Consider the following 115,343-nt stretch of genomic DNA (forward strand, 5'->3'; position numbering starts at 1 on the left):
CCCCACCCGGGATGCCCGGGCGAGGGTATCACTTTTTCCTATTATAACTCTGTTTGTTCTTTCCTGCAACTATATGCGCACAGATTTAGGAGAGATATTCATCCACATATTTCTGGATATTGGAAGCATTCACAATCTTCTGCGCCTGGCCGTCCTCCACAACGAGAAGAGTCGGTGCCTGCATGATGCCGTACTGTGCGGCAAGATCCGGGTGACGCTCTGCGTCGATCACCTCATACTGCTCCTCGGCGAGCATTTCTTTTGCCATTTTGCAGTTCGGGCAGGTGCTTGTCGTGAACAGGTACATGCCGTCTTCCTCGATTTTATCTGCTGCTGCAGCGGCTTTCGGCTCTTCTTTTCCAGCGGCCTGCTCTGCCAGTTTCTCTGCTGCGCCGTACGATTTCATTTTCTGCTCCGGCGATTTGGAGTGGATGATATCATATACAGTTCTGTTCTTGTACTCCTGGCGTTTTCCGTCGTTCCAGTTCTTGACCGGACGGTAATATCCCGTGATACGGCTGTAAACCTCTGCCTCTTTTCCACAGATCGGACATGTAAAGTGCTCGCCGGCGAGATAGCCGTCGTTCGCACAGACAGAATACGTCGGGGACAGCGTGTAGTACGGCAGTTTGTAGTTCTCTGCAATCTTCCGCACAAGGGAAGCTGCTGCTTTCCAGTCCGGCAGTTTTTCGCCAAGGAACGCATGGAATACAGTTCCCGAGGTGTACAGCGTCTGCAGATCATCCTGAATATCAAGCGCAGAGAAAATATCCTCGGTATAGTCCACCGGCAGATGGGAGCTGTTGGTGTAGTACGGGGTATCTCCCTCATGGCCTGCGGTCTTGATATCCGGCCATTTTGCACGGTCGTGTTTTGCCAGACGGTATGCGGTCGACTCCGCCGGAGTTGCCTCAAGGTTGTACAGATCGCCGTACTCCTCCTGGTAATCAGAAAGACGCTCTCTCATATGGTTCAGAACTTCTTTCGTAAACTGCTGTGTCTTCGGATCCTCCAGACCCTTTCCGAGCCATGCGGCATTTAAGCCGGCCTCGTTCATACCGATCAGACCGATGGTTGAGAAGTGGTTCTCAAACGTTCCAAGGTACCGTTTCGTATATGGATACAGTCCCTCGTCCAGGAGGCGGGTAATGACCTCACGTTTCGTCTTTAACGAACGTGCGGCAATATCCATCATATGATCGAGACGGCGGTAGAACTCTTTCTCATCTTTGGACTGATATGCGATACGCGGCATATTGATGGTGACAACGCCGACCGATCCGGTGCTCTCGCCGGAACCGAAGAATCCGCCGGTTTTCTTTCGAAGCTCACGCAGATCCAGGCGGAGACGGCAGCACATGGAGCGCACGTCGCTTGGTTTCATATCGCTGTTGATGTAGTTGGAGAAGTACGGGGTACCGTATTTTGCAGTCATTTCGAACAGCAGACGGTTATTCTCCGTATCGGACCAGTCAAAATCGGATGTGATGGAGTAGGTCGGGATCGGGTACTGGAAGCCTCTTCCGTTGGCATCTCCCTCGATCATCGTCTCGATGAACGCTTTGTTGACCATATCCATCTCTTTTTTACAGTCTTTGTACTTGAAGTCCATCTCCTTACCGCCGACGATCGCCGGAAGCTCCGCGAGGTCATCCGGTACGGTCCAGTCGAGTGTGATGTTGGAGAACGGTGCCTGGCTTCCCCAGCGGCTCGGTGTGTTGACGCCGTAGATAAACGCCTCGATGCACTTCTTCACTTCGCCGTAGCTTAAGTTGTCCACTTTGACGAACGGCGCCAGATACGTATCAAATGAAGAAAATGCCTGCGCACCTGCCCACTCGTTCTGCATAATGCCGAGGAAGTTGACCATCTGGTTGCACAGAACCGAAAGATGTCTTGCCGGAGAAGAAGTAATCTTTCCGTTGATGCCGCCAAGTCCTTCTTTGATGAGCTGTTTTAACGACCATCCTGCACAGTAGCCGGTCAGCATCGACAGGTCGTGGATGTGAATATCCGCGTTGCGGTGTGCCTCGGCGATCTCGTCATCATAAATCTCTGATAACCAGTAGTTGGCTGTGATCGCGCCGGAATTGCTTAAGATCAGACCGCCGACAGAATACGTTACGGTCGAGTTCTCTTTGACACGCCAGTCCTCTACTTTTACGTAGCTGTCTACGATCTCTTTGTAGTCTACGATCGTCGATTTCATGTTGCGGATTTTTTCCCTCTGCTTGCGGTACAGAATGTAAGCTTTTGCCACTTCTGCGTAGCCGCACTGGATCAGCACGTTCTCCACGCTGTCCTGAATTGTCTCCACTGAAATTTTTCCGTCTTTGATCTTGGACTGAAAGTCCGCTGTTACGCGCAGTGCCAGCATCTGAAGCATGTCATCGCTGAACTGCATATCTTTTGCGCCGAATGCTTTTCCAATCGCATCGGTAATCTTTTTCATCTGGAACTCTGCAATCGTTCCGTCTCTCTTTTCTACCTGAAACATGGAATCCCTCCTGTTAATTCAACCGTTTCTGCAAGGCCTTTTTAAGGTTCCACTCTTTGCAGTGTCTGAACCATATGATAGCAGAGCATGTTTCTCCCGTCAATAGTAAAAAGTACCATATCTAGTGTGAAATTTTCTAACATCACTAGATATGGTACTTTTACTTATGTTCTGTCCCTTCCATTTTTCGGCGCTGTACGGCGCTTAAAGGGATGTACTGCCGTTTTTAAGCCCGCTTGCCATACCTCTATACCCTCGGATAGATATCCTTCGGTACATAGGCTTTTACGCGGATGCCCTCCGACAGATATTCCTCTTCAAGCAGAATTCCGTACCCGCGGATCAGCGAAATCGTTCCCGCTTTGTCATACGGATAGAGCCGCTCAATATAAATTTTGCCTTCCATCATCCAGGAGGAAAGTAAATTTTTCAGGTCTTCGAGTCCCTGTCCCGTCTTCGCAGAAACGGCAAGGCTCGCATCTGCCCGAAAATCCTTTACAACAACCGGATCGAAAAGCTTGTCCTGCTTATTCAGCAGGGTGACGATCTTTTTGTCCTCAACTTTCAGTTCCCGCAGCGTATCGTACACGACCTGCATCTGCAGCTCCATCTGCGGATTTGACGTATCCACAACGTGGAGAATATAGTCGGCATACCGTGCTTCCTCCAGCGTACTGCGGAATGCATCGATCAGATGATGTGGCAGCTTATTGATAAATCCAACCGTATCGGTCAGCAGGATTTCCTGTCCATCCGGAAGGGTCAGTGACCGCGTCGTCGTATCCAGCGTGGAAAACAGCATTGCATCTGCCAGAATTTCCGATCCTGTCAGTGCATTTAAAAGACTGCTCTTTCCCGCTGACGTATAGCCTACGAGCGCCGCTACCGGGATTTTGGAACGTTTTCTGCCTTCACGAAGGAGCTCTCTGTGCTGGCGTACTTCCTCAAGCTCACGTTTTAACTGCGTAATACGCGTGCGGATCAGGCGCCGGTCGGTTTCCAGCTTTTTCTCTCCCGGTCCTCTCGTACCGATTCCGCCGCCGAGACGGGAAAGCGATGTGCCAAGGCCGGAAAGTCGGGACGCACGGTACTTTAACTGGGCCAGCTCAACCTGGATTTTACCCTCGCTGCTCACGGCGCGCGCCGCAAAGATATCCAGGATCAAAAGCGTACGGTCCATGATCTTGCATTCCAGTGCTTCCTCCAGCCCTTTTAACTGGATCGAGGAGAGCTCATCGTCGCAGATGATGCCCGTCGCATCGCAGGCGCGCACCAGAATTTTCAATTCCTCTAATTTTCCTTTTCCGATGTACGTTCCCGGATGAATGGCCTCCCGCACCTGCACCAGGCGGCCCTCCACCTTCGCACCGGCGGTGCTGGCCAGTTCCGCCAGCTCGTCGAGCGATTCTTCTGCTTTTGCGCCGCCGTTTTCCTGTACGCCGACCAGAATCACGCGCTCCTGTTCTTCTCTTAAATCAAACAATCCAACTTCCTCCGTCTGTTATCGGTTCTGGAGAAACGTATTTTCCCGCTGCGCCGCGGTGTTTTCCGGGTATGCTGCCAGAAAATCCGCCATCAGCGACTTCGCGGTATCAAAATCCGCCCGTTTTTCATAGGATACAATCTGGTTGAACAGCAGATTTTCCCGGTCGGAATCCTCTGCCGTTTTGAGTCCTTCCTCGATATACGAGAGTGCACTGTCCGTGTCGTTTTCCGCAAGTGCGCAGAGCGCCAGCCCGTTGTTTGCTGCCGCCGCAAAGCCATCTGTCGAAAGATACGAAGAAAACAGTGCTTTCGCCTCATCGTTCTGACCATTGGAAAGGTAAACCTCGCCGAGCATTTCCATCGCCGCGCTGCTGCCGTCTTTCATTGCCTTCGAGAACGCTTTGACCGCCTCGTCCTGCTCCTCCAGATAGTAGTATGCGCAGCCGATGTTATAATAATCCTCGGTCGTTTTCGGCTCAATCTTCACTGCCGCTTCGAGGTAACGGTCTCCGTCCGCCTTCATGCTGCTCTCCTGATACAGCTCGTAAATGTCAAGGCAGAGCTGATAGCTCTCCTTCGTCTCCACTGCCGCATCAAAATCCACCTTCGCCTGCTCGTAATTCTTCTGCAGGAAGTACGCGCGTCCCCTAAGGAACAGCGCATCGGCATCTGCCTTTTCTTCCTGAATATTGGTGCAGATCTCAATGGCTCCGTCCAGATCTCCGGCCTGTACGCAGGTTTCCGCCTCGTAATACATGACATCGCGCGAAAACTCCGCGTCTTTGTGCTTCATGCTCGAAAGACTGCTCTTGAAAGCCTCTTTTGCCTTGTCATACTCCTGGCTTTTCAGATAAGCGATGCCGAGCGACCGGTAGCTCTCCGCCAGTCGGTCGCCTGCCTTTACGGCTCCCTCCAGCATCGCAATCGACGTTACGTAGTCCTTCTGTTCGAGCGCCTCGATGCCCTTTTTATAAAGCTTTGAATTTTTATTTTCACAGCCGCCAAGCATCATTGCCGCCGCCAGAAAAAAGATTACCAGTCTTTTTTTCATTCTGTCACAAGTCCTTCTTTATGCATCACAGAAACAACCTGGTCTACGTATTTTGCACACGTTGCGTCGTCCGGTGCTTCCACCATGACACGGATCACCGGCTCGGTGCCGCTCTCTCTTACGAGGATGCGTCCGTCATCGCCCAGGGCCTCTGCTACGTCTTCTACTGCTTTCTGTACTGCCGGGTTGGCCTTTGCAGCTGCTTTGTTTGCCACGCGGACATTCTTTAAGAGCTGCGGGTAAATCACTACCTCGGCTGTCAGGGTGCTGAGCGGGAGTTTCTTATCTATCAGCACTTCCATCACCATCAGGGAGGTCAGGATTCCGTCACCGGTCGTCGCGTGCTTGCTGAAAATGATGTGGCCGGACTGCTCTCCGCCGAGAGAATAGCCGTTTGCCATCATGTTCTCGCACACGTATTTGTCGCCGACTGCCGTCTTCTCATACCGGATACCGGCGCGGTCACACGCTTTGTAAAGACCGAGGTTTGACATGATCGTGGTCACAATCGTATCTCCGTTTAACTGGCCTTTTTCTTTTAAGTATTTACCGCAGACATACATGATCAGGTCTCCGTCTACCACATTTCCCAGCTCATCGACAGCGATGCAGCGGTCTGCGTCTCCGTCGTAGGCAAATCCGACATCGAGGTGTTTCTCTCTTACATATTTCTGAAGCTCTTCGATGTGGGTGGAACCACAGCCGCAGTTGATGTTTGTTCCGTCCGGCTCGTTGTGGATCACATATGTCTTGGCGCCGATGGCATCAAACACGCTCTTGGCTACGGAAGAGGCACTTCCGTTGGAGCAGTCGAGTCCGACTCTCATGTTTTTAAAGGATTTTGTCGGAATCGAGATCAGGTGTCCAATGTAGCGGTTCCTTCCGGCTGCAAAATCCACGGTACGTCCGATGTCTTCTCTCGTTGCGAACGGGATCTTCGGTGTTCCGTCGTCGATGTAGGCTTCGATCTGCGCTTCGATGTCGGCTTCCAGTTTCTGTCCCAGGCCGTTGATGACTTTGATTCCGTTGTCATAGAACGGGTTGTGGCTGGCGGAGATCATAATTCCGCAGTCAAAGTTTTCGGTACGGACAACATAGGAAACGCTCGGGGTGGTCGTTACGTGCAGCAGATAAGCGTCTGCTCCCGATGCGGTCAGTCCTGCTACCAGCGAATATTCGAACATGTAGCTGGAGCGTCTGGTGTCTTTTCCAATGACGATCTGTGCTTTGTGGTCTTTTCCGAAATACCATCCGAGGAATCTTCCCACTTTATATGCATGCTCAACCGTCAGATCAATGTTTGCTTCCCCGCGAAATCCATCTGTTCCAAAATATTTACCCATGGTATGCTCCTTTCCCCTTTCGGGCAGAAAGCGTGTCTGAAATTTTTTGCAATCATTCAAACACGCTTTTTCTGGTTATTCACTCAAATAACAAAATATCGTAATTAGTCGTACAGCTTCTCGCTGTATACGCCGTCCGCAATCAGTTTGCGGAATGCTTCTGTTACGGAAGCTTTGTCTTCCTGATACGTTACGCCGAACCACTCTGCGTCGGTCGGAAGAACTTTTACTTCTGCTTTTCCTGCGTGCAGCAGCTCGTCGATGTAGATCGGAAGGAGGTACTCGCCTTTTACATCTCCCTCTTTCTGTGCTGAAAGGAATTCAATAAAGCCTTTCTCCAGAAGATCAATGAACTCCGGCTGCAGTCCCCACATGTTCATGGAAACAAGGGAGTTTTTGCCGATCGGATCAACCGTTCCGTCTTCTTTTTCAACGCCTGCGCCCTCTGCGGTCTTTACGATGTTTTTCGTCTCGTTGACACCGGTCAGGTTTCCGTTTTCATCAACGACGCAGACACCTCTTGTAACACCGCCGTTGTCACTTAAGGTGTTTCCAAGCACGAATCCTGCCATGGAGATCGGCATAACTTCATCCACATCATGCTCCTGTACGAGGTAGTCGTGCAGTTTTACGAACGGATCTTTTCCGTAATAGTCATCAGCATTGATAACAGCAAACGGCTCTTTTACAAGACCTTTGCAGGCAAGAACGGCCTGGCCGGTTCCCCACGGTTTGGTACGGCCTTCCGGTTTTGCAAAGCCTGCCGGCAGATCATCGAGCTCCTGGAATGCATATTCCACCTCTGTGATTTTGCTGATGCGGTTGCCGATGACTTCCTTGAAATCTTTCTCCAGATCCTTGCGGATGATGAAGACTACTTTGTTGAAGCCGGCTTCCAGTGCATCGTGGATGGAATAATCCATGATGATCTCCCCGTTTGGTCCTACTGGCTCAAGCTGTTTGATTCCCTTTCCAAATCTGCTGCCGATTCCGGCTGCCATGATCACAAGTGCTGTTTTCTTCATAGCGTTTTCCCTTTCTCTTTTCCCCTTTTTTCTCTTGTTTATTCTATCAACAATCGATCCTGTAGACCAATCGTGATTCGCAGCGTTTATTATTATGCTTCTTCCTGCATGCTGCTCAGCTTTGCGGCCTGATCGGCTGCAATCAGACTGTCGATGATTTCATCCAGATCGCCGTTCATGATGGCGTCCAGTTTGTATAAGGTCAGTTTGATTCTGTGATCCGTCACACGTCCCTGCGGGAAGTTGTACGTACGGATCTTCTCAGAGCGGTCTCCCGTTCCGACCTGGCTCTTTCGAAGCTCGGCCATCTCATCGTGCTGTTTCTGCTGCTCTAAGTCATACAGACGGGCACGCAGAATCTTCAGTGCCTTGTCCTTATTCTTTAACTGTGATTTCTCATCCTGGCAGGAAATGACAATGCCGCTCGGGAAGTGGGTCAGACGGACTGCTGAGTCGGTCGTATTGACACACTGGCCGCCGTTTCCGGAAGCACGGAATACATCGAATTTGTAATCTTTCGGGTCGATCTGTACTTCGACGTCGTCCACCTCCGGCATGATCGCTACGGTCATGGTTGAGGTATGGATTCTTCCGCCGGACTCGGTTTCCGGCACACGCTGTACGCGGTGTGTGCCGCTCTCGTACTTCATCCGGGAGTACGCGCCTGCTCCGTTGATCAGAAGTGTTGCGTCTTTAAAGCCGCCGATTCCGTTTTCATCGGCGCTGGTCAGCTCTGTTTTCCAGCCGCGGCTCTCTGCGTATTTGATGTACATACGGCAGATTTCTGCGGTAAAGAGTGCCGCCTCGTCTCCGCCGGCACCTGCGCGGAACTCTACGATAACGTTCTTGTCATCGTTCGGGTCTTTCGGCAGAAGCAGGACTTTGAGTTCCTGCTCCAGCTCCTCTACGCGTTTTTTCGCATCGGAGAGCTCTTCTTTCAGCATTTCGCGCATCTCTTCGTCGGATTCCTCCTCGAGAAGCATCAGGCTCTCTTCAATGGTCTGTTTCTGTGTTTTATAGTCCTTATATGCGTCTGCGATCGGCTGGAGTTCTGCCTGCTCCTTCATCAGCTTCTGGAACTTCGCCGCATCGGCAGCGACGTCCGGCTCGCTTAACTGATTCAGTACCTCCTCGAGACGCATGAGGATATCATCAAGTTTATCAAACATAAAATGACTGCTCCTTTTTGCTGTTTTCGTCTGTTTATGATGTCATTATGGTGTCAAAATTAAAATTCATTTCTGTCAGGGTTTTTTGTGCCAGATACCGGTCACCACGCGGTCCAGGCCTGCCAGATCTTTCAGAACCTGTACATCGGCAAAGCCGTGGGTTTCCATCAGCTCCCGCACTTCATCTCCCTGATCATATCCAATTTCAAAACAGAGCTTTCCGCCCTCTTTTAAATAGCTTCCTGCCTGCTCTGTAATCTTCCGGTAAAAGACAAGACCGTCCGCACTGCCGTCGAGTGCCATCCGCGGCTCATGGTCGCGCACCTCCGGCATCAGCGTTTCAATCACATCCGTGCGGATATACGGCGGATTGCTTGCGATCACATCGAAGGTTCCCTCGATGTTTTCAAATAAGTTGCTCTTTACGAACGATGCCCGTCCGCCCACCTGTGCGCCGTTCTTTTCCGCAACCTGTAAGGCTTTCTCGGAGAGATCCGCGCCGATTCCCGTGCAGTCCTCTCTCGTTACAAGAAGCGATATGAGAATGCATCCCGAACCGGTGCAGAGATCGAGAATCCGTGCATCTTTTGGAAGGCCGCGGAGCGCTTCCTCCACAAGAATCTCGGTGTCCTGCCGCGGAATCAGTACATGCTCATTCACAAAAAAAGGGATTCCGTAGAACCACGCCTCTCCGGTCAGCTGCTGCAGCGGAATGTGTTCGCCGCGCTTTCTGACCAGCGCTTCGTACTGCTCCTGCTGTTCTTTTGGCATTTCATCTTCACTGTGTACAAAGTAGGTGCTGTGGCTGATCCCGCAGACATGCTCCAGTAAAAGCCATGCGTCCTGCCGGGCTTCCTCCACCCCCTGCTTTTGTAAGTACAGAATAGCGGATTCCAGTGCAGATTTCAAGTTTTTTCTATCGTGCACACTCATCGGTCACGGCTCCTCATGTTCTTTCTTTTCGGTTTTGGCCGGGTACGTATAACCAAAGTTTTCGTTCAGGTACGCTCTCCAGTCAAACACAGCCTCCACAGCGGCGATCGCAACCTCTGCCATCTCGGCATCCGGCTCGCGCGTCGTCAGGCGCTGCAGCATCAGGCCCGGTTTACTGATCAGGTTGACCAGTTTATTGTCACTTTTTCCCGCCAGGCGGATAATTTCATACGAAACGCCCGCGATCACCGGAATGAGAAGCAGGCGGATCACAATTTTCAGCAGCGGGGAATCGACCCGGATGAACATGAAAAAGATGATGCTGATGACGATGACGTACATCAGAAAGCTCGTTCCGCAGCGCTTGTGCTCCCGGGAACTCTTTAAGACGTTTTCCACGTTCAGTTCCAGACCGTGCTCAACGCAGTTGATGCATTTATGCTCGGCGCCGTGGTACATGAACACGCGCTGAATGTCTTCCATACGGGAAATGGCTGCCAGATAGCCGAGGAACAGTGCCACACGCACAAAGGCCTCTGCCACCGCGGTCAGTGTCGTTCCGGCTCCCGCTTTGTGCAGCAGTTCGGACAGGAAGTACGGCACCATCAGAAAGAGAACGACGGCGATGACAACGGAAAATGTGACGGTTCCGTACATCATCAGCTTGTCTGTCTTTTCTTTTTTCGCTTTCTGCTGCTCCTCTTCCTCTTTCGTCGCCGGCTTTTTCTTTTCCTCCTCCTCGTCCTCATAGAACGAAGCGGAGTACATAAGGGAACTCATGCCGACGATCATCGAATCGGCAAAGCTGAAGACACCGCGCAGAATCGGAACTTTTAAAAGCCCCTTGTGCTTTGTCAGCGGCTTGTGCTGCTCTACTTTAACCTCAATCTCCCCGTCCGGCCGGCGTACTGCGACGGAATAGCGGTCCTTGTTCATCATCATGACGCCTTCCATCACGGCCTGGCCGCCAATATTGGATGATTTCATAATTTACGTTTACCTCCTCAAAGGGGATTTTCTGCATCCGTAACGCAAGAACGGGCTGAGATCTTCCAACCTCAGCCCGTTTTTCATCTTGCTTGATTCAATTCTTATTTCATGCCGTATTTCTTGTTGAACTTCTCGATACGTCCACGAGCTGCAGCAGCTTTCTGCTGGCCAGTGTAGAACGGATGGCATTTAGAACAGATCTCAACATGGATCTCTTTCTTGGTAGAACCTGTTACGAAAGTATTTCCGCAGTTGCAGGTAACAGTTGCCTGATGGTATTCTGGATGGATTCCTTCTCTCATTTTATTCACCTCTTCTTAATATTGTTATCTTCTCAGATTTACTCTGATGATTTCGTATTTCAGGCTGACAAAATCTCATCAACCTTGCACAGCTTTCTCATTGTATCACACAATTTTGAAAATTGCAAGCCTTATACTATTTTTTGTTTCTTTAAAATTTGAATCAGTTCGCCGTTGTTTCTGGTGCGGGCAAACATGTTCAGAATATTTTCCACGGCTTCCTCGGATTTCATGCCGTTTAATGCCTTCCGCATATTGTAAACGGCCTCCTGCTCATCCGGTGTCAGAAGCAGATCTTCTCTTCTTGTTCCCGATTTGGCTATGTCGATGGCCGGGAAGACGCGGCGTTCCTGCAGTTTCCGGTCGAGCACGAGTTCCATGTTTCCGGTGCCTTTGAATTCCTCGTAAACGACATCGTCCATCTTGCTTCCGGTGTCCACAAGCGCCGTTGCAAGAATCGTCAGGCTTCCGCCCTCGCGCATGTTTCTGGCCGCGCCGAAGAACCGTTTCGGCATGTAGAGTGCTGCCGGATCGAGACCGCCGGAAAGGGTACGGCCGCTCGGCGGAACGGTCAGGTTGTAAGCTCTGGCGAGACGTGTGATGCTGTCGATGAAGATCGTAACGTCTTTTTTACTCTCCACAAGACGTTTCGCGCGCTCAATGACCATCTCGGACACGCGTTTGTGGTGCTCCGGCTGCTCATCGAAGGTGGAATAGATGACTTCCACATTCGATCCCTGAATCGCTTCTTTAATGTCGGTGACCTCCTCCGGACGCTCGTCGATCAGAAGGATGATCAGATACATCTCTGGGTTGTTCCGCAGGATGGATTTTGCCGCATCCTTCAAAAGCGTCGTTTTTCCGGCTTTCGGCGGGGAGACGATCATGCCTCGCTGGCCTTTTCCGATCGGACTTACAAGATCCACGATCCGCATCGCCATGCTTCCGCCCGGGCGCTCAAGGCGCAGCCGCTCATCCGGGAAGACCGGTGTCATATCTTCGAAATTGCCGCGGCGCATGATCTGGTCGAGCGGCAGATTGTTGACGCTCTTTAAGTATAAAAGGGCGCTGAATTTTTCGGTTGCGGACTTTACTCTCGTGTTTCCGCGGATGATATCTCCCGTTTTCAGTCCGAAACGGCGGATCTGGGACGGAGAAACGTAGACATCGCTGTCGCCCGGCATATAGTTGTCGGAGCGGATAAATCCAAATCCGTCCGGCATGACCTCGAGGATGCCGCAGGCCTCCTGGCCGCTGTCGAGCGTGCTGGTTTCCTGACGCGGTTCCTGTCTCGTCTCTGGTCTTGCTTCCTGACGCAGCGGCTCCTGTCTCATTTCCTGCCCTGCTTCCTGACGCGGCTCCTGTCTTTGCTCTTCCTCACGGTTATTCTGATTATAATTCCGTGGTTCCTGAAATCTACGCTCATTGAAACGCGGCGCTCTTGGACGGTACTCCTGGCGCTCTCCGTTTTCACTGCGCTCTTCCCGGCGGACATACCGCGGTCTCTGGTACGGGCGCGCGGTGCCGTTTTCCGAGGTTTCCCGATTCTGGCGCTCCATACCGTCCTCCCGCTTTTCCTGCGGTTCCTGATTCTGATCCTGTACAGTTTCCGTCTTTTTTTCCTCTTTTAGAACCGCCGGCTCTTCCATGTTTTTCTGGTTTTCTTTCTGATCTTCTTCCAGCATCCGCTCAATCAGCGCTTCTTTCCGCAGGGTGGAAATCCCCTTCATGTTTCTGGATTTTGCCAGCGCTTTCAGCATGCTCAAAGGCAATGACTCATACTTTTCTCTTGTCATACCATTTTTCCTCTATCTATTCTCTATTTGATTTTCGGTTCTGTTTGGAGTTTTTAAGATATTTGATGCGCGAATATTTTTGCTGCAATTATTTAGAATCTGATTTTTGTCATTTTACTGCTGTGGATTTTTCTGCGGTTAGTGGGACTCGAACCCACACGCCGAAAGGCACAGGAACCTAAATCCTGCACGTCTGCCAATTCCGTCATAACCGCATATTATTTTTTCGAGAAAAAGAAAAATCCCATAGAAAACCTCCATGGGCGTTTTCTACGGGTTATTTAGTGAAGCATCGGGGATTCGAACCCCGGACAACTTGATTAAAAGTCAAGTGCTCTACCGACTGAGCTAATGCTCCGTATACTTTTGCATCCAACTGGGCTAGCTGGATTCGAACCAGCGAATGCAGCAGTCAAAGTGCTGTGCCTTACCGCTTGGCGATAGCCCAATGTTTCGCCTTGCTGGCAGGGTGGATAAAGGGATTCGAACCCTTGGCCTCCAGAGCCACAATCTGGCGCGCTAACCAACTGCGCTATACCCACCATAATTACGACTTACAGTCTTTTTTCACTATTTAATTTTAGTGAAGCGTGCTTGGAGGGATTCGAACCCCCGACCCACGGCTTAGAAGGCCGTTGCTCTATCCAACTGAGCTACAAGCACACAGCTTCTACAAAATCGTAGCAGCAAGCGGGTGATGGGAATCGAACCCACGTATCCAGCTTGGAAGGCTGGTGTTCTACCATTGAACTACACCCGCACGACATCGGGGTGACAGGATTCGAACCTGCGACCTCCTGGTCCCAAACCAGGCGCTCTAGCCAAGCTGAGCCACACCCCGTAAACAAGGTTTCCCGATTTGCGTTTAACCCTTTCGCGCTCGACGCAAGATTTATTATATTACATTGTTTTCGGTTTGTCAACACTTTTTTTCATTTTTTTCAAAATGTTTTTTGTGTTGTTTTGCTCTCACCGGACAACAAAGAGATCTTATCATATCTTTTCTCATCTGTCAACACCTAAATTGTATTTTTTTGACAAACTTTTTAAGGATTAGTCAGAACCTGCTCCGGTACTACCCTGTTTTCTTTGGAATAGTCATGTTAGTTGCGATAATTCATTCGATTTTGGGCTGTTCTCCGCCCTTTTTCGACCCGTTTTTTAATCCAGATACTTGATTTCCACCGAAAGCTCATGCTCTTCGTTGATCGTCAGCATGGCATAGCTTGGTTTTCTTCCCATCTGACGCGGATACGTGAGGCTGCCTGGATTGACAATCCAGAGATTTCCACGCTTTTCTGCGACCGGCCGGTGCGTATGGCCGAACAGTACGATATCCACACCCCTGGAAAGCGCCTCCGCATAGATTCCCTCCAGGCCGAGCGATACGCCGTAGTTATGACCGTGTGTGATAAAGGCACGGTAATCATCAATGTTCACCTGAATCTCCGCCGGGAGGTTTGAAAACCAGTCGTTATTTCCCATGACCATATAGCACGGGCCGTTTACCTTGGATTTGATCAGGTCATCCATCCCTTCCACGTCACCGCAGTGGATCATGCCGTCGAACTCCTCACGTTCCATGGCCTCCTCGAGGTTATACATCCGTCCATGGGTATCGCTCACTATCAGAAATTTCATACTCATTCTCTTCCCTCTTCTTATTTCAAATATGATGCAATCTGTTCTTTCATCGCCGCCAGTGCTTTTCCTCTGTGGCTGACTGCGTTTTTCTCTTCCGGAGAAAGTTCTGCGGTCGTGCGGCTCATATCCGGCAGATAGAAAATCGGGTCATAGCCAAAACCGTTCTCCCCGCGTTCCTCGTAACCGATTTTTCCCTCGATCGTTCCTTTGGTGGTACAGACTGTTCCATCCGGGAAGGCGGCTGCAATCACACAGACGAATCGTGCCGTTCTTTTTTCCACCGGCACGCCCTCCAGGCGGTCAACGAGGCTCTGATTTTTGATGCGGTAGGACGTATCCTCTCCCATATATCTTGCCGAATAGACACCAGGCTCGCCGTTTAAGGCATCCACTTCCAGACCGGAGTCATCCGCCAGCACGATCGTGCCGCCGTCTGTGCATCCGGCAACGGTCTGTGCTTTGATTTTTGCATTCTCCTCAAAGGTTTTGCCGTTCTCATCGATCTCGACCGAAATGCCGGCTTCTTTCATCGAATAAATTTCCACCGGCAGATCCGCAAGGATTTCACGGATTTCTTTCATTTTGCCGGCATTTCCTGTTGCAAATACAATTTTTTTCATAACCGTTTTCCTTCTTTCACGCTGAAATAACTTGCGATCATTATACCGTATGTGTGACGCAAACACAAGAACCCTGTCACAAAAAAAGACCCCCGTTTTATCCGGGAGCCTTTTTTTGTAATCACACATTATTTTGCTTTTTTCTGATTTGCCAGAGTCTTGAATCCATCGAAAGCCAGGATCAGCGCCAGGATGACAAGCAGGCCTGCCAGCACGATACGTGCTACGCACCAGCCGATGCCAACGCCTGCGCCAAGGCCCTTGAAGTTTGCGATCAGGGTCTGTACAAGGGATGTGATGGTTACGATCAGCATGAATACCATCGGGAACAGGAACATTTTGTTGTTTTTGCCGACTTTTCCGAGCCAGGTGGCAACAGCAAGAAGTCCGATGGCTGCCAGCAGCTGGTTGGATGCACCGAACAGCGGCCAGATTTTGGAATAACCGGTCAGGCCAAGGCCGATGCCGAGTACTACGGTGATAACGGTTGATACAACCGGATTGGTCAGAACGGCTTTGTAGCCGTTTGCCTCTTTGTAAGTCTGTCCCGGCTCAAGCCAGAACTCCTGGAACATGTATCTTGCCAGACGGGTTGCGGTATCCAGAGAAGTCAGGCAGAATACCGATACAGTCAGAACCAGCAGAGAGTACAGTACATGGGTCGATCCGCCAAGTCCCGGAATGGTTGCTACCATCTCGGAGATACCGGTTGCAAATACAGCGGTCGGAACAACGGTGGTTCCGTCTGCGTATCTGGACCAGATGTAGCCGACTGCACACAGAGATACGATTGCAAGTGCACACTCAATCAGCATACCGCCGTATGCGATCGGGCGGGCATTTTTCTCATTGTCAAGCTGTTTCGATGTAGTTCCTGAACCAACGAGTGAGTGGAATCCGGAAATTGCACCGCAGGCAATCGTTACGAACAGTGCCGGGAACATAAATCCAAGAGAGCTTCCGGTCGGAGCCAGCGTATCTTTGAAACCGGTGAAAGCCGGGATATCAAGGGATGCATGGCCCATCAGGGCACTTCCGATGACACCGACAACGGCTACGATCATCATAAAGTACAGAAGGAAGGAGCTTAAGTAGTCACGCGGCTGAAGCAGAATCCAGACCGGTGCAACGGAAGCTACTGTGATATAGATACCAACAATCACCATCCATGCTGTCTCGGAGAGATAGATCGGATGGAAGTTTACGCCAACAACTACGCAGACAACGATTGCTGCAATGCCTGCGATGGTAGAAACGCCAAGAGATACATTTCTTCTGTATACCATGAAGCCGAACACAACGGCAAGTACGATAAACAGAATGGAAATCATAGCCGTTGTTGCATTGGCGGAGCTTGCTGCCACATCGACAGCGCCGCTCTCGGTATAGGTCGCTTTAAAGGTGTTTGCAACGATGGAACCGAATGCTGCGACAACGAGAATCAAGGTCAGGTAAGCAAATACAATAAAGAGTTTTTTCGCTTTGCTTCCCATCGTGTCTGCGATAACCTCACCGATAGACTGTCCTTTGTGGCGCAGGGACGCAAACAGTGCGCCGTAATCGTGAACGCCTCCAAAGAAAATACCGCCGATGAGTACCCATAAAAGAACCGGAACCCATCCAAAGACAGCTGCCTGAATCGGTCCGTTGATCGGGCCTGCGCCTGCGATGGACGAGAAATGATGTCCCATTAAGACCGGAGCTTTTGCCGGAACATAGTCCACACCGTCTTCCTCGGTGAACGCAGGGGTTTTCCGTTTCGGATCGACACCCCACTGCTCGGCAAGCCATTTTCCGTAGAATACGTATCCGGCGATCAGAATGCCGATTCCGATAACCAGTACAAGAATACTATTCATTTGTTTTTCCTCCCTCTTTTGGTAGAATATTTTATAGATAACTAAGACCGGAACATCTTAGCGTATCCCTTTACCAATTCCCAGGCCGCCCGGTTTCCGAATACTTTCTGTTCCGCCGTATCAAAAACAAGAAGCCGAACCTGACAGTAACCCCGCAGAGAAAACCGATAGTTTTTATAATACCTGTACTTTCGGATTTTCTTTTTTACGCTGTCTGCAACCGGTTTGTCCGCAAAAAAAATACCGGTCACCAATGTGTACATGTGGTCGGTATCCGGTACTTCCTTCCCTTCTCGAACCACCTTTGGCTCTATCCATTCTGTCAGATCCGTCAGAAATATTTCGACGTCCTGTTCGTTCAGTTCTTCCACCGCTTTAAAATACGCGTGTTCATGGCAGCTGATCCTCCACAGCTCTGCTTTCTTTGAGAGTACGTATTTCGCTCCGCTCTCGTGGTAGCTTGCACAGGCATCGTAGATATGGCCGTTTACTTCGGACGGCTTTACGATATCGTAGCTTCTCTCATAGGAATGCAGCAGTCTGTCTCTGATCTCCTGTCCGTTCATGGTTTCCTCCGCTTGATGAAAAAATTTCGCATGAGGACAGTTTAGCACAGTAACGCATTATTTTCAAGAAAATATGAGATTTTCCTAAAATTTTTATCACTAAAAAGAAGCAGCGCCGAAAATCATTCGGCACTGCTTCTTTTTGTATTATTTCTGCTCTTTTTCCCGGCGCGGCGGCTTCGGTCCGGCGTACTGGTAAAAGTAGGTTTTCAGCATTCCATTGTAAATCTTACGGTTCTTGTCCGCCTTTTTGCCGAGATACCGCTCGGCGTCCTCGTAGCTCGTAATCAGGTACATCGACCAGGAATCGAGTGCACGGTACCGCTCTCCTAAGGTCTGATACAGGGCCGGAAGATCTTTTTTATCCTCCAGTCGTTCACCATATGGCGGGTTCGTAATCAAAAAACCGTATTTTTTCGGGTGTGACAGTTCGGCAACCGGGCGCTGCTGGAAATGGATCAGATGGTCCACACCGGCCAGTTTTGCATTTTCACGCGCGCTCTTAATCACATCGCCATCGATGTCAAAGCCCTGAATATCCGTCTCTGCATCATTCCGGATCCGATAGCGGGCATCCTCTGCGGCATCCATCCAGCATTTTTTCGGTACGAGATGGTTCCACTGCTCCGCAAGGAAGGATCGGTTGAGTCCCGGCGCAATGTCAGCTGCCATCATCGCCGCCTCGATCGGGAAGGTACCGCTTCCGCAGAACGGATCGACGAGAATCCGGTCCCCTTTCCACGGTGTCAGCATGATGAGCGCAGCCGCAAGTGTCTCGGTGATCGGCGCTTTGGCTGTCAGTTTCCGGTATCCTCTCTTATGAAGGGAAACGCCGGAAGTATCCAGTCCGATCGTGACTTCATCTTTTAAGATCGAAACACGGATCGGGTACTGTGCACCATCCTCCGGGAACCACTCCATGTGGTATACCTGTTTTAAACGCTCTACAATCGCTTTTTTCATGATCGACTGGATATCGGACGGGCTGAACAACTTACTCTTGATGGAGTTTGCCTTTGTTACCCAGAATTTTCCGTTTTTCGGGATGAATTTTTCCCACGGAAGTGCTTTTGTCGCCTCAAAAAGTTCATCGTACGTCTCGGCATGGACCTGCCCTACTTTCAGCAGAATACGCTCGGTCGTACGAAGGAACAGGTTGGCGTAGGCGATTCCCTCTGCATCTGCCAGAAACGTTACTTTTCCGTCTTCGACACACTCGATTTCATAGCCGAGATCGAGAATTTCACGTTTCATCACCGCCTCCAGGCCAAAGTGGCACGGGGCAATCAGTTCATATAATTCCATACTCTCCCGTCCCCTCTTATAATGTGAGCTGTTTTACGACCGTGCCGTCAAAACCTTTGATCGTAAACACGCCGTCCTCGAGAATCGCATACGTTGGGATATTTCCTTCTTTCGGCAGCGATACGGAACCCGGGTTCAGGAAGGTATGTGCGCCTTTTTTCTCTGCGCGCAGGACATGCGTATGGCCGTACAGGAAAATATCTCCATCCATCAAAGGCGGCAGATTCTGCTCGTTGTAGATGTGTCCATGACTCATATAGAACGTGTGGCCTCCCTCGATCAGAAGCCCGTAATCTGCCAGAACCGGGAACTCCAGCACCATCTGGTCTACTTCTGCGTCACAGTTTCCTCGTACATTGGTGAGGTACTGTTTTTTCTCATTCAGCATGGCAATAACCTGTTTTGGCGCATACTCTTTCGGAAGATCGTTTCTTGGCCCGTGATAGAGAAGGTCTCCTAACAGAAACAGGCGGCTTGCGCCCTCTGCCTCGAAAGCTTCCAGCATTTTTCTGCAGTAATAGGCAGAACCGTGAATATCGGATGCAAACATGTATTTCATATCTTTATCTCACTTTCGTTTTGTGTTTTCGATTATTTTTCTTTCTGTTTCATCTTACCGTATCTTTTCCCGCTTGACAAGAAGAAATGTTGCGGTACCTCTGTCGTTCCATCACAATTCTTCGCCCATCACCAGATACTTTCCACGGTATGCATGCATTCCGCCGATGACCGTTTTTACCTCGTATCCGTTCTCCGCCAGCCGCTTTCCCTCCGCCATGCTCGCAGCGCCCCGTTCACAGCAGATAACAAGAATTTTGTCCCGTGGAAGACAGACCCGTTCGAGCAGGTGGTCGTAAGGAAGATTCACAGCTCCTTTGACATGCCCTTTTTCGTATTCCCGCCGGTTCCGCACATCGATAATCATTGCCCACGGTTTTCCCACGTACCAGTCCAGCTGATCTGCCGCCAGCAGTGTCATGCCTGCCATATCCTGGTCCCCCTCTCCGGATCCTGACTTTCTCTCCTGTTTTATATGTATGCAGAAACCGGCGGCAGAGTCCGCATCGAACCTGCCGCCGGCTTTTCTCTGCCGGAAACCCAGAAAGTCACTTAATATTTTTCGGATTTCTTCTCCTCGTCCTGCTCCCGGTTCTGCTGGCCGTAGGATGACATCTCACGGTCTTTCACACGGTTGCAGTCTCTGCTGTTCTTCTGGTTTTTGCTGTATTCGCTTTTCTCATATCCGTTTTTGCTGTACTCGTTTTTGCTGTATTCATTTTTGCTGTTTCTTGTCATAATCTGTTTCCTCCTGGATATTTGTTTTGTCCTGCGACATCCTTTAGTATCGCTTTTTCGGCTCAGATTATGCATGCGGATCCCTGTTTTTCCACGATATGTACCGCAAAGTGGGGATTGTCTTCCCAAAAGCACCGGCTTTCTCCCCATTTCGGATCACTTGTTTCCAAATTGTGGTAATTTTTTCCAACTTTTGAATTTCGATGTTGCTTTTTCCTAGTATCTGTATTATAATCATTTTTGTAAAAGAATTTACCCTTCATAAATTTTTTTACAATTAATAACCCCTTATTAATTATTTATACTCCCCTTGAAAGACCGGTAGCTCCCCTGCCGGTCTTTCTTTTTTATCAGATACAGCGCAGCAAAAAGACGGGAAAGCCGCATACACCGTGGGCTTTCCCGTCTCTTTTTTTGTTAAAATTCTACTTTTTCCCCTTTTGCTGCTTTTGCTACCGTTCCGGCAAGAACAATGAGCGCCATAAGGTTCGGGATAACCATCAGCCCGTTAAAAAGGTCTGACAGGTTCCATACGAGATCTACTTTCAGCAGGGATCCCAGGAACACAAACACAACGACGATCAGCGAAAACGGAACAACTGCTTTTTTTCCGAACAGATACTGTACATTCTGTCTTGCAAAGAAGTACCAGCCGACGATGGTGGAAAAGGCAAAGAACAGAAGGCAGACTGCTACGAACGCCGGTCCGAAGCCTTTGAGGCCGGTCCGAAACGCCGCCTGCGCAACCGGTGTTCCTACAACACCGGCATTCATCATCTCTTCCAGAACGCCGGAAGAAAGGATAACGAGTGCGGTCATGGTCAGGACAACGAATGTATCAATGAACACACCGATCATCGCAACCTCTCCCTGATCCTCCGGGTTTTCCACATCTGCAATCGCATGGGCATGCGGGGTAGAACCCATACCGGCTTCATTTGAAAACAGACCGCGGGCAACGCCGTAGCGCATCGCCCTGCGCACCGTGATACCTGCCGCTGCTCCAAATACGGCATCCGGGCGGAAGGCACCGATAAAGATGGAAGCCACAGCTGACGGCACATGCTGAATATTGATCAGAATCACAACAAGTGCTCCGAGCAGATACAGTGCCGCCATTACCGGAACAACTTTCTCCGTGAACGATGCAATACGGGAGATTCCTCCGATGAAAATGAATGCGGCAAGAACTGCTACAATGACACCCATCACCCATTTTGGTACAGAAAATGCGGTGTAGAATGCATCACTGATGGAGTTCGACTGTACCATATTTCCCATGAAACCAAGTGCCAGGATAACAGCGACGGCGAAAAAGCCTGCCAGCGCTTTTCCAAACGTTCCCTTGAACGCGTGGGTGATGTAGTAAACCGGTCCTCCGATGACCTCTCCGCTCTCATCGCGGCGTTTTGAGATCTGTGCGAGATACGCCTCACCGTAGATCGTTGCCATGCCAAAGAACGCTGCGAGCCACATCCAGAAGATGGCTCCCGGGCCGCCGGATACGAGTGCGGTCGCACATCCTGCGATATTTCCGGTTCCAACCTGTGCAGCGATCGCGGTTGCAAGTGCCTGGAAGGAAGTCATACCGTCTTTTCCGGCTTTCTTACCCTTTAGTGAAAACCCGCCAAAGACACGGTTCCACGCCGTCTTAAACTTTCTTACCTGTACAAACCGGGTCCGGATTGAGAAATAAACTCCCGTTCCCACCAGCAGAAACAGCAGTACGCTGTTCCAGAGCACATCGCTGATCTGTGCAATTACCTGATTCCATGCATCCATTTTCTTTTCTCCCTTTCCATTCGACGTATGGTCTGAACGATCCGGATCACACATCCGCACCGTTTTGAGAAAAAAAATACCATCTTCCGCGGGATATCCTGCAGAACATGGCTCTGATTGAAAAATACAGCAAAAACTGCGCTTCCGAAAACTTTTTTTCGTTCCTGCGCACCGCTTTTCTTGTTCCGCGGCTGTTTTTCTTCTGTATCTTTTTTTGACTCTGTCCTTTTGCCTGAGAGATTCTGCATCGCTGCATTGCACCTTCGGCACTCTTTTCAAGAGCTTCTCCAGAGACCACTCCGTTTTTAGTCCTCGCCGTTTCCTCCCATTCTTGTTTTAAGAAGAGAACCGGCACCTGAAAGTTTTACTTCTTCGGTCGTGCACCTTTCAAAAATTAAATTTCCAAAGGCTCTCCGCACATTTTCTAAAAACTTCTACGTCTTTTTTTATTTTTGTAAAACTATAGCACCTGTGATACGATTCGTCAATACCCCCTGCCGTATTTTTTTCGAAATATTGGAAAAATATCTAAGAAAGAATCCTGCTTTGCAGGATTCTCCGCCTGCGGCGGGTCGCTTTAGCGACATAATTCCTCTCCGCCGCAGTGCGATCCTGCCCGGAGGGCTTTTTTATATAACGGGGAATTTCAACGAAATTTCCCGTTATATAAAAAAAGCAGCAGATCTACCGCACACACGCCTCAAAATCGTATGTACGGCATAGATCTGCTGTTCTCTTTCTCAAAGGATATTCCTCTGGAAAGCAGGGGACTTTCTCGATTTGGTTAAACCATATTTTATGACGCCTGGAACTGGCTGTTGTACAGATTGTAGTAGAAGCCTTTCTTCTCGAGCAGCTCCTCGTGGCGTCCCTGCTCGATGATCTTTCCGTCTTTCATGACAAGAATCAGGGAAGCATTGCGAATGGTTGACAGGCGGTGTGCAACCACAAAGCTCGTTCTGCCCTGCATCAGCTTGTCAAACGCCTCCTGAACCTGCAGTTCGGTACGGGTATCGATGCTGGAGGTTGCCTCGTCGAGAATCAGCATCGGCGGCAGGCAGAGCATCACACGGGTGATGCAGAGAAGCTGCTTCTGTCCCTGGCTGATGCTGTCTTCACTCAGAACCGTATCAAGTCCCTTCGGCAGACGTTTGATGAACTCCCAGCTGTGTGCCTCTTTTGCCGCACGAATGATCTCCTCCTCGGTCGCATCCGGCTTTCCGAAGCTGATATTGTCGCGCACAGTTCCCTGCTTGATCCACGTATCCTGCAGCACCATACCAAAGCAGCTGCGGAGTGCATGGCGGGACAGCCCGTCGATCGGCTTTCCGTCGATGCAGATCTTTCCGGCATCTACGTCATAGAAACGCATCAGCAGGTTGATAAATGTGGTCTTTCCGCATCCGGTCGGACCGACAATCGCAACACGCATGCCCGGCTGTACGTCGAGATTAAAGTTTTCAATCAGCTTTTTGTCTTTGTCATAACTGAACGCTACCTCGTCAATGGTCACATTTCCCGTCACCTGATCGATCGTTCCGGTCGGATCAGCGCTCTCCTCTTTTTCTTCCAGAAGGGCAAAGATACGGCCTGCACACGCAAGTGCGTTCTGCATTTCTGTGATAACGGAGCTGATATCATTGAACGGTTTCATATACTGGTTTGCATACGACAGCAGAACGGAAAGTCCGCCGACGGTCAGCGCGCCGCCCGGTATCATAAACGCTCCCACAAGGGCAACTCCGGCATAGATGACATTGTTGACAAAACGGGTAGACGGGTTGGTCAGCGAGCTGTAGAATACGGCCTGCTGACTGTATTTCTGCAGATCTTTGTTAATCTCTGCAAAGCGCTCGGAAGCTTTTTCCTCATAACCGAAGGCTTTGACTACTTTCTGGTTTCCAATCATCTCATCGATGAGTGCGGTCTGTTTTCCTCTCGTCTCACTCTGTTTCTGGAACATTTTGAACGAACGGCCGGAAATAAATTTTGCCACGAAGAAGCTCAGCGGCGTCAGACAGATCACAAGGAGTGTGATCCATACATTCTTTGAGAACATGAAAAACAGTGTCACAATAATGGTTACCACACCGGAGAAGAGCTGTGTAAAGCCAAGCAGCAGACCGTCCGATAAGATATCGGTATCTGTGATGACACGGCTTACAATGTCTCCGGAGCTGTGCTGATCCAGATAGGACAGTGGAAGCACCTGGATATGGCGGATCGCCTGGGAACGCAGGTCGCGCACAATGCGGTACGTCATACGGTTGTTAATCAGGTTCATCACCCACGCAGAGAGGGCGGAAACGAGGGTAAAGAATACGATTCGTTTCAGATAGAACCACATTTCCGGGAAATTGACCTGATGGGCTGCTACAACTTCATCGATCGCATCACCGAAAAGGATTGGGATATACAGCTGTAAAATAACGGTAATCGCAGCCAGCACAATACTGAAGGCCAGGAAAATCTTGTAATTTCCAATAAACGCCATCAGTTTTTTCATCACCTGCATGCCGCTCTTTCCGGACTTGTTTTCTGTCTTTTTCATGCGATCACCCCGCTTTCGTTATGATAGGATGCACGCTCTTCCGGGAACTGAGAGAAGTAAATCTCGCGGTAAACCTCACACGTTTTCATCAGTTCCTCGTGTGTGCCGTTTCCTTCAAGCGTACCATTTCCAAGTACCAGGATTTGATCTGCCTGACGGATGCCGGCGATTCTCTGGGATACGAGGAATGTGGTGGTAGTTCCTTCAAGATTGTGGATGGCCTTGCGGAGTTTTGCATCCGTTGCAAAGTCAAGCGCACTCGAGCTGTCGTCCAGAATCAGGATTTCCGGTTTCTTTACCAGCGCACGCGCGATGGAAAGACGCTGTTTCTGTCCGCCGGAGAGATTCTTTCCGTTCTGCTCCAGCATAAAATCGAGCTGATCCGGTTTTCCTTCCACCACTTCTTTTGCCTGGGCTGTGGTGAGTGCCTCCCAGATTTCTGCATCGGTGGCATCCTCCTTGCCCCATTTCATGTTGTCGCGGATGCTTCCCTTAAAGAGCACAGCTCTCTGCTGTACGACGCCAACCTTACGGCAAAGTTCTTCTTTGGTGTAATCTTTCACGTTTTCACCGTCAAGGAATACTTCACCGCCTGTCGCATCGTAAAAACGGGAAATCAGGCTGACCAGAGTCGATTTTCCGCTTCCGGTACCGCCGATGATTCCGATGGTCTGACCGCGTTTTGCAGTAAAACTGATATCCGACAGACTCTCTGCGCCGGCTCCCTCGTAGGTGAAGCTGACATTTTGAAACGTAACAGCAGCATCTCCGCTGACTTTCTTTGCAGCGCCGCTCTTTGCCGGGTAAGCCATGCTGGTCGGAACGGCCAGTATACCGGAAACACGTTCTGCACAGGCAACGGATTTGTTTAAGGTGATGATCAGGGAAGCCAGTTTAATCAGCTCCACAATGATCTGCAGCATGTAGTTGTAAAGTGCGACGACCTGTCCCTGCTGCATACTGCCGATGTTGACCTGAAGACCTGCCTGCCAGATCAGGACAACGGCTGCGATGTTGATAAGAACATAAGTCAGCGGGTTTAACAGTGCGGAAATTTTTCCGACAAATTCGTTCAGACGGGTCAGCTCGTCGTTGCTCTTCTCAAAATCGGCAACGGACTGCTCCTCACGGCAGAATGCACGAATGACGCGGACGCCGGTCAGGTTCTCTCTTGTCATTCCGGTGACGCGGTCAAGCGCTGACTGTACTTTTTTGAACAGCGGAATGCTGACCAGCATGATGCCAAAAACGGCAACGAACAGAATCGGAATGGTTACCAGGAATACAATGGCACATTTTACATTGACGGTAAATGCCATCACAACGGAACCAAATACGATAAACGGGCTTCGCAGCAGCAGACGCAGACCCATGTTAATTCCATTCTGCACCTGGTTGATATCGTTGATCAGACGGGTAATCAGCGTATCGGTTCCAATCGTATCCAGCTCGGTAAAGGACAGAGCCTGGATATGGTCAAATACTGCCTGGCGAAGTTCTGTCGCACAGCCGACGCTGGCTTTTGCCGCAAAGTACTGTGCGGTGAAACTGCAGCAAAGTCCGACTGCCGCCATCAGAACCAGGATTCCAAAACGGCTGACGATGTACGGACGGTTATTGCCGGCGATACCCACATCGATGATCTGGGCAACAACCATCGGCACCAGAAGGTCGAATACGACTTCCAGAAGCTTGAACAAAGGAGCAATGATGCTCTCTTTTTTGTAGTGCTTCAAGTAGACTCCAAGACTTTTCATCTTCTTTTTCACTCTCCATTTCTTTGTTTCTTCAATGCCATAACGGATCGCTCCGTATTTTGTACTCCGCAATCCTGGCACCTTGACATTGACAGTATAATCTCATATGATTAATACGACTAGTATTGTTTTTATCGCTTAGTGATATAATTTTTATATCATAGAATTTTTTACGAAAGGAGCTTCCCCTATGGAACTGCGTCAGCTCGAATACTTCCGTGTCATCGCGGAAACCGAAAGCATCCATGAGGCCGCCCGCCGCCTCAACATGTCCCAGCCGCCGCTCAGCTACCAGTTAAAACAGCTCGAAACGGAACTGAACGTCATCCTGTTTGAGCGCACCCGCCAGGGTGTCCGTCTGACGGAGGCCGGAAAACTGCTGTACGACCGCTCCGCCAACCTGCTCGAGTACGTGAAATCGACGGAGCTTGAGGTCGCAAAGGTCGGCAAAAAGCGGGTTCTCCGACTTGGCATCACACCGACCACAGTTGCGACAATCATGCCGTGTGTCTCGCTTTTTTCCCGCCGCAATCCCGACGTCAACTTCGAAGTGCATGACGGCATCACCTACACCCTGTACCGCTATCTGATGGACGGCATCATTGATATTTCCATTGCCCGCACGCCGCTGCGGCTCGATGATGTCGACTATAAAATTTTAAGCTCTGAACCTATGATTGCCGTTTCTTCCAAAGATATGCTTCCCGAGAAGAACGGAGCGCTAAAACTTTCGGATCTTTTAAATATTCCACTTATCATCTACCGCCGGTACGAGTCACTCATCATGGATGCATTCCACTCGCGCGGCATGGAACCCGATCTCTTCTGTGTCTGCGACGATCCCCGCGGCGCGATGCTCTGGGCAAAGGAAGGCCTTGCTACCGCCATTTTCCCGCAGTCCATGAGTTCTCTCTGTCAGGGTCTTCGCATCCAGCCGCTCTTAGAAAGTGACCTTGAAACACAGATCGCCGTAATCTGGAAAAAGGGCCGAAATCTTTCCCCTCTTCTGCAGGACTTTGTCGATGCCTGCATGGAGAGCATATTATAATAGAAGAACTCCGCACGCCGGTACCTTTTCCAGGTGCCGGCGGCGGAGTTCTTCCCGTTTTTGTTTCTTTTACTGCAAAAACAGCAGCGCAAGATTCAGCAACGTCACAATCGCCGCAATGCCAAATAAGACAAATTTCAGCCGCAGACTGTTTGCATATTTTCCCATGACTTTTTTCGACGAAGTCAGATAGAGCTGTGTAAACACCGTGATCGGAAGCTGCATTCCCAGGAACATCTGTGAATAGAGAAGCCCCTGGAACGGGGAATCAATCAGGAGAATCACCGCGGCCGCCGGGATCATGGTCAGCAGGATTCCCCCGCGTGTCTCCTGACTTTTCATCTCATACGGCTTGTTAAAAATTCCCGAAAAAATCGTTCCGCCCGCCATTCCCGCGGTAATGCTCGACGAAATTCCAGCAAGGAGAAGTGCAGCGCCAAAAATCACAGAAGCGGCATTTCCAAGGAGCGGCGTCAGCATCCTTCCCGCTGTTGCGAGATCATCCACCTGTTTTGCATTCTGCGGCTGAAAAAAGGTTGCGGCCGCCATCAGAATCATCGCACTGTTGATGGCCCAGCCGATCATCATAGAAAACAGGGTATCTTTGAACTCATATTTCAGCTGGCGCGCGATCACCGCACCATCCTCGAGATTCCACTGGCGGCTCTGAATAATTTCCGAGTGAAGAAACAGGTTGTGCGGCATCACAACCGCGCCGAGGACACTTAAGATAACCGGCATCGAATGCTTTGGAAACGACGGTTTCACCCAGCCGACGGCCGCCCTCGCCCAGTCAATATCGGCAATCCAGACCTCAAAGAGGAACGAAAAACCGATCAGCGACACAAACACAATAATCAGTTTTTCAATCCGTTTGTAGGCACTTGTAAATTCACAGATCAGAACCAGCACGAGAATCATCATGCTCCCAAGCCTGACCGGAATGCCAAACAGCATCTGAAGTGCAATCGCACCGCCTAAAATTTCCGCCATTGCAGTCGCCACTGCTGCCATCATCGCCGTCGCGAGAATCGTGTTTTTCAGCCAGGATGGCAGATAGACGCTTGCCGCCTCGGAGAGGCATTTTCCTGTGACAATGCCAAGATGTGCCGCATTGTGCTGCAGAAAAATCAGCATGATCGTGGACAGCGTAACCATCCACAGAAGCTCATAGCCGTAGCCCGATCCTGCGGCAATGTTGGATGCCCAGTTTCCTGGATCGATAAAGCCGACCGTGACAAGAAGCCCCGGTCCGAGATAGCGAAGAAAATTCATACCCGCCGTCTCATTTTGTTTTTTACTTTGTTTCATATTCTTTCCTTTCTGCTGTTCTGATACGGAACCGGCTGATGGATAACCTGAAATTACCTTTTTGCTTTTTAGTTAGTCTCAACTAACTTCATTGTACATAGGATTTTTTGAAAAGTCAAATCCTGTTTTCTCTTTCTTGTGCTTCCCCATTCACTGTGTTACAATAAAACTGCTGATTTCGAACCAAAAGGAGGAATTTTATCATGATACGACCTGCCGTCCAAAATGATTTTTCATCGATCATGGCAATCTATGCATACGCCCGCTCTTTTATGCAGGAAACCGGAAATCCGAATCAATGGGGAAATCATTTTCCGCCGGAAGCGCTGATTCGCAACCGCATCCGTGACCGTCAGCTCTTTGTCCTCGAAGAAGGCGGCGTACTGCACGGCGTCTTTGCCTTCATCATCGGTGAAGATCCGACGTATCTGCAGATCGACGACGGCTCCTGGCTTTCCGATGCGCCATACGGCACCATCCACCAGGTTGCCTCGGATGGAACGATCCATGGATTTTTCTCGCAGATCGTTGCTTACTGTCAGGCACAGATCCCGCATCTGCGTATCGATACACATGCAGACAACAAAATCATGCAGCATCTGATCCGGAAAAACGGATTTGAACAGTGCGGCATCATCTACGTCCTGAATCACTCCCCACGGATCGCGTTTGAACGGATAAAATAGTCTGAAAAGAAAAAAAGATCTGTATTTTCAGAACCTGTCATTTTTCATAACAGGTTCTGAAAATACAGATCTTTTTCTTTTTGCTTTTTATGCGTGGATTCCTCTGTTCTCGTCTCCGGTCTCGTTTACGCCGAATTCGTAATCGTTGCCCGGAAGAATCATATTCAGCAGAATTCCTGCGATCGCTGCAATTGCAAGTGCAGTCAGGGTGATGGTCGTTCCGCCAATGGTAAAGGAAATGCCGTCACTGAACCCAAGTCCGCAGACAAAGATTACACCCGCAATAATCAGGTTTCTTGATTTCGTCAGGTCTACCTTGTTCTCAACGACGTTACGCACACCGATGGCAGAAATCATACCGTACAGCATAAAGCTGACGCCTCCGATGATGGAGGACGGCATGGTGCTGATGAGTGCCGATACCTTCGGAATGAAGCTGACAATGATGGCAAAAACTGCAGCAATGCGGATGACTCTCGGGTCATGAACACGGCTCAGTTCCAGAACGCCGGTGTTCTCACCGTACGTTGTGTTTGCCGGTCCGCCAATGAGACCTGCCATTGCCGTTGCAAGACCGTCGCCAAGCAGCGTTCTGTGCAGTCCCGGATCGGAGAGGAAGTTCTCTCCTACCGTTGCAGAGATTGCGGACATATCGCCGACATGCTCCATCATGGTAGCAATCGCGATCGGCGCCATAATCATGATACTCGTCAGATCAAATTTGCAGAACTGCAGCGGCGGAAGTCCGACGATGCCTGCCTGCGCAACCGGTGCGAAGTTGATGATGACGGATCCGTCCGGGTTTTTGATCCCGAGTGCGTTTAAGATCACGGCCACGGCATAGGCAATCACAACACCCATCAGAATCGGAATAATTTTGAACATTCCTTTTCCCCAGATATTGAAAATGATGATGACAGCCAGTGCCACCAGTGCCAGGAACCAGTTGGTCGAAGCATTTCCAATGGCGGAACCTGCAAGGCTCAGGCCGATGCAGATGATGACCGGACCTGTGACAACCGGCGGCAGGTAACGCATCACGCGTTTTACGCCGACCAGGCGGATGATAAGGGCAAAGATCAGGTACAGAATACCTGCTACCACAATACCTCCGCAGGCATAGGCTGCCTTGTCGTTGACACTCATATTGGCATATTTTCCCGTGTTCAGATTTGCAACAGCGGCAAAACCGCTTAAGAATGCAAACGAGGAACCAAGGAATGCCGGAACTTTAAATTTCGCGCACAGATGGAACAGCAGAGTTCCAAAACCGGCACAGAACAGTGTGACGGATACGGTAAGGCCTCTCGACGGACCCTCGCCGCATGCATCCACAAAGTAGCTGTTTACCAGAATCGGCACCAGAATGGTTGCGCCGAACATGGCAAACATGTGCTGCAATCCGAGAATCAGCATTTTGGGAATGCCGAGTTTTCTCGCATCACGAATGACTCCATTAGATTCGTTCATACGTCTTTCCCTCTCTTTTGTTTTTCTTTTCTATTATAGGCAATGCCCGTCAAAAACACAAGGGAAAGATAAAGAAGATAAAAGCTTAAAAATTTTAAGCTTTTATCTTTTAATTTTCAAACGGTCTTACCCGCAGCGTAACGCCAAGGGAATCGCAGATTTCCCGACATTTTTGGATTTTTTCTTCCGGCATAACTTTTTCCACCACGGTCATGACAACATTTGGCACATACCGTTTCGCAAGGACAGCAAACTCCTTGAGCGCCTCATATGACTGAAGCCCAAAGCGGGAGCGTGTCAGCTCCAGGAACTCTTTTTCATCCGGTGCATTTAAAGAGATCGAAACGGTGTCGAATCTTCCCTTTAATTCCGGCGTGACATCTCTTCCATAAATCAGATTTGCAAGTCCGATCGTGTTCAGGCGTACTTTCAGGGACGGATACTGCTTTTTCAGCGCATCAATCACCTGACAGACATCAGAAAGGCGCTCCAGCGGTTCGCCGAAGCCGCAGAATACAAGCTCGTTGATTACGCTCAGATCGTACTTTGCAAACAGCGACAGCATCGTCTCAACGGACGGCTCGCCCTCTTTTAACCACAGTGTATTTCCCTCCTGCTGCTGTTTCGTCTGGCGCAGGCAGAACACACAGCTGCACGGACATTTGTTCGTCATGTTGACATAGACATTTTTTCCGGTTAAATCGCCGCTTTTTGCAAGGTCGAGGTATCCCTCCTCGCCGACGGCTCCGGTTACGGTATATAAATACATCAGTTTTCCTCCGTCAGATCTTTCATAAACATTTCAAAACTAAGTCCCCAGTAACTCGGCACTTCGTTCTCTTCACAGTAGCGGATGCATTTCGATACATAGTCTGCCGCCTTTTTCACGGATTCGTAAAGACTGTGGCCGTTCAGATACATTCCCGCAATGATCGCCGCGATCACATCTCCCGTCCCACTCCGGTCGCCGCCGATCCGGTCTACCATGACAATCTGGAAATCTTCTCCTTTATTATAGATAAAGTTTGCAATCTGTGTCTGATTGAAATGGATACCCGTCACCACAATGTGCTTCGGCCCCCGCTCTGCCAGTCTGGAGCACATTTCTTTCAGCTCCTCAATGGATGCCCCGTTTTCCGGGTACGGCATATCGAGCAGTGTGCACAGCTCTGTCAGATTCGGTGTAATGATGTCCGCATAGTGAACCAGTTCTTTCATCTTGTCGCACATCTCTTTTGTGTAGGTTCGATACAGCTTTCCATAATCTCCCATTACCGGATCAACGATGACGAAATTGTTGTCCGTCTTAAAATGGCAGATAAAATCAAGCACAATGTTTACCTGCTGCTCCGATCCCAGAAAACCGGTTGAAATCGCGTCGAAATCGAGCTTCAGATCCTTATATGTCTGAATGTAATCCTTCATCCGGTCCGTATAATCGTCAAAGTAATACGTCGGGAACTGCGTATGTGCGGAAAGAATCGCGGTCGGAACTACCACCGCCTGAATCTTCATCGCTGACACAAGCGGCGCCATCACGGCTGTGGAACACCGGCCAAAGCCGGTCAAATCGTTAATCAGCGCTATCTTTTTCTGTTTTTCCATGGTCTTCTCCTCTTTTCCAGAATGCCGCCGCACCTGTTTTACGTCTATTTTGGCACAATCGGAATGGATGCTTTTCGTTGGTCGGAAATGTTCCGGATCTGTCTTGTCGCTCGGTGCCTGACGCTTATGCGCACATTGTACCATAAATCCGTTGATTTTTCCACGTTTTACTTTCATTCCTTTGTTCTCTTTTGGAAACCAAATCGGATCGTTCAGGCCAATTCCTGCTATTTCGAGCACACCGGCAGGACCTGCCACGGGCAGCTCTCTTGGGATGCCAAGCAATCCGGAAATGCCTCTCCTTTTCTCTGGATCACACGGCGGGTTTGCGGTATAATGTGGGTAATCTTTGACTTGGAGGTTATCATATGCGTGTACTTATCACAGGAACCAGTTCCGGAATCGGGAAAGCGATTGCGGAAAAATTTCTAAAAGAAGGATTTGACGTTACCGGCTTTGACCGGAAAGCAGCTTCGATTGTGCAGGAGCATTATACCCACTTCTGTCTCGATATCCGCGATAAAAAGCAGTATCCGTCTCTTGCGCCGTTTGATATTGTTATCAACAACGCCGGCGTGCAGAATGAAGATGATATTGATATCAATCTGAAGGGAACCATTGCGATCACGGAATCCTACGGGATTCATGATGGAATCCGCGCCGTTCTTATGATCGGATCGGCCAGCGGCCACACCGGTGCAGAATTTCCGGAGTATACGGCAAGTAAAGGCGGCGTGCTCGCTTATACGAAAAATGTGGCACTCCGCATTGCACCGTACGGCGGAACGTGCAACAGCCTTGACTTTGGCGGCGTACTGACGGAGCTGAATCTGCCGGTCATGGAGGACAAAAAGCTCTGGGATCAGATTATGGATCTGACACCGCTGAAGAGGTGGATGACCGTCAAGGAGGCTGCCGACTGGGCGTATTTCATGACCGTGACGAACCGGTTCTGCACCGGGCAGAATATTCTGATTGACGGGCTCGAAGCAGGGAACGCACACTTTGTGTGGCCGGACTAAAATTGTTCTGTCGGACTACCCGCTCTGTCATGTACAAAAACGACGCAAGTCATAGTTTTCGTCTATGACTTGCGTCGTTCCTTTTACTGTGGCAGTTCATACGCTACATCCACACCAGATTCCGTCTTTTTCCAGGAAACTTTCACCATTCCCTTTTTCGTAATAACCTCACCTTTCGCCCATTCAAGATAGCCCGGATTTGGCTCTACGGCAATCTTTTCATAGCCCGGTGCTGCCGGATGAACGCCTAGGACAACCGCCGGAAGCTCAAACAGGATCAGCGATCCCCACGCATGGCAGTCGCTTCTGCCGTTTACGCCGTCTTCCACGCAGGTGGTCAGATTGTCTTTTACCATTTTTTTCCAGAGATCCCAGCACTTTTCCGTCTCTGCGTACATACCGGCTTTTTCCAGTGCTCGGTACAGATAATACGCCATTGCCACGGAACACTGTGCATAAGTTTCCGGATCTTCCATGGATTTCTTCAGGTTCTCTGCGCCTTTCTGTGGATCTACACAGCCCGCCAGTAATGCAAATACCTGACAATGCTGGCTGTACTGTTTTACGCCAGGTCCATCGATGTATACGCCATTTTCGTCCACACACCAGCGGTTCACCGCATCGCGGACTTTCGCGGCACGCTCCCGGTATTCTTCTGCCACACTGTTTCTTCCCAGATATTCGAGAACTTTTGCAGCATATTCCAAACCCAGGATATACAGAAGGCTTTCCATCGTAATCGGCCCTTCCAGTCCGGCACGCGGCATTCCGCTTGTCTCATCCCACTGTTTTGTCCAGTCGATGAAAGACCAGTATTTTGCTCTGCCGTTGATGCCTCCGACTTTTCCTACCAGACCCCGCTCATCCAGATTTCTCCGGAAGAACTCCAGAATTCCATCCACAGCTCCCATGTGCTGCCGTAAAAATTCCGGATCACCAAAGTACATCATGTGATCGTACAGCATCAAAATATAATAAATAGAAAATCCCGGAATAACATTCGGTCCCCAGGTCGGGTATGAGCAGTTAATCATCCCATCATAGCGCTGGGAGCGCCGGAAATCGTCCATACAGTTTCTGGCTAGACGGTCATCTCCCGATACCATATAGGTATAAAGAATCTGGCTTCTCGAATCCATCGCATACTGCAGCTGCTCATAGAACGGACAGTCCTCGTACGTTTCATGCATGCATCTCTTTAAAGTCCGAAGGCTGATATCCCACACGCCTTTCAGGCTTTCATCGGACGTTTCCACTTTGGTTTTCACTTCCAGTGGATATCCGGTTTCCATATAATCAAAGCCTGTAACGACAAGCGGTTCTTCCGCTGTCCTGATTTCCAGCCGGACAAAACGGAAGGTCCGGAACCAGAATGGTTCATAGATCTCTTCCTGTTCGGCATCGCCATATCCCGCTACGTGATACGTGTCGGTATAACCGTTCAGCTCTCCATTTTCCCAGTCACAGCGGTCTCCCTTTTTCGGCAGCCGCATCGGATGGTCGGATTCACCTTTCTCTTTTTCTACATAACACTCGGAAGTCAGAATTTTTACTTCTGCTCCTGCTCCCTGCTTTAGCTGTAAAGAAAGAAATCCCGTCATTTCTTCGCCTGCATTGATTTCCACGCATACGGTACAGCCTGCCGGAATCGTAATGGTTCCTTTCTTATGCAGCACATCATTCCAAGCTTCCCGGGTTGAAGCTTCTGCCTCATATTTTCCATGGACACCAGGAAATTCTGCCGGGATTTTTTTCATATACGGAATCGGACGCGGGAACAGATTTCCCGGAGAAACTGCTTTTGGCATCTCGAACTCATTATATACTTTTACCGTTTCCCATTTGCTGTCATCGTAAGTGCTGTATTTCCATCCCGCCGTTTCGCCGTCTCCGCTGCGCTCCTCCAGAATCTGGAGCGGTGCAAAAAACGGATTCTCTGAGACAATATGAAACTCTTTTTCCCTCCAGCATTTCCAGGTAGCATCTGCATTCAGTCCAAGAGAAACCTTTCCTGGTTTTTCTTTCACATACAAGCCCGGTGTCTCTGTACGGAAAACACCATAATTACCTTTCCGGCTGTTCATCGGATACCGCAGAACTTCTACGGCAATGCTGTTTTCTCCTTCTTTCAGGAACGGACCAAGATCGACGGTATCGTAATACCATTTCATCCGGTCTCCCTTGCTTGGACCAAGTTCTGCTAATACTCCGTTGACATACAGTTTATATCTGGAATCTGCCGAGATTTCAATCTCGCACGCTTCTTCCGGAACGGCGTCTAGCTTCACATTCTTTTTAAAATAAGCCAGCGCACATTCCTCCTGGTCGTCCGGCCCCCACACCGGAAGCCAGATCCAGTTCGTATATGGGATCTGAAACTCCATTTTGCTACACCTCCATGTTTTGATACCTTCTGTTTTTCATGCTTTCGGTTTCCTGTTTTCTGCTATATCAGCCTTTTACCGCTCCAATTGTAATTCCCTTTACAAAGTATTTCTGGAAGAATGGATACAGGATCATAATCGGCAGAATTCCAACAACGGAAATTGCCATACGGATGCTGACAGACGGCATGGTTGTCTGCGCTGCTGCGCCTCCGGCTGCCTGCGACAAGGTGCTGGAGCTTAAGAACTGCACATCCTGTAAAATACGATTCAACAGATTCTGCAGACTGAAAAGCGAAGTATCTGTAATGTAGTATAAACCATTTGTCCAGTCATTCCAATAACCAATTCCGACAAAGAGGCCTACGGTTGCCATAATCGGAAGAGACAGCGGAAGTACCATTTTAAAGAAAATGCAGAACTCTCCGGCTCCATCCACTTTCATTGCTTCAATCAGTTCCGGCGGAATATTCTGTGCAAAGTAGTTCTTCATCAGAATAACATTAAATCCATTCATCAGAAGACCTGGTACAATCAGTGCCCAGATTGTATTTTTCATATGAAAAATCTGCGTCCACATGATGTAAGACGGTACGATACCACCATTAAACAGCATCGTAAAAAAGACCAGAAAAGCGAAAATGTTTCTTGCTTTAAAGTCTTTTCTGGACAGCGGATACGCAAGAAGCGGTGTCATCAGAAGACTCACTGCCGTTCCGAATATCGTGATAAAAATGGTGATACCATAAGCACGCAGGATATCGGCTCCTTTATAAAACAGATATTTATAGGCGTCCAGGCTCAGTGTTTTCGGTATAAATGAATAGCCGCTTAAAATCAGTTCCTGTTCTCCGGTGATCGAACCGGCAACCAGAATCCAGATCGGTAAAACTGCACAGAGTGCCAGCAGGATCAAAAAGATATGGATAATGACCTGAAAAATCTTTTCTCCTTTTCCTAATACATTTGCCATTTTTCTTTTCCCCCTTTTTAGAACATTGCATCATCCGGACTGAGTTTGCGGACAATCATGTTTGCGGACAGTACTAAGATAAATCCAACGATTGACTGATAGAAACCGGCTGCAGAAGACATTCCTACATCGTTCTGCTGCATCAGTGCACGGTATACATACGTATCAATTGTCTGCGTGGTCGAGAAAATACTTCCGGAGTTCATCGGGATCTGATAGAACAGACCGAAATCGGAATAGAACATACGGCCAATGCTCATAATCAGCATCATGATTACGGTGGATTTCAATAACGGCAGGGTAATCTTGACGATCTGCTGCCATTTGCTGGCTCCGTCTACCATGGCCGATTCATACAAAGATCGGTCAATACCGATAATTGTGGACATATAAACAATGGAACCATAACCGATGCCTTTCCACAAATTGACAAAAGTAAGAATAAACGGCCACTTTCCGGCATCGTTATACCAGTCTATCTTCGCCATGCCAAGACTGCTCAGTACGCCATTGATCAGACCAGTTTCTTTACTCATAAAGGCATATCCGATATACGCACAGATAACCCAGGAAAGAAGATATGGAAGAAGAATTAATGTCTGGAATATTTTTGTCTCCCATTTATGCCGCAGTTCGCTGAGCATAATGCCGACTGCGATTCCGAGAACTGTACCAAGAACGATAAATACCAGATTGTAAAGAATCGTGTTTCTTGTGATCTGAAAAGCTGCTTTTGTTTTAAATAAATAGGTAAAGTTTTTCAGTCCCACCCATGGGCTCTTCCAGACACCTAATGAATAATCGATTTTCTTAAACGCGATAAACAGTCCCGCCATAGGTCCATAATTATTAATCAGAAGATACAACATTCCAGGAAGTACCATCAAATAAAACGGCCACTGTTTTCTCAGGCCTTTTTTCTTTTTATTCGTCATATTTCTTGCCACTCCATTTTTACACTTTGTATCAGTTTGTCTGTCATCAAAACAGGCTGCTGCACCCGTGCAGCAGCCTGCGTTTTTCTTTACTGACTATTTCTCTGTTTACTGATTGTTTGCTTTCCACTCATCCAGCTGTTTCTGTTTTTCTTCGATTACAACATTGATACCTGCGTCATCGAGTGCCTGTAAAAATTCCGGAATGGTCTCAGACGGATTCAGGGAACCGCACTGTAAGCCTGGCAGATACTGATTTGTTACATTGGAAATTGCTGCAATTTCTGTGGATACCGGCTCACTGTTATAAGAGAATCCCATAACCGGTGTGAACTGTGCATTTTTGTTGTTTGCTTCCAGTCTCTCATAGATGGTAGTATCTCTTCCTTTACCCCAGATTTTGCTTAAGAACTGATTTCCAAAGAACCAGTCCATGTTCAGACCATACGTTGTATTGCTGGCATCCACCCCTTCCGGAAAATCAACCGTTCCATCGTCCTGGACTTCATAATGAACGCCCTCAATTCCCCAGTCTAACAGGTTGACCAGATCTGCATTACTGTACATTTCGTTCAGGAATTTCATGGCCGCTTCTGGATGCTTACTGGTAGAAGAAATACCAAATCCAATACCATTTACAGAGGCTGTCGTAATATAAGGTTCTACTAATTTAATAGATTCTACGTCAACACCCGTCGCTGTTGTAATCTGTTCTGCCTGACCTTCTTCTCCTGTAATAAAGAATGTAGCAGCACGATTATTTTGCATATAAGTATTATTTGTTTCTTGTGTTGTTGTCGCGTCTTCCAGAACATATCCTGACTGATTCCAATCGTATGCATACTCACAAAGTTTTTCAAACTCTGATGTTGCATAAATATTTTCGAGTTTGGAATCCTCACCTGGCATCAGTACACCAAGCGAGTCGTTTAAACCATCCACAAAAGGCACTCCTGTAATCATAAATCCATTCGGATTTGTCTGACTTGGAACTACACATGCCATTTCTGGATGTGCTTCATGAATTTTGGCATACATTTCTGTGATCAAATCCAAATTCTTGCAGTAGCCGTCAAAATCTGCTGCCTGAGTCAGCTGATCTACCGGAAGATTCAGTTCTTCTACCAGATCTTTTCGAATAACCAGATTTAAAACAGCTGCTTTTCCATTGTTAACCGGAAGTCCATAAAGATCTCCGTTGCTGGTTGTGGACTTTAAGAATTCTTCTCCAAGTACCTCTTTTGCATCTGCACCGTACTGATCAATCAGGTCCGTCATCGGCATCAGCTGTTTTTTCGCAATCAGTGAGCTGTATGTACCAATCCAGCTCACAATATCAATCTGCTCACCGCCGGACATCATCAGTCCAACCTGATTGCTGTAGTTCGCCATGGAAATTCCTTCGATTTTTACATGAACATTCAGCTTGTTTTCCGTGATCTTGTTTACTTCATCCTCAATTGGGGACATATCAACGGTCTTACTTAACGGTATTGCAAATACAATATCCTCAGCTTCTCCACTGTCGGATGTTGCCTGTGCACTTCCACTTTCCGCTGTTTTTTCTGCCGAGCTGCTGCTTGATGAACCACCGCTGCTGCCACATCCGGCCAGCATGGAGAGTGCCGTTACGGCTGCCATTCCCATTGCTGCAACTTTCTTCATTTTCATAGATCACAAATCCTCCCTTGTCTGATTTTCAGATCGTTTTGAGAGCTTTTTTCTATGCTCTCTTTCCCTCTTTCTGTAATTCTATTTTACGATTTGTGAACAGTTTTTTCTAACTGCCTTCTGTGCCAGATTATCTTTTTTCCGCGCTGTTTTCTTTCCATCTATCCCCAAAAAGATATTATTTTTCATTTCCTGATTTCCCATTTATCGTTTTTGCGACATTTTACCACAATTCCGTTCTCTTGGCTTCTTCTGCTTTTTGTCTGTTCATCCGCTATTCTTCTGTTTCCCCTGTATTTCTGCTCTTTTTCCTGTATTCTCTCGGCAGACATCCCGTGTTTCTTTTAAAAATATCAGAGAAGTACGAGAAGCTGCTGTATCCCAGCCTTACGGCTATATTGCCGATGGAATCTTTATCTTCTTCAATCAGTTTCTTCGCATAGGCAATTTTTTCCTGTGTGATATATTCATTTAAGGAAATTCCGGTCTCCTTTTTGAAAATTTTGGACAGGTAGTCTTCGGAAAAATGAACTTTCTCCGCGATTTGCTCTCTTGTAATACGGTTTTCCAAATTCTCCTGCACATACTTCTTAATTTCTCCCAGAAGATCGCTTTCCTGTTCTTTTTCTGTCAGAAGCGTTCTGGTTCGTTTCAACACACACAATGCATATTCCAGATATCGATTCTGCGACCGGTAAATTCCCTCTGATTTTTCGATCAATTCATCTGTCCAGAATTCTTCGATACTAATTTGATTTTCTCGCGCGAAAAGCTGCAATTCAAATTTTACTTTTTCTCCTTCCAGAAAAAGTTCTTTTTGTCCCGCATATTTTTTCCCTTTGGCATATGTAATAAAAAGCTGTTCCAGACCATCAAAATCTTTCTTTTTAATCATCTCTCTGACTTTTTTTAAATAGGTAGCCTTTTCATCACTTGATTTTCTCCGCACCTCTTCATCGACAATTCCATGTTCCACCGATACATTCTGCTCATTCTGTTCTTCCAGTCTCTGCAATACATTCTGCAGTTCTTCTCCAAATTCATTTTCCGAAAGATAAGCCGTCATGTTCAACTGCATCACTCGTTCCAGTTCGCTCAAAAAATGCTCAATTTTTCCATAAAGATCTTCCGTTTCTTTCTCTGAAAAAAGCATCCACATAGTTTCCCCTTTCCATCCTGCTTTTTCCAGTTCCTTTTCCCCATTCAGAATATCTTTTGCAATATTCTCCACAATCGACTTCATGAGTACTGCATCTTCTTTCCACTCCTGACGCCTCTCATTCGTATTCCGAATACAAAACAAACCCATACGGTATTGTTCATTGATATCATAAGCAATGCCGCATCTCTCCGCCTTCTTCTGAATTCTGTCCGGTTCTTCTCCAAGCGCTCCCGTCACAAGATCCTGCCAGAAATCTCTCTGTACTCTTTTTCGGCTTTCTTCCCAGAATTTTCCCTCTGCGCTTTTCTGTCGCACTCTGCGTTCTTTTTCAATTTCGTGAACAGCTTTTTTCACACAGTTCACCAGTTCTTCCCGGTTCACCGGCTTTACCAGATACTCCATCACACCAAGTCCCAGCGCTTTTTTCGCATAATCAAATTCCGCATGACAGGTCATGCAGATTGCTTTATACTCTTTTCCCTGTTCTTTCATCCACTCCAAAAATTCCAGCCCGGACTCTCTTGGCATCTCAATATCGGTAAGCAGCACATCGACCTGGTTCTGAGATACGATCTCTCTTGCTTTTTCTGTATTAAATGCAATCTCTACCGTATCAATTCCCGCCGCTTTCCAGTCCACACTTTTTTGTAAGGCCCGGACCGTATAAATTTCATCGTCCAAAATCAGTAAGTTCATGCTTTTTTCTCCTCTGTTTCTTCTATTATAATTGTTGTAACGGCACCCTGTGGTTCCTGATTCGATAACAGGAATTTCGATGTATTGGGATATAGATGCTGCAACCGCATTTTTGCATTCCACAAACCAATATGGGTTCCCTCCATTGGAATTTCTTCTTCAAAACGCGAGATAATCTCCTGCGGATAGCCTTTTCCATTATCGGAAACCTGAATCACCACATAATTCTTTTCTCCCGTCTCTTCCCGGATTTCTACTTTAATTCTGGTATCACCATAAACATCAAATGCATATTTCATGGAATTTTCCACCATCGTCTGGATCAGAAGCGGCGGGATCAGGAAAGAATATAGTGATTCATCCACCTTCTCTTCATACTGAAAGCACTCTCCGAACCGGATCATCATAATATTCATATAATGACCGATGTGCTCCAGTTCCTGACCAATTGTCACTTTCTTATTTCTGGAACTGGTAATATAGCGAAAATATAACGAAAGATTTTCCGTCATTTTCTCGATCAGTTCCGTGTCCTGCATCTGCGCCATTGTATTGATCAGGTTTAATGCATTCAGATAAAAATGCGGTTCTATCTGAAGCGACATATAATCCAGCATCAGCTTCTGATATTCCATCTTTTCCTCGTAATTGCGAATCTTTAATTCTCCGATCTGCCCTACCATGTTGTTAAAAGATGTAATCAGATGTTTCATTTCTGTACTGCTTTCATCCGCTGGAATTTTTACAGATAAATCACCTTGTTCCACCTCACGGATTCCCTTTTCCAACAGGTCAATCGGATGAAAAATATATTTTTGCAATGTAACAAACAAGTGAGGGAGCATTAGAAATGCAAATACCACCATAATCGCTACATTCAGCAAACGAATCGTCCACAACGCTCCCAGCAGATCTCGCCGGTTCACAATTCTGACCATCTGCATATCGCTGCACGAAGATTCTTCCCGAATAATCAGATACTTGTCGTACTCTCCGGAAAAATAATATCCGTCTTTGTCTCTTGTAAAATCCAGATCATGCATCTCTTTCGGAAGATCCGTGTACACTTCTCCATCCTTTGATGTAATACAGTAGGAACTGCCCTTTGTTTTTTTCCAGTTTTTCGTAAGCGTCATCATGGAATCATACGTAGTCCATGCACACAAGATGACATCCTCATTCCCCCAGCTGCACATCAGAAGATTGGTATCATGAATCTTTCGGTTTTTCCAGTAGTCCCCGGTTCCGTAAAATTCTTTCGGATTTTCTTTAATCTCTTTCTTGACTGCTTCACGTAAATTGAAATCCCCGCTGTTTTCTGTAAAACGACAAATACTTTTTCCCGTTTTAGGTAAATAGCATATGTAGTTATCCACATAGCGAAAACGCAGAATAATATCCTCCATTTTTTGAAAAGAACTGACCTCACTTTTATACTCTTCCCACTGATTTCCAGAAAGAAATCCTTCCATTTCCGGTGACACTCCATTATCTTCTTTCAGATAGGAGGACACCTTCTGCAATTCTTCATCCATCATCTGCACATTCATGCTCAGCATTTCCCGGCTGTCTTCCGCAATTTTTTCCTGTATCAGAAAAATCGATACATTCACAATGAAAAACAGGGCAAGAAAAACAGGAACACACACAACACACGCGGTATAAATCAGATGGAATTTTAATGATTTCTGCACCTTTCTTTTCCGTTCACTTTTCTGTTTCCGCACTCTTTTAACCTCCCTTCGCTCCTGCTTCTGTACCTTAAAATCTCTGATTTTATTTTACATCTGCTCACATATTTTCTCAATTGAATTCCTGTATTGAAAAACAGTTTGTTCTGCTCTTATGCCCCAAAAAAGTTTTACAAATATTTTCTCGCACGTAAAAACGCCAGGTTTTCATCTCCTGGCGCTTTTACGTACACTCTAAATCATATAATGTCAATACAATTTTTTCAGCAATCACTCACAACTTGTCTGCTAAAACAATTCTTTCCGGTTTATTTCTCGTAAAGAAACTCCTCCGGCAGTGTAACGCCAAAATCTTTTGCCAGATGCCGGAAATCATCCGGTGTGATGGTCTGGCGTTTCTTTGGCCGCATGGAGAGCATTTTTACGAGAATCTCTGCCGATTTTTCTGCGGTATGCATGAGGCCGAAGGTCAGATCGAAATCAAATCCGGCTGCAAACATACCGTGATGTGCCCAGATGGCAAGATCATATTTTTTCATCAGTTCACTGGTGGCAACGGCGATTTCTCTGCCGCCTGGAACCATCCACGGAACAACGCCGATGCCGGCCGGGAATACAACCGGACACTCGGTTGCCATCTCCCACAGTTCTCTTGTAAATACTTTATCTTCGAGAGGAAGAACGAAAGTCAGGGCAATGATATTTGTTGTGTGTGCGTGATAAACAACCCGATAACGCTCATCCTGCAGCTTCTTTACTTCCAGGTTCATCAGATGGCTTGGCAGTTCGGAAGTCGGTCTTCCGCCGTTTACCAGCCCCCAGACGATACGGTAATTTTCACCTTTCTCATCCAGCTCGATCATGCAGATGCTGTCTTCCGGTTTGATGATGACATTGCGGAAATATTTGCCGCTTCCGGTTACCAGGAAATACTCTCCTGCCAGTGCCGGAACGCTTGTGCCAATCGGCTGCCATTCTTTTGCTTCAAAGTTTCCTTTTACACTTTCTACTTCTTCCGGTTTTACACGATAGGACAGGTTTCCACCATTTCTTTCATGCCATCCCTGCTCCCATCCATCGTTTGCCATGCGGATAAATCCCTGTACGAATTCTGCGTCTAAAAATTTCATTTTTTTGTTTCCTTTCTGTTCTGTATACTTTTATAGTAATTTGTAAAGGTTACAGATTACAGATTGTCTGTAAAACTGTGGCCTCGCAAATTTATTGTTATTTGATTGCATTTTACCGGCAAATCACATCTACCGGCACATCCAGAATCTTCGCCACTTTCAGAATGGTGTCAATATGACGTCCCACTGCTGCTGCCATATGGTGCGTCGGGCCTGCCTCGCTCCAGCGGTTGCAGAATTCTCTTGCTCCGATGGAGAAGCGGGTTCTCATATTGGTATCACCGAAGGTAAAGATTGGGCCGTCTTCGTTTACGCCCTCTGCAACAACAAATTTGAAGTGGCCGTCTTTATCCTGGGTAATGCCAAGATAGGTCACATCGCCAACTGGCGGATAGAACTGGGTCAGATATCCGCCGCCGGTCTTGCCGTGGAAGACATCTACGATCTTCATGGTCGGTTTCTTTGCCTGGGAAATATCGGCATCACCGGATCCGGAATGACCGATAATACAAATATCCTCGTTGAAGTCGATGGAATACATCTCGGAAAGCTGGCCGGTTCCTGCAATCGTTTTCAGGATACTCATCGCCATGGCAACTTTGATGTCGCCTTCTACGGCGCAGGCGGTTCCCTGCTTAATCAGCATGGAAAATGCCGGGATCAGCATGCTGTCCAGTTTTCCAGCAATTCCCTGGGCGAATCCGTCGTAATGGGACGCGATCATGCCGAGGTCTTCTTCTTTTACCCACTCTTCAAAAGCAACGACATATTTTGCCATATCCCATACGGTTTCCACCGTTGCACCGCCTTCGATATCAAAAGTATTCAAAATATCCTCTGCTTTCGCACGGATCGCGTCTTCATCTGTGATATGATCGGCAATGGCCCACATTTTCTCCCAGTCGAACTGTTTGGTATAGAGGCCCATACGGTTGTAGAGGTTTGTCTCATCGATATACAGATCCATCATGCCCGGATACGGACGGCCAATCTGTGCGATATTGGTATAGCGGAATCTTCTGCGGACCTGTGCTGCGCGGCACCACTCTGCAATCTCTTTTGCCACGTAATCATCACCGCCTTCTACCACACCAGTGATAACAGCATGACGTTTTCCGGCACGCTCCAGGTCTGCTACCATCTCACCGACTGCGCCACACGCATACAGCTCGCCGAGCCATTTCGGGGTATCGGTATTTGCATAGTCCGGCGCTTTCAGTTTCTGTACATTGACCAGGACAACCGGTACGTTTAAGTCACGGATGGCCGGAAGCATGTTGTAGCTGGTCGCATACGTTAAAAGCTGTAAGATGACAAGGTCTACATCTGCGGCGCGGAATTTATCTCCTGCCTGCATGGATAATTCTTTTGTGGTAACAATGCCTCCGTCGATCAGTTCCACGGTATCCGGGATAGTTTTTTTGAATGCCTCATACTGTGCTTCAAACTCTGGAACCAGGCTTGGAAACTGCGGAAGATACGCACCAAGTGCGATGGAAAATACACCCACCTTTGCTTTTGTTTCAACTAACATGTTGCTCTCCTTTCTGTAAACTGGCAGACTGCCTTGCAGCAATCCTGCCATAAACATAAATAGAATTTGATTTCTATTTTTTCTCTCATACTGTTTATTGCTTTTCGCAATGGAAGCAGGATACTTCCTTAATTTTGTTAAACAGCCGGGTACTGCTTAATCGCAAACGACTGGAAAATGCAGCTGCGCGCATCCTGCAGATCCGCAAGTTCTTCTCCTGCCATCATCTGTACGGCCAGGTTTCCGATTGCGGTTGCCTCGGTCGGACCTGCCAGTACGGTTTTTCCCGTATATTTTGCCGTCAGCTGATTCAGGTAATCAGCATTGGCGCCGCCGCCTACGACATGGATGTTGTCGTAACGGCATCCCGTCTGCTCCTCGAGTTCCTGTAATGTTGCCGCATAGCATTTTGCAAGACTGTTGTAAATTACAGCTGCCACTTCGGCGATTCCCTGCGGTACCTGCTGACCGGTTTCTTCGCATGCTTTCTGCACTTCTGCGGTCATGTTTTCCGGTGCCAGGAAACGGTCATCGTTTGCATCCACGATGGACGGAATCGTACATTTTGATGCACTCTCGCAGATTTCGCCAAAGCTCTGGTCTGCCGCAATTTCTTTCCGCACCGACTGAATCATCCACAGTCCCATGATATTTTTCAGGAAACGGTATCTTCTGTTGTAGCCGCCCTCGTTTGTGAAGTTCCGCTGCATCGCTTCTTTTCCGCAATCCGCTTCCAGAAGTTCCGTTCCCATCAGGGACCAGGTTCCGGAACTGATGTAAAGAACGTTTTTGTCATTGCTCGGTACGGCAACCACTGCAGATCCGGTATCGTGTGTTGCCGGAAGCACTACGTTACAGTCAAACCCAACTTCTTTCTGGATTTCTTCTTTTAAATGTCCGATCGCGGTACCAGGCTCCTGAATCGGTAAAAACATTTCGACCGGATAACCCAGCTTTTCGATTCTTTCTCTGTCCCAGTCTCCGGTTTTTGGATTCACCAGCTGGGTTGTTGTTGCATTCGTATATTCCTGCGCTTTTACGCCGGAAAGCAGAAAATGCAGATAATCAGGAATCATCAGGAATGTCCTGGCTTTTGTCAGAAGTTCCGGCTTTTTCTCTTTTAAGGCCATCAGCTGATAGATGCTGTTGAAGATCTGCTTCTGAATACCGGTTGTCGCATACAGTTCGTCCTCGGCTACCGTCTCATAAACTTTCGCATCCATACCTTTGGTGCGGTCATCGCGATACGCTACGGCATTTCCCAGTCTCTTATCGTTTTCATCCAGAAGTACAAAGTCTACTGCCCATGTATCAATGCCGACACTGACCGGTATTTTTCCCAGTTCTCTGCACTTTTTCATTCCATTTACAACTTCTCCAAAAACAGCCTCAATGTCCCATATTTTTTCTCCGTTTACCGGCTTCATGCCGTTCGGAAAGCGATAGATCTCTTCCAGAACCATCTTTCCATTTTCCAGATGTCCCAAAATATGTCTTCCGCTTGACGCCCCAATGTCTACTGCTAAATAATATTTACTCATATCTTTCCTCCAGATTCCCCCACATAGAAAATGAAATATCTGCTGTGCACCCGCCGAAGCAAGTATTTCATCATCACTGTACTGACATCATTATAGAAAGTTTTCAGGAATAAAAAAAGAACACCTTTTGTTTAAAAAAAGTGTCCTTATTTGCAAAAAGCCTTGTAAATATTTGCATTTCTGGCAACGAAACCATTTTTTCTGACACAAAAATGACACATTCGAAGCTCCTGTCAATTGTACTCCACTAATTCATGAACCTCTGCTAATCAATGATATACATACCTTATAATCGTTTTTATAACCTCATCAATCACAATCGGCTTTGACAAATGTGCGTTCATTCCTGCATCCAGTGATGCCTGAACATCTTCTGCAAATGAATTAGCTGTCATTGCTATAATAGGAATGTTTTTTCCATCCGGTCTGTCATTCATTGCCCTGATTGCTTTTGCTGCTTCATAACCATTCATTTCAGGCATCATGATATCCATCAGGATTACATCAAATGTGCCTTCCGGATGATTTCTGAAAATCTCAACAGCATTCTTTCCATCCACAACTCTTTCTACATTCATCCCGAACTCTTCCAACTGCACGGCAGCAATCTCTGCATTCAGTTCATTATCCTCTGCAAGAAGGACATTCACACCTGTAAGATTCACCTTTTCAGAAATACCTGTGTCTGACTTATTACATTCCTTATCTGTAATTTCCAAAGGAATATCCACAGCAAATGTGGTTCCCTCATGCTTTTTACTCTGCACGGAAATGGTTCCACCCATCATATCTACATACTTCTTTACGATAGCCATCCCCAGTCCAACTCCATGGTACTGCGTTCTCACATCGGAATCTTCCTGTGCAAATTCCTCAAAAACTTCTTTTGTAAATTCCTCACTCATGCCAATACCAGTATCCGAAATGCGGTAACGCATATTTATATATCCATCCCCGCCCTTTTCCTGACACCGGGCTTCAAAGGTAATCGTTCCTCCATCCGGAGTGTATTTTACGGCATTGCTCAGAATATTGACCAGCACATCGCGCAGGCGTGCAGGATCCGCAAGTACATTCGGAATCTTTGCATCTTCACGCTGAATCTTAAAGTTGATATCCCTGTTCGTAAGAAAGCCTTTTATAATATCCAATGCAGAATCTGTAATGTTTTTCACATCCGCCGGTACCGGATTGTATTTCACTTTTCCACTTTCGATGTGGGTCAGATCTAATACATCATTGATCAGCGACAGTAAATACTCTGAGCTTTCGTCAATCTTTTCCAGACAATTTTTCACTTCGTCTGACGGATTGTTTTTCATTGCAATACTGGTAAATCCTATGATTGCATTCATCGGTGTCCTCATATCATGGGACATATGTGACAAAAATGCTGTTTTTGCCTTGTTTGCAGCCTGTGCATGCTCTGCCAGTTCCGCCATTTCCTCAGCTTTCTCCTGGGCCGCCTTCTGAGCTTTTTTTCTTGCACTGAGATGCACCATTATCACAGCCATAGCAGTCAGCAGCCATCCAAAAATAAGTAGAACCAAAACAGTAACAACAGGATGCAGACGGATCCAGTCAACAAATGTCAGCTCTGTTGCTTTGTATGTGGTATACTGTGCTGCAAGATCTTCAACAAGATTTTGGGGCATGGCATACATTGCTTTCGTCAGAATACCAGCCAGCGCATGGTTCTCAGTTGATGAAATTACCATGCGGTAGGTGAATGTAGGCTGTTCCAGCAGAGTATATGTCATGGTGCCCGTAGTGTCACTGTTCACAAACGCCTGTGCCATGTAATAGTAGACGAAGGCAGCATCTGCTTTACCCTCACGGACAGCTTCCATCATTTCCTGTCGGGTACTGCACATCAGTTTTTCTGCACCGGGCGCCATTGCATCTTCAATGGAATTTGATGCTGTCTGGTCAACAGTAGTAACAACATTAATTTTTCCATCAAAGTCACGCCGTGTCACCCTTGCCAGCTGCATCGTAATGAAAGGTGCAGTAATCCCCCATTTTTTCGTCTCAGCATAGTTATCTGTTTCCAGGCGCGCATCGATGCTCATATCTGTGGTTTCCTTATTTTTCTGATAAGCAATATACTCATCTCTGGTGGCAGGTGTAAGAAACTCATAGGAAATCCCGGCATAGTCTGCAATTTTCCGGAAGTAATCCGGGATAATACCCTTCATCTCACCATTTTCATTATAAGAATATGGATAACGGGTCGGATCACACAGAACATGAAGCGGGTTGTCCTTGGAATACTGTGAAATAATACTTTTTTCTTTCTCCGTATATTCCAGATTCTTAGTTTCGATGCTTTCATAATTTTTATTATAAAGTGTCGTTTTCCAGTCACCCTCAACTGCATTCATCTGGTCGATTGCATAATTGATCTCATTCAGCAATTCTGTATTACCTTTTTTAACAATGACATAGAAATCGCCGCTGTCAAATTTATCCAAGATACGCTCATTATTTGTTTTTCTCATAGAAGTGGCAGCAATAGCATCAACATTTCCGCTCTGAAGAGCTTCCTCCATCTCTTCTGTCGTATCAAAATAAAATGAATCATATGTAAATCCTTTATTGCCTGCAAAATCCGCAAACTCTTTATCTCGTGTGCTTCCGTTCAAAAGTGCCACACGCATACCGTTGTAAGTACTGTAATTGCCATCCACAATCGTGCTGTTGTCACTGCGGACGGTCAGAATCCCATTATTGGTTCCGATCGGACGTGAAAAATCAAACTTTTCTTCTCTTTCCGGTGTTTTGCGGGGAGATGTTACCATATCAATCTCGCCATCTTCAAGCATCTGCTGCATATCATCCCAGCTCTTATCATATCCGACATATTCGTAATCTACATCCCAATAACGGGCCATCAGCCGAAGAAAATCATAGCCATACCCGCTGCGGTTGCCTTCTTCATCCATCACATGATAACCATCCATGGCAAAGAAACCGACTTTGACAGTTTCATGCTGCGAACTGTCCTCGGCTGCATATGCAGTCTGGGGAGAAAATATCATACACACGCATACAAAAGCCAGTAATACTGCCACATATTTCTTTGCTCTCGAAATCATATTAAATCTCCTGTCTGTCTGTCTGTCTGTCTGTCTGTCTGTCTGTCTGTCAAATATATTTCTCTATACATCTCCTTGTCAACCTCCTGGTTTAACAAAATTGCACTGCCGCATCAATATCTTCATCTGAATCTGCCGCCCTGACCGGGGCTGCCAGAAACACAACACAAAGAATTTTCTTACTGCATTTTTTGTTTTAAAACCAATAGCAAAGTGTCCTCTATTTTTTTACTGTCAATGGGTTTTGCAATATGTGCATTCATTCCGGCATCTATGCAGTTCCTGATATCATCCTGAAATGCATTCGCTGTCATCGCAATGATGGGTATCTCTTTTGTATCTTTACGGTTCAATGTTCTTATCTGTCTGGCTGCTTCTAATCCATCCATTACCGGCATCATAATATCCATAAAAATAAAATCAAATCTGCCTGGAACTGACTGAGAAACAATATCCACAGCCTCCTTGCCATTTTCTGCCGTAGTCACAACCATTTTTTCATCTTCCAGCAGCATTTTTGCAATTTCCAGATTTAGCTCATTATCCTCAACTAATAATACACTCTTCCCCGACAGATCAGGCTTTTCCACTTTTTTTTGCTGTTCCTTCTCAGCATTATGATCAATCTCAAGTGGTATCGTAACGGTAAACGTTGTACCTACATTTTCTTTACTTTCCAGTTTGATTGTTCCATTCATCCTGTCCACAATATCTTTTACAATAGAAAGTCCAAGTCCGGCACCACTATATCCATTCGTTGTTTCTTTTCCTTTCCGGGCATAGGATTCAAATGCATGTTTCTGAAATTCTTCGCTCATACCAAGTCCCGTATCGGAACATACAAATTCAAAAACTGCCGTCTTGTCATCACTTGAAATCTCATTGAAATACAGGCTTACTTTACCACCTCTTCGGTTATATTTAACGGCATTTCCGGCAAGATTCATAAGAAGACGGTTTAGATATTCCTCACTGCCAATAACATATCTGTGATGAAAAGTACTCATGGAAGCTCCGCCTTCAAAGCGGATACCATACTCCTTTGCATTTGTCTCAATAATCGAAATCTGTTTTACGAGCATTGCAACCAGATCAAATGGCTTGTTTACCAACTGTAATGTTCCAGATTCTACTTTTCCGATATCCAGAGCATTATTTAGAAGGGACTGCAGATAGTCCATGGATTCCATTACCTTTGCTTTACATTCATATAATCTTTCTTTATCGCCATAATAACGCTCTGATATATTGATCATCCCAATAATTCCATTTAAAGGTGTCCGGATATCGTGGCTCATCTGTCTCAAAAAATGTGTCTTTGCACTGTTCGCCTTTTCTGCCTGCTGCTGTGCCTCTTTTGCCTTTTTCTCTGCAATTCTGGCTTTTCGGAGGAATCCAAGTATCAGTATCAGCACGATCAAAAAAACAGATACAACAAGCAACATAAAACTCCAGAAATTGTCCCTTATAAACTCCTTTACCGTAACTTTCTTCAGATTACTGTCATACATATACACAGCATTGGAGAATTTTGAAGCAGACATTGTTTTTATCGTCTTATTCAGGACAGACAGCAGCATGCTGTTTCCACGTCTGACTGCAAACGACACCATACCGTACTTTTCCAGAAAAACACTGTACAGTTTATTATCATCGGAATATTGTTTCAGCTTGCCTGAGGCCATAATCATGCAGTCTGCTTTTCCATTATATACAGCCTTTTTTGCATCCAGGTAGCATATTCCTTCACATGCCACTGTGGATAATTATAGGAAACATAAGACTTCAAATCACTCTCTTCTCTTGGTATCGCAACCGTATTTTCAGCATTTTCATCAAAACTCTTTTTAACCGTTACAGCCGCCATATTATACTTCCAGACAGTATCTGTCAGATCATAGCCCAGGTCTTCGGCAGCATTCGTATTTTGCATCACATGAAAAATCATATCAATTTCTCCATCATGCAACGCTTTTTGCATATCCTCTTGTGAATCATACCCCTTGATATTAAATTTCAAAGTCTGCCCTTTCAGGCAGTTTTGTGCAAGCTGGATGTAATCCGTGATCAGGCCGCTCACTTTTCCGGTTTCTGTATCAAGAGTACTGACCCCGCCATCGTTTATCAAATAACCGATTTTGATTTCTCCATGCTCTGACAGCCATTTTTGTTCTTCTCCCGTCAGAAAATATACACTGGCCACTGACAGAAACTGCTTATGCAGTTCATCTGCATAATAAGGATCATCATCTGTGATCCTTCTCATAGCATTATCCAGCTCTGTCTTTAAATCAGAATGACTCTGGCCAATCGCAAAATATATTTTTGAACTTCCGAGATTCGTTAAGGCCACCATTCCGTACCCACCCAGACGGGAATCCTCTAACGATACAAAAACGTCAATTTCTCCGTCTGCAATTTTCTTCAAAGCATCTTCATTATTTGAAACATTGACATGCTGTGTATGCAGATCATATTTCTTTTCCCACTCGTTCAATACCATTTCCGACAGGTAACCCATAAGCACCCCAATCTTTTTCCCATTGAAAGATGCAGTGTCAGAGGATGAGATGTCTGTATGATCGGGTTTTACGTAGACATAATATCTTTCGTCTCCCATTGGAATAGCGGAAAAAAGCATAGTCTCTGCCCGTTCCTCCGTATAAGAGATTCCTTCTATCATATCCAGCTCATCATTTTTTAATTTGTCAAAACAATTTTCCCATGTACAATCTACATATTCATAGTTCCACCCGGTATAACCTGCGATTTTCTGCAGATATTCATAGCCGTATCCGCTTCTTTTTCCATTTTCATTTATCTTATCATATGTATCATCCGGTACACCAATCCTGACAACTCTCTCTTTCTGATTTTCTGCTGCAAAAGCATAAACCGGACAGATTGAAAAAAGGATGCAGCTGCACAATACTAAAATGATACCCCTTTGCAATACTGATTTATTTATTTTCATATTTTTCTCTCTCCCAGTAAAATTATTATAGTTACGCCTATGAAATAACACCACAAAAAAACACTGTCAGACAGACAGTGCACATCATTTCATGCAGCTGGCTGCCATTTTAAAGGCCCTGTAGCTTTGCGTCCCAGACTTTCATCTGGTTTGCCGATTTCCTTATTATAGCTTTTAAACGTATGTAAAAAAACTAGTTTTATTATACTATAGCGCTTTACTGTATACAAGAAAAACATTGTCGTATTAATGTGCAAAAACAAAAAAGAACAGCCGATACATATACTCGAACTGTTCTTCTACTTCCGAAGTCCACGAAGCATGGACATTACTGTTACCTGCTCATTCACCTTCGCCTGCACTGCCGGATTTTCATAAAACATGGGTTACATTTCCAGACTCATCCCGCTTTTTTACAATAAAAAGCATCCTGTGCCAGCTGCCATCACACATCCTGTATTCTGTATAAATACATTCTTCCGTCTTCAATCTGGCTGAAAGTGTAGAAACACCCGAAATGGACGTATCAGCGGACGATATTCCGGTGCAACCATTGTATCACAAAGCTGATACAGTTTCTCCGATACACAGCCTCTGTTTCCTGTCTGCTTTTCCCATGCACCTGGAAGGCTCCTGATTGCCTGATTTCCATTTCCCTCTTCTACCTTGTGGGTTTTATGATGTTCCAGGCGCCTAATCCAGATTCTTTTGTAACGTATCAATCAATTCTTCAATAATTATTGGCTTGGATAAGAATCCATCCATACCGCATTCCAGAACTTTCTTTCTGTCCTCATCAAAAGCATTAGCAGTCATGGCAAGAATGGTAATTCCCGACAGTGCCGGATCAGTAAGCGCACGAATCTGCCTGGTAGCCTCATATCCATTCATTACAGGCATCTGCACATCCATCAGTACCAGATCATAATCCTCCGGTGTTGAATTTTTAATTTTCTCCACTGCCTCTGCTCCATTTTCTGCTGTATCAACCAGGAATCCATATGCTTTCAGAATTTCCACTGCAATTTCACTGTTCAGTTCATTATCTTCCACAAGAAGTATACGCCTGCCTCTGAAATCTAAATCTGCTGCCGGAAGAATCTTATCCTCTGCCCGGGCCTGTTTCTGACCGATGGCAGCCATCAGAGTCTCTCTGATATCTGACATAAACAGAGGTTTCGCGCAGAATGCAGTCACTCCTGCAGTTCTGGCTTCTGTTTCGATATCTGACCAGTCGTATGCAGTCAGAATAATGATCGGCGTATTGTCATCAAGACTCCGGATCTGACGTGTAACTTCAATTCCATTCATATCCGGCAGAAGCCAATCGATGATATAAGCATGAAATGCATCCCCCAGCTCCATTGACTGTCGTGCACGGAGAACAGCCTCTTTACCCGAGACTGTCCATTCCGAACGCATTCCAACCTTTACAAGCATCTTTGTTACACTGTCACAGGTGTTAAAGTCATCGTCTACAACCAATGCCTTAAGACCCTCTAGTTCCGAAATCTTCTCTATGCAATGATGCTCAGGCTGAGTCCGAAATGGCAGACGGACTATAAACTCGGTGCCCTTGTCCTGCTCTGTCTGAACCTCAATAGTACCGCCCATCATATCCACGATGTTCTTGGTAATGGCCATTCCAAGTCCCGTACCCTGAGTCCTGCTGACTGTAGAAGTCCGCTCTCGCTCAAAAGGAGAAAAGATCTTCTGTACAAATTCCTGACTCATTCCAATTCCGTTATCCTTTACCCGAAATTCATACAGTTCGCTGCCTTTTGCTTTTCCCGGGTACTGTCTGAGACGGACAGAAACGGTTCCGCCTGCCGGAGTAAACTTAACCGCATTTGACAAAAGATTCAGCAGTATCTGGTTCAGCCGCAGTTTGTCACAATAGACATCCTCATTCGTAACATCCATGGCATCCATATAAAGCTCCAGCTGCTTCGCATGAATCTGTCCACTGATGATCGTCTTCAGATCATGAAGCACATCCGACAGACAGACTTCTGTTTCTTCCAGATGGATCTTTCCGCTCTCAATCCGGCTCATATCCAATATATCATTGATCAGTGAAAGCAAATGCTTACTGGAAGAAAGAATTTTGCCCAGATAATCCTGAACCCTATTTTTGTCATCAATATTACTTACAGCCAGTGTCGTAAATCCAATAATCGCATTCATTGGTGTCCGAATATCATGAGACATATTGGAAAGAAAAATACTCTTCGCCCTATTTGCAGTCTCTGCCGCATGGACTGCCTCAGAAAGAGCCTGGTTCATTTTCCAGTCAGAGGTACGGTCTGACATAACCAGAATATATTTCTTTTCCCCGTTTACCTCACTTCCCATTGCAATATTATGAAACCAGCGCCTTTCCCCTGTCTTCTGATGTATAGATTCAAAATCCCACTCCTGCTGTTCATGAACCGGAATTTCTTTCAGATGATTCTTCTGCGAGTCTTCGGAATCTGCAGGGTGCAGTTTTCTTAAAACACGAATATCCTTGCGGATCTGTTCTACTGTAATACCCAGCAGTTTTTCCGCATTAGGGCTGATGTAATCCGTCTGATATGTTTGGGCATCCAGCATCAGGAAAACGTCATCCACATTCATGGAAAGCTTTTGAAACAGCTCATCACGGTACCGGATCTCCGCATCCTTTCTTCTGAGATTTGTCCTGTTTTTCTGGATAATAAGACTGATAAAAAAGGCAGCAATGCAAAGTACAACAGCTCCAACAAGAAGCATCGTGGTAAACTGCAGATTATTCATACTGGCATTGACAATATCAGACTGGACAAGTCCCAGAAACATCCAGTCCTGAATATCCGATTTTTCATAGACCAGATAATAATTTCTTCCATCCAGATTCAGCAACATCGCATCAGTATGTCCCGCTTTAAACTTCTCCAAAAGGACATTGATCTCTTTTTCAGACATATCAGAATGCCTTCTCAGAAAGCCGAAGAAATTATACACGTTCCCCCATAACTCGGAAGAATGAGCAATTACAACACGACCATCCGAATGAACAATAAAACTCTGAGCATTTCCATGGAAAGCAGAAATATCCAGCACATCTACGATATCAGAATTTTCATAAGCAATGGCAATTGCATCGTATTCAAATCCCTGATAAATTCCATGAGCCTCAGGTGTGGCAAAAACAAGCTGCTGGGATTTTCCGGGAACTGCTACATTCGCGATCACATCTTTTCCCTGCCGGATCTCCTCTTCAATATTTTCCTGCAATCCAAGGTACCCAGTTTCTCCTGTTACCCTCTTATAGTCTCCGACCGCTGATAGAAAATAGAAGTCTAAAAAACCTGCATCTTCCTGTGCTTGCTCTATATAATCAAGGATTTCGCTTTCACCAGAGATATTCTGCAGATTTTCACCCTAAATATGGAGGTAAGTCAGGTTCTTATTTGTCAGTTCTCTCAGCATCTGATCAGACTGATGAAAAACTTCCGTCAGATGAGAAACACTTTCCTCATAAATAGATTTCGACATAAACTTATAATATCGGAAAACAGCCAGAACAACTCCTATAAAGAGAAGAAGAAAGGCAACTATTCTCAATCCTTTTTTCCTGACAGGTTTCTTTCTATTTCTATTAGAATTCTTAACATCCATTCTTCTCACCTCAGGGTTATGTAATCTTCAGCTTCTGCAAGAACGGCATTGCCACCTGAAACATATGCTGTCCAGGTATCTTTCACAGAGGTAGCTTCTCCATCAAATATCATATTTTCATCTACAGGATAAGTTTCCATATGCTGCGGTGTGGCAAGACAGGTCACCGTGAAAGCATCCTCATCCCGAACTGCCTTTCCATCCTTTGTAACTTTACTTAATGTATAGCCATCTTCCGTTTCATTAATTTCCACAGAAATACCACTAACCACTGGCAAAGAACCACGGTTAAACGGAATAAATCCTCCCTCATAGCCTTCTACAAAGTTTTTGATCATTTCTTTCAGCTCAGCCCCACTCATCTTGCTGCTGTAAGCCGCCAGACCATTTGGCATGATCATGTCACCTGCCATTTTTTCTGTGTAGCCGGCTTTCAGCACATTTCCCGTAAAGCTGTTTCCGGTTACGATCAGCACATCTGACCCATAGATGCCACGTAGCGTGTTTGCCATAACAGAATATGCTGCATTTCCTCCACTGCTGTGGAAACGGTTGGAATACGACTTCTGTGAATCCAGCACGATATCCTCAGAAGCAGTTTCTTCCTCAAGAAGCTGAGAATTAAATGACTGGTATGCCTGCCCTGCATCGTATTCTCCTAAGATCATCTTCGAAACCACATCCTTGGAAACAGAGAAAAAGTCATTTGACGCAATACGGATATACATATGGTTTTCTTCGATCACAGGTTTTATATCTTTCAGATATTCCGTAAGCTGCATATCCACCTCCTGACTGTAGCTTAACAGATCCTGTCCATCATAAACAATCCTGTTCTGCGCATCCTCTGAAAACATTGTATCCAGTACCTCCATTGCTTTCTTTCTGCGTGTTTCATCCTTTGTCAGATCACGGTTTAAGGCCACCTGGAAATATGGCGTAGTCATAATCCACTTTTCACCGTTCTCCTGAAAGAATGGCAGGAATGTTGTGTTAATGCCCGATCCTGGAACATTTTTACACCGGAAGAACTGCCAAAGTACATGGCAAGCTTGCTACTTTTGTACATCTCAACAATATCATCATAATCCATATTCAGATCTTCCTGACTAAGCCCTGTATCCTGAATAAACTGTTCCATACGTTCAAAAGCCTCTGGCCAGACGGTATCGTCCAGACCTTCTCTCTTTGTATTTTCCGGGTCACTGTAGACCGTCCGCCACTTGCGTCCTTCCACAGAAGACAACTCTGATATAGACAGACCCTGCAGTGTTTCCATACAGGTATAATCATAAGAATAGTCTGCCGTAAATCCACGAACACCCACTTTGTCAAATGCCTGGCAGGCGGAAACAAAACTCTCGTAATCTGTTGGCAACGGGATACCATACTTTGCAAAAAGATCTTCGTTCACTACAAAACCATGTGCATCCGCACACACAGGAAGCCAGTTTACGCTTCCATCCTCGTTCCTGAAATTGCTAAGGTAGGTATCATAGACAGCACCTGCCGCATTGGTTGTGGAAAGGTCCATCAGACTGTCTTTCAGGGGACTTGCATCATGCAGGGAAAAACGACAGCAGGTTATAATATCCGGCAATCCACCGTTTTCATCAAGAAACTTATAGAAATCCAGATCATTATTCCCTACTACAAATTCAACATTGATATCCGGGAGCTGTTCCTGGATGTATGGTGCATATTTTTCATACAGGTTTGTGTTCCATAAATACACCGTGATGGTTTCTTCGTCTTCTTTTTTTGCACTCTTCTCGCCACATCCTGACAAAAGTGATAAAGAGGTCACCATCACTAAACATACAGACAAAACCTTGCTCCATCTTTTCTTTTTCATTACAAGTCCCCCTAATAAAATTTATTATTGTCACGTCTATGAAATAACACCACAAAAAAGCACTGTCAGACAGACAGTGCACCTCATTTTATGCAACTGGCTGCCATTTTACAGGCCCTGTAGCTTTGCGTCCCAGACTTTCATCTGGTTTGCCGATTTCCATATTATAGCTTTAATACTTATGCAAAAAACTGGTTTTATTATACTATAGCACTCTACTGTACACAAGAAAAACATTACCGTTTTAACGCCAAAAAATAAAAAAAGAACAGCCGATACATATACTCGAACTGTTCTTCTACTTCCGAAGTCCACGCAGCATTGACATTACTGTTTCCTGCTCATTTGTACTCAGATCGTTCCATATCCCTAGAACTTCTTTCTGTTTTTCTGTCAGATTCTCTGAATTATCTTCCTGAAAAAACTGCGATAATGTCACGCCCAAAGCTGCACATATTTTTTCAAGTGTGATCAGCGACGGCAGGTTTTCCTGCGCCATGATTCTTCCCAGTGACGACTGGGAAATTCCTGACAGCTGCGATAATCTATATTTAGTGTCTGCTGATTAAGTTGCAAACACTTCTCTTGTTTCCTTTTTTTCTTCAGCTCAGGAAGTTTTCAATAATGACGTTTTCCGCCTCCGCTTCCGTCATGCCGAGCGTTCTGAGTTTCAACAGCTGCTCGTCATTGATCCGTCCGATCGCCGCCTCGTGGATGATTGCCGCATCCACATGCTTTGCCTGGATCTCCGGAATAGATCCGACCTGGGCGTGATCCATGATGATAGAATCGCACTGGATATGGGCGTGGCATTTGTTTTTGCCGACTGCCTTCGGATGGAAGACCTGGGAGGAATTGCCCTTTCCGACAGAACGTGAAATAATCTGTGCGGAAGAACCGCTTCCGTTCATACATACTTCAATATCCGACTCTGCCTTCTGGTCACCGTCTGTCATCAGACGTTCGAGCACGAACAGTTTGGAGTTTGCATCCATCACAACATTCGTCGTACGAATTGTTGAGTCAACGCCCTTAATCTGTACGGTATCCAGCGTAAAAACGGAATTTTCTCCGATTTCAATATTTGTCACCGGGTTCAGAATCCGCTGTCCCGTTCCGTTTCCCTCTCCGTAATGCTTTTCCTCGTAGCGCACGTTGGCATTTTTTCCTACATGGAACGTATGGATACCGTCGTGCCGGCTGTCGTTGCAGCCGCCGTTGTGGATACCGCAGCCCGCTACAATCGTAACATCGGCGCCGTCCGCAACGTAGAAATCATTGTAAACAAGATCCGTCATACCGGAAACGCTGACGACAACCGGGATAAATACTTTTTCGCCTTTTGTCTCGCCGTCAATCAAAATATCAATGCCCGGCTTATCCTCTTTTTTGCGGATTTTGATATGTTCACTGTCACCGTGGCAGAGCGGAATGCCGTTCTGGCGGAGATTGTATGCCCCTTTCTGCTCAAATCCCTCGCTGATCTGATTTAATACGCCCTGGGTTGTCTCATCTACCTGTACCATCAGCATGTGCCTCCTTCCTGGCCGCACATCCGGCCTGTTTTCTGCTGGAACAGGGTCGGCAGTACGTCTTCCTTTGTACCGTATTCTTTCACCTGGCCGTCCTCGATCACCATGATCTTGTCTGCCATCTGGATAATGCGTTCCTGATGGGAAATGAGAATCAGACATTCTTTCTTCTCTTTGTGGATTTCTTCAAACCGTTTGATCAGCATGGAAAAGCTCCACAGGTCAATGCCGGCCTCCGGCTCATCGAAAATGCTGACCTTATGCGGTTTTGCAAGAACCGTTGCGATCTCCAGACGCTTCATCTCTCCTCCCGAGAGCGTACCGTCCATCTGGCGGTTCAGGTAATCGGCAGAGCAGAGTCCGACAGCGGAGAGGAGTTTACAGCTCTCGGCTTCCGTCAGTTCTTTTCCGGCTGCCAGCGACAGCATTTTTTTCACCGTCATTCCTTTAAAACGCGGCGGCTGCTGGAATGCATAGCCGATGCCGGCGTTTGCACGGTGGTCAATATCATAACCGGTAATATTTTCCTCATCCAGGAAGATTTCTCCGCCATTGGCGTCCTCAATTCCTGCAAGCACTTTGGCCAGCGTTGATTTTCCGCCACCGTTCGGTCCGGTAATCACCAGCATTTCCCCGTCCTTTACCTCAAAACTGATGTGGTTGACGAGGCAGCGTTTTCTTCCCTCTTCGTTTACTTCAAAGGTAAGATTGTCTACTTTCAGCATATTTGCACCTCTTTTGTTTTCACTCTTTGCAGGGATAATCCCCCTTTCAAAAACTCTACTCCTTCTCCTAAAATCTGTCAATTATTTGTTGTGGTTTTGAGAGACTCTTTTGTTTTATGCAGTGATTTTTCCCGTAACATTTTCTTTTCCTGCATTCTTTTTCGTTTCTTCTGGATCGCATGCTGTGTTTGCGGTATAATGAGGGTAATATTTCATCGGGAGGTTATCGTATGCGTGTACTTATTACAGGAACCAGCTCCGGAATCGGAAAGGCGATTGCGGAGAAATTTTTAAAAGAAGGCTTTGATGTTACCGGATTTGACCGGAAGGAGGCTTCGATCAGCCAGGATTCGTATACTCATTTCTGCCTTGATATCCGCGACAGGGAACAGTATCCGGCGCTTGCGCCTTTCGATATTGTCATCAACAACGCCGGTGTGCAGAACGAGGATGATATTGATATCAATTTAAAGGGAACCATCGCAATCACGGAGGCGTACGGAATTCATGACACCATCCGCGCCATCCTCATGATCGGCTCGGCCAGCGGCCATACCGGAGCTGAATTTCCGGAATACACCGCAAGCAAGGGCGGTGTGCTCGCCTACACGAAAAACGTGGCACTCCGCATTGCACCGTATGGCGGAACGTGCAACAGCCTTGATTTCGGCGGCGTACTGACCGAGTTGAATCTGCCTGTCACAGAAGACCAAAAGCTCTGGGATCAGATCATGGAGCTGACGCCGCTGAAACGGTGGATGACCGTCGAGGAAGCAGCGGACTGGGCGTATTTTATGACCGTGACGAACCGGTTCTGCACGGGACAGAATATTCTGATTGACGGCCTTGAGGCGGGGAATGCACATTTTGTGTGGCCGGATGAATGATTTGTTAATTTCCTGCACAAACAAAAAACAGGTTCCCTGCACGGAAGCTTTTTGAGCTTTTCCGCTGCCGGGCTGCCTGTTTCTTTTCATTTCTTTTCATTTCTTTTCTTACGCTTTTTCAAACACCAGAATTTTCTCTGCGAATTTGTGGACGATCGGCATCCACATCACCAGCTTGTAGATGGGATTCAGCGTTTCCATACCGCGGGCGATGTTGTCGTCTTTTACTTTTCGGAAACCGGCGGCAATGTTGCCCAGGTCTGCAAAGCTGTTCGCACCCCAGGTAAATGTCGCGCCTGTCGCCTGGATGGATTTTTCGATGTTTTCTTTCTTTACAAAGTACGGGCACAGCGTTTCCATGCAGACGTAGGCATTGTCGAAGTGATCGCGGATGATGGCGAGCATCGTTCTGACCTCATCCGCTTTCATGTACATGGTCAGACCTTCGATGATGAAAAGTATTTTGCCCCGCACTTTTACCTGATCGGCCCATGCCGGATCGAGCACGGAACACGCAATCGTGGAAACGCGGCCGGATTCCTGATAGATCGAATCGCGTACCTCAATCGTCTCCGGCAGATCGAGATTATACCAGGTGATTTTTCCATTATCCATGCGGTAAAACCGTGTGTCCAGACCACAGGCGATATTGACGACGGTACAATCCGGGTTCTTTCGGATAAAGTCGCTGACCAGCTCATCAAACACAACACTCCGCGCTACGATTCCGCCGCTCATTGCTGTGTCCTTTTTCGCATTGCTGAAATCATAGTCGATGCGGTCAATCAGCTCTTCTGCTTTGGTGTCGCGGAACTTGTTTTTCGGATTTCTGCTGTGCATGGCGCGGGCGTAGAAGCACTGCAGCATCGTCTCGGCGGTTCCGTTCAGTTTTGGTTTTATTTTTTCATTGCTCATTCTGGGTGATCTCCCTTCTGCGTTTTATATTCTTCGATCCATTTCACCGGTTCCGGTCCGGTCTTGTTTTATTTCGGATTTTCCACCTTGTCCCCCACGAACCAGTAATCACAGACCTCACCGCCGCCTGCCAGCGTATGGTCACGGTAGAGCTTCGCGTGCATCAGGGCTGCTGTCTTGTAATCAATGTCGCACATAATCGGCAGCACTTCCAGATAGCCCTCTTTTCGGGCGAAGGTGTTCAGGGGACATTGGGTGAAGTGGTAATAAAAACCGTCCTGATGCTTCGTCTCATCAAAATGAAAATCCCACGAATACGCCTTATACTGCGGATGTGCTTCCAGCCAGGCGGCATCCTTATGCATCATCTTCGCAATCCGCGCCATGCCGCTCTTCTTATTCGCATTAATCATCAGGCCCATGGCTTTCAGAAACGGGAAGGACATCATCTCCTCTGAGATTGTACGCAGTTCATCCACAGAAATCTGTCTGTCCGACGCATCCCAGAGCGCAAGAAAAATGAGGCCTTCATAGAGATTCGACGCCATCGGGTTGTCCTTTCCGATATCATCGGCGCGGCGAAGCATGTCGCGGTAGATCTGGTTGGTCTTGCGGAGAAGCTCTGCGGTCTCCTCTTTTCCGTAGCGTTTTAGCAGACTTTTCTTTATTAAAGGAGTCAGCATGTTCCAATATTTGCTGGTGTATTCCATCATGGGCGGGTACCTCCATCTTACTTTTATTAGGATTCACTAACTGACAGGTGTAAAATTGCCGCCTACAATGTAGAAAAATAGGCGGAATTTTACTTTTCATTATGAGGTTATTATATCACAGTTTTTGAAAAATGCATGAGAAATTGAACTTTTCTATCTTTTACTCAAACTGACTCATTGTCCATATAAATTTAAAGAGAGAGCAATAACACCAGTGTATTACATACTCTCTCTTTACGGCTAATTTTAGTGTTATCTGCCAACGACCAGCAAACTGCTGGGAAACATATCGGATTTTCGTGTTGTCCGCCAACGGTCAATCACGTGATTGGCAAGCATATCAGATTTTAGTGTTAGCCCACTTGAAAAGCACGCTTTTCCTGATTACTATTATGGATAAATTCCATTTTTATGTCAATATATTTTTCTTGACTGTTTTTCAAGATTGTCCAATAAAAACAATCGTTTAACAGCAGTGGATGGATCACTCCATCCGCTTTTTCTTTTCATTCACTCAATAGATCTCTATGTACCCAATCCTTCAGCTTATATCCAAACCGTACTTCTAACTCAGATTTTCTCATCTACTGAACCGTTTATGATTTTCTGGTATGCCGCTTTCTGATTCAAATAATTTTTCTGCATCTGTTCCTCATCCATATAGAATACGTCAGCCGCATCACACCAAAAATAGGTTGCCTCATAAACAATTTTTACATTCTTAAACGTCATCTTTTCTTCAACAAGAACCGTCTTCACTTCATGTTCTTCCATGCAGCATGTGCATAAACGTTTTTCTCTTTTTATGATTTTCATATCCATGAATTCTTTTCTCCTCATAGTCATTCTTCAAATAAAGTCTGTCCAAATTTTTCTTGACTATTTTTCAAATTATCTTTTTTATAATATAAAAGAAATGGGTTTTGTGTCGTGTACAGCCTCAGGGCTCAATCGGGTTGCTCGTTTCTTTTTTATTTAAACTCCTCTTTTTACCATCTTAAGTTGCTAAAAATCCTCTTTCGGTAACAGGTAATTAAATTTCGATGACAACATTTTGTCCATTTCTTTTTGTGGCGATTCAATGCTCTGAAGTTCCATGAATTTATACTCCCCTTCTTTCATCCAAACCACAAAATTCCTGTCTGTATCATGCATAATTCCATTGTCGAAACGTTCATATGCCTTATAAGATGGTGACCGAAATACCTCAAACAGCCAAAACATCTCATACTGATTCTTTTCAAGTGCAGACATCAGAATTTCAGACTTCATTAATAGATATTCCTGATAATTTCTCCATCCTTCTTTTATGTCCGCATATCTTCCAATTATTTCTCCCCGAGAATTTGAGTATTCATATCCATCACCATATGTAATTCCTGTCAATGTTCTAATCATTCTACTCGGAAGATAAAAACTTTTTTCTGTCTCTTCTACATTTTCCACATTACACGAATCAACCATCTTATCTACCTTTATAACATTATCATCTGTTTCTATAAAAATATTACTTTCCACTTCTTTATCTTTTCGAACTGTGCAAGCTTCCTGTGGCGTACAATAATATCCACCAGCCTGATGAGCATGAAATCCTGTCACATCAAATAGTTCCTGTCTACCTTCCGAATAAATATTCAGCGCCTTTATAAACTGTTCTAATTTCTCCCTCTTCACAATACCTGATGAGATCCAAACAGATTCATCTATCCCTCTCTGCTCATTCTCAAGACTGGTAGAACCGTAAATCAACATCTCGTCATTATTTTCAATCCACTTTGAAAAATCAGGAACATCACCTTGCTTCATCCATGCCTCGATGCTTTCTACAGAATATTCCTCAACATCACAGCATACCATTTGGTCAGTGTTAAGCCAGCTACTTTTCTGTTCCCTTTTCTTCGCGCCAATATAATCTTGGTACGTATTAACAAAACTATCTAAAACCGCATAGTCTTTGACATACATCCTACTTTCATTATCTTCTTGAATCGGGATTTTATTTGCCAATATTACTTCTACACGATGTTTTGCACACCATACATACTTTTCAGCAATCGTCATAACACTTGACTGCCTGCCATGTGTGGCCTGGTAAAAACGTTGTTTAATAGCAATATCTACACCTATATTTCTCTTGTTTCTATATTCTCCAAAAAGCTTTTGTTCCCAACCATGTTCTATTAAATACTGATACACAACTGATACGAGCAATCCATCCCATTTTAACGTCTCTAAATTATATTTTTTCCGATATTCCTCTATAAACTCTTGTGTTTCCCGAAAATATTCTTGTGTTTTATGATCAATTTCAAAAAATTTGTTTAACTCATCACACAGAACATACCTTGAAAAATCATAATTTATAGGTCCATAGCCAGACATTTTTTCTGCCTTAAAAGCTACTTGGCATGCCGGCATAATTTCCATCTGATACTGATACGGAGGCATAATTTGACTTTCTGCCTCTTTTTTGTAAAGATCTTTATCAATTGCCCTTTTTACTATTCCTCTACAGTAATATCTCACTACAATATTTTCATATGTTACTAAGCCTATACTTGAAAATACATTCTTCATGATCCAAATCGACAGTGTTTTCAAATATTCATCTTTTACATTCTTTCCTAATGCAATTCCATATGCAATCGAAAAAAGATCTTCTATAATCTGCTCATCATTAATATCAGCACAGTAAATCAGAAGCTTTAGAAATTCATCTGGATTATTTATTCCCCATTCTATAAGCTTTTGTCTACATTCATACCTTATTCTATTGTCTACGCAAGAAAGATTCCAAGCTAAAATCATTGGTCTTCCCCAATATTCTTCATCACTTGTTAACTTCACGCTATTAGTGTCAATTTCTATATAAGTCCCCCATGCAGTCTCCAATTCATTCTGCAAGCCAGCCGGTATAGACCACCAAATATCTCTCTGTGCAGGTTTTTCAAATCCTCTTAAGAACTCATCAAGTATTTTACTTCCCAATGGATGTTGACAGTTATCGCTTGATGGCAATATAACTTTATTAAAAATCATTCTAAAGTTATTCACAGACTGGTTCATCCATTGTTTCACATCATCTTGATATTTTTCTGCAACTTCAATTGATGTATTATTCAATGCATAGCAATTCAAATCAAATATTGTATCTTTATCCAATTTAATATTTGAATATTCTGAAATCAAATTGCCTTCTTCTAATAAAACAAGTGAAAGCATTTGATAGATTCCATTCGTATAATGTATTTCAACTTCTTTGCTCTCTTTAACTGCATTAAATATCTTTCTTGCCATAAGATAATCAAATGCTGGCTGCATTCCCCATGAATATACTGTTTCGCACTCACTAAATTCATCTTGCTGTTTCAAACTAGAACTTACAAAACCTTCTTCTTCAACAAATTTCAAAATTTCCTCTAAATGAGACTTGACCGGTTCTTTGCATTGATTATAAATATCCTCATACAAAATTTCCTTTTTATCCGCAAGCATAGTAGCAACACACACAAGTACCGTTCTAACCATGCTTTGACTATCGGTTTCTTTTCCTGATTTTCTATATATATCTTCTATACTGTTTATTTTTTCTTTGAACAAATTCGTTATTACCATTGAATTTTTAGACAAGAGACCTATTTTTGTGTTTCTATATCTATCACAGAATAGTTTTAACGCCATTGGCGTTTTCAACATATTCCTGATCCAGATATTTCCATCCAAATTTACATTATAATACTCAATATATTGATCAAAAATTTGTGCCACTGATACATCGCCATGACTCGGTATATAAAAAAAGGCATCCCGATATTTTAACTCTTTGTATCTTTTAAATACATAAGGACGTGATAAAAAGACAAATTTTATACCACTAAAGTCCTTCTCATAAACCTTTACTTCATTTATTCGTTCTTGCCAAAAATCCCATGAAGTAGCTTCATCTAATCCATCTACACAAATTAAACATTTCGGCTGTATAGTTATGCCTTTATTATTCTCTTCCCTTCGTTTTCTCAATAGTGCCGCATTTTCTAATGCCCTAAATAATTCTCGCTCATCCCATTTACTTGACATTCCAAGCGTTTTTAATAAAATTGATAGCCAAGTATCTCCCACAGAAAAATCTTTTGCATGTACCAATATCGGTAAATGTGTTTTCTGTTGTAGCATTACGCTTGTCTCAGCAAGAATCCCTGCTGTTTTTCCAGTCCCTTGATCCCCCAAGAAAACCATCCAATTGTCAATTGTATCCTTTAATCTTTGACCACACATAAAAAAATCTATTTCAATACTTTTTAAAACTTCAATCGCAGATGCAAAGTGAAAATAATGCTGAAAATACATAGAGTTCTCTTTTAACTCTATTTCTGTACAATTCAAATCAATTCGTTTTCGTAGAAAATCTTCCCTAATATTACTTCCTGCCTTTGCTACCAACTTGATACTTTCAAATTGACTTATCCATTCAGACAATTTCTTAATATCCAAACTAATTTTTTCAGCAAGTATTTTCTCTTTTTCTGGAAACTCTAGTTCTAATATATCTTCATATGCTTTTTTGAGTTTCTTCAAGTTATCTTCCACTCGCAGTATTTCTCTATATCTTTTCTCTACTACAGCATAATTTCCTGTAAATTCTTCCAGTTTTTCATGAATATGTCCTGTAGAATATATATCTGGAATATATTTTGTTCTTGCCCAACCATTAACTGCCTTCTTGTACGAATCTATAATTTCTTCTTCAAACACTGCTGTATTTTCAAACCAATATTTATAGCATCCCCTTGCCTCTGGCTGCATTAATTTCTCTTGGATTGTGGTTTCATCCCACAATTCTACACTTACAGATGGATTTGTATCTTTTAATTGGTCCACCAACTCCAACCACTTACTTTCCTCTGTATTTTTCGCTATTTTATCACCACTGGTTATTTTTTTAGAGGTCAGATCTCTTGGAATACAAACAATATATCTCTTTATTTCCGATCTCACTTTTACTGCTGTATTAAATGATTTCTTAATTTGAGCAAGCTGTGCACTCTCCATTTTATCAGGAAACCACTTCGCCTGAACTCCAATGACATCTCCTGATTTTAAAACCCCATAAGATTCTAGTCCACCATCTCCGCCGCTTCCATTTACAAAAGAAAAATATTTCAGTTCTTCTTGGTATTCCTTTTTACACCATGTTTCAAAAAGAATATTACACATAACTTCAAATGCATGATTAGACGATTCCCCATGAGTATTAAATTTTGTCCATTCCATTTTCCTTTCCTCCAATCAGTACATTTTATTATATAAATCTTTTATTCTCCCTATTCTCTATATAAACATCTGCTGCATCAAACCCTTTTTCAGCTCTTTCCATGCAGTTAATGTTTCTTTGTAATTATTAATGACATCATCTATTACTGTTAAACACTCTGCTATTTTCTGTTGTTCATCAAAACATGGAATCAAAATATTTGTCAGTGCAATATTAGATTTACTTATTGATGTAACCTTTATTCCTTGCATATATGGACGCAACTGATTATGATATTCATTCGAATTCATAAAGTATCCAAGATATTTTGATGCAAACTTTTCTTTTGGATGGCACGCAATTGTATGCAAGCCGGAAATTGTTTTTTTACCATTTTTATTTATAATTTCAACAGTTTTTCCGACAGTATCATCTTCCGCCGTATCTGCAATTACAATATCTCCATCAGTTAACATTGCATATTTTTCACAATTTAAATTTTCATTTACATATGGCACATTTGCATTCAGCACATCAATCATAGCTCCAAATTTGATAAGAATATCTCCATAATGAATATATTTTATATTACCACTTTCATAATTTAAACACTCACGAGAAAACGTACTATTATTTAAAAACTCAAAAACCTCTAAAAATTTCTTTTTTCTCCACTTTGGAAAATCACTTCCATCATCAGCCTTAAATCTTACCTTCTGATCAAACAACTTCTGCATTACACTTTTTTTTCGACCTTCCCAGGCTTCTATCATATCTTCATAATTGCTGATTATTTTGTCAATATTCAATAAAAAATCTGCTATCTTTTGCTGCTCTGGAATAGATGGCAATTTCACGACACTTTTTGCAAATTCTTTTTGTCCCAACGTTTTGTTTCTACCAGCTCCACCTGGTGACGCTAACATCAAAACATTTTGACCGCGTTTTGTAATAAAATACTTTGTAATGTAATCCAAGTCAACAATATCTTTCTTAGGTTTGTACATCGGAAATCTATGTGATGCAATCATACCCTTTTCTTGTTCTGTTGTTCTAGCAACAGCTCGTTCCCAGGCGAAAACAATATTTACAACAAAGCAATCTGGTTCAACCCAGAAAACTCTTTTATTCCCAATTTCTACAGCACTTACCTCTTCTTTATAAAAAATCCCTTTTCCATGTGAACGAATTCCAATTTCGCGATATGTACGTGTGTCATCTAAAATCACCGGTTCCCCTACTCTATCAAATATATCTTCAATTTTATAATTCTCCCACGAATCACTAAATTCTGGAAATCTCAATTTAGGTTTAATCATTATGATCTCCCTTTCTCTCCAATACGTTAAGTTTTATTTTTTTATTAACACAATTCATCGCTTCTGTATATGTAAATGAACAAAACTTATAACTACTCTTACTCTTCTCACTGCTTGAATCATAAATAACCTGATATTTTTCTAAATATCGAGAGCACACTATCACACGGCTTATATCTTTATATTTCTCAAAGATTTTCAACATATCACACGTAATAGGTAGTACATTTATTGTTGTTAATCCACCATTATCAAGAAAACCTATAAAATGATTATTTTCGATCCCTATATCTATTAAAAACCAAACTTCATTACATTTCTTTTTATATTCTGACACTTTACTTACATGCTGTTCAAAAACCGCTACTAGATTATTAATAAAAGTATCATACTTAAAATTCGATGCAGCAGCTAAACTTTTATTAATATACGCCTCAACATCATTCGCCGCAGCATCAGCATTAAATTCATCCTTTTGTAAAGCTTTATTATGCTTTTTAAACATTGCTCTTCGCTGACCATCATACTTCATACTTTCAGAATCTGTATGTTCATTTAAAATAGTATCTGCACGAAAATGCTCAATTCCAATTTTATATCCATCCTTTTCTAAAATAAAATCCGGACGTTCATTATCATCAATTTCATATTTTTTCAATTTACGATTATTAAAAAGAAAAGCATCTAACGCTTTTCTTTCTAATAATTTCTTTTCATCAGCCAACCATCATCACCCTATCTTTTTATAAGCCCAGTTCTTTCAATATGCTTTCAGCCTTATCAATCGCGGCCTTCGTATCAATCTCCAGTTTCTGAATCCGATTTCTTACCTCTTTTAAATCCACTGGCTCTTCTTCCTCAAACGTATCCACATACCTCGGAATATTTAAGTTATATCCATTCTCAACAATCTCACTCATTTCTGCCACATGAGCGAACTTATCAACATCTACACGTTTCTCATATGTCTCAACAATCTTATCAATATGCTTCTGCTCCAGCACATTCTGGTTCTTTCCAGCCTTAAACTCTTTTGACGCGTCAATAAACAAAATATTTCCCGCATTTCCGTTTCTCTTGCTTTTCAGCACTAGCACGCAAACCGGAATTCCTGTTCCATGAAACAAGTTTGCTGGAAGTCCGATTACTGCATCCAACCGATTCAGATCTTTGATGATATATTTTCGAATGGTTTCTTCCGCGCCTCCACGGAACAGTACACCGTGCGGCAGCAGCACTGCAACGCGTCCGTCATCTTCGTCCATATGATAAATCATGTGTTCCACAAATGCGAGATCCGCCTGTCCTTTCGGTGCCAGTTTTCCTGCTCCGGAATAGCGTGGGTCATCTTCAAACTGTTTATCCGCAGACCATTTCAGAGAATACGGCGGATTGCACACCTGTACTGTCATTTTGATATCGCCGTATTTGTCATCTTTCAGTGTATCGCCTTTATAAATATCAAAATTCTGCCAGTCGATGCCGTGCATGATCATGTTCATACGGCTCAGGTTGTACGTTGTCGCATTCAGCTCCTGTCCATAGAAATGTCCGACTTTTCCTGTTGTCAGATGTTTCTGTACTTCCAGAAGCATAGACGCAGAACCACAAGTGCAGTCACCAACCGTCTTTGCTTCATCCAGCCCCAATGCCGCAAGTGTTGCACAGAGCTTCGACGGACCTGCCGGCGTGAAGAATTCGCCGCCTTTCTTTCCCGCATCCGATGCGAATAAACCAATCAGAATCATATACGCTGTACCGAGTACGTCAAACTGGGAATCCTGTAAATCGAAATCAATATCCGATACACGTACCATAACTCGCCCGATCATTTCCGTACGGTCTGACACAGTCTCTCCAAGACGGGAATCCTGCAGACGCATATCGTTAAACAGCCCGTCAAATGCCTTGTTGGATTCGTGTCCCATCGTAGAACCTACCAGATCATTGATCGCTTTTTCGAAATCTTCCACGCTGAATTTATCCGCATCATTTTCAAACTTTGTAATCTTGCGAATCAGATTTCGAAACAGATTTTCCGGCTTAATTACATAACCCAGTTTTGACAGTGACCATTCTTCTACAACCGGTCTGTATTCATCATCCGCAAAGGCTTCTTCATATGTGATTCCATCATCATTTTTGAGAAGATCGGTCATATACATTTCTGTTCGCTCAGAAAGATAACGATAGAAAATTACTCCTAAGATATAATTTTTGAACTCACTTGCATCCATCTGACCGCGCAGATCGTTCGCGATTGCCCATAATTTCTGCGAAAGCTCGTTCGCCTGTGCCTGATATGTATTTGTATCTGTCATTCTGTTTCTCCTTCAGCCTTGTATTTTTTATAAGTATCCTGTATAAATCTTTTCACATTCTTTGTCAGTTTTGTCATTTTCAGCAGTCCCAGCGGATATGCCATCAATCTTTCGCGAATATTATCCTCCGATACATTTCCACTGAATGTATATGCTGAAACCAGATCTGATACTATCTTGAAATCAATCTGATTGTCAAATGCAAATTCTTCCATATCTGCCTGCATCTGTTCTTTTTCAAACTGATTGAACGCCTCCATTACATCTGCATTTTCCGGCAGATCATAAAATCGTGTTAAGATAAACTGCCGCATCACTTCTTTTTTCAAACGCAGGGATTCATTATCAGAACGCTCGATTTCACGCAGAATCAAATCGACATCCTGCTGCTTTTCTTCCTCTGTCTTGGTATGTGTTTTTGCATTTTTTAACAAGTTCAAAATATACACAACGTTGATTCGGTCTGTTCTGACAAGCTCAATATCAAAATCCACATCCACTGGAACCGGAACTTTCGGATTTGGATTGACGGTTTGATCTTTATAGTACAAATACCAGCTTTTGAATCCTTCGTATTCATTTTCATCCATGACTGCTCCAAGATCTGCCCAGTCAAACTTCGAAAAAGTTTTCAATGTAGCAAGCGTCTTTGCCAGCGCACGGAATGCCATAATAAACATGCGGATTTCATCTTCTGATTGTAACTGTCCCGCAGCTTCTACGTCGGGTGTGATTTTTCTTAAAATCACATTCTGATTCATCCATTGATTTAAATAATACGCATAATCTTCCAGCAGATATTCGTTCGGATCTCCATCGCCTGAAAACAGGGTCAGCGCTTCATCCTGCCACTTCTTGATATTTCGATATGTCACAATCTGTCCAAACTGTTTTGTCACTTTGTCAATACGGTTCGTACGACTGTATGCCTGAACAAGTGAATGCCAGACCAGATTTTTGTCCAGATACAGTGTATTCAATGGTTTTGCGTCGAATCCGGTTAAAAACATATTGACTACGATCAGGATATCCACCTGTGGAAGAACTTTCTGTTTTAACCGCTTCGCAATATCTTTTCTGTACGGATCAAACGTATCAATGCCAAACGCTGTACCGTACATAGCATTATAGTCCTTTATACAGCGCTCCAGCAGTTCCTGCGAATGTTCATCTGCTCCATCATCCATATCTTCATTTGCCTGATAGGAAAAAATAGCTGCAATTTTCAGCCGTTTCTCCTCCGGAACTGTTTTATTCAGTTTCTGAAATGCATCATAGTATTTTCCAAGTATTGGAATAGAATCTACTGCAAAAAGTGCTGTGTACGTATCCTTTCCCTGCGGATGCACATGCTGTTCATGATGTTCCATAATGTGTTTTGCAACTCTGGTGATTCGTTCCTCATCATGATAAAGCGGTGTCATGTCGATATTATGGCGTTTGCAGTATTCTGGATCATCCAACTGTTCTGGGTCAATTCCTTTTACTGCAATATTTTTTGCAAAAATTGTCCGCTGATATTCTACAGAAAATCGGAGCACATTGCCGTCTGCAATTGCATCTTTGATCATATATCGGTGCAGACATGCATCCAGTTTATCCCCAGCATGGAACACATCTGCCGTTGTACGTCCGTCAGCACCTTTATTCTTCTCAAAAATAGGCGTTCCTGTAAATCCTATATAATTGGCTTTTTCAAAGTGTTTCTGAATCTGCGCATGCATACTGCCGAATTGGGAACGATGACATTCATCAATGATAAATACTACTTTTTTATCTCGGTAACCATCCATAACCTCTTCGTATTTTGGATTTTTAACAGCATTCGCCATTTTCTGAATGGTTGTAACAATCATCTTTTTCTCAGATGATTTCAGCATCTGAATGAGCACACGGGTGCTGTCTGTATTGTCAACGCAGTCTTTTTCGAATGAATTATATTCTTCTACGGTCTGATCATCCAGATCTTTTCGGTCAATCAGAAATACTACAAGATCAACTCTTGCTTCTTCTCGAAGAAGCTGAGCCAATTTAAAAGATGTCAATGTTTTTCCTGAACCAGTGCAGGCAAAGACATAACCATTCTGCTTCACTTCCAGTACCCGCTTCTTTGCTGCTTTTACTGCATAAATCTGATATGGACGCATTACCATCAGCACTGGTTCTGTCGTTTTGATAATCATGTATTTGTCTATCATTTCTGTGATTGTCGGCTTGCAGAAAAATTCACTGGTAAAGGTATTCAGATCGTTGATTCTTGTATTTTTATCATCGGTCCAGAAAAATACGAGTGATTTCAAAATCGGGTTATAGCGACCATCTACCATTTCATTTTCATTACAGAAATATTTTGTCTGCACAGAGTTGCTGACTACAAACAGCTGTAAATATCGGAACAAGCCTTTAAAACTGAACTTTCTATAGCGATTGATCTGATTGATCGCTTCGTTGATTTCCACACCAGGACGCTTTAACTCAATCTGGATCATCGGAAGTCCGTTGATCAGTACGGTTACGTCATATCGATTTTTATATACAACATCCTCTTTATGTGCTTTATCCATAGTGACCTGATGCGTTACCTGATAAATGTTTCTGTCTGTATCGTTGGAAAAGAAATCAAGATATACATTCTCTCCATTATCGAGCTGCAGAATATATTTATCTCGCAAAATTTTCGCAGATTCATACACGGAATGGTTATCCATGTGAATCATAATACGATTAAATTCTGTGTCAGAAAAGGATGCCGCATGGCCTTTTTCTTCCAGCTTTTTCGCGTTGAATTCTGCAAGCTGTGCGCGGAAATTGGCAAGGACATCCTCATAGGTATTCAATTTGATAAAGCTGTATCCAATACTCTCTAAGCGGTCGATCAATATGTTTTCGACTTCGTATTCTGAAATATGCGACATAGGCTTCTCCCCTTTCCTGACGTTTCTTCCATTTTTCTTTATTATCTCATATACCTTTGTAAATTTCAAACTTTTGTTCTATTTTGTATTATATTCAAATTCAATACACTGCACATTTACAGGAACTTCAAATTTTCTGACTATTTTTTATTACTTTCTTTTACTTCTCTTTTCTGTTATAATACATTTCAAGAAATAAGTTTTCCTTGTTCGTTTTTTATTGGGAATCTTAGACACTCTAATATATTTAACCGGGCAGCCGGGGGACGTGCTTTCATCTGATCTGAGTCTTGCAGAAAGGATGATTATTATGAGTACATACGAAGAATTGCAGATTATAATCAGCGTTGCTTTACTTATTGTTGCAATTTTGACTTATGCAAATAAGAAATAGCCGTCCTGTTCTCTGGTAAAGGTAGGACGGCTATTTCTTATAGCTATTCAACATTTTCGCCAGATCGGGTGATTGCGCTCACCTTCCGGCTGTCTTGTTGAGTATATTATATTGCAATCGTGTAATTTTGTCAAATCAAAAATAGCGCCCCTGCTCTGGTAAAGTTAAGCGCTATTTTTAGTTAGAAGCTTTATCCGGCGGTCAGGTGTACACTGACCAACGGCTCTCTTGTCGAATATATTATATGACAGCACTTTCTTTTGGTCAACAGCCATTTTTCTTATATTTTCACCATTATTTCGACCCAAATCTCTCAAAAAGAAATTGAAATCCCCTCTCCTCCACCTTATAATATTTTCTATAAGACACACATATGGGGAGATTTTTATGACGATCAGTATTCTTCTTGCGCAACAGATCGCGCAGCTTTTTCTTATGATTTTTATGGGCTTTTTAATCGTAAAAGCCGGACTTTTAAAGGATGAGGACAGCAAAGTTCTGTCGAAAATTGTGCTGTACCTGATCATTCCCTGCGTGATTCTGAATGCGTTTCAGGTCGATTACACGCCGGAAACGGTGCGGGGGCTGCTGGTTGCGTTTGCGGCTTCGCTTCTGATGCAGGTTGTGCTTCTTTTTGCGGTTTCAGCTCTTGGACGGGTGTTTCATTTGGATGCGGTTGAGATAACTTCTGTTTACTACTCCAATTCCGGCAATCTGATTGTGCCGCTTGTGACGGCTGTTTTAGGAGCGGAATGGGTGCTTTACAGCTGTGTTTATATGAGCGTACAGCTTGTCTTTTTCTGGACGCACTGCAAAAAGGTGATCAGCCGTGAGGCTTCCTATGACTGGAAGAAGATTGTTCTGAACCTCAATATTATTTCTATTTTCGTCGGAATTCTTCTTTTTTTCACGGGCATCCGGCTTCCTGCGCTGGTCAACAATACGCTTCATTCTGTCGGAAGCATGGTTGGCCCTGCCAGTATGATTGTTACGGGTATGCTTTTTGCCGGCATGGACTTCCGTCAGATTTTTGCGAATAAACGGATTTACTTCGTGACCTTTCTCCGCCTGATCGCCGTTCCGCTGATGGCGCTTGTTCTCTTAAAACTCAGCCATCTCGCCGACCTTTCCGCTGACGGACCGACACTGATTCTGATCGTTTTTCTCGCCATCATCACGCCATCTGCTTCCACGGTTACCCAGATGTGCCAGGTATACGGCAACGATTCGCGCTATGCCAGTGCCATCAATGTTGTTACTACGCTGGCTTCTATTGTGACGATGCCGCTTATGGTAATGCTGCTTCAGATGGTAATCTAATCACAATTAACAAAAAAACGCTGTCCCGCTTCCCCTTCCAGAGAAGCATTGACAGCGTTTTCTATTACCCAATTAGTACCTTTTTCCCTTCAAACGCAAATCCATAATGCCGGATTCTTTCTTTTGGGATTCCCCGTTCTTTCAGTTCCGCGTCGTATTTCTTTATTTCAATCTGCGCCAGTGCTTTTTGTACCGTTTCCTGCAGCGTTTTTTCTTCCGTTTCTTTTACTTTAAATTCCAGAATCATAGCATCTCGATCCAAATTTCTGGGAATTAGAATCACATCGTATCTTCCATACCCACTTTCCCGATTGGAACGCACCTCATAAAGATCTCGCACTTCCACCAGCAGCCCAAGTACAAATCCATGATAAAACCGCTCTGGCTGGCTCCGCTCGGACGCATGTTTTCCAGCATCAAAATTACTAAATGTAGCAAGTGCAATATCATTCATATAGAGGTTCATCGCTTTTACATCACCATTCAGCATTGCTTTGATAAATTCATTATAATTGGCAGATGCCGCTGCAAACCAGCTTTTGAACATATTCGAAAACATGCTCACAGTCTCCAGATTTGTGATGGAAAGAGAATACCACGGCTCCAGCGTCAGTCCTCTGTATTCAATCTCCTCCACTTTCAGATAACCGCTTGCCACCAACAGACTCCATACCGCACTTTCATCCTGTTCTAATTGTCCAAATATAATCTGCTCATCAAAATTAACTACAATTTGTTGTCTGTTGATCAGTTTTTCCAGTTCTTCCTTCATATTTACCGATGCCGACTGCAGGAGTTTGCTGATCAATCCATTGGAACTTGTAGCTGCCCAGTAGGGCCGCAGTTTTTTCTCTTTCAGATAATTTGTAATAGACCACGGATTGTAAATATCACGATGCGTGCCAAAGCAAAATCCGTCATACCATTGCTTTACCAGCTCTTTCTTTTCCGGCATTCCAAATTGATCTAATGATTGAAATACCTCTTTTTCTGTAAAACCAAAACAGTCTGCATAGGCATCCGATGTTGTTGTAATAACCGTCAGATTATTGAGGTCCGAAAAAACAGATTCTTTGGAAATACGGGTAATTCCAGTCATCACAGCGCGGTCCAGATATGGATTTGTTTTGAACGTCGCATTGAAAAGGCTTCTCATAAATCCGGCAAATTCACCCCAGTATCCATGAATATAGGCTTCCTGCATGGGCGTGTCATATTCATCCAGAAAGATCAAAACTTTTTTTCCATATAAAAGATTCAAATAACTGGAAAGATTTTTTAATGCATCCTGTGCTGTCACATCACTCATTTTTTCTGTAATTTCCAGCATCTGCTGTTTCTCATTTTGCGTAAAGCATTCTTCCTGCTCCAAATACCGATGTTGGCGATAAGCATCTACAATAATATTTTTTATCTTCTGCACTGCATCTTGATAGTTATTCTGTTTTACGTCCGCAAAGCTCAGAAAAATCACCGGATAAGTTCCCTGCAGTCTGCGGTATTTTTCCTGTTTCCAGATAGAAAGCCCTTCAAAGATGGTACCTTTTTCTGCATACTGTCTGGAAAAGAAACAATTCAGCATGCTCATATTCAATGTTTTGCCAAATCTTCTCGGACGTGTGATCAGCGTAATGTCATCTCCACTTTCCCACCATTGTCTGATAAAATCGGTTTTATCAACATAAAAATAATGATTTTCTCGAAGGGAAGCAAAATCCTGCTTTCCTATACTAATCGCTGAAGTCATATTTCATCTTTCCTTTCTGAGCGCAGACACACCAGCATTTTCTGTCTGATAATGAAATGTTCCACTGTTTTCTAATCGATAATCTTATCTTATAGTTTATCAAATTCCGAAAGAAATTAATAGACTTTTTCTTCTGCACAGCAAAAAAATGGCCGTCCCATTCCTCAGTGCAAGGATCAGACGGCCATTTTTCACTATCAGTTTCCAGTTTTATTTCTCATACAAAAACTCTTCTGGCAGTGTTACACCGAAATCCTTTGCCAGATGGCGGAATTCATCCGGTGTGATCGTCTGGCGTTTCGTTGGCTGCATAGAAAGTGTTTTTACCAGGATTTCTGCAGATTTTTCTGCGGTATGCATCAGACCGAAGGTCAGGTCAAAATCAAAGCCGGCGGCGAACATGCCGTGGTGTGCCCAGATAGCAAGATCATATTTCTTCATCAGCTCGCTCGTGGCAACGGCGATCTCTCTGCCTCCCGGAACCATCCACGGAACGACACCGATTCCGGACGGGAATACAACAGGACACTCGGTTGCCATCTCCCAGAGTTCGCGGGTAAATACTTTATCTTCCAGCGGCAGAACAAAGGTAAGCGCGATCACGTTGGTGGTATGTGCATGGTACACAACGCGGTATCTTTCGTCCTGAAGTTTTTTTACCTCCAGGTTCATCAGATGGCTCGGAAGCTCTGAGGTCGGACGTCCTCCGTTGACGAGACCCCAGACGATGCGGTAATTTTCACCTTTTTCATCCAGCTCAATCATACAGATGCTGTCTTCCGGTTTGATTGTGACATTTCGGAAATATTTTCCGCTTCCGGTTACCAGGAAATACTCTCCCGCAAGATTTGGAACGGCGGTTCCGATCGGATTCCACTCTCTGGCCTCAAAGTTTTCTTTTACCTCTTCAACCTCTTCCGGTTTCACACGGTAAGAAAGGTTTCCGCCGTTTCTCTCATGCCATCCCTGCTCCCAGCCATCATTTGCCATACGGATAAAGCCTTTTACAAATTCTGCATCTAAAAATTTCATGTTTTTTCCCTCTTCTTTCTCTCTTTTCCTCTTCTTTTATCGATATTTACCGGCACACAACCTCTACCGGCACATCCAGGATTTTTGCAACTTTCAGAATCGTATCAATATGATGTCCGACAGCAGCTGCCATATGATGTGTTGGTCCCGCCTCACTCCATCTGTTGCAGAACTCTCTTGCCCCAATGGAGAAACGTGTTCTCATATTGGTATCGCCAAAGGTAAAGATCGGACCATCCTCATTGACACCCTCTGCAGCAACAAATTTAAAATGACCGTCTTTATCCTGCGTAATTCCAAGATATGTAACATCTCCGACTGGCGGATAAAACTGCGTCAGATATCCGCCGCCCGTCTTGCCATGAAAAACATCAACGATTTTCATGGACGGTTTTTTCGCCTGCGAAATATCAGCATCTCCCGATCCAGAGTGGCCGATAATACAGATATCCTCATTGAAATCGATCGAATACATCTCAGAAAGCTGACCGGTTCCGGCGATTGTTTTCAGAATGCTCATTGCCATTGCAACTTTCATATCACCCTCTACGGCACAGGCTGTACCCTGTTTGATCAGCATGGAAAATGCCGGAATCAGCATGCTGTCCAGTTTTCCGGCAACCCCTTTGGCAAAGCCGTCATAATGGGATGCCACCATACCAAGATCTTCTTTTTTTACCCATTCTTCAAAAGCAACGACATATTTTGCCATATCCCATACGGTCTCTACCGTTGCACCGCCCTCGATGTCAAAGGTATCCAGAATCTCCTCTGCCTTGGCGCGGATTGCGGCCTCATCTGTGACAGGATCCGCGATCGCCCACATTTTCTCCCAGTCGAACTGTTTCGTGTAAAGTCCTATCCGGTTGTAAAGATTGGTTTCATCGATATACAGATCCATCATTCCCGGATATGGTCTTCCGATCTGGGCAATATTGGTGTAGCGGAATCTTCTGCGTACCTGGGCTGCCCGGCACCACTCATCGATTTCCTTAGCTACGTAATCATCTCCGCCTTCTACAACACCGGTGATGACGGCATGACGTTTTCCTGCACGCTCCAGATCGGCTACCATCTCACCGACTGCTCCACAGGCATACAGCTCACCCAGCCATTTTGGCGTATCGGTATTGGCATAATCCGGTGCTTTCCGTTTCTGCACATTCACAAGCACAACCGGCACATTCAGGTCACGGACTGCCGGGAGCATATTGTAGCTGGTCGCGTAGGTCAGAAGCTGTAAAATAACAAGATCTACATCCGCTGCACGGAACTTATCTCCTGCTTCCATGGATAATTCTTTCGTTGTAACGATTCCACCATCGATCATTTCAACGGTATCGGGAATCGTCTTTTTGAACGCATCATACTGTGCCTCAAATTCCGGAACCAGCGTCGGGAACTGCGGCAGATATGCACCCAGTGCGATTGCAAATACACCTACTTTTGCTTTTGTTTCAACTAACATGTTTTTCGCCCCTTTAACCTTTCATCTCATTTTTTATGGCTCATATTGTTTGATTTCGAAGGAATGGAAAATACAGTTTCTCGCATCCTTCAAATTGCTGCATTCCTTTCCGGTGATCATCTGCACCGCCAGATTGCCGATGGCAGTTGCCTCTGTCGGTCCCGCCAGTACGGTCCTTCCGGTCTTTTCTGCTGTCAGCCGGTTCAGATAATCGGCGTTGGCGCCGCCGCCTACGACATGAATCTTCCGGTACTGACAGCCCGTTTGTTCTTCCAGTTCTTTTAACGTCTTTGCATAGCATACTGCCAGGCTGTTATAGATCACTGCTGCAACCTCTGCAATTCCCTGCGGTATCTGCTGGCCACTTTCTTCACATGCCTTCTGTACCTCGGCTGTCATATGTTCCGGTGCAAGGAAACGATCGTCGTTTGCATCCACGATAGATGGGATGGTGCATTTCGATGCCATTTCGCAGATCGTTCCAAAGCTTAAATCTTCTGCGATTTCTTTTTTCACAGACTGGACCATCCACAGACCCATGATATTTTTCAGGAAACGGTATTTTCTGTTGTAGCCGCCCTCATTGGTAAAATTGTGCTGCATAGCTTCTGTTCCGCAATCGGCCTCTTTTAATTCTGTTCCCATCAGAGACCAGGTTCCGGAGCTGATATAGAGCACGTGCTCCTCATTGCTTGGCACAGCGACTACCGCAGAGCCAGTGTCGTGTGTTGCGGGAAGAACAATTTCACAGTCGAAGCCGACCTGCTCCTGGATTTCTTTTTTCAGATGGCCGATCACAGTCCCCGGCTCACGGATCGGCAGAAAGATTTTCTCCGGGTATCCCAGTTTTTGAATCATCTCCCTGTTCCAGTCCCCGGTTTCCGGATTGACAAGCTGGGTCGTTGTTGCATTTGTGTATTCCTGCGCTTTCACGCCGGAAAGCAGGAAATTCAGGTAATCCGGAATCATCAGAAGAGTCTCTGCTTTTTCCAGCTGTTCCGGCTTTTTCTTCTTCCACGCCATAAGCTGATAAATACTGTTAAAAATCTGTTTCTGAATGCCGGTCGATGCATAGAGTTCTTCCTCCGGCACCGTGCGATAAACCTCCTCGTCCATCCCTTTCGTGCGGTCATCGCGATAGGCAACGGCATTTCCGATCCGCTGATCATCTTTGTCCAAAAGGACAAAATCAACCGCCCATGTATCAATTCCGACACTCACCGGGATTTTTCCAAGTTCTCTGCATTTTTTCATTCCGGCCAGCACAGCTTCGAAGAGTGCCTCGATATCCCATACCTTCTCACCGTCCCGTTTCTGCATTCCATTCGGGAAACGGTAAATTTCCTCAAGAACCATTTTCCCATCTTCCATATGCCCGAGAATATGCCTTCCGCTGGATGCTCCTATATCAATTGCTAAATAATATCTTTTCATACCCTTCCTCCATTTTCTGTCTCTAATTATAGATAACTTTATGTGGTAAAAAAAGAACACGCTTTGTCTAAAAAAGTATCCTTATTTGCACTATAACGATGTCATTGATCGTATCCATCTGCATCCGTCCGCTCTTCTTCTCCTTCAGCCGCACCGGAGTTTTTGCTCCATGGGATAATTCAAGAAACGTTTTCACAGGAAATTACGGTAAAAAAATTCCGCAGCACTTCTGTGATTGAGGTGCTGCGGAACTTTTTTACATTTTAGGCTGATATCTCATGTTGGATACATTATAAACTGTGATAAACGCTTTCGGATCAAGTTTGTTGATAAAATTCATCAATTTCTGGTATTCTGTCTTGTCTACGATCGTGATGATTTCTTTGCGCTTCTGCATGTTATAGGCACCATAGGCTTCATAGATCGTAGCACCGCTGTGCAGCTCATGAAGAATAAATTCCCGAAGTTCTTCTTCCTTTGGAGTGATGATACATACCCGGCGTTTGATATTATGATCAAAAATAAAATGATCCAGAACAATTCCGTTAAAATACGTTCCAAGAATACTCAGGACTACCGTTTTTTTGTCGTAAACGAGTGCTGCAGACAGGGCAACGCACATACCGGACAGCGACATAGCTTTTCCAAGCTCCATATGAAGATATTTATTCATGATCTTTGCTACAATATCAAGTCCGCCGGAAGAAGCATTTCTGTTAAAAAGAATACTGAGTCCCACACTGACTACAAGTGTATAGCACAGAACATCCAGCTCCTGACTGTTTGTCATCGAACCAAAATCCGGGAAGATTTTTTCAAAAAGGCCAAGAAAAACAGGAAGCATGATACTGGTGTAGACGGTTTTTACACCAAATTCTCTTCCGCAGGTAAAAAAGCCGATGATCAGAAGTACTACGTTCAGAATCATGGTGATGGCGGAAAGGGGCAACGGTACAAAGTTGGAAAGTACGATACCAAGACCCGAAATACTGCTGACAGAAGTATGGCTTGGTACCAGAAAAAAATAGACTGCCGCTGCAATAATAGCAACAGCTGCTGTCAGGATCAGGATTTCCAACAGAATCTGAGTATCCTTCAGTTGTTTTTTCATGTTAATTCTCCGTATCTTATTTTTTATGGATGGGAAGATCCCTTCCTTATATTAATGGCATTTTGAAGATCTGTAAACCCTTTCCAGGAATCATTCCAACATATTTGTGTATCGTTGTTGCTTTTCCGTCAGCTTTCTGTAATACATATCCTTTTTATTGCTTTTTTTCGTTCTATGCTACAATAAACTTAACATTATCTTGCAACGTAATCAGGAGAACAACATGAGCGAAAAGGGATTGACCAACATTAGTCTCAAAAAAATAAATCAAAGGTTTACCAATATATTTACAGAAAGAAAAAGACCTCCAAGCAGCAGATCGTTCAGGAACTGCAGATGGGTTTATCCACAGTCAGCCAGAACCTCAACCTTCTGGAGCCGGAAGGTCTGATAGAAAAAAACGGCTTTTTTGCATCCACCGGCGGAAGAAAAGCAAACGCCATTCAGATTGTATCCGATTTTAAAATTTCTATTGGTATCGGTATTTTAATTTCCTCCCATCCTGGCTGTGTCCTGCTTCCATAAAATCAATCAGCAATTCTTCCAATGCCACGATATCAACTTTTTCTTCCATTTTTCAGTTCTTCCACAATCTCGTTATAACGTTTTTTATTTAACCGGTAGAAAAATAATACAACCGCAGTCACAATCCACAGTACACCTGGAATCGTCGTAAATGCATGTTTCATAATTGAAAGTACAATTGCATTTTGTGTCTGATTTGCAATATAACCATATTTTCCAAGTAATCCTGCTAAAAGTGCTGTTCCAACTGCCATTCCGATTTTATTTCCAAGTGAAATAAATGCATACTGAAAACCGTCATTTCTAAGTCCGGTTTTCCACTCCCCATATTCCACACAGTCTGGAATAATTGCATAGATTGCGGTATTAAATCCAGAGAAAAAAAACTGTGTGAGACCAGATAATGCATAAAAAATAGCTGATGATTCTTTGGCATTGAAGAAAAACATAGACAACATGGAAATTCCTGTAAACAAAGCAAAGAGAGATGCTGTTCTTCCTTTATTATTCAGCTTGCGGAATAATGGTTGAAAACAGGCTGCCCCGATGACAGAAGGAATAATGATGCACATCGAATAAGTTGTGTAGTAAGAGGCATTTCCTTCCACATATGTAAAATAATACAGAATATCTGCGTTTCTACCATACAATGTAAATCCAAATAATATCTGTCCTGCCAATGCAAGAAGATATGGTCTGTTCTGCATAACTGCTTTCAACTGTATCTTTACAGAAATTTTTTCTTTTTCCGGAGTAATCACTGCCTCTTTCGTCTTCGCAAAGCAGAAGAAATGACAGGCTGTAAAAATACATCCATATATGACCGCAACCGTCAGATATCCTGTCTTTGCACTGTGACTGCCGAATTTGCTGAGCAGCGGAACTGTGATAATATTTAACACACCAATTGCAATCATCGCTGCAACCGAACGGGATGTATTTATTTTTGCACGTTCATCAATATCCTGTGTCATAGCACCACACAAGGTTCCATATGGAATATTCACACAGGTATACCCCAAAACCAGCAGACAATATGTAATTACCATATAAATGATCTTTCCATTCTGCGGCCAGTCAGGTCTTGCCCAGAATGTCATGACAAGAAGAATTGCTGTAATTGGTGCCGCTACTAACAGCCATGGACGGTACCGTCCCCATCTCGATTTTGTTTTATCCGTAAGTCCCCCGACGATTGGATCATTGATTGCATCCCAGAATCTTGAAAAAAGCATCAGTGCTGACACAGCCGCCATACTGATTCCGAACACGTCTGTATAAAATATCATCAGAAAATTACTGACAAACATCCAGCTGAAATTACATCCAACATCACCAAACCCATATGCAATCTTACTGATCAGCGGTACTTTTCCATTTTTGCTTTCGCCTCCCATATGTCCCTCCTATTTTTATCAGATTTTCTGACAGAACTCTATTCTTTCCTCATTTGGTCCCTTAATCATAAAAAACTTCACACCATTTTCCCAAAATGGCAGTTCTTCGATTCCGTCTGTAATAACTGTGTATTTTTCATTGCAGATTTTCTGATACATACTTTCAATGTCTTCCACATCAAGTGCAACATGTTGGTATGCACCGTCTGACATTTCCGCCTTCCCATTTTCAAAAGCCTCTATGCAGTAATTTTTTATCTGTAAAAATGCCACTTTTTCCCCTGCTTTTTCATTATAAGACTGCATAATTACTTCAAATCCAAGACTCTTATAAAACTCAACTGTTTTCTGTAAATCGTTTGTCGGAAGCCCGACATGGGCAATTCCGACAATTCCATATTTATTTTCCATACGAACTCCTTACTTTTCACTGACGTTGATAATTACTTTCATCGTTGTCTCGCGGTTATCATCAATATACTGGTATGCCTTCAGATAATCTTTAAAAGCAAATGTCTTTGAGATGAGCGGTTTCAAATGAACTTTGCCCTCATTTACCAGTCTGATTCCATCTATGTAATCATCATGGCGGTACATCATCGTGCTCTTAATGTCAAGTTCGTGGTCATTTGCCACTGCAAGATCTACTTCTGCCATTCCTGCAAAAACAGCCACCAGTACGATCGTGCTTCCTTTTCTTGCATATTTAATTGCCTGTCCCATTGTGATATTGTTTCCGGCACAGTCGTAGATCACATCTGCCTTATCCGGTCCAAATGCTTCGATCATCGCCTCACCGAAGTCTTTATTTTTGGTATTCACACACACATCAATTCCACATTCTTTTGCCTTCGCCAATCTAAGATCACTGATATCTGTGATCATCACTTTCGCTGCTCCCATTCCTTTTGCTGTCTGTGCCACGAGATTTCCGATCGGTCCTGCTCCAAGGACTGCAATATTCATGCCAGCCACATCGCCCATCTGTTTTACACCATGAACTGCCACAGCAAGAGGTTCGATCATAGCTCCTTCTTCATAGGACATATCTTCCGGAATAGGTGTTACTTTAGATGCATCCACTGCAAAATACTCAGATGCTGTTCCTGTCGTCTGAAATCCCATTACTTTTAATTCCTCACAGAGATTATACTTTCCATGACGACATGGATAGCAATGTCCACAATATACCTGCGGCTCTATCGTCACCTTCTGTCCCACATGAAACTCGGTGATATTTTTTCCAAGTTCTGTAATCTCACCAGAAACCTCATGTCCCTGTGTTACCGGATATTTTGTAAACGGATGTTTTCCATGATAAACATGAATATCTGATCCACAAACACCAATATTCATAATCTTTACCAACACCTGATTTTCCTTTACCTCCGGAACCGGAATCTCTCTGAAAATAATTTCTCCTGGATTTGTCATTACCTGCTGTAACATAGTTGTTTCCTCCTTTTTTATATTGTTATGCGTTTTATAAAACATTTTATTAAAGTAATTATATTATTGTCCTATAAACACAATTTGTCAATATGTTTTTTCATATTTTTATATATTTCATAATTTTAAAATATATTTTTTGTATATTTTTCACAATTAATATGCAAAAAAACGGAAAGGAAACCGTAGTTACTGTTTTCTTTCCGTTTTTTTACTATAATATCTTTTTCTAATTTTACACAACTTCTCGTTTTTCACACATATAAATCGGACATCGCATTCGCTTTGCAACTTGTCAGTGGGAGTTTTTAACTCCAACAGACTAAACATCCCCTTACCCAACGCTTAATTCCCTACGCACCAGATGCGGTGGACTGCTTATCTGCATTCAAAAAAATTACAATTCTACCATATGTTTTGTAAAAAAGTATTTCGCGGCTCCAACAGCCGACGCTTCTTTCTTATACGAACAATTTTTCAAGTATGAAACATCATGCTCAAAGCCATTATATGCCATCACTTTTTCTCCCAGTGGTATCATATAATCTGACAATACGCCTCCCACATCACCTCCTAGTATGATGTCCATATCATATGCCATCCGCAGATTTGATATCAAAACAGCAAGATGATCCAAATACTCATTCCATGTCTGCAAATTTTTTTCATCACCACTTTCAATTTTTTCCATAAATGCATCCAGTGACTGCCTGTTATCTTGTGTCAGTACACTTGCTGCACAATATGCATCTGCACATCCTGATTTACCACAATAACACTTTCTTCCACCGGGAACGAGTATCATGTGACCAAACTCCCCTGCTTTCTGGTTCTGCCCTCGAAACAGCTTTCCATCTATGCAGAATGCACCTCCTAAGGTGTGGTTCAAAGACAGATATATCGCATTTGGATACTTTTGCTTTTTTTCTGCAAGCATTGCAGCATTAGCATCGTTTTCAAAATATACTGGAATTTCCAACGCCTGCTCTAAAAAGCGCAGACTATAATTCTCTATACCTAAAGCATGGGATTTTAAAACGATCCGTTCTTTCTGATCAATAATTCCTGGAATCGCCACTCCAATCCCAAGTAGCGTGTCCTTCGCTAATTCGCCTTCAAGAAAATTTTTGACCTTTTGTGCCACCTCTGTACAATAGAATAATTCTGCCGTAAATTTTAAACGGATGCGATCTTTTTTTATAATCTCATCTCCAAGATTTACTAATACCATTTCTATATGATTCGCTGTAATCAAAATTCCCATTGCATGACAGTATGACTTATTAATCCCTATACTTTTTGCCTTTCGTCCACCGGTCGAAGCATATTCCCCAGTTTCTTCCAACACCATTTTTTCTAATAAGTCATTCACATTTGCTAACACAGTCGGCATACTCAAGTTTAACTCTTTTGCGATTTCCGCCTTGGATGTAACATGCTTGTTTAGCACATAATTAATTATTTTTTTTCTTGTTGTATTTTTTTTATCTTTATTTTCCGTTTTCTTACCCTCTTTTATTAAATATATTATAAAAGAATTATATGCTTTTTTATTCTTCTTGTAAAGTAATGTTTTATAATAAATCTCCGACAGAATTTATCTTATAAACAGCCAAAAGCTCCCGAAGGAGTTTTCCACGCTTTAGATCTACACCAATTCTTTTAGCACAAGTTCTTCTGCCATATTACGAATACCATTTACCAATCTGACCCATTCCATCTAATCACGAGCTTTCAACTCAGCACTGATTGCATCCAACTTCTAAATCTAAGTCGATCTCTATCGTGTCATCTGGCTTTTGTTGGGACAAAAGAACTACCGTCTCACAGAACATATTTTATCGCAAGGCTTTTAAAAATGGAATAGATTTTACCAAACGACAGTTTTCAAAAAAACTTATAAGGGATTTTCCCCTTGAACCCATCATTTATGATATATGGTGGCGCTTTTCGCCCCCAAATAGTGAAAGTGGGGGCACTTTCTGCCCCCACTCAGGAAATGTTGCTAAAATACTGTTTAGATTTATCATACATACAAAATGGAAGTTATCTATTTCTCCTCTTCGTTAAGACCTAGTTCATTACATATTACTTGCTATCCCTGATACCTTATTCTTTCTACCAGCGTTTCCTTTTTCAGATTACTGCTTAAAACGCAGGAAAGTACAATCTGCAACAGACCGACCAAAAAAATCATAATAAAAATTGGTACGATTGGAACATGATAGATATTCATTCCAAATATTCCATTATGTTTTGCATAGAAAAAAAGTGCATAGCCGAGCGGCAGACCAATGATCAAAGCTACGCATATGGTCCCAACCGTAAAAATCAGTCCCTGTAACTGCAGGCATAAATTTAATTGTTTATTTGTCATACCCACAGCCTGTAATATACCATATTCCTGCTTTTTTGTCGTAATATTCATGATCATGGTATTCGCCATATTCATAAACCCGATGAGTCCTACAACCGCCATAAACAGATAACAGCCAAGCTTCATCATGCTGCTTGCAAATTCGGCAGATTGTAACTGCGCATGATAACTATCCATTTTTATATGCGAAGTATTAGAAATCAAAGTATTCAGACTTTGTTCTACAGATGCCACATCTTTTTTATCACAGTCCACCCACAGATAGCCATAGGCTGTTCCTCTCGGATTCATGGAACGATATACACCTTCCGGAATGACAAGATAAGTGTCCGCGCTTACAAAGGATCCTGCAATCTTTCCCTGATAGGTATAGGTTTCACTTCCATTCTCAAAGTCAAATGCAATGGATTCACCCGGAGCATATCCATCTTGTTCCATCCACGTTGACCAGCCAAAGAAAATTTCACCATTCTTTACCGCCTGATCATAGTCCATAGAGCCAATGTCCCCGTCTTGGCGTATAAAATCAAAATCATTTTTACTCACAATATCAGCCGGAAATCTTGTTCCGTTCAGATTTACAGAGACACACTCTCTCGTCATGACATCTGTTACTCCCGGAATGCTTTTGATTTCTTCAATCAGCGAATCATTCAATGGATCATCCGTCAGAATCGTATCCAGGTTATTCTCCGGATATCTTTCATCATACTCAGCAGAATAGTCAAGCTGCAGTTCAAATTGTCCATGATTAACGGAAAGACGTGCTTCATGCTCCGTGTCAATATTTCCCACATAATTAGAGATAATCACAAACAATACGCAAGAAAAACCCATTGTGAGGATAGTACCAATAGTTCTTTTGGGATTACCCGTTACATTTGCCATTGCCATAGAAAACACGGTGACATTTTTTCTGCCATTTCGTTTTCCTTTTTTGTGTGTTTCTGCATTTTCTAAATACCGTGTTGCTTCGATAGGTGAAATCCGTGAAACAATTTTCATTGGTTTACGCAGTGCCAAAGCAACGGTAAGAAATGATACGAAAATACAGAGAAGCATAACAGGCAGGGAAAACAGAGGCACCTGCTGATTTTGAACTCCCATAGAGCCAGTTCCGGTTGATACAAGGTTTCCCTGTTCTACCAGCCAGTTAAAACCGCATTTTGCAATCAGAAAACCAAGAAGCAATCCAACTGGTATGGAAAAAATGGTCAAAAAAATGCCCTCTCTGAAGATCAGTTGTTTCATCTGCTTTTTTGTCGCTCCCAGAGCCTTGATTTTTCCATACTCCTGTATCTTGTTGACAATACCGACCTGAAAAATATTATAAATGACCACAACAGAGAAAAGTACAATTGCAAGAATCAGAATTCCACATACCGCAATCGTTTCATAACTCGGCTGCAAGACCCATTGCAAATAGAGATCATTGACTATAACGTTTTTTTCTTCGATTCCACAAGATGCTGCAATCTGCTTTATAACCGGTTCAATATTATTCATAGATACATTTGCAGAATCGTTTAACGTAAAATAGATATTATACTGTCTGTCATTCTCTGCGACGTGCTCATCATAAAACTCCTGTGACCCGAAAGCAACATAAGATGCCTCGATGGTATACTCATCCCGATCATATAGGATTCCGCTGACAACAAACTCTTCCGGCTTATATTCTGACCGCATCCCTACACGGTAATCCAGTGTAACCGTATCTCCGACCTTTACATCATCATATCCCATTGCACGAAAAAAAGCTCTTCCGGCGGCAATTTCCTGCATTTTTTCCGGATACTTTCCTTCCTTTAACTCATATTCCTTATTATAGGGAAGCATTTTTCTTGCAGTCTCATCCATGCAGACAAACCCGCCATTTTCATTTCCTTTCAGGATGCCCTCCGTACACATGATGCCGATATCAGATATCTCAGCTCTGCGTTCCACTTCTTTTAATTGCGTACCATCTGCTGCGACAAACAGACCATAATTGCTTCCATATGAGCCTGCCGCCTGACTTTTCTGCAAACGTATCATTCCATTTCCCACAGTACTGATAATCACAAGCAGCATCGTAGTCAGACATATGGACATCATAATCAGTATACTTCTTGTCTTGTTCTTTTTGTCATTGCTATATGCAATCCTGCTTATTGTCTTCATCTGAAATCCACCACCTGTCCGTCCTCAATCACCAGAATACGGTCAGCGACCTGTGCAATTTCGTCATCATGGGTAATCATTACAATTGTCTGCCCATATTTTTTTGCTGTCATCTTAAGCAGGGCGATCACCTCATCACTGGTCTTGGAATCAAGATTTCCTGTCGGCTCATCTGCAAATATAATTTCCGGACGATTCACCAGTGCTCTTGCAATTGCTACTCTCTGCTGCTGTCCTCCGGATAACTGATTTGGCAGATTATAAATCCGGTTTTCAATCCCCAGAGTTGCAATAATATCATTTACATACGTTTCATCCACTTTTCTTCCATCCAGCCCCAGTGGCAGTACAATATTTTCCCAGACATTAACAGATGAAACCAGATTAAATGCCTGAAAAACAAATCCGATTTTTCTTCTGCGGAAAACAGCAAGGGCATCTTCCTTCATCCTGTATAAATCTTTCCCTGCTAAAGTAACACTGCCTTTTGTCGGGGTGTCTAGCCCTCCAAGCATATGAAGTAATGTACTTTTACCGGAACCTGACTTTCCAACAATTGCGACAAATTCTCCCTGCTCAATCTGAATGTCCACCTGATTGACCGCTTTGACCTGATTCTCACCTGCGCCATAAAACTTACAAAGCTGCTTGGTTTCTAATATCACACTCAATGTGCTACCTCCTTTTCAATTCTGTAAAACGTACCTTTTCAACACGCTTTCTTTGCCTGTTTATGTATTTGGTCATTTTTCAACCTACATCCAAATTGTATCAGGATAATCTTTCATTTCACTTTCAAAAACGAGCAGAAGTCTTACAGAATTGTAAGATTTCTGCTCATTTAAAATTTAACTAACATATGGTAATTGAATCACAAACGTGCTTCCTTTTTTCTTTTTACCGGAGGTTACCGTAATCATACCTGCGTGCTTTTCGATAATTTCTCTCGATAGAAAAAGTCCGATTCCTGTACCACTCTTTTCCATGACCTCCCTGGAACTTCCTCTGTAAAATCGTTGAAAAATTTTGTGATACTCATTCTGCGGAATACCAATTCCCTGATCCTCAATTTCCATTCTTACAAGATCGTTTCTTTTTTGTAACCGGATAAATATTTTTGAACCACCCGGACTGTACTTGACCGCATTATCCAGAACGTTGATCACAGCTTCGCCAAGCCACCTTTTATCCTGCATAATCGTGCATGTTTCCAGCTCTTTTTCATAGTCAAAAACGAATTCAATTTCTTTCTCATCCGCTTTTGGATATGTACGATTCACAGCAGATATGACAGTATCTATAAGTGGAAGTTTTTTCTTATTCATCTGAATCAGTCCAGTTTCCATCTTGGATATTTCAAGAAGCGACTGCAATAATGTCTCCAGTCCATCCAGAGCACTCCGACAACGGATACGAAACTCCTCCTGTTCTGTGGCACTTAAGTCATTCTGCATCAGCACACTAAAACATATATCCAAAGCTGCAACCGGTGTCTTTAACTGGTGTGAGATGTCAGAAACCATTTCTTTCGTGCTCTCTTTTTCTGTCCGTGCTTCTTCCTTTAGCAACTGAATATGATGTCCGATTGCTTCAAGCTGGTCATTCAATTTTTCCAGTTCTGCGTAATTTTCCGTTTTCAGTAAATCATCAAATTTATTTTCACGGAATCTGATCAGAATTTCTTCCAACTGGTCTAATATTTTCTGATGACACGCATCTTCTTTTTTCTTCCAATAAAGTAAAAAAGTCAAAAAAAACACGCATATCACAGTGCTTACAGCACCGATCACCATAACCTGATGCTGGAATTGCGAATAAAATGCATTCCCTTTATTTCCCCAGTATCCATATTGCTCCAATAATCGCCTTCCCTGTTCGTTAGTTTCAATATCCTTATCCTTAAGCAATTCCGAAACAGCATCCAGCCCGGAAAATTCTTCCTTTGCAGCAATCTCTGTCATAAGATTCATTTTATATTTATAATCTTCATAAAACACATACGTGGTAAAGCAATTTAATATTGCAAACAATACTATGACAGGCAAAACCAAGGAGAGCGCTACTGTGATCTTCTTGCGATATCTCTTTGTCACTGCCTTACCTCCTGATTCCATATATACCCAAGACCTCTGATATTCTTGATATAGACCGGTGCAGCCGGATTGTCTTCGATTTTCTCACGGAGTCTTCTGATATTGACAGCGATTGTATTTTCATCCACAAAATCCCCTTCCAGATCAAACACATTTTCCAATATTTGTGTTTTTGAAAGAATCTGTTTCGGATTCTGAAGAAAAAAAGTCAGCATTTTCAACTCCGTTTTTGTCAGACTGATTTCACGACTCTTTATCAGGACTTTCATTTCTCCTGCGATAAATACGATATCTCCCGAAATCATCTTTCCGGCTTCCGTTTTCTCCTGTCTGCGGCGGAAATGTGCTTCTATTTTCAAAAGAAGTACCGAAAGACTAAACGGCTTTGTAATATAATCATCTGCCCCTGCTTCATATCCCATGACCTGATCCATCTCCTGATCTAGTGCTGTAAGGCAGATAATGTATGTATTATAATTGCATCTCATCCACCTTACAAATTCCAGTCCATTCCCATCCGGAAGATTCACATCACAAATGGTAACATCCACATTATGATCACTTGCAATTCTTTTCGCTTTTTTCACTGATTCTGCTGAAAAAACCTCATATCCGGATTTTTTCAGTGAAAATGTAATTCCACGATTTAAATTTTCATCATCTTCAACCACGAGTATACCTAGCATAGCATCTGCACCTCTCTTTATTAACTATTCATCTTAAAATGCTTCAATGCCTCCACAATTGCACTCTCTTTATCTTCTGGACACTGCGGTTGCCTGCTATCTTCATTTTTAGGTAAATTAGGACTTGGAACAAGTTCCAAGTCTGTCGCGGCAGTCGTCGAATTGCCCTGCAAGCAGTCCATTCTCCTCGTTGCAACGCGCAAATTCTTTCCAACCTCAATTCCGCATTTTCTCTTTACCTGTGAGATATACAGATTGGAAACCTTCATGCCGGCATTATGTTCAGCCACATACTTCTTTGTTTCATCATATGTAGCCTTAGTCTCTGCAGATGTTATATCCATATCATCAAGTTCAATCGTGACATTAATGTAATCATCCGGCTTTTGTTTCAGTTGGGACAAAAGAACAACCGTCTCCACATGGCTCGTTGGTAAAGCCACGGGGTTATTGAGATTTGCAACAACGGGTAACTGTGTCTGACTACCTCTCAACCTAAACTATAACGGATATATCAATACCGCCAACCGGTGTTGCCATATTCTTATCAAACAATACAAGATTCTTTCCTTGCGGATACACCGTACTTCCATACATTATTCCAGCATATCCTAGTGAAATAAAGTATTGCGCCAATGACTGAAAAGGAGCATATTCTATTGATTTATCTACTCCATCTCCCAAAGGAATAAATATTTGTTGCGACAACAATTTAGAATAAGTAAACACACCCCATTTAGTCATTGCTTCATTAAATGCACTTTTATCAATTGGAACATTCAACCCCGTTGCTTTAGCTATTTTTAAACTTCGTTTATATTGTTTCTGTCCATGTTTTTCAAGTTCATTATTGATATCAGCATATGACAATGCATCAGCTATTGTTAAATCAACTATCTTCTGGCCAAGAACATTGTCTAATAATTGAAAATCACAAAAGCCAAACCGCTCTCCAGCTTTCATTCTACATTCTTTTTTAGCACATTCACTTCTAGTATTTCCATCACCAACAGCCAAATATAACCATTCTACTCCTGCTGGACTAAATCGATTATCCTCATTGATAAACTCTTTTTTAGGTAAAAATCTTTCATAGTCTGGTATTTCTGTTTCCTTTAATCTTGCGCCTCTTCCTAGAGGGATACCGACAATGCTCCCCAAAGTTTTTGTTTGCAATTTAATACCATTATGGTCATGAAACAAATCATTATATGTCTTTAAGAATAGTTCCTCTTTTGCTGCTTCAACATCATTAAAGGAAATTTTCTTTGTAGCTAATGCCTCTCTGTACTCTCCCCAAGTCCGTTTAATTGAGGATTCGCTTTTTTTAATTTCACTAAAATCAAAAAAATGCAATTCTTTTCATCTCCTTAGATTCTCATCTATTTTAAAACAAAGCTTTCTTTTGATCTCATCGCATTACTAAATTCGTCAAACACAACATGCTGTAAAGCAATACCAGCCTCGTCCGCAAACTGACAAATCGCATATAAAGCTTGATCATAATTTTCTCCAGTTTCTAGATTATACTCAAACGTATCTATGAAACGATCAAACATCCGTCTTTGACGCTCTTCACATTTAGCAACATGCTGTTTGAATTCTTCATGATATTCATTCATTTCACGAATAGATTCCTGAAGTATTGCTGTCATCCTATCATTTTCTTCCGCATTAAGCTTTGCGTTCTTGATGATTTCACGTGTACACGTAACTACATAACTTGCTGTAGTATATACAACCATTGGAAGAATCGGATTTACAGCAGAACCCATAATAGCTCCGACTGCCTTGGTAAAATATATGGTGGTCGCAGCTTTAGCCGTTGTATCCACTAACTGCTCTTTAAGTTGCTGCTCGTCAATTTCTCCACGTGCATATGAATAAAGTGCCACTCCTCCATCAATAATTCCACCTGCCATAACTGTTGCAGCAACTGAATCACTAAGTAAAACACTTCCAGCTTTTATTCCTTTATATCGAATTGCCGTACTTACAACACCTGTTGCTCCACCCCTTGCTGCTCCTTTTATTGCATCGGCTCCAACATCATGTAATGCCTCTGCCAGTTCTTTTTTATCCTGAAATACTTCAAACATATTTGTAACCCCGGATAATATTCCTGTTGTTACAAAACTAGCCTTGGCCATATTGGCCGCTGTACACTTCATTTCAGCTTTGACTGCTTTTCTTTCAAATGCTTTTGCATACTTTTCAGGCGATTCATATGCCATTTGAACTTCTTCAAAAGTAGTTCCTCCCGAAGAAGCATCACCATAATGCAATTCATCTGTTAAATGTTCGTGAACATCCTTAAAGTCTTCTGCATGTATACTTCCTGATTCAGCTCTACTTTTGGCCAGTTTTTTTGCCTCATCTAACATAGAGCCCTCAGCATTATAATGTTCGTCTTTACGGATAAGTCTGTCCATGCCTTTATATTTGCCCCAGTGTCCCTTCTGTCCACCAGCCTGATCAAATACACTTCTTGCAGCACTATTCTCTACATCTTTATTTGAAGACTTTACAAATTTAGCCTGAACCTCTTTCTGTACCTTGCCGCCTTCTTTGATTAATATATCTGCCGCTGCTCCTTGGTCATAAACATCTGTGACAACTGCACGAGCCGACATCCCCTTCCCTGCTGCATCAGCATTGAATTTTGCGGCCTCAATATACTCAAACAGATTACCTTTCTGCTGATCAAAATGACCGTTTTGAATAATAGGAGTACCCATTTTCCATCTAAATAAATCCATTCCATCAACAGCTGCATTGGTACTATTTTGAGCGTTCACGGATGCCATATTACCAACTAAGTTACCTGTTGTTTTAGATGCGTCTTTCGCCGCTTTCTTAAAAATCGACATATGCACCTCCTACAGTAATGCTGCAATTGCAATTGCTATAACTATCGCTCCAATAAGTCTTACAAGGCGCCATGTATAGAGCCTACTAGCAGGAAGACTTCTGAACTTAAAAAATATAGGAAAAGCCACAGCCCCACATAGTATGAATAAGATACCCTTAAGGACACTCGTACTCATTGATAAACATCCCAAAGCTATCAGTATGCCTACCGCAAAGAAATTAACTACAAGTATTTTATTTGCTTCTGGTTTCCATATAATGTCACCAACCTGTGCCTCTTCAGCAACCATCGTATATGTATCTTTTTTTATCTGCTTAAGGCTCTTTGTAGATGCACTCAATGCCTCATTAGCCTCTTTTGACACCTCACCCTTTGAATTAAGAATAGGTGTAGACAATACATGATAATATACCTGTGCCATTAGCCATGAAACATGCAACGTTTTCTGTTCAACAACAGATAAACTGTCAAAATCTATCATTCCATCCACATCTACTGGATGAGCATTTTTTATTCGCTCAAGTTCCTGCAAGAATGGAGCAAACATTCTATTTAACTTCTTAATAAAACTCGAATAGTTATCGGACATTTTTGCAATGCCTTCCATTCCAGTTATCATTATATTCATCTGTGATACAGCTTCTTCTGCTTCTGCATGTATCTTCTTAGCCTCTGCTAGTTTTTCCTTTCCTTTAGCCCCTGCAATAACTGCTGCCACAGCTACAATAGGAGCCACAACTACTCCGGCAAGAATCAGCTTCCCGCCTGCCATTCCTAATCCACCTGCTGCCTTGGCACCTCCACCAAACCAAGCTAATGTAGCATTAGTTTTTGCTGCACCAGAAAGGGCTGCAATAGCTGTTCCTGTTGATGCTGTTCCAAACATCATTGCTCCGCCGTAAGAAGCGATACCAACCAATGCACCTGTTCCTAAAGCAGCAAAACCAGCTTTAGCAACTTCGTTAGCCGTCATAGATGCATTCTGAATATTCATAAGCATCTGCTTGGGTTCTTCATCAGAACCTATGAATTCCATGTTAGTATCGATTCTTCTATCCATCTCGACATTTTTAAATGTACCAAACGCAGTCACAAAAGTATCCATCCCCTCTGCCCAAGCGTTCACTTTAACTTTTCCTAGATTCTCCAAACGTTTAGTTGTCTGTTTCTTCTGTGACTCAAACTTATTTTTTGCGTTATCATACATTGATTGAGCCTCATTCAATAGGCTCTCTATTTCTTCTTTATGGGTAATCGGTTCTAATAGTCCCACAGCTGCCACCGCCCTCTCATTTGGTGTAATCATTAATCCAAATACCAGTCTGATAGCTTCCACTAATAAATTCCATTGGAATTTCTGAAATCATGCCTTTCAAAGTAATATGACATCTTCTGAAGTTTGTTAAATTGTTCTTATACTCATTAAGAACATAAAAAGCTTTCTCTTTGACATCTCTATTTGATCTAATGTACGCAATCAAATTATTCTGATATCTTGCTTCATAAACTTCTTGTGAAAGTTCGTTAATTCTATCATTAGGACCAATTATTGCCTGCGCACTCTCATATTTCAGAATCTTTGTTTCTAGAATTTTGAAATCGTTATCCGAAACTTTATTATCGTGGGTATAAATGTCCTTGCTATATGGTACATACTCAACGCCACTTCTGGTCCTGATAGGGAATATTGGCAATCGCTTTACTTTCTCATAGAGTCTTTGTGTCTGAAGTTTCTGCTGCGTTGCAGGAAGAAGTAGGTATGCATACAATACCTCTCTAAACTTTTCATCTTTAATCATTTCATCAGCTGCTTCCATAATACAGTCCAAACCTTCTCTTGTACCACTTCTATGGCAACCAATAATTTCAAGTAACGGAACATACTGTGTCTTTTTGTATGTATCAACGATTACACCATTAAAATCATTCGCTATATCCATCTTCTTGGAGATATATGCGATAACCTCCGGTACAATCAAACAGTACCCATCATTCGATGCAACAAATTCATTAACATTAAAGCATTCTCCATCCATAAACATACCGCAGACATATATTCGCTTGAAACAAATATTATCTTTATTGATTTTCTCAACCTGTCCAGCAAATTCTAAAGCTGTTTCAAAATAGCACATTTCAAACCAACCTCGCACATTTTTACCAGACCTCATAAGAATATCGAGATACTCATCATAGGTTAGTTTGTCTCCACCTACTACATCCCCCATAGAATCGGGATCAAAATCAATAGTCCCATACTCTGATTGCACACAGGTTTTTGTGCCATAAAACTCTTTCTTAAGTTTCTGTCACTTTGAATCTTTTTGTTTGTTACTCATTCTTCTACCTCCAAAAATTAGTAAGTGCTACCACTTGGCAGCCTAACATGCTAATCATGGTAGATATAAAATGTTAACATTCTTATCTACTCAACCCACTAATAACACTCTTGTCTACACAACCTATTCCAAGCAATCTCATCAGTAGGCGTTTTACTATTTTTCTACGCTCATCTAAGCCATCACTCTCAGCAAGTCAAAATCTTCCGAAACCCTTTATTTCAAGCCTTTTCGAGCATATCTACAATTTCTATTTCTGTACTTTACTTAACAAACAGACACTCTCGCAGTGCACCGTTCCCGGAAACATATCAACACAGCAGACCTTTTCTACACGGTATCCATATTTTGCAAACTCTACCAGATCCCGCGCAAGAGAAGTCGGCTTGCAGGAGATGTAAAGCATTTTTTCACACCTATATAAATCAACTATCTTCGGCAAAGCCTTCGGATGGATTCCTTCGCGCGGTGGATCAAGAACGATGAAGTCCGGTTTTTCTTCGATTTCATCGATCACCTTCAGCACGTCTCCGGCGAGGAAACTGCAGTTGGTAAGGCCGTTTGCCTCTGCGTTCTCTTTTGCAGCTGTAACAGCTTCTTCCACGATTTCCACGCCGATCACTTCTTTTGCGACCGGTGCAAGGATCTGGGCGATGGTTCCGGTTCCGCTGTAGAGGTCGAAGATCGTGCGGTCTTTCGTCTCGCCGACGAACTCGCGGGCGGTGCTGTAGAGAACTTCCGCGCCACGGGAATTGGTCTGGAAGAAGGAGAACGGGGTGATCTTGAATTTCAGTCCGAGGAGTTCTTCATAGAAGTAGTCCTGTCCGTAGAGCACTTTTGTCTCATCGCTCTTTACAACATCTGCCAGGGAATCATTTATGATATGGAGGAATCCGACAACCTTTCCTTCCAGCGGCAGACCAAGCACTTCCTGCACGAGCGGCATCAGATCCCACTCTTCCTGGCTTGTGGTGACGAGATTTACCAGGATTTCTCCGGTATTCTCGGCTCTTCGCACCAGCAGGTGGCGCAGGTAACCCTCGTGGCTTATCTTGTGGTAGTAACTTGCGTTCCGCTCTTTAAAGTACGCCAGCACACAGGTCAGAATCTTTGTGAAATCCTCATGCACGATTTTGCAGTCGCACGCGGTCAGGACATCGTAGGTGCTTCCCTTTTTATGAAGTCCGAGAGACAACGGGCCGTCCTTGTATTCATCGCCGAAGGAAAACTCCATTTTATTCCGGTATGCAAACTCCTTCGGACTTCCCTTGATTCCAAGGAACGGATAATCGGCCTCCCCCGCCTCATTGACCTGGCCGGCCTCCACGAGGGCATCGTCGAGCAGTTTTTTCACCTGACCGGCCTTCATTGCAAGCTGATCCTCATAACTCATCGTCTGGTACATGCATCCGCCGCAGGACGGGAAAATACTGCAGACCGGATCGCGCTTTTCCATCGGGGATTTTTCTGTTACTTCGAGCAGGCGGCCCTCCATGCGGTTCTTTCTTTTTTTGTTGATCTGAAAGCGGATCTTCTGTCCCGGAATTGCATTTTTCACGGTAACCGTCTCGCCCTCCACATGTACACGTCCTTTATTCGGGAAATCGATTCTTTCCACGACTCCCTCGTAAATTTCTCCTTTTTTCATTCTCTTCTCCTTCTATGTCAAACTGATTTCCGGACAGAAAAACTCCGGTACCACGTTCCGGCACCGGAGTTTCTTTTTTCCATCCTACTTATCTTCGTCTTCATCCTCGAAGTAATCGTCGAAATCGTCATCGAAATCATCTTCGAAGTCTTCCAGATAATCCGGAGTTACAAACCGGTATACTGCGTATGCGATTCCTGCAACTGCCGCTACCGCTCCGACAATGGCAAGGACCCATAAAATCACGTTTTTCGGTTTTTCGCTCTCACGTTCTCTCTGTTTTAAAAGCTCTAATACTTCATCAATCTTATTCATACTGTCCACCAACCTTTGCTTTAGATTAGAAACTTAACTTAACGATAGTATACCATACGAGCCGCAATTTTACCACAATTTCCGCTCTTTTTTATAAATCTTTTCGTTTCAACTTACAGTCGGTATTTTCACGGAGTCTGACATGTCGAGAATAGTTCGACTGTGACTTTCCTCATGTCAGTGGAGGATACCGATTTCTCTCCGCCTACCACTGCCGTTATGTTTCTTTTAACAATTCATCCCACCGCTTTAGAAGCGGGGGACTTCTTGTCTACTGGTGTTAAAATTCAGAATCCGCCGGCAGTTCCCGCAGAATCTTGTGGAACTGACCGCCGCAGCGCTCCATTTCTCCTAACACCTGGTCGATCCATTCACCCTTTGTATGCCAGTTTTCTCTGGTGAACTCAATATCCGAAGGACAGACAAAAAACTCTGTCTCCGGGTAGACAAGCTGGTAATACAGAATACACCGTCTCGCATGGAGATTCCGGCAGCAGAGGATCGCTTTTTTTACCTCGATGCCCGCCGCATCTGTCACTTCCCGTGACCGCAGTGCATTTTCATACGTATACGTCGCCTGGTCTTCGCGCAGAATCGCTTTCTCCGGCACGCCGTTTTTCTGCAGTACCGTCCGCAGAAACTCCCACTCGGTTTCATAGTTCCCGCCGTACTGCTCCGCAAGATCCTGTACACCGGCGAAATGCCCGAGCACAGTACTGTATCTTCCCGACGGAAGCACATACGGCGCAAATCCTTCTTTCCAGAGTTCTGCCGCGTGCACCGCCATCTGCGGATATCCGTTTCCCGGCACAAAAATCACATCGGCTTTCTGCGGCTCATCCTTCACGAAAATATAGTCCGTAAAGTAGTTTAAAAACTTCTCATACATGAAATGTTACCACTCTTTAAAGTCCATGAGGCACTCTACGACATATGCCATATCCTGTTCAGACAGGCTGTAGAACATCGGCAGACGCATCAGGCGCTCGCTCTCTTTTGTTGTGTATTTGTCCTCTCCGTGGAAAACACCGAACTTCTGTCCGGCCGGGGAGGTATGGAGCGGAACGTAATGGAAGACACACATCACACCGCGCTCTTTCATATACTTGATCAGTTTTGTACGCACTTCCAGATTTCTTGCCTTGATGAAGTACATATGTGCATTATGTACACAGCCTTCCGGCACAACCGGCTGCTCGATCTTTCCGGCCTCAGCCAGCGGACGGAGCTGCTCATGGTAATAGTTGTAGATGGCCATCCGCTTTCTGTCGATTTTCTCATGTTCCTCGAGTTCTGCAAGCAGGTAAGCCGCATTCATATCACTCGGCAGATAGGAGGAGCCGTAGTCGATCCAGGTATATTTGTCGATCTGTCCGCGGAAAAACTTGCTGCGGTTCGTTCCCTTTTCACGAAGGATCTCTGCTTTTTCCAGATAATTCTCATCCTGGAACAGCAGCGCGCCGCCCTCTCCCATCGTATAGTTTTTCGTCTCATGGAAGCTGTAGCAGCCAAAATCGCCGATCGTTCCAAGGGCTTTTCCCTTGTAGTACGCGCTCACACCCTGTGCCGCATCCTCTACAACCTTCAGGTTATGGCGTTTTGCAATATCCATGATGGTATCCATTTCACAGGCAACGCCCGCATAGTGAACCGGAACAATCGCTTTTGTTTTTTCGGTGATGGCATCCTCAATCTTGGTCTCGTCGATGTTCATCGTATCCGGACGGATATCCACGTAGACGATTTTTGCTCCGCGCAGAACAAAGGCATCTGCAGTGGAAACAAACGTGTAGGACGGCATGATCACTTCGTCGCCCGGCCGAATCTCAGACAGGTAAGCTGCCATTTCCAGTGCATGGGTGCAGGATGTCGTAAGCATCGCATGTTTTACGTTGAAATTGTCCTGCATCCAGGCAGAACATTTCTTCGTAAAAGGACCGTCGCCGCACAGCTTGTTGTTTTCCTCTGCCGCCTGGCGGATGTATTCCAGTTCTGTTCCAATAAAAGGTGGTTTATTAAACTCTATCATTGTTTTTTCCTTATCTTTCTTCTATCCATTACTGTTTTATTTACTTTCAGAGCCCAAAACAAGCTCTTAGGTAGTCTTATTTTCTCACAAATCCCTGTGGATTTCAAGACACGATTTTGACATGACAGCCATATCATCATACTGTCCATAAAGCCAAAAGAACCCTTGATTTCTCAAGGGTTCCATAAGTAGCGAGAGGGGGATTTGAACCCTCGACACCGCGGGTATGAACCGCGTGCTCTAGCCAACTGAGCTATCTCGCCATATTCATTTTCAACACCGTTTTTCATAAAATATGGGGCCTATAGGGCTCGAACCTATGACCCTCTGCTTGTAAGGCAGATGCTCTCCCAGCTGAGCTAAGACCCCACATCAGTGTTTTGTCTGTCGGCTTTTTATCTGTATCACCAACCGACTTCGTTAGTATAGCATTCCACCCGCCAAATGTCAACACTAATTTTCAAATTTTTTCGATTTTTTCAACTTTTTCTCCCGCCACTCTTTCAGGTACTGCTCCTGTTCCAGATCTTCCCGTTCTTTCTCCCATCCTGCCGCCCGGCAGAGCGTCCATGCAAGCAGAAGAAATACGGCAAAAATCCCCGCCAGACAAACGATTCCCATCTTTTCCGACCGCCTTTCCTGTTCTGATTCTGCTAAAAAGCAAAGGATCTCCTTACTATTGTATCCGGAACGGCGGCGCTTTATTCCCTTTTCTGAATAAAAAGACAAAGCCGCCAGATTTCCCTTTCACCGGGATTCTGGCGGCTCCATTTTACTCAAAATTAAAATTCACATTCACGTTACGCTTCGTCAATCGCTTTTCCAATATCATGGCGGTAATATTTATTGTCAAAGTCAACCCATTCAACAGCCTTATATGCATTCGCACGTGCCTCTTTCAGGGTATCGCCAAGTGCTGTCACGCCGAGTACACGGCCTCCGTTCGTCACGATCTCGCCGTCCTTGAACTTCGTTCCGGCGTGGAAGCAGTAGTAGCCCTCATGCTCTTTGAACGTCTCGAGTCCGCGGATCGGGAATCCTTTTTCGTAGGAAACCGGATAACCGTTCGAAGCCAGTACGATGCAGACACACGCATTATCTGCAAACTGCAGGTCGATCTGGTCGAGAGTTCCGTCGATGCAGGCTTCAAATACATCAATGATGTCTGTCTTCATACGAGGAAGCACAACCTGTGCCTCCGGATCGCCGAAGCGGGCATTGTACTCGAGCACCTTCGGTCCGTCCGGTGTCAGCATCAGTCCGAAGAAGATAACTCCCTTAAACGGTCTTCCCTCGGCTGCCATCGCATCTACGGTCGGCTGATAGATATATTTCTTACAGAACTTATCCACTTCTTCGGTATAAAACGGACTCGGGGAGAAGTTGCCCATACCGCCGGTGTTCAGGCCGGTGTCGCCGTCTCCTGCTCTCTTGTGATCCTGTGCGGAACTCATCGTCTTGATCGTCTTTCCATCCACAAAGGAGAGAACGGAAACCTCACGCCCCGTCATAAACTCCTCGATGACCATCTCGTTTCCGGCACTGCCGAATTTCTTGTCGAGCATGATCGTCTTGACGCCCTCTTTTGCTTCCTCTAAGGTATTGCAGATCAGAACGCCTTTTCCAAGAGCCAGACCGTCGGCTTTCAGCACGATCGGGAATTTTGCAGTCTCGAGATATTTCTCTGCCGCTTCTGGATCGGAGAATGTCTCGTATGCCGCCGTCGGGATATGGTATTTTTTCATCAGGTCTTTGGAGAACGCTTTCGATCCTTCCAGTATTGCCGCATTCTTTCTTGGTCCGAATACGCGCAGTCCCTCTGCCTCAAACGCATCGACAACACCGCCGACCAGCGGATCATCCATGCCGATGACGGTCAGGTCAATCTCTTTTTCTTTCGCAAAAGCAACAAGCTTGTCAAACTCCATCGCTGCAATATCGACACACTCTGCGTACTCCGCAATTCCTGCGTTTCCAGGAGCGCAGTAAATCTTGTCTACCTTCGGGCTCTGCGCCACCTTCCAGGCAATCGCATGCTCTCTTCCGCCGCTTCCTACAATCAGTACTTTCATCGCTCTTACTCCTTTATCTTTACGTGTCCGTCTTCTACCGTTACTTTTCCGTTTGCAATCAGATCAATCGCACGCGGCATGATGACCCACTCGGCCTCTTCCATGACGCGCTGCTGCAGTGCCTTCGGTGTATCGCCCTCGTGCACTTCGACTGCCTTCTGCAGAATAATCGGGCCGGTGTCTGTTCCGCCGTCCACAAAATGAACCGTCGCTCCCGTCACTTTGACTCCGCGGGATAATACGCCCTCGTGCACTTTCAGTCCGTAATAGCCCGTTCCGCAGAACGACGGAATGAGGGACGGATGAATGTTGATGATCTTATTCGGATAAGCATCCACAATGCTCTGCGGGATCACAACCAGGCATCCTGCGAGCACAACGAGATCGACGTTGTACGACTGCAGTTTCGCCAGCAGTGCCTCGTTGAATGCTTCTCTCGATGCAAAGGTCTTCGGGGAAAGGCATACCGCATCAATCTCCTTCTTTTTCGCACGCTCCAGCGCATACGCTCCTGCATTGTTGCTGATGACAACAGAAACCTCCGCGTTTGTGATGATTCCCTCGTCAATCGCATCCAGAATCGCCTGCAGGTTCGTGCCGCCGCCGGAGACGAGAACTGCTAATCTTAGCATAACTGTACTCCTTTTTCTCCGTTTTCAATGTGGCCGATCACATATGGCGTATCTCCTGTGGAACGGATGGCTTTCATCGCTGCGTCTACATCTTCCGGATCAACAGCCAGTACCATACCGATACCCATGTTGAAGGTGTTGTACATCATCTGCTCGTCGATATTGCCTTTCTTTGCCATCAGATCAAAGATCGGCGGTACGGTGTAGCTGTCTTTCTGTACAACGGCTACGGTGTTGTCTTTGAGCATACGCGGAATGTTCTCGTAGAAGCCGCCTCCGGTGATGTGGCTGCATGCTTTTACGGTTACACCGGCATCTTTGATGGCACGGAGTGCTTTTACGTAGATACGGGTCGGTGCAAGCAGGGTCTCGCCGAGGGTTGCGCCGAGCTCATCATAGTATGTATTTAAAGAATCTTTTGTCATATCGAAAACTTTGCGGACAAGAGAAAATCCGTTGCTGTGAACGCCGGTGGAAGCCATGCCGATCAGTACGTCTCCGGATGCCAGATTTTCACCGGTAATCATGTCTTTCTTGTCACATACGCCGACAGCAAAACCTGCCAGATCGTACTCATCCTCCGGCATCAGGCCCGGATGCTCTGCGGTCTCACCGCCGATCAGTGCCGCATCGGACTGCAGACAGCCTTCTGCAACGCCTTTTACGATCGAAGCGATCTTCTCCGGATAGTTCTTTCCGCATGCGATGTAGTCGAGGAAGAACAGCGGTTCTCCGCCGGCACATGCGATATCGTTCACACACATGGCAACGGCATCAATGCCGATGGTGTCGTGTTTATCAAGAATCATGGCGAGCTTCACCTTGGTTCCGCATCCGTCTGTACCAGAAAGCAGCACCGGCTCTTCCATTTCTTTGATTTTTGCCAGGGAAAAAGCGCCTGAAAAACCGCCAAGGCCGCCTAATACCTCTGGGCGCATGGTTTTCTTTACATGCTCTTTCATTAATTCTACTGATTTGTATCCAGCTTCAATATCTACTCCTGCGTTCTTGTAATCCATGGTGAACCTCCCTTGTCCTTTGTTTTTATTTACTGTAGTTACGGTATCCTGTTTCCTGCAGTTTTGCGTCTTTTGCCTCAACCTGCTCTTTCATTTCCTGTGTATATGCTTTCAGTTTTGCAAGCAGTTCCGGATCGGAAGTTGCAAGAATCTTTGCTGCCAGGATTCCGGCATTGGCACCGCCATTGATGGCAACGGTTGCTACCGGAATGCCGCTCGGCATCTGTACGATGGAGTACAGGGAATCACGACCTCCAAGCGATGTGGTATGCATCGGAATTCCGATGACCGGCATTGGGAAAATAGCTGCGCACATACCCGGCAGATGAGCTGCCATACCTGCGCCTGCAATGATAACCTTGAAGCCTTTCTCCTCTGCGGTTTTTGCATATTCGAAAAATACATCCGGCTCGCGGTGTGCGGAGATGATTTTCATCTCGTACTCAATTCCAAATTTTTCCAGCATGTCGGCTGCTTTGCTCATTACCGGCATATCAGAGTCGCTGCCCATCACAATTCCTACTTTAGCCATGTTGTTCTCCTTTTCTGATTAACTGTTCTAAGCGTTATTCATTAGTTATGCTTATATTTATGTTTTAATCATTCAGTTCTGCTTATAATATACTAAGCAGGCGCAGAAATGTCAACCCATAATCAGCCAAAAGGTTCATTTAATTCTTCCGTTCCCGGCAGGACGAAGCGTCCGTCCTCAATGAGAGGGATCGTCGTTCCGTCTGCTTTTTCGACCGCAACCGACTGCAGTTCGCGGTACGGAATCGTGATGTCCGTGTGGCATCCGAAGTATGCTTTCGACGGATCTTCTTTCCGTTTTGCCGAAACCTCGTTCTCGCGCGCGATTACTTCTTTTCCGTCCGGGTTGTACATCGGGCTGTCCTCCGCCCAGGCGTAGCAGGTGTCGCCCATCGCAAAATGCGGGCCCATCTTCTCTGCGATCAGGATCGGCAGTTTTCCGGCGATGCCGTACTGCTCTGCCATCACGTACGCCGTCGTGTTCGTTCCGATGGCAAACTCACCGATCGGCAGCGTCCTGTGGTGATACAGCAGGTTTTCTTCTATATAAGTACGATTGTCCTCTTCTTTTTCGAAGTTTGCGCAGTCATACGCGGTGATCATGCCGTCAGTCAGCGTCAGGCAGAGATCGCGGTAATACAGCTCGTTCAGGTAGACTCCCGTCACATGGAGCACGCCTGTCGTGCCGGTAAGACTCGGGGAAGTAAAGACCTCTCCGACCGGAATATTGCAGTCGGCAACACAGTTCTCGAAATTCGTCTCTTTCGCAGGATCGTTCAGATGATGCAGCATCACGCGCAGATCCGTTCTGTTCTCTCCTTTTCCAAGCACATGCACGGAAACACCCTCGTCGAGCGCATCGATCAGGTACTGCTGGATGCGCTGGTATTTTTCGTAATCGAGCGTGTTGATCTTTACGATCTCACAAAAAATTTTTTCGTAGCGCGGATCGATCTCCGGCATCGGGTAGGCGATGATCGTGTAGCCGTACTCGTCATCCTTGATATAGCGGTTTACAATCTGGCCCGCCTCGTTCTGGAAACCGACACGGAGCTTTTGCTGGCGCTCGTTTAAGTGCAGTGCCTGTTTTTTATTTACTGGCTCAAACGGAACTTCGCCGAAGGTTTCCACCACGGCAGGGCCGGCATAGCCGCCCGCCAGTTCTTTGTACTCGTCGTATTTCACCTGCATCGCGCGGAGCCGTCTCTTCACGAGATCCTCGTTGAGATACAGCGCCTCATCGTTCCGGTGATCGTAGTCATACTGCTTATTCGCAGACGCACCGGCAACCCACGTTCTCCGCGCGCCGCGGGAAATCACCGGCTCGAGTCCCATCTCGCGGAACTGTAATATTGCCGCACGGATCATGCGCTCAAAACCGATGTGGAAGCGGATGCTGACTGTCTTCTTTTTCGACAGATCTTTTCGCGCCACGAGAAAGCACTTGCGGAAGCCTTCTGTGTAGGTGCGTGCCATCGCGTCGATTTCTTCCTGGCTGAACGTATTTAAAAAGCGGGCTGTACCCTTCTCATTTTCGGTGATATATTCGCCGTACTGGTACAGATACCGCAGATCCGTCAGATCAGATTCCATCACAATATCCTTCACAAAGTGCAGCGACGGGTCGACAATTTCGCGCACCTGGTATTCCTGGCGCTCCTCGGCGTAATCGCTCACATACCAGTAAATGCTCTCTTTTACATACTGCGCGGACGGCAGCGTCTCCTCCTCGAACATCGCATACAACTCGAGATACAGCTCCATCGCCGCAGTCAGCTCCAGCAGGCGGTCCTCATAGACCCAGACAACAGCATTTCCCAGCTCCCGGTACAGGCAGCAGAGGCTCCTTCCATGCGTTTCACCAAGTGCCCGCACGGCAAACGCCGGGTTTCCGTAGGAGGTCTCATACCGCTCCCCGATCACATCTTCATACGGCTCGCGGTTAAAAACAGCCAGCTCTTCCTCGGATGCTGTTTTTAGATATCCTTCTGCGATTCTGCTCCGGATCTGGTCCATTTTGCAGAGGTACTGTGCCATCTGTGCAAAAAAATCGCGGTACGGCTGCGGAACGCTTTTTTCCGCCGGAATCTGGCGGATCCGCTCAATTGCAAGCGCATACCGCTCGTTTAATAATTCATCCGTCATAAAAAAATCCCTTTCTGTTTCTCTTTAACTGTTACGAGGGGCAGATCTGCCCCTCATTCTTCTTAACTTATTCCTGTTTTTCTTCCCGGTCGTCAATAATTTTTCCATCCCGGATACTCTGTTCGAGAATCTCTTCCATATAACTCCAGATCTCCTCGGAGCCGGTCGCCGTCTTCTCGTTTCGTTTTAACGGCTGGGAAATCCGCACATTGTGGCGGGTCCAGTCTTTTCCATCGTTCTCATGATTTAAAAGCAGCGGCTGGAAATTGTCCATCACATGGGCAAAGCGCGCTTCCGGTGTCTCATACGCTTCGAACTCGAGCCAGAGATCCATCAGCATTTTTCCCTGATCCTCCGGCAGCAGGCCATAGATGCGCTCGGCCGCTTTGTGTTCTCTCTCGTCTTTTGTTTTGTTTGCCTCCGCGTCGTACGCATACGTGTCGCCTGCATCAATCTCCACAAGGTCGTGGATCAGCAGCATGAGCATCGTTCTGCCGATGTCGATTTTCTCATTCGAATATTCCTGCAGCAGAAATGCCATCACCGCCATGTGCCATGCGTGCTCCGCGTCGTCCTCCTGGCGCGAATAGCCGCGGATGTGCGTCTGGCGCAGGATCTGTTTTTCTTTATCAATCTCCAGAATAAAATTCAGCTGTTTTTCAAAACGTTCGCGATCCATCTTTTTCCCCTTTTCTTTTAGATGTACTCCCGGAGTCTTTCTGTGCTTGATTTTACGAGAGTACATTTATCTCACACCGATCAGAAACAGTGCCAGCCATGCGACCAGCATGCCGCCGCTCGTAATCGAGCCGAGAACCGACATTCTGTGGCTGACCTGTTCTTCTTTAAAGCTCTTCATTCCCACATAGAAGCCGTATCCCGACAGAAGGAATGAGAACAGTCCCGCTGCTCCGAGAAAAATGCCTCCGTTTCCGCGGAATGCAAACGATACGATCGAAGCCAGCAGAAACAGAAAGACCGAAGCACCTGCCATATAGAGAGCTTCCTTTCCGCCTTCCGACGGCTTCCGGACAAAATTATAATTATACTTCTTCCTCGCCATATTTCCATCTCCTGAATTTATTGCAGATCAGGAATGCGCCGCAGCCGATCATGGCTCCAAGCGTATTCAGGATCAGATCATCTACATCAAAGCAGCCCACCTTCGTGATGAGCTGAATCGTCTCCACGCAGAGGCTGAACATAAAGCCAAGAAGCGATACTTTCCAGAAACTCTCCATTTTTTTGTGCATCACCGGAACGATAAAACCGAACGGCAGAAAACCGATCACATTGCCCGCCAGATTTAAAAATGCGGCAAGGAATCCCACCTTTTCGCGGTAAATCCAGAACCGTCTGATTTCCTGAAACGGCACCAGATTGTAACGGTAATCCAGTTCAAAAAAGTTCCTTCTCCCGTATTCTTCTGCAAAAAACAGAAAATAAACGAGCGCAAGAAGATACACCAGAAATAAAATCCGTCCCACAACGCGGATTCTGGCTTTCGTCTCCTGCTTCATCTTCGTTTCCCCTTTCTGCGTGGTATCAGAAACGCCGGAATACCTCTTCGGCGCATGCGCTTCCAAAATATTCCGGCATTTTTCTTAAAACATAATTTCCCCGCGTCGTTTCAGCAGGCCTGCTCCGCTTACGATCATCAGGACACCGGTTGCTACCCCTACCACAACCAGTACTGCGCCCATGGCGATATTTCCGCCGCCGACACGTCCCATGGTTTTATAGATTTTTTCATTCATCGTGCAAAACTCCTTTTTTCAAGTGTACCACGTCTTATTTGACACCGTACTCCTCATAATAAGCATCAATGGCAGCCTTCATCTTGTCATCGATCTGGATTTTGCCCTGGCATGGACGGTTGTACAGATAGGTGATGACATCCTCCATGGTTACAATGGCATTTGCCGGGAAGCCATAGGTTTCCTGGATTTCCTCAAGTGCGCTCTTGTCGCCTTTTCCGCGCTCCATACGGTTTAAGGATACCATCAGACCTTTGATCTCCACATTGCCCTGTGCCTGGATGATCGGGAACGTCTCCTCGATGGATTTTCCGGAGGTGGTAACATCCTCGATGATGACAACGCGGTCGCCGTCTTTAATTTTGCTTCCAAGCAGCAGTCCTGCATCTCCGCCGTGGTCTTTTGCTTCTTTCCGGTTGGAGCAGTAACGTACTTCCACACCGTAGAGATCATGAATCGCAATGGCGGTTACAACGCTGAGCGGGATTCCTTTGTAGGCCGGTCCAAACAGAACGTCGAAATCCAGTCCATAATTGTCATGGATTGCTTTTGCATAATACTCGCCGAGACGTTTTAACTGGCTTCCGGTTACGTAAGCGCCCGCATTCATGAAGAACGGGGATTTTCTTCCGCTTTTCAGAGTAAACTCTCCAAATTTTAATACCTGGCTCTCGACCATGAACTCGATAAACTCCTGCTTGTACTGTTCCATCTTTTTTCCTCCATATTTTCAGGGGAAGGCATCTTTTTTCGCAATGCCGCCCGTTTTTACTTCTATTCTTTTCTATACTACCATAAACGCCTCTGTTTTTCCAGTCCAGACACAGGATTTCGCATAAAAAACATAAAATCCACACAAATAAATTTCATTCTCTGACGCAAAAAATCCCTCCGCCCAGAGAACGGAGGGATTTCGATATGTTTTCTTTTTAGAAATCTACTTCTGTATCATAGTAGCAGCATTTCAGCAGTTTTTCCATCTCTTCAACAGATGGCTGTCTCGGGTTGGATCCGGTGCAGGCATCGGCGATGGCATTTACAGCGATGTCGTGCAGTCTCTCCAGGAATACGTCTTCCGGAACGAAGCCCTGCTCGGTCGGATAGCTGTCTTTTCCGTAGTTCTTGATGCAGTGCGGAATGTTCAGTTTGTCGTTCATGCCGCGCAGATAGTCAATGAGGAGTTTTACTTTCTCTTCCGTTGTCTCGCCGCCAAGTTTCATCTCGTCAGCGATCACTGCATAACGTTTTGCTGCAGTCTCGTCTTTTGCGTTGAACGCGATAACCTTCGGCAGGTACATAGCGTTTGCTGCGCCGTGGATCAGGTGAGCGCCGTAATCAGCGAATGCTGCGCCTGTTTTATGTGCCATGGAGTGAACAATACCAAGAAGTGCATTGGAGAATGCCATACCAGCGAGGCACTGTGCGTTGTGCATGCTGTCACGTTTTGCCATATCTCCGTTGTAGGAATCTACCAGGTCTGCCTGAATCATCTTGATTGCATACAGTGCCAGCGGATCGGTGAAGTCACAGTTCGCGGTGGAAACGTATGCCTCGATTGCATGGGTCATAGCGTCCATACCGGTGTGAGCAACTAACTTTTGCGGCATCGTCTCTGCCAGATCCGGATCTACGATTGCAACGTCCGGCGTGATTTCGAAGTCTGCCAGCGGGTATTTGATACCTTTTTCATAGTCTGTGATAACTGCGAACGCGGTTACCTCGGTTGCTGTTCCGGATGTAGAAGAAATTGCACAGAAATGAGCTTTTCTGCGGAGTTTCGGCATTCCGAATACCTTGCACATTTCTTCGAAGGTGATGTCTGGATACTCGTATTTGATCCACATTGCTTTTGCTGCGTCGATCGGAGATCCGCCGCCCATTGCTACGATCCAGTCCGGCTGGAACTCTTCCATCGCTTTTGCTCCGCGCATAACAGTCTCGACTGACGGGTCAGACTCGATTCCCTCAAAAAGCTGTACTTCCATGCCGGCTTCTTTCAGGTAGTCTACTGCGCGATCCAGGAAACCGAAACGTTTCATGGAGCCGCCGCCTACACAGACGATTGCACGTTTTCCTTCGAATGTTTTCAGTGCCTCTAAAGCACCCTTTCCGTGGTATAAATCTCTTGGTAATGTAAATCTTGCCATTGTTCAGAACCCCTTTCTTGTTTTGCTTCTGATGGACAGCTCCGGCAGATCAGATCAGCAGAATTTCTGTTTTTCCTACTCTCTGTTTGAGCCGCCTTTTGTCTTTTGTTTTCGACTTTGTTATTATTATAACAAACTTTTTCAGGGATTTCCAATACAAAAATGATATTTCCTGATGTCAATTATATATGTCTTATTTACTCCCGTGCCGCCCGCGATGCCTGTTTTTCACGGTACATCGCTCTTTTCCTCCAGCTTTCCGCTTCCAGATATTTCACGAAAAAACACTCCCAACCACTTTCAGCGCCTCCGCCAGATCCTTCCGAAAATCCTCATCCCCTCTCCGCAGACTATTCACCCTGCACCCAAACACCCTCTCATGCCCCGTACAGTGCAGATACCTGCCGTCCCCCAGATACATCCCCACATGCCCCCTCCAGAACAGCAGATCCCCGGCCTTCGCCCGTTCCTCCACCAGACACATCTCCTCCCCTTCTCTCCAGATCGCTTTCATCGGATACCCTTCCCTGATATCCGAATCCCGCCAAATCAAAACCCCATTCATCAAATACACCATAAACACCACACCCGAACAGTCAATCCCATCCGCCGCCTTCCCGCCCCATCGGTACTGGCATCCAAGATACCCCTTCGCACACTCCACAACCTTCCTCCGAAACTTCTCTTCCGACCACCCCTTCGGAATCCCCTGCTCCACAAAAAACCTCTCTTCCGATTTTCCCCACAAAAACCGATCCGAATCCAGTCTTTTTCTTAATGCCACCTCCGGCACAAACCCACTGATCTCATTCGCCAGCTTCACCCTGCAATACCCATTCTCCGTCTCCTCCATTTTCTCCACAAAACACCCCCGTCCCAGCGTCTCCAACATCCGCGCCTGCACCCGCGCTCCTCTCATCACATCCGCAAACCCGCGTGTCACCACATACGTATTCCCTGCCTTTTCCCTCTCCTCCATCCACTCCCTGCTTTTCTCCTCAATCAAATTCCTCTCCATCCACCCCCGATACCCATAATGCGTCCAAACCTCAATCCACTCCCCCTCATCTTCCCACATCACGCTCCATCCAAAAAACACCTCATCCACCACATCAACCCCATTCTCCTCATACAAAAACGCCCGCTTCACTTTAATGATCCCATACTTCATCTCACATACCACCTTCCATTTTCTATATACTATGCACCCACCACAACACTCTCACGCCGATCCGCCCCCGGCGGATCCAGACCTACTTCGTTTCAGCTCCACACAACCAGACCTCACTGGAATTTGCGCCTGCCGTGTGGCGGGCATAGAAAAAGAGGGCGGAACTGTGCCCATTCTGAGCCACAGTTCCGCCCTCTTTTTCTCGCCCGCCGCACCGCAGATGCGAAGCCGCTCGAGGCCGTCCGTCTTATCTCACCGCCCCGATCAGCGAATTAATATCGTCAACCTTATGCCTTCTCATATACTCTTCGATACCGCGAACCGTTTCAACAGTCGCATACGGATTAAAGAAATTCGCCGTCCCAATCGAAACCGCCGTAGCCCCCGCCAGAATAAACTCCAGCGCATCCTCCGCCGACGCAATACCGCCCATACCAATAATCGGCACTTTCACTGCCTGCGCCACCTGATACACCATCCGCACCGCAATCGG

The 115,343-nt window shown here is 44.8% G+C and carries 92 protein-coding genes, 9 tRNA genes, 2 pseudogenes and 3 riboswitches (1 of these 106 cut by a window edge); of the genes and pseudogenes, 7 read left to right on the forward strand and 96 right to left on the reverse strand.

Going from position 1 to position 115,343, the window contains the following annotated elements; genetic code table 11:
- Positions 1-85: 85 nt before the first annotated feature.
- From DW642_RS06645 to DW642_RS06780, 28 genes are all read right to left on the reverse strand, one after another.
- Positions 86-2,497, reverse strand: a complete 2,412-nt coding sequence (locus tag DW642_RS06645; RefSeq protein ID WP_117509669.1) for a ribonucleoside triphosphate reductase — start codon at positions 2,495-2,497, stop codon at positions 86-88.
- Between the two features lie 247 nt (positions 2,498-2,744).
- Positions 2,745-3,980 carry a GTPase HflX gene (gene hflX / locus DW642_RS06650; RefSeq protein WP_117509670.1) on the reverse strand — a complete coding sequence of 412 codons (1,236 nt, stop codon included), beginning with the start codon at positions 3,978-3,980 and terminating at the stop codon, positions 2,745-2,747.
- A gap of 18 nt (positions 3,981-3,998) precedes the next feature.
- Entirely contained in the window at positions 3,999-5,033 is a 1,035-nt protein-coding gene (locus tag DW642_RS06655) for a tetratricopeptide repeat protein (protein WP_117509671.1), read from the reverse strand.
- Positions 5,030-6,376: a phosphoglucosamine mutase gene (gene glmM / locus DW642_RS06660; protein ID WP_022462134.1), complete on the reverse strand. Its 1,347-nt coding sequence runs from the start codon at positions 6,374-6,376 to the stop codon at positions 5,030-5,032. Before glmM ends, DW642_RS06655 begins: the two co-directional genes overlap by 4 nt.
- Before the next feature lie 104 nt (positions 6,377-6,480).
- The gene (locus DW642_RS06665; RefSeq protein WP_117509672.1) at positions 6,481-7,401 is read right to left on the reverse strand and encodes a nucleotidyltransferase family protein; all 921 of its coding nucleotides are present in this window, start codon (positions 7,399-7,401) and stop codon (positions 6,481-6,483) included.
- A gap of 92 nt (positions 7,402-7,493) precedes the next feature.
- A complete protein-coding gene (gene prfA / locus DW642_RS06670; RefSeq protein WP_022462136.1) occupies positions 7,494-8,570 on the reverse strand; it encodes a peptide chain release factor 1 in 1,077 nt (358 codons plus the stop codon).
- Positions 8,571-8,645: 75 nt separating this feature from the next.
- The gene (gene prmC / locus DW642_RS06675; RefSeq protein WP_055227020.1) at positions 8,646-9,503 is read right to left on the reverse strand and encodes a peptide chain release factor N(5)-glutamine methyltransferase; all 858 of its coding nucleotides are present in this window, start codon (positions 9,501-9,503) and stop codon (positions 8,646-8,648) included.
- Between the two features lie 3 nt (positions 9,504-9,506).
- Positions 9,507-10,490: a DUF1385 domain-containing protein gene (locus tag DW642_RS06680; RefSeq protein WP_117509673.1), complete on the reverse strand. Its 984-nt coding sequence runs from the start codon at positions 10,488-10,490 to the stop codon at positions 9,507-9,509.
- Positions 10,491-10,594: 104 nt separating this feature from the next.
- On the reverse strand, positions 10,595-10,795 hold the full coding sequence (gene rpmE / locus DW642_RS06685; protein WP_022462139.1) for a 50S ribosomal protein L31: 201 nt from the start codon (positions 10,793-10,795) through the stop codon (positions 10,595-10,597).
- 131 nt (positions 10,796-10,926) lie between these two features.
- Positions 10,927-12,591 carry a transcription termination factor Rho gene (gene rho, locus DW642_RS06690; protein WP_055227023.1) on the reverse strand — a complete coding sequence of 555 codons (1,665 nt, stop codon included), beginning with the start codon at positions 12,589-12,591 and terminating at the stop codon, positions 10,927-10,929.
- Between the two features lie 133 nt (positions 12,592-12,724).
- Positions 12,725-12,806 (reverse strand) — tRNA-Leu (locus tag DW642_RS06695).
- A 70-nt stretch (positions 12,807-12,876) separates the two neighbouring features.
- Positions 12,877-12,949: transfer RNA gene (locus DW642_RS06700), tRNA-Lys, on the reverse strand.
- 18 nt (positions 12,950-12,967) lie between these two features.
- Positions 12,968-13,039, reverse strand: a tRNA-Gln gene (locus DW642_RS06705).
- A gap of 20 nt (positions 13,040-13,059) precedes the next feature.
- Positions 13,060-13,133 (reverse strand) — tRNA-His (locus DW642_RS06710).
- Positions 13,134-13,180: 47 nt separating this feature from the next.
- Positions 13,181-13,254, reverse strand: a tRNA-Arg gene (locus DW642_RS06715).
- Positions 13,255-13,280: 26 nt separating this feature from the next.
- Positions 13,281-13,351 (reverse strand) — tRNA-Gly (locus tag DW642_RS06720).
- A 6-nt stretch (positions 13,352-13,357) separates the two neighbouring features.
- Positions 13,358-13,432, reverse strand: a tRNA-Pro gene (locus tag DW642_RS06725).
- 320 nt (positions 13,433-13,752) lie between these two features.
- Positions 13,753-14,238, reverse strand: coding sequence for a metallophosphoesterase family protein (locus tag DW642_RS06730; RefSeq protein WP_022462627.1), 486 nt, complete (start codon positions 14,236-14,238; stop codon positions 13,753-13,755).
- Between the two features lie 14 nt (positions 14,239-14,252).
- Positions 14,253-14,855: an XTP/dITP diphosphatase gene (locus DW642_RS06735; protein WP_055265815.1), complete on the reverse strand. Its 603-nt coding sequence runs from the start codon at positions 14,853-14,855 to the stop codon at positions 14,253-14,255.
- A 128-nt stretch (positions 14,856-14,983) separates the two neighbouring features.
- On the reverse strand, positions 14,984-16,714 hold the full coding sequence (locus tag DW642_RS06740; protein WP_117509674.1) for a carbon starvation CstA family protein: 1,731 nt from the start codon (positions 16,712-16,714) through the stop codon (positions 14,984-14,986).
- A 41-nt stretch (positions 16,715-16,755) separates the two neighbouring features.
- Positions 16,756-17,280 (reverse strand): hypothetical protein, encoded by a 525-nt coding sequence (locus tag DW642_RS06745; RefSeq protein ID WP_117509675.1) that lies wholly within the window; start codon positions 17,278-17,280, stop codon positions 16,756-16,758.
- A 147-nt stretch (positions 17,281-17,427) separates the two neighbouring features.
- A complete protein-coding gene (locus tag DW642_RS06750; protein ID WP_117509676.1) occupies positions 17,428-18,585 on the reverse strand; it encodes a THUMP domain-containing class I SAM-dependent RNA methyltransferase in 1,158 nt (385 codons plus the stop codon).
- Between the two features lie 16 nt (positions 18,586-18,601).
- Complete coding sequence (gene yfcE, locus DW642_RS06755; RefSeq protein WP_117509677.1) at positions 18,602-19,144, reverse strand: phosphodiesterase; 543 nt, start codon at positions 19,142-19,144, stop codon at positions 18,602-18,604.
- A 111-nt stretch (positions 19,145-19,255) separates the two neighbouring features.
- Positions 19,256-19,573: a rhodanese-like domain-containing protein gene (locus DW642_RS06760; RefSeq protein WP_242991139.1), complete on the reverse strand. Its 318-nt coding sequence runs from the start codon at positions 19,571-19,573 to the stop codon at positions 19,256-19,258.
- Positions 19,574-19,695: 122 nt separating this feature from the next.
- Positions 19,696-19,881: a hypothetical protein gene (locus tag DW642_RS06765; protein ID WP_117509678.1), complete on the reverse strand. Its 186-nt coding sequence runs from the start codon at positions 19,879-19,881 to the stop codon at positions 19,696-19,698.
- A 417-nt stretch (positions 19,882-20,298) separates the two neighbouring features.
- A complete protein-coding gene (locus DW642_RS06770) occupies positions 20,299-21,663 on the reverse strand; it encodes an alanine/glycine:cation symporter family protein (protein ID WP_117509679.1) in 1,365 nt (454 codons plus the stop codon).
- Between the two features lie 210 nt (positions 21,664-21,873).
- Positions 21,874-21,964: riboswitch (glycine riboswitch) on the reverse strand.
- A 495-nt stretch (positions 21,965-22,459) separates the two neighbouring features.
- Positions 22,460-24,214 (reverse strand): ABC transporter ATP-binding protein, encoded by a 1,755-nt coding sequence (locus tag DW642_RS06775; protein ID WP_242991140.1) that lies wholly within the window; start codon positions 24,212-24,214, stop codon positions 22,460-22,462.
- Positions 24,211-25,971, reverse strand: a complete 1,761-nt coding sequence (locus tag DW642_RS06780) for an ABC transporter ATP-binding protein (RefSeq protein WP_117509755.1) — start codon at positions 25,969-25,971, stop codon at positions 24,211-24,213. The genes DW642_RS06775 and DW642_RS06780 overlap by 4 nt, the downstream gene beginning before the upstream one ends.
- A 190-nt stretch (positions 25,972-26,161) precedes the next feature.
- On the opposite strand from DW642_RS06780, the gene DW642_RS06785 reads away from it, so the two are divergent.
- Positions 26,162-27,019, forward strand: coding sequence for a LysR family transcriptional regulator (locus tag DW642_RS06785; RefSeq protein WP_117509680.1), 858 nt, complete (start codon positions 26,162-26,164; stop codon positions 27,017-27,019).
- A gap of 69 nt (positions 27,020-27,088) precedes the next feature.
- Here the strand turns inward: DW642_RS06785 and DW642_RS06790 are convergent, their stop codons facing one another.
- Complete coding sequence (locus DW642_RS06790) at positions 27,089-28,330, reverse strand: Nramp family divalent metal transporter (protein ID WP_117509681.1); 1,242 nt, start codon at positions 28,328-28,330, stop codon at positions 27,089-27,091.
- Positions 28,331-28,533: 203 nt separating this feature from the next.
- On the opposite strand from DW642_RS06790, the gene DW642_RS06795 reads away from it, so the two are divergent.
- A complete protein-coding gene (locus tag DW642_RS06795) occupies positions 28,534-29,016 on the forward strand; it encodes an N-acetyltransferase (protein WP_117509682.1) in 483 nt (160 codons plus the stop codon).
- Between the two features lie 87 nt (positions 29,017-29,103).
- Here the strand turns inward: DW642_RS06795 and DW642_RS06800 are convergent, their stop codons facing one another.
- From DW642_RS06800 to DW642_RS06810, 3 genes are all read right to left on the reverse strand, one after another.
- A complete protein-coding gene (locus DW642_RS06800; RefSeq protein WP_117509683.1) occupies positions 29,104-30,486 on the reverse strand; it encodes a uracil-xanthine permease family protein in 1,383 nt (460 codons plus the stop codon).
- A gap of 109 nt (positions 30,487-30,595) precedes the next feature.
- Entirely contained in the window at positions 30,596-31,255 is a 660-nt protein-coding gene (locus DW642_RS06805) for a TatD family nuclease-associated radical SAM protein (RefSeq protein ID WP_117509684.1), read from the reverse strand.
- Positions 31,255-32,349, reverse strand: a complete 1,095-nt coding sequence (locus DW642_RS06810) for a pyridoxamine kinase (protein WP_242991141.1) — start codon at positions 32,347-32,349, stop codon at positions 31,255-31,257. The genes DW642_RS06805 and DW642_RS06810 overlap by 1 nt, the downstream gene beginning before the upstream one ends.
- A 110-nt stretch (positions 32,350-32,459) precedes the next feature.
- On the opposite strand from DW642_RS06810, the gene DW642_RS06815 reads away from it, so the two are divergent.
- Positions 32,460-33,113 carry an SDR family NAD(P)-dependent oxidoreductase gene (locus tag DW642_RS06815; RefSeq protein WP_117509685.1) on the forward strand — a complete coding sequence of 218 codons (654 nt, stop codon included), beginning with the start codon at positions 32,460-32,462 and terminating at the stop codon, positions 33,111-33,113.
- 83 nt (positions 33,114-33,196) lie between these two features.
- On the opposite strand, the gene DW642_RS06820 is transcribed toward DW642_RS06815, so the two are convergent.
- The 18 genes and pseudogenes from DW642_RS06820 to DW642_RS06905 form a co-directional block, all read right to left on the reverse strand.
- Entirely contained in the window at positions 33,197-35,497 is a 2,301-nt protein-coding gene (locus tag DW642_RS06820; protein WP_117509686.1) for an alpha-L-rhamnosidase-related protein, read from the reverse strand.
- Between the two features lie 67 nt (positions 35,498-35,564).
- Entirely contained in the window at positions 35,565-36,470 is a 906-nt protein-coding gene (locus DW642_RS06825) for a carbohydrate ABC transporter permease (protein WP_117509687.1), read from the reverse strand.
- A 17-nt stretch (positions 36,471-36,487) separates the two neighbouring features.
- On the reverse strand, positions 36,488-37,405 hold the full coding sequence (locus tag DW642_RS06830) for an ABC transporter permease (RefSeq protein WP_117509688.1): 918 nt from the start codon (positions 37,403-37,405) through the stop codon (positions 36,488-36,490).
- Between the two features lie 108 nt (positions 37,406-37,513).
- A complete protein-coding gene (locus DW642_RS06835) occupies positions 37,514-39,076 on the reverse strand; it encodes an ABC transporter substrate-binding protein (protein ID WP_117509689.1) in 1,563 nt (520 codons plus the stop codon).
- Positions 39,077-39,350: 274 nt separating this feature from the next.
- Positions 39,351-40,934 carry a response regulator gene (locus tag DW642_RS06840; RefSeq protein ID WP_117509690.1) on the reverse strand — a complete coding sequence of 528 codons (1,584 nt, stop codon included), beginning with the start codon at positions 40,932-40,934 and terminating at the stop codon, positions 39,351-39,353.
- Entirely contained in the window at positions 40,931-42,661 is a 1,731-nt protein-coding gene (locus DW642_RS06845) for a sensor histidine kinase (protein WP_117509691.1), read from the reverse strand. The genes DW642_RS06840 and DW642_RS06845 overlap by 4 nt, the downstream gene beginning before the upstream one ends.
- 272 nt (positions 42,662-42,933) lie before the next feature.
- A complete protein-coding gene (gene rhaD / locus DW642_RS06850) occupies positions 42,934-43,755 on the reverse strand; it encodes a rhamnulose-1-phosphate aldolase (RefSeq protein WP_117509692.1) in 822 nt (273 codons plus the stop codon).
- Positions 43,756-43,867: 112 nt separating this feature from the next.
- A complete protein-coding gene (locus DW642_RS06855; protein ID WP_117509693.1) occupies positions 43,868-45,289 on the reverse strand; it encodes an arabinose isomerase in 1,422 nt (473 codons plus the stop codon).
- Positions 45,290-45,426: 137 nt separating this feature from the next.
- Positions 45,427-46,830, reverse strand: a complete 1,404-nt coding sequence (rhaB, locus tag DW642_RS06860) for a rhamnulokinase (RefSeq protein WP_117509694.1) — start codon at positions 46,828-46,830, stop codon at positions 45,427-45,429.
- A 269-nt stretch (positions 46,831-47,099) separates the two neighbouring features.
- Positions 47,100-49,928, reverse strand: a complete 2,829-nt coding sequence (locus DW642_RS06865; protein ID WP_117509695.1) for a transporter substrate-binding domain-containing protein — start codon at positions 49,926-49,928, stop codon at positions 47,100-47,102.
- A 179-nt stretch (positions 49,929-50,107) separates the two neighbouring features.
- Positions 50,108-51,439, reverse strand: coding sequence for a response regulator (locus DW642_RS06875; RefSeq protein WP_242991147.1), 1,332 nt, complete (start codon positions 51,437-51,439; stop codon positions 50,108-50,110).
- 176 nt (positions 51,440-51,615) lie between these two features.
- Complete coding sequence (locus DW642_RS06880) at positions 51,616-52,902, reverse strand: transporter substrate-binding domain-containing protein (RefSeq protein ID WP_117509698.1); 1,287 nt, start codon at positions 52,900-52,902, stop codon at positions 51,616-51,618.
- A gap of 89 nt (positions 52,903-52,991) precedes the next feature.
- A riboswitch (cyclic di-GMP riboswitch) is annotated at positions 52,992-53,067 on the reverse strand.
- Between the two features lie 528 nt (positions 53,068-53,595).
- Positions 53,596-56,160 (reverse strand): response regulator, encoded by a 2,565-nt coding sequence (locus DW642_RS06885; protein WP_330410117.1) that lies wholly within the window; start codon positions 56,158-56,160, stop codon positions 53,596-53,598.
- 389 nt (positions 56,161-56,549) lie between these two features.
- On the reverse strand, positions 56,550-57,491 hold the full coding sequence (locus tag DW642_RS16220; protein ID WP_242991142.1) for a hypothetical protein: 942 nt from the start codon (positions 57,489-57,491) through the stop codon (positions 56,550-56,552).
- On the reverse strand, positions 57,488-58,399 hold the full coding sequence (locus DW642_RS16225; RefSeq protein ID WP_242991143.1) for an ABC transporter substrate-binding protein: 912 nt from the start codon (positions 58,397-58,399) through the stop codon (positions 57,488-57,490). Before DW642_RS16225 ends, DW642_RS16220 begins: the two co-directional genes overlap by 4 nt.
- An 88-nt stretch (positions 58,400-58,487) precedes the next feature.
- Positions 58,488-58,563, reverse strand: a riboswitch (cyclic di-GMP riboswitch).
- 134 nt (positions 58,564-58,697) lie between these two features.
- Positions 58,698-58,943, reverse strand: a pseudogene (locus DW642_RS06895) (helix-turn-helix domain-containing protein); the annotation flags it as partial.
- A 58-nt stretch (positions 58,944-59,001) separates the two neighbouring features.
- Positions 59,002-59,925, reverse strand: a complete 924-nt coding sequence (locus tag DW642_RS06900) for a SufB/SufD family protein (protein WP_055219683.1) — start codon at positions 59,923-59,925, stop codon at positions 59,002-59,004.
- Entirely contained in the window at positions 59,925-60,656 is a 732-nt protein-coding gene (locus DW642_RS06905) for an ABC transporter ATP-binding protein (protein WP_055227049.1), read from the reverse strand. The genes DW642_RS06900 and DW642_RS06905 overlap by 1 nt, the downstream gene beginning before the upstream one ends.
- 230 nt (positions 60,657-60,886) lie before the next feature.
- Here DW642_RS06905 and DW642_RS06910 point away from each other — a divergent pair, with 230 nt between their 5' ends.
- Positions 60,887-61,543: an SDR family NAD(P)-dependent oxidoreductase gene (locus DW642_RS06910; RefSeq protein WP_117509700.1), complete on the forward strand. Its 657-nt coding sequence runs from the start codon at positions 60,887-60,889 to the stop codon at positions 61,541-61,543.
- Between the two features lie 108 nt (positions 61,544-61,651).
- On the opposite strand, the gene DW642_RS06915 is transcribed toward DW642_RS06910, so the two are convergent.
- The 8 genes from DW642_RS06915 to DW642_RS06950 all read right to left on the reverse strand — a co-directional run bounded on the left by DW642_RS06915 (position 61,652) and on the right by DW642_RS06950 (position 74,977).
- Entirely contained in the window at positions 61,652-62,458 is an 807-nt protein-coding gene (locus DW642_RS06915) for a class I SAM-dependent methyltransferase (protein WP_117509701.1), read from the reverse strand.
- Positions 62,459-62,526: 68 nt separating this feature from the next.
- Positions 62,527-63,171, reverse strand: coding sequence for an L-2-amino-thiazoline-4-carboxylic acid hydrolase (locus DW642_RS06920; protein ID WP_055227055.1), 645 nt, complete (start codon positions 63,169-63,171; stop codon positions 62,527-62,529).
- Positions 63,172-63,741: 570 nt separating this feature from the next.
- Positions 63,742-63,993: a hypothetical protein gene (locus DW642_RS06925; RefSeq protein ID WP_117509702.1), complete on the reverse strand. Its 252-nt coding sequence runs from the start codon at positions 63,991-63,993 to the stop codon at positions 63,742-63,744.
- Positions 63,994-64,176: 183 nt separating this feature from the next.
- Positions 64,177-68,442 carry a hypothetical protein gene (locus DW642_RS06930; RefSeq protein ID WP_117509703.1) on the reverse strand — a complete coding sequence of 1,422 codons (4,266 nt, stop codon included), beginning with the start codon at positions 68,440-68,442 and terminating at the stop codon, positions 64,177-64,179.
- Positions 68,443-68,499: 57 nt separating this feature from the next.
- Positions 68,500-69,741 carry a restriction endonuclease subunit S gene (locus DW642_RS06935; RefSeq protein ID WP_117509704.1) on the reverse strand — a complete coding sequence of 414 codons (1,242 nt, stop codon included), beginning with the start codon at positions 69,739-69,741 and terminating at the stop codon, positions 68,500-68,502.
- Positions 69,734-70,465 carry a hypothetical protein gene (locus DW642_RS06940; protein WP_117509705.1) on the reverse strand — a complete coding sequence of 244 codons (732 nt, stop codon included), beginning with the start codon at positions 70,463-70,465 and terminating at the stop codon, positions 69,734-69,736. The genes DW642_RS06935 and DW642_RS06940 overlap by 8 nt, the downstream gene beginning before the upstream one ends.
- A 19-nt stretch (positions 70,466-70,484) precedes the next feature.
- Entirely contained in the window at positions 70,485-72,062 is a 1,578-nt protein-coding gene (locus tag DW642_RS06945) for a type I restriction-modification system subunit M (RefSeq protein ID WP_117509706.1), read from the reverse strand.
- Positions 72,059-74,977, reverse strand: coding sequence for a type I restriction endonuclease subunit R (locus tag DW642_RS06950; protein ID WP_117509707.1), 2,919 nt, complete (start codon positions 74,975-74,977; stop codon positions 72,059-72,061). Before DW642_RS06950 ends, DW642_RS06945 begins: the two co-directional genes overlap by 4 nt.
- A 310-nt stretch (positions 74,978-75,287) precedes the next feature.
- Here DW642_RS06950 and DW642_RS16765 point away from each other — a divergent pair, with 310 nt between their 5' ends.
- Together DW642_RS16765 and DW642_RS06955 are read left to right on the forward strand one after the other, a co-directional pair.
- Complete coding sequence (locus DW642_RS16765) at positions 75,288-75,371, forward strand: putative holin-like toxin (RefSeq protein WP_415976438.1); 84 nt, start codon at positions 75,288-75,290, stop codon at positions 75,369-75,371.
- A gap of 387 nt (positions 75,372-75,758) precedes the next feature.
- Positions 75,759-76,691, forward strand: a complete 933-nt coding sequence (locus DW642_RS06955) for an AEC family transporter (protein WP_117509708.1) — start codon at positions 75,759-75,761, stop codon at positions 76,689-76,691.
- Between the two features lie 64 nt (positions 76,692-76,755).
- Here the strand turns inward: DW642_RS06955 and DW642_RS06960 are convergent, their stop codons facing one another.
- The 5 genes from DW642_RS06960 to DW642_RS06980 all read right to left on the reverse strand — a co-directional run bounded on the left by DW642_RS06960 (position 76,756) and on the right by DW642_RS06980 (position 83,483).
- On the reverse strand, positions 76,756-78,438 hold the full coding sequence (locus DW642_RS06960; protein ID WP_117509709.1) for an AAA family ATPase: 1,683 nt from the start codon (positions 78,436-78,438) through the stop codon (positions 76,756-76,758).
- A 210-nt stretch (positions 78,439-78,648) separates the two neighbouring features.
- A complete protein-coding gene (gene rhaD / locus DW642_RS06965) occupies positions 78,649-79,470 on the reverse strand; it encodes a rhamnulose-1-phosphate aldolase (protein WP_055265851.1) in 822 nt (273 codons plus the stop codon).
- A gap of 46 nt (positions 79,471-79,516) precedes the next feature.
- A complete protein-coding gene (locus DW642_RS06970) occupies positions 79,517-80,938 on the reverse strand; it encodes an arabinose isomerase (RefSeq protein WP_117509710.1) in 1,422 nt (473 codons plus the stop codon).
- Between the two features lie 33 nt (positions 80,939-80,971).
- Positions 80,972-82,372, reverse strand: a complete 1,401-nt coding sequence (gene rhaB, locus DW642_RS06975) for a rhamnulokinase (protein ID WP_117509711.1) — start codon at positions 82,370-82,372, stop codon at positions 80,972-80,974.
- Between the two features lie 256 nt (positions 82,373-82,628).
- A complete protein-coding gene (locus tag DW642_RS06980; protein ID WP_022461234.1) occupies positions 82,629-83,483 on the reverse strand; it encodes a YitT family protein in 855 nt (284 codons plus the stop codon).
- 336 nt (positions 83,484-83,819) lie between these two features.
- Between DW642_RS06980 and DW642_RS16230 the strand changes: the two genes are divergently transcribed.
- The gene (locus DW642_RS16230) at positions 83,820-84,008 is read left to right on the forward strand and encodes a hypothetical protein (RefSeq protein WP_242991145.1); all 189 of its coding nucleotides are present in this window, start codon (positions 83,820-83,822) and stop codon (positions 84,006-84,008) included.
- Positions 84,009-84,040: 32 nt separating this feature from the next.
- Here the strand turns inward: DW642_RS16230 and DW642_RS06990 are convergent, their stop codons facing one another.
- From DW642_RS06990 to DW642_RS07150, 33 genes and pseudogenes are all read right to left on the reverse strand, one after another.
- Entirely contained in the window at positions 84,041-85,405 is a 1,365-nt protein-coding gene (locus tag DW642_RS06990) for an MFS transporter (protein WP_117509712.1), read from the reverse strand.
- Between the two features lie 18 nt (positions 85,406-85,423).
- Complete coding sequence (locus DW642_RS06995) at positions 85,424-85,816, reverse strand: VOC family protein (RefSeq protein WP_117509713.1); 393 nt, start codon at positions 85,814-85,816, stop codon at positions 85,424-85,426.
- A gap of 9 nt (positions 85,817-85,825) precedes the next feature.
- Complete coding sequence (locus tag DW642_RS07000) at positions 85,826-86,854, reverse strand: zinc-dependent alcohol dehydrogenase (protein ID WP_055268459.1); 1,029 nt, start codon at positions 86,852-86,854, stop codon at positions 85,826-85,828.
- Between the two features lie 397 nt (positions 86,855-87,251).
- A complete protein-coding gene (locus DW642_RS07005; protein ID WP_330410120.1) occupies positions 87,252-88,451 on the reverse strand; it encodes an ROK family transcriptional regulator in 1,200 nt (399 codons plus the stop codon).
- A gap of 498 nt (positions 88,452-88,949) precedes the next feature.
- Positions 88,950-91,394, reverse strand: a complete 2,445-nt coding sequence (locus DW642_RS07015; RefSeq protein ID WP_117509715.1) for an ABC transporter permease — start codon at positions 91,392-91,394, stop codon at positions 88,950-88,952.
- Complete coding sequence (locus DW642_RS07020; RefSeq protein ID WP_117509716.1) at positions 91,391-92,065, reverse strand: ABC transporter ATP-binding protein; 675 nt, start codon at positions 92,063-92,065, stop codon at positions 91,391-91,393. The genes DW642_RS07015 and DW642_RS07020 overlap by 4 nt, the downstream gene beginning before the upstream one ends.
- A 177-nt stretch (positions 92,066-92,242) precedes the next feature.
- Entirely contained in the window at positions 92,243-93,508 is a 1,266-nt protein-coding gene (locus tag DW642_RS07025) for a sensor histidine kinase (protein WP_117509717.1), read from the reverse strand.
- Positions 93,484-94,173 (reverse strand): response regulator transcription factor, encoded by a 690-nt coding sequence (locus DW642_RS07030; RefSeq protein WP_117509718.1) that lies wholly within the window; start codon positions 94,171-94,173, stop codon positions 93,484-93,486. The genes DW642_RS07025 and DW642_RS07030 overlap by 25 nt, the downstream gene beginning before the upstream one ends.
- Before the next feature lie 20 nt (positions 94,174-94,193).
- A pseudogene (locus tag DW642_RS07035) lies at positions 94,194-94,604 on the reverse strand (hypothetical protein); the annotation flags it as partial.
- 64 nt (positions 94,605-94,668) lie between these two features.
- The gene (locus DW642_RS07040; RefSeq protein ID WP_117509719.1) at positions 94,669-95,529 is read right to left on the reverse strand and encodes an RES family NAD+ phosphorylase; all 861 of its coding nucleotides are present in this window, start codon (positions 95,527-95,529) and stop codon (positions 94,669-94,671) included.
- Between the two features lie 26 nt (positions 95,530-95,555).
- Positions 95,556-97,043, reverse strand: a complete 1,488-nt coding sequence (locus tag DW642_RS07045) for a hypothetical protein (RefSeq protein ID WP_117509720.1) — start codon at positions 97,041-97,043, stop codon at positions 95,556-95,558.
- Positions 97,044-97,052: 9 nt separating this feature from the next.
- Positions 97,053-98,381, reverse strand: coding sequence for a hypothetical protein (locus DW642_RS07050; RefSeq protein WP_158554990.1), 1,329 nt, complete (start codon positions 98,379-98,381; stop codon positions 97,053-97,055).
- Complete coding sequence (locus tag DW642_RS07055; RefSeq protein WP_147326105.1) at positions 98,335-99,273, reverse strand: hypothetical protein; 939 nt, start codon at positions 99,271-99,273, stop codon at positions 98,335-98,337. Before DW642_RS07055 ends, DW642_RS07050 begins: the two co-directional genes overlap by 47 nt.
- A gap of 361 nt (positions 99,274-99,634) precedes the next feature.
- On the reverse strand, positions 99,635-101,032 hold the full coding sequence (gene rlmD / locus DW642_RS07060) for a 23S rRNA (uracil(1939)-C(5))-methyltransferase RlmD (RefSeq protein ID WP_117509723.1): 1,398 nt from the start codon (positions 101,030-101,032) through the stop codon (positions 99,635-99,637).
- A gap of 84 nt (positions 101,033-101,116) precedes the next feature.
- A complete protein-coding gene (locus DW642_RS07065; RefSeq protein ID WP_055227097.1) occupies positions 101,117-101,347 on the reverse strand; it encodes a hypothetical protein in 231 nt (76 codons plus the stop codon).
- Between the two features lie 280 nt (positions 101,348-101,627).
- Positions 101,628-102,236 (reverse strand): YdcF family protein, encoded by a 609-nt coding sequence (locus DW642_RS07070; protein ID WP_117509724.1) that lies wholly within the window; start codon positions 102,234-102,236, stop codon positions 101,628-101,630.
- A gap of 6 nt (positions 102,237-102,242) precedes the next feature.
- A complete protein-coding gene (rffA, locus tag DW642_RS07075) occupies positions 102,243-103,376 on the reverse strand; it encodes a dTDP-4-amino-4,6-dideoxygalactose transaminase (protein WP_117509725.1) in 1,134 nt (377 codons plus the stop codon).
- A 189-nt stretch (positions 103,377-103,565) separates the two neighbouring features.
- Positions 103,566-103,639 (reverse strand) — tRNA-Met (locus tag DW642_RS07080).
- 33 nt (positions 103,640-103,672) lie between these two features.
- Positions 103,673-103,745: transfer RNA gene (locus DW642_RS07085), tRNA-Val, on the reverse strand.
- An 84-nt stretch (positions 103,746-103,829) separates the two neighbouring features.
- Positions 103,830-103,997, reverse strand: a complete 168-nt coding sequence (locus DW642_RS15825; RefSeq protein ID WP_158554991.1) for a hypothetical protein — start codon at positions 103,995-103,997, stop codon at positions 103,830-103,832.
- A gap of 179 nt (positions 103,998-104,176) precedes the next feature.
- Positions 104,177-105,448, reverse strand: a complete 1,272-nt coding sequence (gene purD, locus DW642_RS07095) for a phosphoribosylamine--glycine ligase (RefSeq protein ID WP_117509727.1) — start codon at positions 105,446-105,448, stop codon at positions 104,177-104,179.
- Between the two features lie 5 nt (positions 105,449-105,453).
- The gene (gene purN, locus DW642_RS07100; RefSeq protein ID WP_055221251.1) at positions 105,454-106,080 is read right to left on the reverse strand and encodes a phosphoribosylglycinamide formyltransferase; all 627 of its coding nucleotides are present in this window, start codon (positions 106,078-106,080) and stop codon (positions 105,454-105,456) included.
- Positions 106,074-107,099, reverse strand: coding sequence for a phosphoribosylformylglycinamidine cyclo-ligase (gene purM / locus DW642_RS07105; protein ID WP_117509728.1), 1,026 nt, complete (start codon positions 107,097-107,099; stop codon positions 106,074-106,076). The genes purN and purM overlap by 7 nt, the downstream gene beginning before the upstream one ends.
- 25 nt (positions 107,100-107,124) lie before the next feature.
- A complete protein-coding gene (gene purE / locus DW642_RS07110; RefSeq protein WP_022462013.1) occupies positions 107,125-107,631 on the reverse strand; it encodes a 5-(carboxyamino)imidazole ribonucleotide mutase in 507 nt (168 codons plus the stop codon).
- Between the two features lie 122 nt (positions 107,632-107,753).
- Positions 107,754-109,775, reverse strand: coding sequence for an aminopeptidase (locus tag DW642_RS07115; RefSeq protein WP_117509729.1), 2,022 nt, complete (start codon positions 109,773-109,775; stop codon positions 107,754-107,756).
- Between the two features lie 67 nt (positions 109,776-109,842).
- Positions 109,843-110,454, reverse strand: a complete 612-nt coding sequence (locus tag DW642_RS07120; RefSeq protein WP_055221257.1) for an HD domain-containing protein — start codon at positions 110,452-110,454, stop codon at positions 109,843-109,845.
- Positions 110,455-110,520: 66 nt separating this feature from the next.
- Positions 110,521-110,838, reverse strand: a complete 318-nt coding sequence (locus DW642_RS07125) for a hypothetical protein (RefSeq protein ID WP_055221259.1) — start codon at positions 110,836-110,838, stop codon at positions 110,521-110,523.
- The gene (locus DW642_RS07130) at positions 110,819-111,295 is read right to left on the reverse strand and encodes a VanZ family protein (protein WP_055227152.1); all 477 of its coding nucleotides are present in this window, start codon (positions 111,293-111,295) and stop codon (positions 110,819-110,821) included. Before DW642_RS07130 ends, DW642_RS07125 begins: the two co-directional genes overlap by 20 nt.
- Positions 111,296-111,379: 84 nt before the next feature.
- Positions 111,380-111,532: a hypothetical protein gene (locus DW642_RS15980; RefSeq protein WP_055221261.1), complete on the reverse strand. Its 153-nt coding sequence runs from the start codon at positions 111,530-111,532 to the stop codon at positions 111,380-111,382.
- 34 nt (positions 111,533-111,566) lie between these two features.
- A complete protein-coding gene (gene pyrE, locus DW642_RS07135) occupies positions 111,567-112,244 on the reverse strand; it encodes an orotate phosphoribosyltransferase (RefSeq protein WP_022462007.1) in 678 nt (225 codons plus the stop codon).
- A 217-nt stretch (positions 112,245-112,461) separates the two neighbouring features.
- Positions 112,462-113,679 carry an iron-containing alcohol dehydrogenase gene (locus DW642_RS07140; RefSeq protein WP_055227104.1) on the reverse strand — a complete coding sequence of 406 codons (1,218 nt, stop codon included), beginning with the start codon at positions 113,677-113,679 and terminating at the stop codon, positions 112,462-112,464.
- A 274-nt stretch (positions 113,680-113,953) separates the two neighbouring features.
- On the reverse strand, positions 113,954-114,850 hold the full coding sequence (locus DW642_RS07145; RefSeq protein WP_117509730.1) for a C40 family peptidase: 897 nt from the start codon (positions 114,848-114,850) through the stop codon (positions 113,954-113,956).
- Positions 114,851-115,097: 247 nt separating this feature from the next.
- Positions 115,098-115,343, reverse strand: the end of a protein-coding gene (locus tag DW642_RS07150) for a dihydroorotate dehydrogenase (RefSeq protein WP_022462000.1). Its footprint extends 657 nt past the window's final position; only the last 246 of its 903 coding nucleotides appear in the window; the start codon falls outside the window, past its right edge; it ends in the stop codon at positions 115,098-115,100.

The organism is Blautia sp. AM23-13AC, assembly GCF_003435675.1.
In the GTDB taxonomy this organism is placed as follows: Bacteria; Bacillota; Clostridia; order Lachnospirales; family Lachnospiraceae; genus Fusicatenibacter; species Fusicatenibacter saccharivorans.

Excerpts from the sequence above, each read along its gene's own strand:
- DW642_RS06730 (WP_022462627.1), bottom strand. The coding sequence starts at position 14,238 with ATGAGTATGAAATTTCTGATAGTGAGCGATACCCATGGACGGATGTAT.
- rffA (WP_117509725.1), bottom strand. The coding sequence starts at position 103,376 with ATGATAGAGTTTAATAAACCACCTTTTATTGGAACAGAACTGGAATAC.
- DW642_RS06980 (WP_022461234.1), bottom strand. The coding sequence starts at position 83,483 with ATGAAAAAACAACTGAAGGATACTCAGATTCTGTTGGAAATCCTGATC.
- DW642_RS06785 (WP_117509680.1), top strand. The coding sequence starts at position 26,162 with ATGGAACTGCGTCAGCTCGAATACTTCCGTGTCATCGCGGAAACCGAA.
- DW642_RS06830 (WP_117509688.1), bottom strand. The coding sequence starts at position 37,405 with ATGACGAATAAAAAGAAAAAAGGCCTGAGAAAACAGTGGCCGTTTTAT.
- DW642_RS07015 (WP_117509715.1), bottom strand. The coding sequence starts at position 91,394 with ATGAAGACAATAAGCAGGATTGCATATAGCAATGACAAAAAGAACAAG.
- rhaB (WP_117509694.1), bottom strand. The coding sequence starts at position 46,830 with ATGAGTAAATATTATTTAGCAGTAGACATTGGGGCGTCAAGCGGAAGA.
- DW642_RS06945 (WP_117509706.1), bottom strand. The coding sequence starts at position 72,062 with ATGACAGATACAAATACATATCAGGCACAGGCGAACGAGCTTTCGCAG.
- DW642_RS07120 (WP_055221257.1), bottom strand. The coding sequence starts at position 110,454 with ATGGATCGCGAACGTTTTGAAAAACAGCTGAATTTTATTCTGGAGATT.
- DW642_RS06840 (WP_117509690.1), bottom strand. The coding sequence starts at position 40,934 with ATGAACTTACTGATTTTGGACGATGAAATTTATACGGTCCGGGCCTTA.
- prfA (WP_022462136.1), bottom strand. The coding sequence starts at position 8,570 with ATGTTTGATAAACTTGATGATATCCTCATGCGTCTCGAGGAGGTACTG.
- DW642_RS06680 (WP_117509673.1), bottom strand. The coding sequence starts at position 10,490 with ATGAAATCATCCAATATTGGCGGCCAGGCCGTGATGGAAGGCGTCATG.
- DW642_RS06815 (WP_117509685.1), top strand. The coding sequence starts at position 32,460 with ATGCGTGTACTTATCACAGGAACCAGTTCCGGAATCGGGAAAGCGATT.
- DW642_RS06760 (WP_242991139.1), bottom strand. The coding sequence starts at position 19,573 with ATGGCAGGCATGACACTGCTGGCGGCAGATCAGCTGGACTGGTACGTG.
- DW642_RS06910 (WP_117509700.1), top strand. The coding sequence starts at position 60,887 with ATGCGTGTACTTATTACAGGAACCAGCTCCGGAATCGGAAAGGCGATT.
- DW642_RS06750 (WP_117509676.1), bottom strand. The coding sequence starts at position 18,585 with ATGGAATTATATGAACTGATTGCCCCGTGCCACTTTGGCCTGGAGGCG.
- rhaD (WP_117509692.1), bottom strand. The coding sequence starts at position 43,755 with ATGAAATTTTTAGACGCAGAATTCGTACAGGGATTTATCCGCATGGCA.
- purM (WP_117509728.1), bottom strand. The coding sequence starts at position 107,099 with ATGGATTACAAGAACGCAGGAGTAGATATTGAAGCTGGATACAAATCA.
- DW642_RS06820 (WP_117509686.1), bottom strand. The coding sequence starts at position 35,497 with ATGGAGTTTCAGATCCCATATACGAACTGGATCTGGCTTCCGGTGTGG.
- DW642_RS07115 (WP_117509729.1), bottom strand. The coding sequence starts at position 109,775 with ATGACGGATGAATTATTAAACGAGCGGTATGCGCTTGCAATTGAGCGG.
- DW642_RS07055 (WP_147326105.1), bottom strand. The coding sequence starts at position 99,273 with ATGGGGGATGTAGTAGGTGGAGACAAACTAACCTATGATGAGTATCTC.
- rlmD (WP_117509723.1), bottom strand. The coding sequence starts at position 101,032 with ATGAAAAAAGGAGAAATTTACGAGGGAGTCGTGGAAAGAATCGATTTC.
- purE (WP_022462013.1), bottom strand. The coding sequence starts at position 107,631 with ATGGCTAAAGTAGGAATTGTGATGGGCAGCGACTCTGATATGCCGGTA.
- DW642_RS06790 (WP_117509681.1), bottom strand. The coding sequence starts at position 28,330 with ATGAAACAAAGTAAAAAACAAAATGAGACGGCGGGTATGAATTTTCTT.
- DW642_RS06805 (WP_117509684.1), bottom strand. The coding sequence starts at position 31,255 with ATGTATTTATATACCGTAACCGGAGCCGTCGGCGAGGAGGGATACCTC.
- DW642_RS06800 (WP_117509683.1), bottom strand. The coding sequence starts at position 30,486 with ATGAACGAATCTAATGGAGTCATTCGTGATGCGAGAAAACTCGGCATT.
- DW642_RS16220 (WP_242991142.1), bottom strand. The coding sequence starts at position 57,491 with ATGACTACGCCATATTTCCAGGTGGCCTTAAACCGTGATCTGACAAAG.
- DW642_RS15980 (WP_055221261.1), bottom strand. The coding sequence starts at position 111,532 with ATGAATGAAAAAATCTATAAAACCATGGGACGTGTCGGCGGCGGAAAT.
- DW642_RS06875 (WP_242991147.1), bottom strand. The coding sequence starts at position 51,439 with ATGTATGACAGTAATCTGAAGAAAGTTACGGTAAAGGAGTTTATAAGG.
- DW642_RS06920 (WP_055227055.1), bottom strand. The coding sequence starts at position 63,171 with ATGATGGAATACACCAGCAAATATTGGAACATGCTGACTCCTTTAATA.
- rpmE (WP_022462139.1), bottom strand. The coding sequence starts at position 10,795 with ATGAGAGAAGGAATCCATCCAGAATACCATCAGGCAACTGTTACCTGC.
- DW642_RS06880 (WP_117509698.1), bottom strand. The coding sequence starts at position 52,902 with ATGAAAATAAATAAATCAGTATTGCAAAGGGGTATCATTTTAGTATTG.
- DW642_RS06795 (WP_117509682.1), top strand. The coding sequence starts at position 28,534 with ATGATACGACCTGCCGTCCAAAATGATTTTTCATCGATCATGGCAATC.
- DW642_RS06765 (WP_117509678.1), bottom strand. The coding sequence starts at position 19,881 with ATGACAAGAAACAGCAAAAATGAATACAGCAAAAACGAGTACAGCAAA.
- DW642_RS06735 (WP_055265815.1), bottom strand. The coding sequence starts at position 14,855 with ATGAAAAAAATTGTATTTGCAACAGGAAATGCCGGCAAAATGAAAGAA.
- rho (WP_055227023.1), bottom strand. The coding sequence starts at position 12,591 with ATGACAAGAGAAAAGTATGAGTCATTGCCTTTGAGCATGCTGAAAGCG.
- DW642_RS06655 (WP_117509671.1), bottom strand. The coding sequence starts at position 5,033 with ATGAAAAAAAGACTGGTAATCTTTTTTCTGGCGGCGGCAATGATGCTT.
- DW642_RS07145 (WP_117509730.1), bottom strand. The coding sequence starts at position 114,850 with ATGAAGTATGGGATCATTAAAGTGAAGCGGGCGTTTTTGTATGAGGAG.
- DW642_RS06915 (WP_117509701.1), bottom strand. The coding sequence starts at position 62,458 with ATGAGCAATGAAAAAATAAAACCAAAACTGAACGGAACCGCCGAGACG.
- DW642_RS07070 (WP_117509724.1), bottom strand. The coding sequence starts at position 102,236 with ATGTATGAGAAGTTTTTAAACTACTTTACGGACTATATTTTCGTGAAG.
- DW642_RS07140 (WP_055227104.1), bottom strand. The coding sequence starts at position 113,679 with ATGGCAAGATTTACATTACCAAGAGATTTATACCACGGAAAGGGTGCT.
- yfcE (WP_117509677.1), bottom strand. The coding sequence starts at position 19,144 with ATGAAATACATGTTTGCATCCGATATTCACGGTTCTGCCTATTACTGC.
- DW642_RS06990 (WP_117509712.1), bottom strand. The coding sequence starts at position 85,405 with ATGGGAGGCGAAAGCAAAAATGGAAAAGTACCGCTGATCAGTAAGATT.
- DW642_RS06835 (WP_117509689.1), bottom strand. The coding sequence starts at position 39,076 with ATGAAAATGAAGAAAGTTGCAGCAATGGGAATGGCAGCCGTAACGGCA.
- rhaB (WP_117509711.1), bottom strand. The coding sequence starts at position 82,372 with ATGAAAAGATATTATTTAGCAATTGATATAGGAGCATCCAGCGGAAGG.
- DW642_RS07065 (WP_055227097.1), bottom strand. The coding sequence starts at position 101,347 with ATGAATAAGATTGATGAAGTATTAGAGCTTTTAAAACAGAGAGAACGT.
- DW642_RS06665 (WP_117509672.1), bottom strand. The coding sequence starts at position 7,401 with ATGAAGAAAACAGCACTTGTGATCATGGCAGCCGGAATCGGCAGCAGA.
- DW642_RS06970 (WP_117509710.1), bottom strand. The coding sequence starts at position 80,938 with ATGTTAGTTGAAACAAAAGCAAAAGTAGGTGTATTTGCAATCGCACTG.
- DW642_RS06905 (WP_055227049.1), bottom strand. The coding sequence starts at position 60,656 with ATGCTGAAAGTAGACAATCTTACCTTTGAAGTAAACGAAGAGGGAAGA.
- DW642_RS06855 (WP_117509693.1), bottom strand. The coding sequence starts at position 45,289 with ATGTTAGTTGAAACAAAAGCAAAGGTGGGTGTATTTTCCATCGCACTT.
- prmC (WP_055227020.1), bottom strand. The coding sequence starts at position 9,503 with ATGAGTGTGCACGATAGAAAAAACTTGAAATCTGCACTGGAATCCGCT.
- DW642_RS16765 (WP_415976438.1), top strand. The coding sequence starts at position 75,288 with ATGAGTACATACGAAGAATTGCAGATTATAATCAGCGTTGCTTTACTT.
- DW642_RS06950 (WP_117509707.1), bottom strand. The coding sequence starts at position 74,977 with ATGTCGCATATTTCAGAATACGAAGTCGAAAACATATTGATCGACCGC.
- DW642_RS06935 (WP_117509704.1), bottom strand. The coding sequence starts at position 69,741 with ATGATTAAACCTAAATTGAGATTTCCAGAATTTAGTGATTCGTGGGAG.
- DW642_RS06775 (WP_242991140.1), bottom strand. The coding sequence starts at position 24,214 with ATGAAAAAGACAGAAAACAAGTCCGGAAAGAGCGGCATGCAGGTGATG.
- DW642_RS06825 (WP_117509687.1), bottom strand. The coding sequence starts at position 36,470 with ATGGCAAATGTATTAGGAAAAGGAGAAAAGATTTTTCAGGTCATTATC.
- DW642_RS06900 (WP_055219683.1), bottom strand. The coding sequence starts at position 59,925 with ATGGTACAGGTAGATGAGACAACCCAGGGCGTATTAAATCAGATCAGC.
- glmM (WP_022462134.1), bottom strand. The coding sequence starts at position 6,376 with ATGGGTAAATATTTTGGAACAGATGGATTTCGCGGGGAAGCAAACATT.
- pyrE (WP_022462007.1), bottom strand. The coding sequence starts at position 112,244 with ATGGAACAGTACAAGCAGGAGTTTATCGAGTTCATGGTCGAGAGCCAG.
- DW642_RS06995 (WP_117509713.1), bottom strand. The coding sequence starts at position 85,816 with ATGGAAAATAAATATGGAATTGTCGGAATTGCCCATGTCGGGCTTCCG.
- DW642_RS16230 (WP_242991145.1), top strand. The coding sequence starts at position 83,820 with ATGGGTTTATCCACAGTCAGCCAGAACCTCAACCTTCTGGAGCCGGAA.
- DW642_RS07130 (WP_055227152.1), bottom strand. The coding sequence starts at position 111,295 with ATGAAGCAGGAGACGAAAGCCAGAATCCGCGTTGTGGGACGGATTTTA.
- DW642_RS06930 (WP_117509703.1), bottom strand. The coding sequence starts at position 68,442 with ATGGAATGGACAAAATTTAATACTCATGGGGAATCGTCTAATCATGCA.
- DW642_RS07025 (WP_117509717.1), bottom strand. The coding sequence starts at position 93,508 with ATGGAATCAGGAGGTAAGGCAGTGACAAAGAGATATCGCAAGAAGATC.
- DW642_RS06745 (WP_117509675.1), bottom strand. The coding sequence starts at position 17,280 with ATGAACGGACAGGAGATCAGAGACAGACTGCTGCATTCCTATGAGAGA.
- rhaD (WP_055265851.1), bottom strand. The coding sequence starts at position 79,470 with ATGAAATTTTTAGATGCAGAATTTGTAAAAGGCTTTATCCGTATGGCA.
- DW642_RS07125 (WP_055221259.1), bottom strand. The coding sequence starts at position 110,838 with ATGGCGAGGAAGAAGTATAATTATAATTTTGTCCGGAAGCCGTCGGAA.
- DW642_RS16225 (WP_242991143.1), bottom strand. The coding sequence starts at position 58,399 with ATGAAAAAGAAAAGATGGAGCAAGGTTTTGTCTGTATGTTTAGTGATG.
- DW642_RS07000 (WP_055268459.1), bottom strand. The coding sequence starts at position 86,854 with ATGTTACAGCAGGTAATGACAAATCCAGGAGAAATTATTTTCAGAGAG.
- DW642_RS07030 (WP_117509718.1), bottom strand. The coding sequence starts at position 94,173 with ATGCTAGGTATACTCGTGGTTGAAGATGATGAAAATTTAAATCGTGGA.
- DW642_RS06865 (WP_117509695.1), bottom strand. The coding sequence starts at position 49,928 with ATGATTTCGAGAGCAAAGAAATATGTGGCAGTATTACTGGCTTTTGTA.
- DW642_RS06925 (WP_117509702.1), bottom strand. The coding sequence starts at position 63,993 with ATGGATATGAAAATCATAAAAAGAGAAAAACGTTTATGCACATGCTGC.
- purD (WP_117509727.1), bottom strand. The coding sequence starts at position 105,448 with ATGAAAGTACTGATTGTAGGAAGCGGCGGAAGAGAGCATGCGATTGCC.
- DW642_RS06960 (WP_117509709.1), bottom strand. The coding sequence starts at position 78,438 with ATGACTTCAGCGATTAGTATAGGAAAGCAGGATTTTGCTTCCCTTCGA.
- purN (WP_055221251.1), bottom strand. The coding sequence starts at position 106,080 with ATGCTAAGATTAGCAGTTCTCGTCTCCGGCGGCGGCACGAACCTGCAG.
- DW642_RS15825 (WP_158554991.1), bottom strand. The coding sequence starts at position 103,997 with ATGGGAATCGTTTGTCTGGCGGGGATTTTTGCCGTATTTCTTCTGCTT.
- DW642_RS06770 (WP_117509679.1), bottom strand. The coding sequence starts at position 21,663 with ATGGATGCATGGAATCAGGTAATTGCACAGATCAGCGATGTGCTCTGG.
- DW642_RS06780 (WP_117509755.1), bottom strand. The coding sequence starts at position 25,971 with ATGAAAAGTCTTGGAGTCTACTTGAAGCACTACAAAAAAGAGAGCATC.
- DW642_RS06740 (WP_117509674.1), bottom strand. The coding sequence starts at position 16,714 with ATGAATAGTATTCTTGTACTGGTTATCGGAATCGGCATTCTGATCGCC.
- DW642_RS06645 (WP_117509669.1), bottom strand. The coding sequence starts at position 2,497 with ATGTTTCAGGTAGAAAAGAGAGACGGAACGATTGCAGAGTTCCAGATG.
- DW642_RS06955 (WP_117509708.1), top strand. The coding sequence starts at position 75,759 with ATGACGATCAGTATTCTTCTTGCGCAACAGATCGCGCAGCTTTTTCTT.
- DW642_RS07045 (WP_117509720.1), bottom strand. The coding sequence starts at position 97,043 with ATGTCGATTTTTAAGAAAGCGGCGAAAGACGCATCTAAAACAACAGGT.